Genomic DNA, 115,343 nt, shown 5'->3' with positions numbered 1-115,343 from the left:
CATTTCTCCGTCATCAGAAACTGTAAGAAGAGTGCTCACATCCTTTTGTAAAATTGCAACAAATCGACGCAATTCATCTTCATTCTTAGGGTTTCCAATAAAGCGAACAGCAAGTTCGTTCAGCGGGAATTCCTCACCTAAATGAGCTGAGAGGAATAGCATTAAACGCAATCTACGGTCAACTTCACTTCCTGTTTGGAATGAAGTGCCTTTCTTTTGATGTGGCTTATCGTTCTCAGGATCTATAGGTAAATTATCTGCATTTTCTCCTTCATCAGTATTTTCCTGAGCATAAGGAGAATTATCATCGCAAGATTCAAATTGAGTAGCAGCATGAAGTCTACGATGGAAAGCATCAACTGCTTCTTTAGGACTTACAATCGAAGAACCAGGATGTTCAAGCACGAACATAGCTAAATCATCTGAATCTGTATATGCAACATTCAAATGTTCGCCATCAACGTCAACAGTTGCAGCAAAGCGACGTGAATCAATAACTTTTACCAAGTCATCAGGAATAACTTGAGTACCTAATCCTGGAGCAATAGAATCTAATCCTAATCCTGGAACAGGAGCCTGTGGAACGCGTGGAGCTGTTCTAGATGTATGTGGCTGCTCGTGATGGTTGGATTCAGAAGACGAAATTGACATAGAACGTGCTAAATAATTAGCTGCGGCAAGCACTGCAAGTTCATCTTGCTTAAAGCGTAAACGAACTCTAGGTTCATCGCCAAGCTGTAGACGATATGAAGCGAAGTCCTGTCCTTCAGACTTTGAAGAATATTCTGGTTGACGCGATTCGATTGCAATTCCCATAGCCGCAAGTTTTGCGCGATCTCTTTGGAACTGTTTTGCAAAGGCTGCTTTAGCTGCTTGATCTGCAAGCTCCCCATAAGAATCGGCATATGCTTTAACTCGTTGCGCTATTTGCCTTGAAGTTAACCATTGCGGGAATGCGGAAGATAATACAGCGAGCACATCTAATTCATGCTTGCCCCATTTATCGGAAAAACGTCGCCTTCCGTTAGTTCCTTCTGCCATTATTCCTCACGTATCGTTGCTTGGTGTATTTTCTTTCATGCTATTAACACTATTAATAATAGCGTTTGTTTGAAGCTTTTGTACTTCTACTTACAAGCATGCCTTTTCTATTTTAATGGTGTTTTCTCATACGTGTGGACATTTTTAGAAAAACATTATATTTTTCTTCTATATTTTTTAATGTACACGCTAAAAACGTTGATATTAAGCCAATTTTACGCGACACGCCCATATATTGTTTAATAGCTAAAAACTGTATTTTGTTAAGATTTTTCTTAATATTTGCTGTTTGTTGTAATTTTTATGCTGGTTTTTATAGTATTTTTGCGTTTTAATATGGTTAAATCGAAAAAATATATAATATTTCACCTATTTTACATATGAAAATAGGCATAGCTTTTATAAGTTATGCCTACAATTTGCGAATAAAAATTAAATATTTAAATATGAATTATACCCATGAATCAGGTTCAATTCCTTGAGGGCCTACGAATTCTCCGTTAGGCACATAGCTTGGCTCTCCTGTATCTTCTAAAACAGCGTCAGCAAACATTGAAACTTGATTGCCAAAGGTCCAATCTCCCTTTATAGTAACCGATTTAGCTGCAGCTAATGCAGGAACAGAGTATGGGAATCTCTCGTTGAAATCATTAATATTGCGATAATATCTTGGGTCTAAATCAATATCTGGGAATATGTAATTACCATCTTCCATTTCATAAGAATCGGTTAAATGGAAACGATCAGAGCGCATAATAAACAAATCGTTTGTAGTTTTAACAGGTAAGAATCGCATTCGATCAACTTCTACACAAATTGCTTCGTCAAAAAGTGATACAGCTGCTCCCATAGCTGTTTCAAGTTGTACAACTTTAGGACTTTCAAGATTAGTAGGGTCTACAGTTTTATTGTTGCAAATAACTGGTAAAGGTAAAACGCCATTATATTTTTTAAGCAGTTTTTTCAAAGCATCTATTCGAATCCAAATATTATTCGTATTAAAATACGGATGCTTATTTATGCTTTGAGCAGATCTACGATCTTCAGGATGCACTTGGCTCATTTCTCTTAAAAGCATGCGTCCGGTTTCGGAATCTCGAACAATATGTCCGCCTTTTCTATCTGCTTGAGTGCGTTTTGCAACCTCGATCATAAAAGGCGCATGAGTGTTTTCAAAATATTGGGCAAGAGTTCTAGATGGACGAGCGCCCAAGTTATCTGAATTTGATATAAACAAATACGAAAAACCGTGATCAGACAATATATCTAATATGCCCGATTCCCAAAGAGTTGAATATAAATCACCGTGTCCAGGAGGGCACCATTCTAAAGTAGGATCTTCAGGATAAGAAACAGGCTCCCCCGTTTCGGCTAGAATCTTAGGCTCTTGATGCTGAATAATTTCTACCGGAATTTCGTTTTGTACAAATTTTCGATTGCGCTTTAAAACTTGCAAAGTGTCTTTAGAAGTTCGGAAAGAATTCATAAGAATAAGAGGCAATTCGACGCCTAAGCGTTGGCGAGCCGTAAGAACCTGTCCGATTATGATATCTATAAAACGCATTTGGCGAGCTTTATGCCTGCGAACCGGTAGTAAAGATTTCGCGCACGACAATCCCATTGAAGTGCCTAAACCGCCATTAAGTTTTATAAAAGCTGTTTTTGCAAAAGCTTTAACTGCTTTATCGTGATCTATAGTTTCATAAATTTCATGAAAACTTGGAACAGTTTTTATTGGCTCGACATCATGTTCACGAATAAAAGATCCTGCTTTATTGTTATTCCAAATATCGTATAAGTGTGAAAATTGTGCTATCGCTGTGTCACTCATGCCCTGCTTACGCATCTTTGCGGCAGACAATTCGAACGCTTCATCCATATTATTAGCCTCCTATTTACACACTTTTACATATCAGTCTATCTATTTGCACAAAGTGACGCAAATACTCGGATTAATTTTCCCAATTTAAGAGTATTGCAAATAAATGAAATGCCGTTAACACGTCTCCGTTGACGCATTAACGACATTTCAAACCAAAATAGATTTTATTGGCATCAGTGTAACTAGCTTGAATTCAAATATGCTATTAAAATTTAAACTCAAGATAATTCACTTATTAATATGAGGTTATTATACCAATACTCATCTATTAGGTGCAATCAGTAACAAATCACTATTAGCATAATCATTCGCTACTATGACTTGAATGGTTGGTTTCTTCACCTTCTTCGTTTTCTTCGTTTTCTTCATTTTGAAGCCCGTTATGATGCTCATCGTAGCCTTGCAAGTAGCGAGTTTGGCGCCAATGATGAATCGAAGCATTAGTACCGCGATGATGTACGTGATAACGGCGTGGAGTACCACCATGAGGTAGCTCTTCAACTTCTTTAGCAACAGCAATCTGATTAACGTTAGAAGGATCCATAATTGCGATAGGTGCAACAGGTTCAGGCTCTGTTGGAGCTGCAGTACGGTTCTTAACGTGTTCTGGAAGCCATTGTGCAAACCACGAAAGTACCCAGCATATGAAGAAGTACACTATTGATGCAACGAAAAGAGTTTGCAAAATGTTAAAATACATTGAACCCAATCGTCTTGATTCTTGTAGCAAGTCAGTGTACATGATGATTGAGCCCAGAGCTGTATCCTTTAACACAACAACAATTTGAGTTACAGCTGCAGGCATCATAGCTATAACAGCCTGTGGCATTTCTATTTGAGTTAAGGATTGATAGTGGCTTAATCCAAGAGCAAGAGATGCTTCGCGCTGTCCATTTGGCAAGTTGCCAACTCCTGCACGAACAAGCTCAGCAACAACAGAACCGTTGTACAAGATTAAAGCAAGAACTACAGCCCAGTATGATGCGTTTTTTATTCCAGAAAAAGCAAATCCTCTCCATAAGAAAATCATAAGCAATAAAACTGGAACAGCTCTACAAAATTCTACGATAATCGACGATATTCCTCGTATAACTATATTCGGTAGTAACCTACATAATCCGAAGAATAATCCAAAGATTATAGATCCAACTATTGCAAGTAATGATGCTTTTAGAGTCATCCATAATCCAGGAAGATAGAAATCAACCCATGCTTCGTATTCTATTGCTGGTTTCCAAAGTTCCCAGGATAATTGATTTTCTCCCTGTGGTGGATTAGCTAAGCGCATAAGAATCGCAACAATAAATAATGCGAATATTATTCCTGCAACAATGTTAGCGATGCGTATCTTTTTTAAAGCTTTTGGACCCGGAGTATCAAATAAAAGTGACTGTTCTTTATTAGACATAATATTCACCTTCTTTTTACCTTCGTACTGCCAATTTGTTTGAAAGATACGTTGTGAGAATTCCGATTGGGATAATTAAAATAACGTATCCAAAAGCGAAAATGAGGAATATAGGTATGATTAAATCTGCGTGTTTTTCAATCATTTCGCTCATCATTGTTGAAGTTTCAGTAGCAACGGACGCGGCTGCCGCAACCGTGGAATTTTTCAGCAATGCAATAAATGTATTTCCTAAAGGTGCAACAGATCCACAAAAAGTCTGTGGAAGAATTACTTGCGTTGCAGATTGGAAGAAATTTAATCCTAATGCTCTGCATGCTTCCGCTTGCCCAACAGGAACAGTATTAAGGCCTGAGCGTAAAGATTCACAGACAAATGCTGCAGTGTAAAGCGATAATCCTGTGATAGCAAGCCAGAAGAAATTCACATCAAATATTGGCGAGAATCCAATTTTTAATTGAGCATACACGCCTAGAACCATAGAAACCATGATTATCGTTAAAGGCATATTTTTGAAAAATTCTACATAAATAGTTGAAATAAGACGTAATGACGCAATAGGACTTATTCTCATAACAACTAATATGATGCCGAGAATTGTAGAAAATAGTATGCTCCACAGTGTTATTTCTATATTAACGAGGAAGGCACCCGGAACGTTATATGATGAAAAAAGTTGAATAAAATCTTGCATTACTCCTCACCTTCCTTAGGAATAGGTGGATTATAAGTTGCGTTTGGCTTAAAACCAGTTCCGCGCAAATTATCGTCTAAAGCTCGTTTCCATGATCCATTTTTAATCATGTCTTTTAGTGCTTCATTAATGCGTTTGGCTAGTTTCTTATTGCCTTTTTTAATCCCAATGCCGTAATGTTCTTCGGTAAATGGCTTGTTTACAAGCTTTAAACGACCTCGAGAAGCAGTTGCTAAACCAGCAAGAATAATATCGTCTGTTGTTACTGCATCCACAATTCCTGAGAATAATGCAGTTGCACATTCTGCATAACCAGGCTGTTGCATAAGCTGTACTTTTGAAGAGTAACGCTCTTTGATAGCAATTGCAGACGTTGAGCCTGTTACTGAGCATAAACGCTTTCCGTCCAAATCGTTTGGACCGCTTACTTTATGCTCATCTTTTCGAACTAGTAAATCCTGACCAGCAATAAAATATGGTCCTGCAAATGTCACCATTTTTTTACGAGCATCCGTAATGGAATACGAAGCAACAATCATATCAACATCGCCATTTTGTAGCATTGCTTCTCGTTGCTTAGAAGGTGCTTCTTTCCACACAATCTGATCTTCAGAATATCCAAGCTTTTTAGCAACATACTTTGCAACATCAACGTCGAATCCAACATAAGTTCCAGCTTTTTTAAAACCTATGCCAGGCTGATCGAATTTGATACCGATCCGTATGACTTTTTTACCATCGCTACGATCGCATGCTGTAAGTGGCATAACGCAACATATGGTACAAAGCATTGCTAGTATCGCACGAAAAATGCGATTTTGTAATATTTTCATATCTTTTCCCTTCATAAGAACTGTTTTAAAGTTTCAGGATTTTTACTGAACGATAAAACAAAAAGCAGATTAATGCGTAAGAATCTTGGAAAGGAAATCTTTTGCGCGATCAGTTTTTGGATGTTCGAAGAATTCTTCAGGAGTAGATTTTTCTAGTATTCTTCCATCTGCCATGAACACTATTTGATCTGCAGCTTTGCGTGCGAAGCCCATCTCGTGAGTTACGCAGATCATTGTCATTCCTTCTTTAGCTAGTTCGACCATAACGTCAAGAACTTCGTTAACCATTTCTGGATCTAATGCTGAAGTTGGTTCGTCAAAAAGCATAACTTTTGGTTGCATTGCAAGCGCTCTAGCTATAGCTACGCGTTGTTGCTGTCCGCCAGAAAGTTGTGAAGGCATTTTATTTGCTTGATTGTCTACTCCAACTCGTGAAAGCAATTCCATTGCGAGAGATTCAGCGCTTTGCTGATCCATATGGCGTACTTTCATAGGAGCAAGAGTTACATTTTCTAAGATTGTTTTATTTGCAAAAAGATTAAAAGATTGGAATACCATGCCAACTTCGGCTCGCAAAGCTGTAAGCTCTTTTCCTTCTTGTGGAAGTGGTTTCCCATCGATTCGTATATCTCCGGAGTCAATGGTTTCAAGGCGATTTATAGTGCGGCACATAGTAGATTTTCCTGATCCAGAAGGACCTACTATTACCAAAACTTCACCTTTATTAACAGTAAGATTTATGTCTTTAAGAACGTGAAGCTTGCCAAAATGTTTTTCAACATGGCTTAATTCAACTAGAGGCTGTTCTGATTGTTCACTATCAGAACTTGTATAAACATCTTCTGAAATATTTTTTTGTGTTGATTCTTGTTTGTTCATAGCGAAAATTTTAATAGATTTGTGTTACGCGTAGTTGTCAACATAGTTACTTTTTGTAACTCTTAAGTTACAAAAATGCCGCCGATATCGAAGAATTGGCGTTTCTCGTTATCAACGGCATATATTTTCGTAACATATATTGATTATTGTATGAAAATATAATTCAAACAATAAAATTTATTTATATATTACACGTTTTTAGTATTTTTTATTTTTTAACTTTACTCGTCTTCATCTGGATCGTAATCAACGCCAGTTTCAGCACGCTGCTCGTCAGAAATTGGAGCAGGAGCACCAGTTAGAGGGTCGCGTCCGCCGCCAGCCTTAGGGAATGCGATTACGTCGCGAATTGAGCTTGCGCCTGCCAAAATTGCAGCAGTACGATCCCAGCCCAAAGCAATACCAGCGTGAGGTGGAGCACCATACTTGAAAGCTTCAAGCAGGAAGCCGAACTTTTCGTCAGCCTCAGCCTTATCGATTCCAAGAACGTTAAGCACACGATCTTGAATATCGTCGCGGTGAATACGAACGGATCCGCCGCCCATTTCGTTACCGTTGCACACGATATCGTAAGAATCGCTCATAGCATGCTCTGGATCTTGATCAAACTTATCAATCCAATCAGCAGATGGCATTGTAAACGGATGGTGCATAGAAGTCCACTTTGAGTGGCCAACAGCAACGTCGTCATCATCTGGATCATCAGTGCGCTTGAACAGTGGGAAGTCAACAACCCAAGTGAAAGCAAACTCATCTGGGTGAAGCAATCCTGCGCGGCTAGCAAGCTCTACACGAACAGCACCGAGCAAAAGCTGCGAAGACTCGCGGGAACCTGCTGCGAAGAACACTGCATCGCCATCTTCTGCTCCAACGGCTTCCTTAAGGCCTGCGCGTTCTTCTTCGCTAAGATTCTTAGCAACAGGACCCTTTAACTCGCCATCTTCACCAAAGATAACGTAAGCCAATCCCTTAGCTCCACGCTGCTTAGCCCAATCCTGCCAAGCGTCAAACTGACGACGAGGAGTTTGTGCGCCGCCCTTAAACAGCACAGCACCAACGTATGAAGCCTGGAACACGCGGAATGGAGTGTTCTTAAAGAAGTCAGTTAATTCAACAAGTGGGTTTCCAAAACGCAAATCTGGCTTATCGGAACCATACTTATCCATTGCTTCCTGCCAAGTAATACGAGGCAAAGGAAGAGTAATTTCGTGACCGGCTTCCTTCCAAATAGCAGCGATAACTCGCTCTGCCATAGCCATAACATCTTCTTGGCTTGCAAAGCTCATTTCCATATCAAGCTGAGTGAACTCAGGCTGACGATCAGCACGGAAGTCTTCATCGCGATAGCAACGAGCAAGCTGATAGTAACGTTCAACACCAGAAACCATGAGCAACTGCTTTAGAAGCTGAGGAGACTGTGGAAGTGCGTACCAAGAGCCTGGAACCAAGCGAGCTGGAACAACGAAGTCGCGAGCGCCTTCTGGAGTGGACTTAATAAATGTTGGTGTTTCAACTTCAGTAAAGTCCATGTCTTCCAAAGCGTGACGAGCAGCTTTAGCCATATCAGAGCGAAGCTTCAAATTGCGTTGCATAGATGGGCGACGCAAATCAAGATAGCGATACTTCAAACGAACATCTTCGCTTGGGAGCTTGTTTTCGGACTCGTTTTCCAAAGCTGTTGAAACTTGGAATGGCAAAGCGTCTGATTTTGCGAGAATAGTAACAGTTTCTGCAACAATCTCAATTTTTCCAGTAGCTAAATGATCGTTTTCATTGCCATCTGGACGCAAGCGAACTTCGCCGGTTACTTGTACAACGAATTCACTACGCAATGGTCGTGCAGTTTCTTCATCGTAAATAACAACCTGAACTAAACCTGTGTTATCACGAACATCGACAAATGCAACGCCACCATGATCACGGCGACGATCAACCCAACCAGCGATGGTTACTTTTTGCCCGACTAATTCTTCAGTCACTTCAACGGCATGATGTGTGCGATACGCCGTCTGGCTCATAAGTCCACTTCCTCTACAATCTAATATTGATATATTCATTTGTTTCTATTGACATGATTTTGCGCGCAACATTCAAGCAAATTTGCAAGAATATTATTTAGCGCAAGAAACTGTCTGCCGGGCATAAACAGTATCCGGTTGCCAAGACGTGGCATCCGCTGTTTCCTGCTCGCCAGTAATAATATTTTTTACTTCATCATGAGATGATTCTGATTCAGTGCTATCTGCAGGGAACCATACATAAGGAATGCCGAGCTTGTCAGCATATTTTATCTGCTTACCAAGCTTTGCTGCACTAGGAGCAACATCGGTTGCAATACCACGTTCTCGCAAAGTTCTAGCGATAGCATTGCACGCAGGACGATCCTCCTCATTCCAAACTGCAACAAGTACTGCAGCAGGAGAAACTCGAGAAACTGTAGTGCCTGCTGTATGAAGCATATAAGAAAGCAATCGAGACATGCCGATAGAAAGTCCTACACCCGGATACTTCTTCTTACCCTGTGAAACTAAGTTATCGTAGCGGCCGCCAGAGCAAATTGATCCAAGAGATTCTGCGTTGTCAAGGAAAGTTTCGTAAACAGAACCAGTGTAGTAGTCAAGTCCACGAGCAATCTTCAAATCAGCAACAACAGCGCCTGGGCGAATACGTGCAGCTTCGTCGACAATCATTGCAAGAGTTTCAACACCTTGTGAAGCTAAAGCGTACGATTCGTTATCTTCATTTCGAGAAATATTATGCTTGTCGCATAATCCGTCGAAACGAGACTTCAACTCATCTCCTGTTTCGGCGGTAAGCTCAGCCAATTCTAAGCATGCAGCAGCTTGAGAAGCTGTAGCGCCGCACTCTTTTACCAAAAGCTTAGCAACTTCTTCAGCGCCAATTTTGTCAAGCTTATCGATTTCTCGAAGAACTCCCTCAATATCGCTTAAGCCAATACCGCGATAAAAACCTTCAGAAAGCTTACGATTATTGGCGTGAACGGTAGCTTTTGGTAAACCAAACTCTCTTAAACGTTCAAGAGCTTCAACCATAACAAGAGGAAGCTCAACTTCGTAGTGTGAAGGCAATTCGCCATTTCCTACAACGTCAATATCAGCTTGAACAAACTCACGGAAACGACCTTCTTGAGGGCGCTCTCCTCTCCAAACTTTTTGCATTTGCCAACGCTTGAATGGGAACGCTAAATCACCCGTGTGTTCAACAACATATCGACTTAAAGGAACAGTTAAATCAAAGTGTAAACCGATACGATCTTCTACTGGAGTGTCGGATTCTTGACCTACTTCTTGCAACCTTGATAATAAGTAAATTTCTTTGCTAGTTTCACCTTTTTTTAAAAGACTCGAACCCTGTTCAACAGCACGAGTTTCAATGCCTATGAAGCCGTTGAGTTCAAAAACTTCTCGAAGTGTATCGATGACACGCTGTTCTACAGCGCGCTCACTAGGAAGCCATTCAGGAAAACCAGATATTGATGAGCCTTGTACCATGCACACTATAATAGGTTATGTTACGGAAAATTATGGCCAAAAGTTATACTATTCGTAATACTGTTACCGTGCATATGCTGTAAGGAGTCGTCCCGTGACCGAACAGACTAAACCAGAAGAAAATACCCAAGTCAACGCTACACCAAAGCCGCATGCGCCGTCGCCTGCAAACTTTGCTCATAAGACCCGCGTTATTGCCCAAGCCCCTACTGTTTCATACAGCGAGGAAGATGTAAAAAGCGCTGAAAAATTTGGTAGAGTTGACGAAAATGGCACTGTTTACGTGCGAGAAGGTGACGCTGAACGCGAAGTAGGACAGTATTCAACTGGAACTCCAGAAGATGCTCTTACTTTCTACGTACACCGCTATCTAGATTTGAAGATAAAGCTGGATCTTTTTGAAAAAAGGCTCGAATCTACTAACGTAAAACCTAAAGAAATTGATGAATCAGTTAACACTTTGGAAGCTGAATTAGCTGAGCCAGCAGTTGTTGGTGATATCGCTGCTTTACGTGCGCGACACGCCGAACTCAAATCTCGTGGTGAATCGAAGAAAGAAGAACTTGCTAAAGCTCGTAAAGATGCTATTGACAAAGCATTAAAAGAACGTACTGCAATTGTAGAGCAAGCTGAATCCTTAGTTGCAAATATGAGTGATTCAACTAATTGGCGTTCTCTAGGAGATAAACTGCGCTCGCTTTTCGACAAGTGGCAGCAGCATCAGCGCAATAGCATTCATTTGAATAAAGCGGATGCAGATGCTTTGTGGCAGAGATTCTCTAAGGCTCGTTCAACATTTACTCAAGCACGTAACGCATGGGTTAAAGAGCGCGATACTGAACGCGATAGCGCTAAAAATGCCAAGGAAGCAATTATTGCTGAAGCAGAAACTTTGAAGAATTCTACCGATTGGCGTGAGACTTCTATGAAGTTCAATGCTTTGATGGATCGTTGGAAGAAAGCTGGAAACGCTGGTCGTCAGCATGATGATGAATTATGGACCAAGTTCCGTGAAGCAGCAGATGTCTTCTATCATGCTCGTCAGGCTGATCGTGAAAAAATGAATGCTAGCGAGAAAGAAAATCTTGCTAAGAAGGAAGCATTATTGAAGCAAGCTGAAGCATTGCTTCCTGTTGAAAACGAAGAAGCTGCTAAACAAGCGCGTAAAGAATTATCTGCTATTCAAGAACAGTGGGATGCAATCGGATACGTTCCTCGCGAAGATATGCGTCGTATTGAAGCTCGTTTGAACGATGTAGATAAGAAAATTAAAGCTGTTGAAGAGGCTGCGTGGAAGGATGAAGATCCTGAAGCTAACGCTCGTAAATCTAGCTTTGCTATGCAATTACAGGCACAACTTGATGAGCTTGATGCTGCAATTGCAAAGGAAACAGATAAGAATCGTAAAGCTAAGCTTGAAGCAGAAAAAGCCACTAAGGAACAATGGCTTAACGCTATTAAGTAATTCTTTTAAGAAGTACTATTAGCTAGTTCTATTAAGTAATGGTTTAGTTTTAGCTTATAAAATTTTCTGAATAAATATGAGGCTGCTTGAAATTCAAGTGGCCTCATATTTGTATATTCTTAATTACGAGTTGAATCTTTCATTAAGGAATTAGCTAACTTAACAAAAGTATTAGCTAATTCGGTGTCTGCTAATTCACCTTTTTCTGTTAGTACTGCAGGCCTACCGCTTTCACATAATTCTCGAATTGACGTATCTAACGGAATTTGCGCTAAAAGAGGTATATTCTTATCTAAGGCTTTGCAAAGCTGCTCACTTACTCGTTTTCCGCCGCCTGACCCAAAAATTTCTAGGCGTTCTCCATTGTTTTCAAACCAACTCATATTTTCAACAACACCTGTAACGCTAACAGGAATTTGTAAGGCCATAAGACCAGCGCGAACTGCTACATCTGAAGCACTTGGCTGAGGTGTTGTAACAACAATAATTTCAACATTTGGCAATGATTGAGCAACAGCTAAAGCCATATCCCCTGTTCCTGGTGCTAAATCTAGAAGTAAAATATCAGGATTCCCCCACCAAACATCTGAAAGAAACTGTTCTAAGGAACGTTGTAATCGCGGCCCTCTCCATAAAATAGCGCGATCTGTGCCTGCAAACATGCCGATAGAAATAAGTTTCACTCCCCAAGCTACAACAGGCATAAGCATGCCATTTAAATTTGTAGGTTGCGAATTGACCCCAAACATTCGAGGTAAAGAAAAACCATAAACATCTGCATCAATCGCGGCAGTATCGTACCCTAATGCTGCAAAAGTCGCAGCTAAATTAGCGGTTATAGAAGATTTTCCAACACCGCCTTTACCTGAAGCAATAGCGAAAACTCGGGTATGATTTCCAGATTTATTAAAAGGGTTTTCTTTACGCTCAGCTTTTAAATCAGATACAAGTTTTGCAAGTTTATCTTCGCTCATAGCTGCAGTAGTAATATGCGGTATAAGTTTAATCTTGGGATATTTAGATACTGCTTCTTTTACTCTTTCTGTTATAACTTCCGCTAGAGGACAGTTTGGAACTGTAAGTTCAAGATTGATATCAACATTGTAAGTGGGCTTGTAATTAGGTTCGTAATCAGTCTCGTGATTAGGTTCGTAAGTATTATCGTAATCAGGCTGTAAGTTTTTGCACGATGAAGTATCGCATTGCGCTTCAGATACACTTACGCCAGTTACCATATTCAGTTCTGTTACTGAACGCCCTAACTCAGGATCTATTACACTACCAAGAAGGTCGTAGACTTTTGTCGCTATCTGATTTGAATCTTCCATTTATTAAGATTCCATTTCGTTTTCTTTTGTATTCGTATTTACATTGTCAAGCGAAGTGTCAATAAATTCATCTAGCGTTAGATCCGCCTGAGATGCTTCTTCTAAGCTACCTGTTTCCAATAAAATCTTAAATTGTTTTTCATTCAACATAGGTATGCCGAGTTCTTGTGCTTTAGTTGCCTTTGACCCAGCATTTTCGCCAATGATTACACAATAAGTATTTTTGCTAACAGAAGACGCGGCTTTACCGCCTCTAGAAGAAATAGCCTCTTTAGCAGAATCTCTAGTAAAATCTTCTAAAGAACCTGTAACAACAACAGTTTTTCCACTAAGCGTTTGTTCAAGCTTATTAGAAGAATCAGGATTACCGACTACGCCAGCTTCTTTCCAATTGCGTAAAATTTCACTTCGCCAATCATTAGGATCCTTAGATTTTTCAAACCAATCATAAACAGCTTGAGCAATCTCAGGACCAACTCCATTAATATTTGTAAGCTCTTCAATAGAAGCATTAGAAATATTATCTAAAGACCCAAAATGCTCAGCAATTAATCGAGCAGTTGGAGGGCCAAGTCTGCGTATAGAAAGCGCTACTAGAACTCTCCACAAAGTTGCAGATTTACCTTTTTGTGATATTTCTTCTAGCATGCTTCTTGTAGTTTCACTAGGGCGCTTATAAAAAGGCACACCAATCGTAACAAGACAACCATCTTGACGTATTTGTTTATCTCTTATTTCGGTTACAAAAGCATCGCGCGGAACTTCAAATCCAGGATAATTAGGGTCAAATTGTTCTATAGAAGTATTTTCAGAAATATCAGTAGGGTTATTTTCATATTCATCTTTAGAACTAGATAATATCGTTTTTTGCTCTACGCGCTTAGCTTCCAGTTTACGAGTCCAAAAAGCAGGTACCAGATTCCATAATCCAGATCCGCCAATTTTCTTTGATCTCTTCTTTAATTTTCCGTCTTTTCCTACTTCTTCCCATTCTTCAACAAGAGGAATTTCCTTCCAAACTTTAACATTGCGTAAATCTTCAGCACTAATATTGAAAATATCAGCTTCGCTAGTTAGAACAGGAGTTTGAGGAAGAGGAAGATCGCAACTTGACTTTGGAAGAGTAGGAGTAACAGAAGATCCTCGTTGAATAGCAATTCGCTTTATATTCTCATCTTCTATATAAACCTCTGATGTAGCTGGTCTAGAATCTTCAGGATTAGTTAAAGCTAAAGCCGAAGCATCACCCAAATTCTCAATATCAAAAGCTTGTCTAGAAGCCAAGTGAATTATTCGCTCAGTAAGTTGAGCTGGGCAGTTTTCAACATTAGGACAACGAATATCTTTATCCCCCTCTTTTGCAGGAGCAAGCTTTGCGCCGCAAGATGGGCATAATTCCGGCATTACGAATTTTCTTAATTCTTTTTCATGACCATTACGCGCTGCAAGAACTGGACCCACGAGTTCTGGTATTACATCTCCAGCTTTACGCACGACGACGGTATCCCCTATAAGAACTCCCTTATGCTCAACTTCATACGCATTATGCAAAGTTGTACGAGAAATAGTAGATCCTGCCACTGTTACCGGTTCGAGTATTGCTACTGGAGTTACTCTTCCAGTTCTTCCAACTTGTACAACAATATCTTTAAGAAGCGTATTCACTTCCTCAGGCGGGTATTTATATGCAATAGCCCATCTTGGCGCTCGCGAAGTTGCTCCAAGTTTACGTTGCAAAGCGCGATCGTCTACTTTAATAACAATTCCATCCAAAGCATGTATTACGGTCGCTCGATGCTCACCATAATAATCAATCATGTCTTGAATTTGTTCAAAATTATTGACGTTACGAGTATAAGGAGAAACAGGAATACCCCATTGTTTGTATAACGAATAAGCATCAGATTGATTAAATGTTGTTTCGCTATTTGCGTGACGAGTTGAATTTTTCCAGCGCAATTCACCTAGGCCATGTGCAAAAAAGCTTAAATGACGTGATGCTGTAATTCTAGGATCTTTTTGACGCAAGGACCCAGCTGCCGCATTTCTTGGGTTAGCGAATAGTGGTTTTTCTGCATCTTCTTGTTCTTCGTTAAGTTTGCGGAAATCTTCCCATGTCATAAATACTTCGCCGCGTATTTCCACAAATTCTGGAATATCATCGGAATTTTCAGCATGTAATTGTGTAGGTATAGCGTCAATAGTTCTTACGTTAAGTGAGATATCTTCGCCTGTTACTCCATCCCCTCGAGTAAGACCTTGTTCAAGAGTTCCATTTCTGTAAATTAAATTCAACGCTAAACCGTCAATTTTAACTTCACATGTCATAGGTAGAGGCTTGTTTTCTGGCCAGTTTAAATCGCGAATTACGCTGTCATACCAGTCTTTCAATTCATCAAAAGAAAATACATCATCTAAACTCATCATTCTAGATGGGTGTTTTACAGAAGCGAAATCATTCGAAAAAGTTCCACCCACGCGGTGCGTTGGAGATTGTGGGGTGTCTAATGTTGGGAATGTTGCTTCAAGAGCGCTTAACATTCTCATACGTGCATCGTATGCTGCATCTGAGCTTGTAGGCGAATCTTCTACATAGTAAGCAATCTGATCAGATTGAGTCCATGCTGCTAATTTTGCCCATAGTCTAGCGGCTTGTTCTGTTGTTAATAACGATGGCTGTACATTTTCTAATGCGAGCGCATCTGCATCTGTTGGTTCTAGTTTAGAAATCCATTCGTTTATATCTATATTCGGACTCCAAGTATGTGCAGTATGTTCGATGGAATTGTTTCTGTCTGTATTGCTATTGCTGCTGTCCGTATAGCTAGCATCTGTATAGCTAGCATCTGCATTGTTGTCTGTGATACTAGCTGTATTTGTGTTTGTATTAGAGTTTTGAGCATAAGTTTGATTGTCAAAATCAAAAAGTGACAGTTGCACGTCTTGGTTATCTGCAGCTTTTTTGCTTATACTCATTGTTATCCCTTTCGCTACCCCACGCCCAACAGTGGAATAAAATTACACAAATCGCAACTCTCATTCATATAATATGATAATCGCTGCTTGTAATGTTATGCATTTAGTGAACGTAAAAATTGCATTTGCGTAGCATTGTTGATTTCATTATCGCTTTGAGTGTATTTCATTCGCGCAGATGCTACACACAGTGTTCTAGCTATAACGAACATTCCATTGTTTACAGTACTTTTCGCGGCAGAATCAATAATAGAATGTGCATTTGTATTAGGCCATTCTGGTATGTTTTTCTCTTTGAGAATTTTACTAATATCATTTGTATTTTCAGGTATAGGCATGCATTGCGATGTCATACGTGATATAAGCTCATTCTTCTCAATTTGAAGAGTTCCAATATTATCCGGGGAGATATTTTCGGCCATTTTATATGCTGCTAAAGCGCTGTCAAAATTATCTCTCATCCATTCTGCGTAAGCTAACCTATAATATGCAAATGCTGCATCATCTTGATCCAAAGATACTCGCAAAGCGTTTAAGCAAGCAGCGTATGCAGAATCCCAATCTTCATTATTTGATAATTCTGTAGCTAAGCGTAAGTGCGAAAGCGCGTATGTAGGAGCATATGAGACCATAGTGCGCAAGTGTTGCAAAGTTTTATTACTATCATGCAATTGTGAGTAGATGTCAGCTAATTCCATATGAGCGTAGAATAATCCATCTGGAATTAAACGCATTGATTCGTTATTGTTTGCGAACATGCGATTATATATGACTCTTTCAGCATATGAATTGAAATATCTAGGTATAGATTTTCCTTCTGAAAACATTGAATCGTAATATGCTATTTTCTTCTCATATTCTTCGATTCCGCTTGTAACTTCCCCGCGTTCAAATTGATTATGAGCTTTTAATTGCGTATTTCGAATTTCCTTAGAAATATTAAAAGTGATTTCAGGAATTGGCTCCTCGTCAATAATTGCTTTAGTTATTATTTCCGCTTTTTCTGTTAATTCTGGGTCATCAATATCGTTTATTATGCTCATTGCCATACGTGCTTTTTCGGCAGTTGTAGGCATTAATTCTGAAGAAATATGATGGAAATCGGAAACAGCTTGTTGCAATAAATCTTCTCTTTGTATTGCAAGTCCTTGAGATGTAGATGTTCCTAACAAATCTTCAATATTGCTATCAAACACTGAATCTGAAAATTCTGGTTCTTCTTGTGCGCCACGCGGAGCAAAGCATGTATCACGTAAATCAAATGTAGGCTCTACAGGTTTTAAAGCGTGATTTTCATCTATATCAATATTTGCGCAGAATTCGCGATATGTGTTTATTGGATTTCGCAAGCCATTTTTACGCAGATGTTTTACGAATTTTTGTCTTTCAAAGTTCACGGTCATTAAAGTTTTGCGTGTTTTTTCTATTCGTATAGGTTGATTAGATTCATCTTTTTGTGCATCTTGAATGGTCGCATTAATTTGATTAGCTAAATTATTTTGATTGTTTTGATTAGCTTGATTATTCTGATTGTTTTGATTTACTTCTGACGAATCAAAATTTTGTGAATCGTGAATTTGATCAGGATTACCATGAACGTCACCATCTTTAGGCTCACCTTTTGATGGAGTTTCATGATTCATCATGTTATTAATAGCGCTAATAGTACGGCTTAAAAGTCTGTTTATAGCATTGTTGTTTGCTACTACCATATCTTCAAGCCCAATAGAATCCAATCGCACTGATACGTTTTGTATTGCAGGATTAGCAGCAAAAGCTAAGGTTGCAAGAATAATTCCAAGTCGCAAATTGTATTCTGTTGACATAAAAGATCGATCTGAATCAGTTAAATTGACCCAATGCTTTTTTGCTTTGTCATACTTTCTTTTAGGCATAACAGAAGATTCCGTTGCCATGAAACCAATAGCAACATTTCCGTCTTCAATATTTGATCGGAAGTCTGCATCAAATCTGAACGGAGTGTACATTGTTTTAATCAAACGCGAAAGTCTTTGCCTATAGGACCATTCATTATTAGATTTATAGTCACGAATCATCGCTTTTTTGCGTTCTTGACGAACTTGCTTCCATATAGCTTCAATCGGCTTGATTTTATCGTCGTTAAGTGGATCTCCTAGATTTTTAAAAAGATCCGGATAGGCAGAAAAAGCAGGATCTTCAAGTAAAGCTATATCTATTTGCGCTGCCTGCTTGAAAGTTATTTCATCTTCAGTTAGATTATCTCCATTAAACGCATTTGTTTCCAAGTAATTACTAATAGTATTTATTCTGTTTAATGCGCCTTCAATGTTTAGAACAGTGATTGCTGTTTCTGGATCTAATGCATTATCCCAAGAAATAACATAGTTTCTGGAAACTTTCGACTTATCTAAATGTAGAGTTTCAGCTCCATGATGTTGTTCTAATGATCTAACCGGTTTAAGTGCTTTTGATTCGTGCATTAAACGTTCGTAATAAGCTTCCAATCCAGAATATCTAAGACCAGAGTATCTAGCTTTCTTTATATCCTTAACACTTCCTCGTATAGCGCACAGAGGAGCTTCTTTTTGGAGTCGGCGGAATATATTTTCAACTCCAAAACTGGTTAATGAACCTGAAAGATCAGGAATTAGGTAAGTAGCAAAAAATGCAATAGCTATAGTGTCTTGATAAGAAAGATTATGCCTTAGGGATTCAGGTAAAGGCGTACGAATTTGTTCAATAGTATAAGTTCTGTGGTTATTAAGACTTGTTGAAAGCCATGAAGCAGCCCAATGTAGTCCGTCAAATGGAGATGACTGTATAACAACATCTCCGCATAAAGCATTTAAAGAAGATTCTTTTTTTAATCTAGAAAATGTTTGTAATAAGAACTTAATTCTTCCAAGAAAAGTATGTGATTTTTCTTCAAAATTAGTGCTTTCTACGCTGTTTTCGCTTGTTGTTTTCTCGTCTTTTGTTCGTGCTTTATTATCGTTTTCTGTGTTGTTTTCTGTGTTGTTTTCTACATCTATGTTAGCGTTTTTAACGCTTCCTGTAATTACGCAGTCATCTTCGTCAATTTGATCTTCATCAATGCAATCATCGTCATTATCGTCATAGAACGGATACTTGTATACGTAAGGAGTATTGAATATTTTCGATATTTTTTCTACTTCATTAACGAGTTCTGGGCAGTTTATACGCATATCCTCGATTTCTTTGCCCATTTTCTTTGTGCTTTTATAATCTTCAAAATATATATTATTTTCGCTTTTAGGATCGTAAGTTTCTTTCCAAGACTTTTTAATATTTTCCAATAAAGTATTAAAGCTACTAGGAGTATTTTTCCCATAAAATCGAGATTTATTTTTAAGTGTAATTTCTTGCTGTTCTATAAGGGAAACAGATGGGAAATTGTTATACGTATCTTCAACAGATATGTCGTTTCCAACGTATACGCGACCTTCATAATCAGCTATTGCTAGTTGTCTAAATTTTTTATTTTTATCTTCAAATAAGCCTAATGAAAGTATCGGTTTGGAAGGTTTGTTGTTAAAAATAGATTTTTCTGATTCATCCGATTTTGCGCATTTATTATCGTAATGAATCCAACCATAAGAAATGCCCTCTGGAAGGCCTTTTATATCATTAAGAATGTGTTTTTTAGCAAAACGAGGGACATTTATTAAACCGCTATTTAAAGTTGATTCGTTTGATTCGTCTAAATCGTTTAAATCGGTTGAATTGTTCGATTGATATGAGTGATTAGTCGAGTAATTTGTGTCAGTTCTGTCAGTTGTGTCAGTTGTTTTATCGTTCAGTGGCATCTTGTCTGTCATGATCCCCCAATTCTTTTAAGTCTTCTAAGTCTTCTAATCCTTCTAAGTCATGCGAAATGCATGCGACCTTTGTTCTTTTAATGCCACATGTAACTTTTATGCACTCTTCACACTAATAACATTATATTCACTATATAAGCTGTATATAAGCAGTATATATGAAAACTATTTTTCTTGCATTGAATGTTGGCTGATTCTATTTTTGTTAATAATCATCTATTTTGTTTATGACTCAGTGTTTTTGCCTATAACCCGTGTTTTTGTCGCTTTTGGTATTTTTATATATTTTGATGTCTTTATATATATTGATATTTTGGAATTATCTAGGATTAATTTGGGATTTACTTCAAAGCTTGCACATGCGCTTAAGATATGTAATGGCGAATAAAAAAACTCAGCGAAATATGAGACATATATACTTAAGACTCACATTGGAGCGGACAACGGGACTCGAACCCGCGCTCTCAACCTTGGCAAGGTCGCGCTTTACCAACTAAGCTATGTCCGCAAACAAGTAGACATATTAGCTTTATTTTTAAGCAATTGCAAGTTGAAGAATCGAATAAAATTTTATTTTTACTTTTTGGCTACATAGTAGCGTTTTTACGGAGTGTTGTGAGCTGTAAAATTATCTGCTATTAAATACAATAAGAATTATTATCATTAACTATAAAAATATTTATAATTTTTGTCTATAATTTGATTTTTCTATGAAAAAAATTAAAAAGTAATGTAGAATAAAAAAGTGGTTTCGCTCAATGAAAGAACGAAAGCTATAAAAGAACAAAATAGCAATGTGATATAGAACGAGGAGGTATCTATGAAGGCTATTGTTGCTACCAAGGATAAGAAAGCTCAGGTTGTTGAGAAGGAATTGCGACCTTTAGAGTTCGGTGAAGCTTTGCTTGATATGGAGTGCTGCGGTGTATGCCACACTGATTTGCATGTTAAGAACCAGGATTTTGGAGATAAAACTGGTGTAGTACTTGGACACGAAGGAATTGGTGTTGTACGCGAAGTCGGTCCTGGAGTTACTACGCTTAAGCCTGGTGATCGCGCTTCTGTAGCTTGGTTCTTCAAGGGTTGCGGACATTGCGAGTTTTGCACTACAGGTCGTGAGACTTTGTGTCGTAGCGTTTTAAATGCTGGTTATACTGCTGATGGTGGTATGTCTGAGCAGTGCATTGTTGCAGCAGATTATGCTGTAAAAGTTCCTGAAGGATTGGATCCAGCTCCAGCAAGCTCTATTACCTGTGCAGGCGTTACTACGTATAAAGCTATTAAGGAATCCGGAGTACATCCTGGAGAATGGCTTATTCTCTTTGGACTTGGTGGCTTAGGCAATCTTGCCTTGCAATATGCTAAGAATGTTTTTGGCGCTCATGTTATTGCTGTTGATATTAATGAGGGTCAGCTTGAATTTGCACAGAAGTATGGCGCAGATTTGTGCGTTAATCCGCTTAAAGAAGATGTTGCTGAATTTGCGATGAAGAAGGTCGGCGGTGCTCACGGCGCTGTGGTCACCGCCGTTAATAAGGAGGCATTCAACGCAGCTGTTGATTCAGTACGCGCTGGCGGAACTGTTGCAGCTGTAGGTCTCCCACCTGAGAATATGGAGTTAAGCATTCCTCGTTTGGTACTTGACGGTATTCGCTTGGTCGGTTCTCTTGTAGGTACTCGTAAGGATTTGGAGGAAGCATTCCAGTTTGGTGCTGAAGGAAAGGTTGTTCCACAATGCCACATGCGTAAGATGGAAGATATTAATGATATCTTCGATGAGATGCTTGCAGGCAAGATTCGTGGACGCATGGTAATCGATCTTTCGCACTGAGTAAAAACAACTCGTTTAATATAAATGATTTATGATTTTTGAATTGTTTATATAAACCTGGAGCTTAAGGATATTAATCTGTTACTTAACATTAAGTGCTGAATATTTAGAGAGATAGAAGAATATAACTGAAGACATGATATGAATTAATGGCCACTTCCCTATTGGATCTGGCCATTAATTTTTTGGACTATGTATGTAGTAAGCCTTACAAGCACTGGATGCACTTGTAAGGCTTACTTGTTTCAGATTTTTAGTGTTTTAACTTGAAGACTTATTTTATTTGCTTGCTTACTTGCTTTCGTCATCGCGCTTTGGAGAAGATGGTGTTGCACCTTTTTCAAGCACTCGACCAGGTCCTGCAAGATAAGCTGCGCGTCCTGCCTCAATACCAAGCTTGAAAGCTTTAGCCATAAGCACAATATCGTTTGCAGTAGCAACTCCAGTATTTGCCATTACAGCTGCAGCACCCATTTCCATTGCTTCAGCAGCCTGGCTTGGAACGCCAATGCCAGCATCGACAATAACAGGAAGATCGATTTCGTCGATAATAAGCTGAATAAACTTCTTAGTTTCAAGACCCTTGTTAGAGCCAATCAAAGAGCCAAGAGGCATAATTGCAGCAGCTCCAGCGTCGCGCATTGCCTTAGCAAAATAAAGGTCAGGATACATGTAAGGAAGAACAGTAAAGCCTTCGTCAGCCAAAATCTTTGTTGCTTGCAAAGTAGCTTCATTGTTTGGCAACAAATACTTGCGATCAGGAATAATCTCAAGCTTGATGAAGTTACCGCAACCCATTTCGCGAGCAATATGAGCAGTGTTAACTGCTTCCTCTACAGTTACGCATCCGCTAGTATTAGGCAAAATGGTAACGCCTTCTGGAATATGCTTTAAAATTCCTGCAGCTTTCTCACTATAGCGAATTGCTACAGTAATCATTTCAGCTTTAGCGCTATTTACTGCGGCATCAATAAGCTCCTCAGAATACTTTCCAGAACCCAAAATGTATCGAGAAGTAAACTTCTTACCGCCTAATTCTAAATAATCTTCATTCTCCATAATTTCCTCCATTTTTTATCCATTTCAACGCTTCTAACGCTTCTAAACTTGCGATAATCGAAACATAAGGCAAATACAAGCCTTCTTCAGGAGAAGACTTAAAATCACCTACTAAGCACACGTTTGAAAGATGCTTAATTTTGACGTTCCTAATATCTCCAAGTCCAGATAAGCCAGAAGCAGTAATAACATATTTGTTAGGATGATTCATGAAATAGTCAAGAACCATTGCTTTTGATTCGCGATTGTCGAATGCTTCAATAAACAAGTCGGAGCGCTCAGCAATCTCATCTAACGATTCCGGCGTAACTTTCTGCACAAAATCTTCTACTTCAACATACGGCAAAGTTTCATTAAGCCGCGCTTTAGTAGCAGATACTTTGTGTTGTCCAATTTCGTTAATCGTATAATTTTGACGGTTTAAATTCGAATACTCGATACTGTCAAAATCGTAAATGTACAACTTTTTTACGCCGGCTCGCGCAAGCATCAACGCAATATTTGATCCCAAACCGCCGCAGCCAAGTATTGAAACTGATTGTTGAGCAAACAAATCATTATCTTCCTTTAGCTGACGTTTAAGAACTTTTGCGCGAATATCGTCACTTTCCATTCATCCTCCTCCCATAATGCTAAATACTTCAATTTTTGCGTTATCTTTAACTATGAAAGTTTCAAAATCTTTGCGTTTTACTAATTCACCATCAACTTCTATTGCAACAAAAGTACTGTCGTAGCCTTCGCGCTTAAGTAGTTCAAGTAAATTCTCGTTCTCAACATAATCCACAGTATCGTGATTAAGTTTCAGCACACTTACCTCCTTTCTGTAGAATATGCTTTAAGCTTTAAATATTACGTTTAAATATTCTACCTAATCCTTAGCTGGATGAAGAATAAACTTGCCTTTAAAGTCTTTGCAAACTCCATTTTCTTTGCTGTAAATTTCTTCACCGCGAAGCAAAGTTCTTACCACCTGGCAGCCAATAGTGCGACCAACGTACGGGCTGAACTTATTGCGATACTCAAGATCCTCAGCTTTAAGAACATAAGGAGCATTTGGTTTAATGAATGCCAAGTCTGCGTCATAACCCAAACGTATGCTTCCTTTTCCTTTCAAATCGAAGCGTTTTGCAGAATTGCTAGAATTCAATGCCACAAATTGAGTTAACGACATTCCGCGCTTTTGCACAGCCTCATCAAAGAACACATCAACATCGTTTTGAACGCTACCAATACCACCCCAAGCTGTGAAAGCATCATCAGTTTGCTTCAAACTCAAAGGAGCTGGCGAATGGTCGGAAACAATGAAGTTAATAGAACCGTCAAAAACCTTTTCCCATAAGCCATTCTGGTTTTCCTTGTCACGAATTGGCGGAGTGCACTTAGCGATATTTCCAATCTCGTCAAGTTCAGAAGTATCGAAATACAGGTAATGGTTGCAAGTTTCGCAGCTTACGTCAACGCCATTCTTACGAGCGTTAGCAACAGCTTGAGCACCTTCTGGTGAAGAAACATGAACAATATGAATTCTGCATCCAGTTTCTTTAGCAAAAAGGCAAGCGCGTTCAATAGCTTCAACTTCAGTGAAAACAGGTCTGGTTGCTACGAACTCAGAAAGCTTTCTAGCTCCCATTTGATGAGCTTTCTTTCCAAGCTGATCTGTAATAGGAGCATTTTCGCAGTGCATAATCAAAATTTTGCCTGTTTTAGCAATCTGCTGCATACCTGTGTACAAGGAGTAATCGTCGCAATTATATAAATCAACTTGCAAATCCTTGTCTCCTGTAGTGCCAAGGAAGGCCTTGTAATTAACAACACCCTGCTTATCTTGCTCGCATATTCCGCCATTGAGGTTTTGTGGTTCCAAGCCACCAGTTTGACCAACATCAACCTTGAGTTTTCCGTCGGCTTCTTCAAGCACTGCTTCAAATGACTTTCCATCAGTGGTAGCAGGAATTTGATTGCAAGGCATTTGCAGCATTGTAGTAATACCGCCTTTTGCGCCGGCAGAAGTTGCTGTTACAAAACCTTCCCAATCATCGCGAACGCCTCCGCCTGGAGCGTTAATATGAACATGAGAATCAACTTTTCCAGGAATAACTATTAAACCAGTTGCGTCAATAGTTTTTTCTGCTGCAAAGTTGCTTCCAAAAGCGGCAAACTTGCCATCTTTAATTGCTATATCTGCTTTAGTTGCTTCATTATCGAATACAACCAAACCATTTGTGATTACTACATCGTAGTTCATATTATTTCCTTTCTTTAGCCATTGTTGACTGAAAAATTTTTGATAGTAATATTTGACACACGAATCCTACAGCGCATCCCACAATCCATGAGATTTGCGTAAGTGGTGAAAGTATAGGAATTATCTGCCCGGAAAGAGCAAATAAAAGACCAAGTATCGTAGCAGTATAGGATATCCAATTAGTTCCAGAATAAGCAGATTTTGACGGGCTATTTGTATCGTAATAAATTTGATCAAGATCAATATGAGTGTGCTTTACTACGTAATAGTCAGCAAGTAGAACACCTACAATAGGACCTAAAAGCATACCAATAAGATTTAAGAATCCTGTAATATTAGCCATAAACTTCCACGGCATTAGCACAGTGCTTACAAGAGCTGCAATAACTACGCCACGTTTATAATTTACAAATCGCGGAGCTAAAGCAGTTAGCTGGTATGCTGCAGGAACAATATTGCCAGTAGCATTTGTGCAAACTGTAGTAAGTAGAAGTAAACCAGTAGCTATTACAATTGCGGGAAGACTATCCCACTTGTTTATGATAACAAGAACATCTGTAATAGTTTCATGGTAAAAAAGCGATCCACCCACTAAAATAACTACGCTTGTAAAAGCAAAAAGCGCGTAGCTCAGCAAAAAGCTAGCAATTTGACCTTTCAGTTGAGCCATAGTTGACATTGCGTTCTGCGTAAAATCAGCAATAGAAACGGCAGGAGCGGCCCACACGCCCAATACAGAATTTACAACCATCATCATGAAAAGCCCAAGACCGTAATTAGTTGGCGCTTGAACAGTGGCATGATATTGCATGATTGCAGATAATCCACCAGCACAGCTAATAGCCCATACGCTCATGCAACCAAAAACAACGTAAATAAGTGGGCTTAATACTACAGTTAGCTTATTAAGAGTATTTCCTCCGCCTAAACCAATAGCCAAGTTAAGCAACCAAAATATTGCGAAGCAAATAATAATAGGTATGTGCGAACCTACGAATGGTATTTCGTTTCCAAGCGTAAGAAACTCAGGACAAATTTTGCCAACTAGAATCTCTAAAGCTTTCGCACCTATATATGTTTGAATTCCATACCAGCATATTGCAGCAACTACTCCCCTGAGGAATCCTGGTAGTTGAGCGCCTGCTTTTCCGTATGTTGCGCGCAAATGCATTGAAAACGGTATGCCGTATTTGGAACCTACAACACCGTTAGCAACCATGACAATTGCTGTAAGAATTGCGCCAAGCATGATACCAATCATTACGTAAATTGGAGAGTATCCCATTAAAAGGAACGCGCCAACTGCAGCATAATTAGGAATATTGTGTACAGACTGCATCCACAAAGTGCAGAAATTAAGAGCGCTCATTGTGCGTTTTTCTTGCGGCTTTGGCAGTAAATCTTCGTTAGTGTAGCCGCGCTCGCGGTAACATTCCAAGTTTTTGTTATCTACTGGCTCATCTTGTAGCAGTTTACTAATTTGCATGCGCACCTCCTTACTTTTCTTGTTTGTAAATTTGATTCTTTTTTGAGTTTTGTGTTTTGAGTTTTGTGTTTTGAGTTTTTTGAAAGTAATAATCGCAACTTTGCTCAAAAATAAAAAAGATACGAAAGGATGTCGTACCCGTGGTGGTGCGCCCCTTCGTATCAGCCTCTTATTCGTGAATAAGCGTTGTACTCTCATTCGATATTCACTTTTCTTCGCTGCGATTAATTAAGCAGTGAAGTTTGCATCGTATATGCCTTTTGCGTCCTTCCTAGATTTCTATTTCTTTGGTTTTCGTTATCTTTTTAGTTGGTTTTTTAGTTAGTCCTCATAAGCCAAACTATGCAGAGCATCTCGTAAAAGCTTGACTCCGTGAACAGCGTCTTGTGGATCTGTGTACTCTTCTGGAGCGTGACTAATACCATCTTTTGAAGGAACGAAAATCATTCCGGATTTTACAAACGGAGCAAAAATTTGCGTATCTTGACCAGCACCTGAATGCATGACTCTGTATGCATAACCTTGCTTATTAGCTTGATCTTTCAAAAGATTAATAATATCGTCGCTAAGTGGTGTAGGGTCGTCAGACATCCACTTATAAATCTGCGCTGTAATGCCATAAGACTTAGCGGTTTCGTGAATATCCTCGTCGAGTTCCTGCAAGAATTTATCAAGAAAAACTTTATCTGTATGACGGCAGTTCATTGAAAAAGTAACTTCTCCAGGAACAATATTTACTTGATTTGGAACTACGCTTATTCTACCGAAAGTAAGTACCAGTGGGTCGCCTGCTTGCTTGGCTTTGTCAAGATTCTTGGCGATTATATGAGACATGCAATCTACTGCATCGTGCCTGTAGGACATCATTGTTGTGCCAGCGTGATTTTGTACGCCTTTAAGATGAATATCCCAACGGTGCTGACCGGCAATGCTAGTGATAATACCTAAATCTTCGTGATTGCTGTAAAGCGTTGGTCCCTGCTCAATGTGTAGCTCAATCCAGGCTTCAAGATTTGCGAACTTAGGTTGAGTTGTTTGATAATTGAACCCAGCTTCACGCATTGCTGTTTCGAAAGGAACACCTTCACTGTCGCAAATATTTTCTACGTCCTCTTTTTTGGCTAGTCCGAAGAAATTCTTTGAACCCCAGAATACGTATGGGAAACGTGAGCCTTCCTCTTCTGCTAAGCAGATAATGCGAAGACTTTTCTTTGGCTTTCCATATCTAGTAAGTAAATTCTTAATTGCTAAATAGGCTGCAACTATTCCAAGTTGGCCGTCGAAACGGCCTCCTCTTGACACTGTGTCAATATGCGAGCCACAAGCTATTATGCTTTCTGGCTTTTCAGATCCTTCAATAGTTGCAATTAGGTTTCCAACTCGGTCGAATTCTACAGTCATACCGAGTTTTTCAAATCGTTGACGAAGAGAAAAAAGAGCCTGTTTCCAAGATTTTGTGTAAAGAGGTCGAGTAACTCCTTGTTCTCCTGGTTTTTCTGTGAATCCTGCAAGCCAGCTTATGGCTGATTCTATAGTTTCAGCACTTATGCTGCTGTCAATCATGTGCAGTATTCCTCCTCACTTGTGCAAGTTTTCCCAAAAGTGATATTCAGGCGGATATTTTTTGGTTTTGGTGTTTGGTGTTTGGTTTTTAGTTTTTTTAATCTTTTTTAATTGTTTAGTTGATACTCGTGTAATTGCTACTACTTTGTGGCAACGCAAGATATCACGAAAATCGTGATAGAAAGAAATCACTTACTGTAATTGCTCCCTACGCATGTCTTAACAAAACAGGTTCAAAGGGTGTTTCTCAACTGTTTCCAGTACCCCTGCAATTTTCACTTGTACTCGGATGAGTATAGCACGATATTAAATGAACTCAAAATTAACATTAGTATGTGTGTTTCTGTGAAGAAATGATTGGTTGTTTTTATTTTGCTAATTGACTGCTATGAAATATTGCTTCCACTTAGGGCTACATTTGTGTTCGCATGCAAAAAATTTTCATATGAAAGTTAGGAAATAAAAAAATAGCCAGATAACAAAAAACGCAGCGATTTTACACTGCGAACATATTGTGGGTGATATAGGAATCGAACCTATGACCCCTTCCGTGTGAAGGAAGTGCGCTAGCCGCTGCGCCAATCACCCAAAATTTTTTTAATTATGCGTGAAAGGCATTCCTTTCGAGTGGGCGATACAAGGTTCGAACTTGTGACCCCTTCCGTGTCAGGGAAGTGCGCTACCACTGCGCCAACCGCCCGGTTGTGATGCTAGAAACTAAGTCTCTAACTTCGAGGTGGGTACGAGAGTCGAACTCATCTATACGGCTTTGCAGGCCGCTGCCTAACCGCTTGGCTAACCCACCGTAAGGTCGAATAACTCATCGGACCTAGAGCGGACAACGGGACTCGAACCCGCGCTCTCAACCTTGGCAAGGTCGCGCTTTACCAACTAAGCTATGTCCGCGATGCATTCTTACTGACAATGTCAGCGCCGAAGCACGAGTAACTACTATACCCGAAATATTTACAAATGCAAGCTTTGTGTTTTTTGGCGTGTCGTTTTGTGTTGCTTGCGCGCGTTGGTTGGATGTTTGTTAGTAAATAAGATTATATATGATACAGTGGTAGAACAAGTGGATTGGGAGTACTCGGTCGGCGAAAGCTCTAGGCGTTATACCTAGAGCTTTTTGCTTTTCTCATTCTCGCGCAATCAATTATCAAAATTATTGCGTTAAGGAAATAGTTTTGATATGTGTCTTATTTTCCACAACTGGAAACGCGGTATTGACAGCATACTTTTATTTAATTGCTTACCACCCTTTTGCAAGGTGGTTAAAATCTGATAATTGCTAATTTAATATAAAATTTATTTATTCATCTGGTGAATGAACTTTACGTGGAACTCCTAAATCGTCGGCTATATCGTCATAGTCATCACCACATTCATAAGGATCTAGCAAATTATAAGCTTCGATTAGCAACTCTTTAGTCGCACTCTTGTGCATCCATGCTTCTACTAAATAATAATCAATTGCAATAGACGGTTCGCCTGCTCGAATAGCACTATTGGCTGCTTCTTTAAAACGTTCGTCCATAGTAGGTTCTGCATAGGGACGGAGCTTCTCAGCCATATCATAACAAAGTTTCATCATATCCATTAGCTTTTCACACCTCTCTTATCTTCCACATCATTATATGCAGTAACAATACGCTAACCTTTTTCTTTTTGATAAATGCACTTCTAGGATAGCATCAGCGTATGCGGGAAAGACAGTGAGCCAAGGTGAAAAACGGCACCATACTCAAGCGATAATAACGAGTGAGAACATAGCAGATACTATTGCGTCTAATTTCATAATGAGCCTGCAGTATAGTGGATAGCGAGTCCTGGACACTTCGGCTGTTCGGGACTCTTTATTTACTTATTGCGCTTCAAGGATTACCACTGCCGTATTATGGAAAGACTTATATGATAGAATCGAAGTGAAAGCTAGGGCTCCTCTTACCCTTTAATCTCGTAATGAGTTGGTTTGAGGGTATGACTAGCTTTTCGTATATTCCAACTGTTTTACAGTCTTTAATATTCACATGTTATAAGCCGAAAGTAAAGGAGCCCACGCAACGCCTAAGGTGAGTAAATCTACCGACGGAATGAAGCCGACTTTCAGCTAAATATATCAAATATTTAGAACACATTGATTATTCACACAACAAATACAATATTCAATCTTCAGAACTAACAAAATTAGATTAATTTCATTGTTTATTTTCAGAAAATAAGATAGATTTGGCATTTTTATATATCTTTCAAAACAAATGGTTCTTTGTATTTAATTTTGGCGTAGTAATGTTATTAGGAAAAATTTTGGCATTTTTTATTTCAAGATTTTGTCTATAAAGTTTAGCAAATGCTTCAGTTATTGCACTAAATGATTTATTATCCAAATGAATCATATCGCTTATTGAAGCGGAAATATTTTTTACAGCTTCTTTATATAATGAATTTGAAATTTCATTCAAAGCGGGCGAAAGAGCTTTAGTAATATACTCACCGATTCCACTTGTTTGAATGATTCTAGTATACGAAGATAAAACATTTTCTAAATCTGTAACGCTCAAATGCTTTCTGTTCTCAAAATCAGCAACGGCAATATCTAACTTCTTTATATATTGCTTAAGTATATTTCTATATTTGCAAAATTCAATATCAGAAATTTCTTTGCTGTGCACTACATTGTTTCTTATTTTTCTAATTTCATCAAGACTATTTCTAGTTAAATCTATATTTCTTTTACTAAAAAGTCTTTCCCATAATGATATCTTTTCACCCTTATTTAATATATTAATAATATTATTTGAAGATTCCTGCTCTTTCAAAGCTAATTGCGCTTCTTGCACTACATTATATGGATCACTGTCAGACCATTCATCAAATAAATAACTAATATAATTTTGAAAAGTAAAATGGTCTAAAGCCTTCTCAATATGGCGATTTTTATTTCTTTCATTCTTATCAATATCATTCTTAATTTCTTCGTCGACTAAAGTTTTTTTAGTCCATTCTGTACCGTATGCGCTTAACACAGTAAGATATACAAATTGTCTTAATTTTCTTTCAAATGTGAATATATACTTAGACAGGTTATTGCAGTAATATTCTGAAGCTCCATCAAAAATGACAACAACGTTATATTCGCGTCTTAAATCATTTTTTATAAAAGCACGCTTCAAAGATTCGATTGAAATTGCTTGTTTTCTTGTAGTTCTCTTATCGATAGTTAAAATTTTTAACCTAATTCCTTTGCCTATTTTCTGAATACTATAATTAAATTCTTGATTATCGTTGTGTAAGCATAATGTTTTTTCTTTAAAAGAAATCAGGTCTGCGAAATTTTCCTTAAATGAATCAATATCATTTTCGCTATCCTTATTTTTTAACATAAATACAAGGTCAATAAACATAAGTACTTCGATTCAAATTTTGCTTTTCCATTTGTTATACAATTTACTTCTAACAACACGTATATTGGGATTAATACCTTTTGCAAAATACGCTAATTCTTGATAATCAAATTCTTCCATCATTGGGCCGCATATCAATTCCATGTCGTCAAAATATTTATCATCAATGTTAAAGTCTACATAATGAACGATGGGTTGATTATTTGATAATAAATCATTAACAATTTCTTGACCAACATTAGCACTATATTTCTTATCGCTAAAAAATTTTATTTGATTAAATGGAATATATGTTACTGAGTATCTCCATTCTTTTTGGAATTTCCACTCAGTACTTTTGTATTTCCCTAACACATTCGTATCAAAACAAAAAAATTCACCATCCTGTCTCAAACATTTAGGATATATAAGTGATTCATCATCTGTATATGTTACTTTTGCATTTAAACGCTGGGTAAGAATGTCTCTATCTTTGTCACTTATAATAAATTGTGGAATTAGTATAAATCTATTTTGAAATGAGTATTGCGCAGGTATTATAAAAGTTTCATCCGTTGACTTTTCCGATGGTTGATCTTCTTTATTAATGCAATGCTCAACGTAATCATCATAATTATTTTTAAAAGGAAAACTTCTTAATTTTATGCAAACGCCTCTGCTAGAATCTCCATACATAGACCATTGTGGTATGCTGTCTCTATTCTCACTCCAGCAGCTTGAAAAAATAAATTTCCCCAAATTACGACCTTCACCAGTAATTGCTTCAGTTTTATCATCCATACATTCAAGTGAAGTTAGTCGCAAAGTCTTATTCATTAAAATTAACTTTGCTGATTTCAAACTAGTGTAATGATATAAATATTCTGGTATCCCTTCAACTATTTGCATAATCAACTTCCTTATCTTTTCCTATATTTCTCTTAGCACAGCAAAATCTCTTTTTTACCATTTATTTTATTATCGAGTAGAGTCCATTTTTTAGATACATTTCAACATTTTTCAATCACTTCGGTTCTGCAAGACATGCGGTATTTGACTGTCAAACTAAACAATAAGCACATAGCTAATCCGTGATTCAGTAGGGATTAAGAAAACCGACTGAAAGCCTTTAAGCGGGAACATAAGAAAGCCTACCTAGTGCGCATTGCATGAAGTAGGCTTTCCTTGTTTTTGGTAATTACAGTGGTATTTGCCAAGCCACATTACTTTCAGGCGTTTTATCTAAAAGTTATTCGAATGGGGCTTGCTATACTCCAAATACTGAGCAATATATACAAGCAATGCTTAAGGAAGCGTATTAGCTTGGCGAGAACAGTAATTTCAAATAATCTATTAATATCCTCTAATAGCAGAAATGATTGAGTTTGTTCCCCAATCAGTAATCACATCTGCAGCATTTTTTACAACACTTGAAGTTCTTTCAGCAGCATATGGTTCAACAGCTATAATCTTTTTCCCATTTCTTGTGCTAGCTCAATTTCAATGTTAATCCATTTACTGTATGTAGAATAAATACCGGATAATATGAGAACACAGCTAGCATGTTGCATCTGATTTTTAATTGCTTCCTTTAACTGATAATCATATCTTGCGTTATGAATAGGAGCATCCTTTGGAACGGACTAATTTTTGTAATCAAAATTTGGACTACTGTCCAATAGTTTCACTAATCCTTCGTAAGCATCTGAATAAGCCCAAGTTGGAGCGATGAGAAGACGCATACAAAAAGAGCTGGCACTTTGTGAAGTACCAGCTCTTAAGGCATGAAAATAGCCATAGGAAGATAGAGGTACTTCACATAGCACCCCACGGAAATAGACCCGTGAAGCTCTATGCTGTATCCCATCGCCCTATAGCTAATCAGGCTTTGATTTATGTTTCTGTTGCAGCGGATTGTTAAATCAGCCGCAACGATTGTTTAAATTTTTAAACGGTTACTTTCAGTTCTTCTTTGTTTGTGCGAGAGCACTACCAGCTACAGATTTAGCTGTCTTGCTATATCGTCCGTCACGCATCACCTTGCTAGCCTTGGAAGCTACAAGCTTCGAGGTCTGCTTAGTATTTTTATGCATTTTCATCACCTCCTTTTCGCATCGTCTTTTTACGAAACGAAAGGTTCTCTTTTAAGAGCAATTCGTGTATAATAAAGATGTGCTTTATGCACGAATACAGCTCTCCGTTTCGTTAATTAAATTATCTAAAATCTGATTTCGATTGGCTTTAGCGGAGACTTGTTGGAGTCTTGTTGCAGACTTTCAAATTTTGCGTACGGAAGGAGGAAAGATATGACTCAGCTTTGTTTTGGAACATTTGCAGCTACGATGCAACGTGCTCTAAAAGAACAGCTTTCTTGGTGGAATAACCATGTTGGTACTACGTTAACGCCTACAAATAAAACGATTCCTACGCAAAGTATGGCTGGGCAGCATTACACAGTATTAAGATTGTTATCCTGGTTAATTGATAGGGATGATATTACTGATCGCAAAGGTAAAGTTCTCTTCATCGATGATAGTGTTGCCAGTAAGCTTATAAATCAAACGGTCGAAGTGAATGCGGTAATAGTGAAACGAATCCAAGAAGGCGATTTAGACGATGCTGCGCTTGCTGAATTTAAAGATATAGAAAAAGAACTCATAGAATATAAAGTCAATGACCTCCTCCAAGAAATGCATGACCTTATTCAAGATGATCCCGAGGTTTCTGCGGCACAAAAGAATGAATTGCTTTTACTATGCAAAAAAGAAACTCTAGCTCAATTCCTTTCAAACACATTTCTATATGCGTGCTGTTTGAAAAATAAGCTAAGGTCTGTTGATTTAGATTCTAATGATGGATGGCTCATTCACATTTCAGATAACACTTGCCCTATTTGCCATACCAATAATTTAACGATTGGTTATGGAACAAGTACTACTGCTCTCTATGATCCTGTTGAGTTTTCTGAAACACCCGATTCTAATGAAATGGAACGAATACTGATTTGTGTCACTTGCTATCGAAAAGAAAACTATAAAAAAGGAAAAGGTGGTTCAGAGCCGGAAAGCTGGGAAAAGCTGAGAAAAATTTATAAAGACTACATGTTGAAGCAAGAAATCGAACAGGTTTTTGAAAATAATAATCTCGCTTCTCAAATAAAAGATGTTCTTAATGAGCTCGTAGAAAAACCGAAGGATGAGACATTAAAGAAGAATAGACCTGAAAACTGGAGTCCGAAGAAGGTTACGCAAAAAATCAAAAAAGAAGAATGGGTGCTGGCAGACTCAATTAAATCATTAGCTGACGCGTACTACTTTTATGTACGATCTGTTTTTGAAAGTCTTGATAATGGCTCTACTAAACGCTTTAGCAAAATTTGTGATCAAGTATCTTCTTGTTACAAAGAAGTGGCTGAAAAAACTGACGATCAGCGGCAAATTTTTTACGGTATTAAAAACTGGATTGCAAGGCACGCTGGAGTACCTGAAAATTCGCAGGAAGCTTTAGTTATTACAGCATTCTTTGTACAGAACTGTGAGGTGTTTGGTGAAGTATCCGAGTAAGGCTGTTCCTTTTGAAAAATCCACTTTTTCATATTTCGTACCAGTACTAACGGCTTTAAGTGGTCATCAATACACTCCGTTGAGTCTTTACACAAAAATTCCTCTAAATAAACGACCATCCACAGATGAGTATATTGACACACTTATTTGCTTATATGCTTTAGGAAAGATTAAATTAGACGAAAAACTGGGGGTTTTGTATCGTGTTAACTGAATTATATTGTGACAAATTTAAGGAAAGCGCTCCACAGCCGATTAGATTTAATAGTGGCCTTAACGTTGTGCTCGGCACTGAAGGTGCTACAAACTCTATCGGCAAAAGCACATTCCTAATGATTCTAGATTTCGTTTTTGGTGGAGATGACTACTTAAACCTTTCCAAAGACGTTAAAACCCATATAGGCGATCATAGTTTCAGTTTCGCTTTTAACTTCAACGGTAAAAAGCACTACTACATTCGTGGAACAAAAGATCATAATGAGGTATTAGGCTGCAATGAAAATTATCAACCGTTGAACTCTATGTCAATCAGAGACTATCGCGAAATGCTATCCCACGCATACGAAATAGACTCAATAGGAATTAGCTGGCGTGACGCAGTAAGCCCAACATTTAGAATCTGGCAAAGAGATAACGACAAGCCCACACTTCCGCTGTCAAGACATAGGACAGACACTCATCGCAGCGGCATTGTTAGACTGCTAGCTCTTTTTGATATGTTAATTCCTGTAAAAAATGCGTTAGAAAACGAAGAAAACGCTAGAAATGCGCTCGCTGCAGCCAAAACAGCATCTTCTGTTTATCAGTTGAATATTGCTTCTAGTAAGAATGATTTTGAAAACAACGCTAAAAAAATCCAGGAATTAGAAGAACAACTAAAAGAGGTTCAGAATTCTTTTGGAGAAAAGTTACCATCAGAATTAACCGAGGAACAAGCAAAAATTGTCGCTGAGTTAAAACGAGAACAAACACCTATATACAGGCAACGAACCATTTTAACTAATCGGTTAAACGCTCTCATTAATAATCATGCTATTGGAAGTGAACGTTTTAATAAAGCAGACTTTGAACAATTAAAAGAGTTTGTACCTGAATTGGACATTGATTATCTTACTAAAATTGAAGGTTTTCATGCGGGCATTAAGAAACTGCTCACTAAGCAAGTAACTGATGAGATCAAAGCTACTAGAGAAAAATTGAGAATCGTTAACGTCAGGCTCAACCACCTAGATGAGCAAATAATTAATATCACTACTGCTCCTAGCATTACGGCAGCAACTGCTCAAACATATCATGAGTTAAAAGCTGAAATTTCAAGTCTTCAGAATGCGAACAAAAACTATTTGGTAAAGGAAGAAAATAGGGAAACTCTCAAAAAGACTCAAGGTATCGTAGAAGAAACCACAAAAAATCTTCTTAATCAAATAGAAAAGTCAATTAATAATTACTTGAAAAAGGTTGATGAAAGTTTTACTGATGAGAAAAGGAATCCTCCAAAACTTAGTCTGAAAAATATTGATTCGTATAGTTATGCGATTGCTGATGATACTGGTACTGGTTCAGGTTATAGAAGTCTTTTAAGTTTCGATCTTGCGTTGTTAGAGCATTCAAAACTGCCTGTTATAATGGAGGACTCTTTCCTGTTTAAGCAAATAGAAACAGAAGCAGTAAATCGAATACTCGCACACTATAACGCGATTAAAAATAAGCAAATCTTCATCGCGCTTGATGAAATTGACAAATACAACGGTAATGCAAAAGAGATTATAAAAAACAGCAGATGCCTACGCCTTGACAGTAACGAAGAAGCATTATTTGGAAAAGAGTGGGGAAAGAAATAATATGACAAACACTAACAAAAAACAGTTACAGATTGAACTTGATTACACGCATTTGTGGAAGCTGCTTATTGATAGGCAGAAAAAGAAAGAGGACTTAAAACGTGATGCTGGAATATCATCAGCTTCCATAGCTAGAATTAGCAAAGGTGAAAACGTGAATACAGAGACACTACTACGCATCTGTCAATACTTGGAATGCGACATCAAAGACATTTGCGAAGTAAAACAGGTAAAGAACAATGAGGTGAAGTGATGAAGAACATTTTTGACACGGTAGCAGACTTACTACTTACAAACGATAAATACAAAGCCGAAGATGGTAAGCTTCTTAAAGCTGCTGTGTACAGTGATGTTATGGCAATGAGTGAGAATTTGCTCACCCTTCTCCTCTCAAACGAAGACGTAAAAGAAACCTTCTTCAAAAACGTTCAAGGCACACTCGTTTTCGATAAGCAAAAGTTTGCTTGGTTCATGGAATCAAAGGAATTCTTGCCTGACTCTTACACGGCTTACACAAACAAAATTGGGCTTACGCATAACGGTAATTTTATCTCGCAAACAAACGATGTTGTGCTCGACTTCCCTTACAAGGATTGCGTGCTGGAAGGCGGTCAAGATAAAGACGACCAAAAACGAAGCGAGATTTTCTACAACGAAACAATAGCGAGTGACGAGATTTCGCGCATGCTTGCACCTAAAGTATTCACGAATGCAAAACGTTACACCTCCGTTGGTGAAAAAGATTTAACTGGAGAACTAGACCCTAATACAATTCACGTTGAAGAAGAAACAGGTATCACGCTTAACGATGATGATAATTTAATTATCAAAGGAAACAACCTTATTGCATTAGCAAGCCTGCTTAAACGCTACGAAGGCAAAGTAAAATGCATATATATTGATCCACCTTATAACACTGGCAATGACAGCTTTAACTACAACGACTCGTTCAACCATTCCACATGGCTAACATTTATGAAAAATAGGCTGGAACTTGCGAGAAGACTACTAAGAGAAGATGGTACAATTTGGATATCTTGTGACGATCATGAAAGCCATTATCTTAAGGTTTTAATAGATGACATATTTAATCGTGATAACTTTGTTAACACTGTAATTTGGGAAAAAAAATATGCTCCTCAAAATGATGCAAAATGGCTTTCTGATAATCATGACTTTATTTTGCTCTACGCAAAGAATAAAGACATTTGGCGTCCAAATTTGTTACATAGAAATGCAGAGATGGATGTGCGTTATAAAAACCCTGATAATGATCCGCGAGGAGATTGGCAATCTGACAACTTGTCAGTTAAAACCTATTCAGCAAATTCTGACTATCCGATTATTACACCATCAGGAAGAGTGGTTAATCCGCCTAAAGGAAGAAGCTGGGTATTAAGCAAAGAGCGTTTTGCAGAATTTGTCGCAGATAACCGCATCTGGTTCGGTAAAGACGGCAACAATACGCCACGTATTAAGCGCTTTTTATCTGAGGTCAAACAAGGTATGACTTCAATGACAATATGGAAATACACCGAGGTTGGTCATAACCAAGATGCTATGAAAGAAGTTAAAGCTATTAATTCTATTTCAGTGTTTGGAACTCCAAAGCCCGAACGTTTAATTGAGCGAATCTTAACTCTTGGTACCAACGAAGGAGACCTCGTCCTTGACTTCCATCTTGGCTCTGGCACCACTGCTGCGGTTTCTCATAAAATGGGCCGCCGATATATTGGTGTTGAACAAATGGATTACATTCAAGACATAACTGTTGAACGTTTGAAGAAAGTTCTTGAAGGCGAACAAGGCGGTATTTCTAAAGTTCAAAACTGGCATGGTGGCGGCTCTTTCGTTTATTGCGAGCTTAAAGAAGACGCGAACACGCTTATTACCACTATTCAAAATGCGACTGAAGATACTATTGAAAGCGTAAAAGCTACTATTTACGCAGATGAGCGTATTGTGCCTTATCTTACCAAGCAGGAACTCGCGGATGCAGATAAAGACTTTGAGAACCTAACGTTAGAAGAAAAGAAACAGGCACTCATCAAGCTTGTAGATAAGAACAAGCTGTACGTTAATGCTTCAGATATGGATGATGAAAGTTATCAAATCAGTGATGCCGATAAAGCCTTTACGAAGTCTTTCTATGAGGAGGCTTGATCCATGGCTGAATCATTCTTATACGAAAAACTTGATACGCTTAAAGAGATTAATGAGCTTGCGCCTATGCCAGATATTATTGAGCATAGTTTATCTCAAAATATTGTTTTGCGAGAGTATCAAAAAGAGGCTTTCCAATATTTCGTTACCTATTTTGAAAAAGATGGTTTGCGTAAGAATAAGCAGATTCATACTCTTTTTCACATGGCAACAGGCTCTGGTAAAACGGTGATGATGGCAGGGCTTATCCTCTATCTTTACACAAAAGGTTATCGTAAGTTTCTTTTCTTTGTGAATCAAACGAATATTTTGAAAAAGACGGAAGAAAACTTTTTGAACGCGCTTTCATCGAAGTATCTTTTTGCTGATAATCTTTCCTATCTTGGTATGAAGATTAAAGTGAAAAAAGTAGACCGGTTTAGTGATACGGTTCTAGATGATGATATTGAGCTGCTGTTTACTACCACTCAAAAGCTACATACGGATATGTGGTTTGCTAAAGAAAACGCGCCAACATATACTGATTTTGAGAATGATAAAATCGTTTTTATTTCGGACGAAAGCCATCATATTAATTCTTATACGAAGAAAAAGACTAGTACTGAAGAAGATGCTGAGAAAAGCTGGGAATACACAGTTAATAATGCTTTTACTTCTAATAAAGACAGTGTTCTACTGGAATTTACAGCTACAGCTGATCTTAAAGATAAAAACGTGCTTGCAAAATATGCTGATAAAATCGTATACAATTATCCACTGGAGCGATTCCGTGAAAGTGGTTACACTAAAGACTTCCAGAATTTTGCGACTGATACGAATCTCTGGGATCGTACACTTATAGCTCTTATCTTAAGTGAATATCGTCGTTATCTTTTTGCGGACTTAAAACTGAATATTAAACCAGTTATTATGCTTAAGTCGCAAAAGATTAAAGAGTCTGAAGCTTTCCATGACGAGTTTTTCAAAAAATTAGAGGAACTTACAAGCTATGAGATTATGGCTTTACGCAGTGCTAACATTCCGCTTCTTTCTAAGGCTATAGCTTATTTTGAAGAAAAAGATGACACTCTCGAAAACTTGGAGCATAGCCTTAAGAACTCTTTTGCTGAAGATAACACAATCATCATGAACGGATCTTCAGACGATAACGATGCTAACCAAATTAAAGTGAACTCACTCGAAGACAAGGATAATCACATCCGCCTTATTTTTGCTGTTGACATGCTCAATGAAGGCTGGGATGTTCTAAATCTCTTCGATATTGTGCGCTTGTATGATAGTAGACAAGGCAGTGGTAAAGCAGATCAGATTGGCTCCTATACGATTAAAGAGGCTCAACTGATTGGTCGTGGAGCACGCTACTGTCCATTCGTATATGAAGGCGACAAAGACCTTAAATATAAGCGTAAGTTTGATGGTGATCTTACGAACGATTATCGTATTCTGGAAACAATGCTTTTCCATAGTCTGAACGATTCAAGCTACATTGCTGAGCTAAAACAGGCACTTATTGCAACTGGTTTACAAGCAGAAAACCCGATTACTCGTGAATATACGCTTAAAGAAGATTTTAAGACTTCTGAATTTTACCAAAGATCATACGTCTACTCTAATGAACGCTTGCCTCGAGGTCGTGCGAATATCACAACTATTGAAGATAGCTTGAAAACAAAAATATACCGTTACTCGCAAAAATCTGTATACGGGAAAGTAGTAAACCTTTTTGGTGAAACTGAGAATGTTAATAATTTAATTGCAAAACCAGTATCGAAATCTTTTAAGGATATTGATTATAATATTTTATCTGGCGCAGCATCCTGCTACCCAGAACTCTGCTTTAATGTTATAAAAGATAAATATCCTAATGTTACTTCATTAAAAGAGTTTTTAACCTCGGATAATTATCTTGGAAACTCTATTTTAGAGATTACGCAAACTCAAGATAGTATAAGCGGTAAAGATTTATTTGAAGCTTGTAAGAAAGCTTTTTCGCAAATCGCATCATATATTGCGACTATTAAACAAGAGTTTGTTGGAAGTACTGTGTTTAAGCCGCACATGCTTAAAAATGTTTTACATGACAAAAAGATATCGCTTAATTCAATTACTGAAGACGGTGGTCATGGTGACTCGCAAAACAACTGCGCTAACGCTGATTATCGCATGAATCTTGTAGATGAACCTTGGTACGTTTTTACAGACAATTATGGTACGAGCGAAGAAAAACTGTTAGTAAAATATTTTAAGTCAACTATTGAGCCAAAGCTTAAAGCAAAAGGACTTGAATACTATCTTATTAGGAATGAGAGAATCCCTGAGCTTGCCATTTATTCGTTTGATTCAGGCGAACGTTTTGAGCCTGATTTCTTGCTCTTTATTCGTGAGAAAGAGTATGAGGATGTTAAAACATATCAAGCATATGTTGAGCCTAAAGGTAGTCAACTTTTATTTGAAGATGAGTGGAAAGAAAAATTCTTAGGGCAGATTGAGAACAACTACAAGATTAACGATATTTTAGGAAGAGGATACAAGATTATAGGTCTTCCATTCTTTAATCAAGAAAACAGAATGTCTGAATTCGACAAAGCACTAAACGATTTAGTGTCAAAATTATAGTGAGGTAATAGTAGTGATAGAAAATACTTATCCAGTTGCTCTTTCTCGCTTAGGTGATCAAGATGATACGGAAGAAAAACAAGCTGAGAGAGCAATCACTTGGCTACGCAAACAATCTGGTGGCAATATTACTGTAATAACGCCTAGCAAACGTTTGGACAATGAATCTATAAAACGCTTCGTCCAAAATGTAAATGTTAATTACTACTCGTGGCGAGAAAATGACGGTCAATACCTTACTGGTCGTGTATTATATGCATTTCCAAATCGTGAAAGACTAAGTAATTTATGGAACTCTCAGTTAGATGCCTTAGCAGTTATTGAATGTGGTGAAGATAAAGATTGGATGACGATAGCTAAACCTATCATTCTTCTACCCAACAAAATAGTTGAACCAACATCTACCGATGATTTTGAACTCGGTAAATTACCGAATGGAATTAGTGACATCTTATCTTATCTCGCTGGTATGGCTGATGGATATTCTCAAGGTATGAAATGGAACGAAGTTGAACAACTGAAATCTGACCTTATGGAATGTCCTGCACGATGGGAGGCGGTTACTACTGAACAAATCAAACAGGAATGTTTGCATCTTGGAATGAAATTAACTGACATAGATAAAATAACTGAGTTAGTTGCACGTAGGCAACATGGAAACACTTTCAATCTTTCCAAGAGCAGCTATAAAGGTTTTAAGTTTAAGCCGAACATGTGAATAAAAAGAATCCCACCGCAACATTCTTAATCAACACTTCCCCACATAAACAGGTGGGTGCAAAGTGGCGAATCGACTTGCATGGGCGCTTTGACAGAGCTTGAAATTGCATAACGCATTTCAAGCTCCTTCAAAGCGTGATTTGGCTCAAATGTAAAGTCCAGTGGACTTTACATGCCAAATCAGCCGAACGGCTACTAATAGCCGTGCGCGACGACCTGCCTTTTCGCTTAGAGCGTAGCGCGAAAAGGTAATTCGGAGCGCTGAGCCACTCAAGGAAGAAGCACTGCTTCTGCGTGGCGAAGACGTGAGCGCAGCTAACCTGCGTGTGAGTCGACGATTTCGAGCTGCATAATGCGCGCGAATGCACTTCGATTCGCTGAGCTTGCTCAAAGTTGAAAGCACAGTGTGCTTTCAACGCAAGCGAAGTACGTTAACATCCTGTGCACTCGACCCTAGAGCGTTGACATGTTCCCTCAAACAGCCAAAACACGTTCAAAAACCGCGAGAACCCAGCTTAAAGCCGCGCTTCGCATTAAACCTTTTAACGATAGCCTTCACTAAGTACGCAAAATAGCCTAATACGAATATTCAATCACATCTTTCTAACTTTCAAGCGTGCGTAGTAAAATTGTAAAAATAAATTTTACTTTAAAGTAAAAATGCAGAGAAGGGGAATGCACGTAATGTCTTATAAAACAGTTGATTCTTTAATGCGACATCTTAGGGATAGTGGCGTAATGATTTCTGGTACTGCGCAAAAAAGACAACTAATAAATACTGGCTATTTTCATGGATATAAAGGTTATCGTTTTTTTAGCGATACACAAAGTAGGCATCAAATACCATTTTCTTCATATAACGAAGTGTATGCAACGATAAAATATGATTCAGAGTTGAAGTCACTTTTCTATGGAAAAATTATGTTCATAGAAACAGCTGTAAAAAATATAGCAATGGAGTGCATACTTAGGAAAAGTCGTTCGGAAAGTATCCAAGCTATGCTGACCAAATCAGTTAGTGGCGCAAATAATTCTCCAAAAAATTTTACCAATGATCAAAAAAGAAAAGCTCAACAAAAGAAATTAGATTTACAAAATTCTATCCAACGTAATCTTGCGCGTGCATATAAGAATAAAGATCCCAAAATTACGCATTTTTATGATAAATATGCAGATGTTCCAATCTGGGCATTATTCGAAATAACAATGCTTGGAGATTTCGGAAATATTCTGTCGTGTCTTACATATGAGGTTAGAGAAGATATTTCTAAGAAAATTGGATTGAACTTGTCATCTGATACAAATCGTGAGCTTGTTTATAAATATATTTATCTGTTAAAAGATTTAAGGAATGCAATTGCTCATAATTCTGCTATTTTCGATACGCGTTTTAAAAAAGCGAAACCGTCTCGTCCTATGACAGCTTGTTTGATTAATGAGATTCATTTACCCTATGTTAATTTCAATAGTATTGGTGATTACATTGTTCTTGTGTCGTATTTTCTAAAAATTCTTCATGTTTCTAAAATAGAAATAAAGTCTTTTATTAATGAATATGAAAAAATAACTTCAGATTATATAAATTCTGTTTCCAAAAGTAATGTAAACGTTGTAAAAGCGGTTATTAAGAAAGATTGGAAGAAAAGGATGACAAAGTTAAAAGATTATATTTGATAATTAGCTTTTTACGCACTATAAGTTACAATGAAAATGTAATTGCGGTGTGCGTTTGCGGACACACACCTGTGGGAGCTGACATAGTTTCGGCTCCCTCTTTTTTATTTTGAGCCGTTGAATAGGAATAGCGTGTTATAGCCCCAAAAGTGGTGTTATAGATTAAGGGTTATAGATCCAAGGTGCGTAAAGCTAAGCTGATGAATATAGCGCACTAACGTAGTGCACTACTGCTGAGCACGCATATAGTTGCACCCACAATGGAAAAAGCATGTAAAAAGTCAAGTAAAATCTGCAAATTGCTCAATATTTGTAAGAATTATATATTCTATAGGAGAATAAAAATACGAAGGATAAAATCATTGTCGTTCAAAAACGAATTCGCCGACAGTATCCTTTTTACCTGGATCTATGCTTACTGTTATGAAGTTCCCTTTTTTGTTGTCGTGCGTATCTGAGAAAACACCAGAAGAAGTATATTTAGAAGAATCCGCAGTAAATGTAATTACAGAATCACTGAGCTTCCAACTTCCAGAAAATGTGCCGTCATTATTCGTATATGTGTATGTACCGTCATCTTTTATTTTTAAAATACGCTCAGGATTTGCATAGTCGTGATCTGGATTATAGTTATACCAAGTTCCTGCAACTTTCGATGAACTACCACAACCTGCTAATGAAACGCAAAAACTCAGCAATAGCATCATAATTAAAGCCGAGGATGAGAATTTGCAAATTACTTTTTTCATATTCATGCCCTCCTAAGTGTTATTTATATAATATGTATTCATTTACTAGTCGTCAATAATTACACTCAAGTACTATAGGAACACAGCTTAAAGTCGCAGCGCGCTAAATCTTTTAACGATAGCCTTCGTTGAACAACGCTAAATCAAGGGGAAAAGCGCAAATTACACTCGCAAATCTTCTTTAGCAGACTTGTATGATCCAATGTGCATGCCTCAAGATTTGCGCAAAGTTCACGAGGAGCTCGCGACGAGTTAGATATGACTAAAATTGAGATATAAAAACCAGGGTTAATTCACAAAAACCAATATAAAATCACAGTATAAAATCACAGTATAAAAACCAATAGAAAAGCCCGACGGGTTTGCGCGCCGGGCTTTTAGTGTGTGCATGTTTAGCTATTGCGTAGCTTTACTTATTCTTTGCTGTTATCTTCTTTATCTGCGCTATCCTCAGATTTATTATCTTCTGATTTACTATCTTCAGTAGCTTCAGACGAATCCAGCGAAGACGAATCCGAAGACTCCAACGAAGAAGAATCCAGCGAAGAAGAACCCGACGAATCCGACGAAGAATCAACAGCTTCAGACGAATCAGCTCCATTAGTATCCTTAGCTGGATTACTAGCTACAGCTGTATCGATTGTCTCGAACTTTTCGCCTTTAATAGTGAATTCCCCTAGCAATCCTTCGCCTTCAGAATCAACTACTATGCGCTCTCCGTCAACAAGATTTCCGCGCAGAATCTGCTCAGAGATTGAATCCTCAATATCGCGCTGTATAACTCTACGCAAAGGACGAGCTCCAAGAAGTGGATCAAATCCCTTTTGAGTAAGTAAAGTCTTAGCGTTATCAGTGAGCTCAATAGACATGTGATGATCGAATAATCTATCGTTAAGGCTTTCCAAATCTAAGTCAACAATCTTACGAACTTCAGATTCAGTAAGCTGCCTGAAAACAATAGTGTCATCAAGTCTGTTAAGAAACTCTGGACGGAAATGCTTCTTTAATTCGGAATTAACCTGAAGCTTCATGCGCTGATACGTAGAATCGTCATTATTACTTAATGTGAATCCAGTAGTAGCAGCTTTAGCTATATCTCTAGTTCCAAGATTAGTTGTCAAGATAATAATAGTATTCTTGAAATCAACCTTACGGCCCTGTCCATCGGTCAAATGACCATCATCAAGCACTTGTAAAAGTGTATTGAAGATATCTGGATGAGCCTTTTCGATTTCATCGAATAATACAACAGAGAATGGCTTTCTGCGAACTTTCTCAGTTAATTCGCCGCCTTCTTCATATCCAACGTATCCTGGAGGAGCACCGAAAAGACGTGAAGCAGCATACTTTTCAGCAAATTCAGACATGTCAACGCGAATTAAAGCATTTTCGTCATCGAACAAGAATTGGGCTAAAGTCTTAGCAAGTTCTGTTTTACCAACCCCAGTAGGGCCAGCGAAGATAAACGAACCAGCAGGACGATTTGGATCCTTCAAACCTACTCGAGCACGGCGAATAGAACGAGATAGAGCTGAAACAGCCTCATCTTGTCCAATAATACGCTTATGGAGTTCTGATTCCATGTTGAGAAGCTTTTTAGACTCAGCTTGAGTGAGCTTAACAACAGGAATGCCAGTTGTGCTTGAGACAACAGATGCTATAACATCTTCATCCACAACCATATTCACGTTTGATTCGCCTTCGCGCCAAGCTTTTTCTTTAGTTTTGCGATCTTCTTCTAACTTTTCTTGTTCATCTCGCAAATCAGCAGCGTTCTCAAAATCTTGATTCTTAATAGCTTCATCTTTCTTCGCAGAAAGTTTAGCAATCTTATTATCAAGTTCTTTCAGCTCAGGCGGTTCAGTTAAACGCTTAATGCGTAAACGTGCTCCAGCTTCATCTATAAGATCAATAGCCTTATCTGGTAAATGACGATCTTGAATATATCGCGCAGACATTTCAGCTGCAGCCTGCAAAGCATCATCTGTAATAGTTACATGATGGTGATTTTCATAACGCTCGCGCAGACCTTTAAGAATCTCAATCGCTTCAGCAATAGTAGGCTCATGAACCTGAATTGGCTGGAAACGACGCTCTAAAGCAGCATCTTTTTCAATGTATTTGCGATATTCCTCAGTTGTAGTAGCGCCAATCGTTTGTAGTTCTCCACGCGCAAGCATTGGCTTTAACATATCAGAAGCGCCTAAAGCACCATCTGCAGATCCTGCGCCAACAATAGTGTGAATCTCATCTATGAAAAGAACGATGTCTCCCCTAGTTTTGATTTCTTTAAGTACTTTCTTTAAGCGTTCCTCGAAATCACCGCGATATCTGGAACCTGCAATCATGGAGCCTAAGTCGAGAGAATATACTTGCTTATTTTTTAATGTTTCAGGAACATCGCCCGCAACGATTTTTTGAGCTAATCCTTCAACTACAGCTGTTTTGCCTACGCCTGGGTCTCCTATAAGAACAGGATTGTTTTTTGTTCTACGAGAAAGAACCACCATAACTCGTTCTATTTCACGCGAACGACCAATAACAGGATCAAGCCTACCTTCAGAAGCTTCAACAGTGAGATTTCTTCCAAACTGGTCAAGAAGAGCAGAACCAGTTTGATTTGTTTTATCTTGTACCCCACCTGCATTAGCTAAATCATTCTTACCACTTTCAGATGGTATTCCTGAATTTCCGCGAATCAAATCCATTGTTGTTCCGCGAAGGTCATTAAGATCAACTTCCATTTTGATAAGAACTTGTGTTCCTATGCCTTCGCCTTCGCGAATAAGTCCAAGCAAAATATGCTCAGTGCCAATATAGCTATGACCTAATTGCAATGCTTCGCGTAAGCTCAGCTCTAATACTTGCTTAGCATGCGGTGTAAAAGGTATATGGCCATTAGGAGACACAGTCCCCTTGCCAATCATTTCCTCAACTTGTTTACGTGTGCCATCAAGTTCTACACCTTTTGCACTTAACGCTTTAGCTGCTATTCCTTCGCCTTCGCGAATAAGTCCAAGCAAAATATGCTCAGTGCCAATGTAATTATGCTGAAGTGAGCGAGCTTCCTCTTGCGCTAACACAATTACGCGTCTAGCGCGGTCAGTGAAACGTTCAAACATAATTGCCTTTCATTACTATCGTTCGTTCCATCGTAACGACTTGCCATGACTCATTACTAACGTTTTGATGATGTTTTGCGTTTTTTACGCTTATTTTCTTTACTATCTTCAATAGCTTCTTCAATTAGTTCAACATCAGCACGTTCTTCACGAGGAGATTGCTCTATAACATCAATATGATAATCGTCATAAGCTGGTTCTGATTGAATCCATATCTGAGATGGTTCAGGAGGTTCAATATCTGAATGTTCTCCGCATCCATGATCAAGAGAAACAACCTTGCCGTCGTCAGGACTCCAAGCGTTTGCGCATACTCCGAACATATTTCCAAGAGCACCTGCAAGTGGAATCATAAATCCGCATGTTGAACAAGCATTACCTTCTGCAATTCTAGTCGATAATGATTTAGGTCCATGTTGCCCTGAATACCAACGTTTTGCTGTCTGTGCTATTGCTTCAGCAGTCATTACCTTTCTGCGCGAAAGATGAAATGCTTCTACTGCGTCTTCGAAATCTTCATTAGATTCGTAAGATTCACTAGATTCAGATTCTTCAGATTCTTTAGATTCCTCAGATTCCTCAGATTCTTCGCTAGATTTAGCAGCTTCATTTGCTTTAGAAGCCTCGTTAGCTTCATTAGCATTAGCATCAGCAGCATCCGTGTTTTCAGAAGTTACATTATTTTCTGAAGCCTCTGAGTCAGAATTCTCTGATTTATCCTCAAGCTCTGATTTATCCTCAACTTCAGATACACCATTTTCAAGACGCGAATCGTTTTCTTCTGTACCAATAGAATCAGTAACAGAAAGATCAGATGGCTTTAATCTGTCTTTCCAAGGAATCCAAACTGGAGGTAATAATGAATCCTCCGTAGGCACAAGCGTAGATTCATTAATGGTCCAACGCTCTGCTTCTTCGTCATGGTATAACGTGACAGACCATTGCCATCCTTCGTAACCGCGCATAGTGCATTCAAAGCGATAATCTGTAACATTGTCGCCAAGATCTATAGCAGTTACAAAATCTCCAACTGCATCATCACGTTCTGAAGTTTCCACAGCATTTTTGTAAGCCAAATCCTGCGGATTTAATACGTCAACTGACATAAATTAATCCTGCACGTCAAAATTATCTGCTACAGCTCTAAGCAATGTAGCAAGTTTTTTACTTTCAGCCGTTGATGGGTAGTGCTTTCTGCGTAATCCATTTCCTGCAGAATCAAGAAGCTTAATTAAATCTTCTACAATAGCTGCCATATCTTCTGCTTTAGGTCTAGTAGCCTTTACCAATGATGGTGCAGATGCTAATACAGTCAAACCCATTGCTTGTGGGCCTTTACGACCTTCTACTACTGAAAATTCTACGCGAGTTCCTTTGCGAAGAGTTTTCACATCAGCTGGTACAGCGGTAGATGGTAGGAAAACGTCCTTGCCATCATCACTGGCAATAAAGCCGTAGCCCTTTTGTGTATCGTACCAACGAATACGCCCATTGGGCATAACACACCTCACTCAATCAATGACATAGTTATTAATGTAAAAGTTTGCGCATAATCAATCTGATAAATGCACACCCGTTCTATTGTAGCGCATCATAAAATTATGGGCACATAATAGTTATTTTTTCATTCACTCACTTTTACAGGAAGCACAATAGTAAGTGTTAAACCATGTGCATCCGATAAATCTAATTTATTCTTTCCATCCATTGTATCGTCAATATTCTCAACAATGTTATCTGCGTTTTTAGCATATGGAGCAGATGTTGAAGCGCAAATAAAACCATGATGTGCTTTAACAACTGATTGAACAATAGCCATTCCCAGTCCTGTTCCACCTTTTTCTCTTGCCCTAGAAGGATCAGCACTATAGAATCGTTCAAAAATGTGTGGCAATGATTCTTCAGGCACGCCTTTTCCGTGGTCTATTACGCGTATAACCGCATAAGACACGCCGCTTCCAGTTGATTGACTAACTTCCACAGCTTCAATGAATTCTTTAAGAGAGCCAGAAACAGAATCCATGCGAGCCAAAGAATCTGGTTCGATTGAAGCATTCATAATGCTTATTCCAATTTCAACAGGCGAATCAATAGGAGTATAACGATGTATATTTCCAACAATATTCGTCATAACTTGTTGTAATCTTGCTCCATCTGCTAGCAGTGTAACTTTAGGCATGTTCCCAGGCCTAAAAACAATCTTATGCTCGCATTTTACGCTGTTGGAATCATGTGTTTTCCAGTAATCTAGGAGTTCTAAACTACCCAATTTAACATCGCGAATAGGATCCAGCGCGTGCAAGTCGTTTGCAGCATCAGTAATAATAGATGAAACATTAACTTGTTGCGAAATATCTATTCCACGACCTTCATCAAATCTTGCCAAAGATAACAAGTCCTCAACTAAATCGGTCATTCGCTCTGTAGAAGATTTAATATGAACAATAGCATCATCGACTTTGTCGTCCGAGCCTGGCACTTTTCTCCACATTTCGTAAAGCTCTACATAGCCGTGAATAATTGCTAAAGGCGTTCTTAATTCGTGGCTAGCATCTGAAACGAATCGCTTCATTTTTTCTGTCATAAGCTCTTGCTCGTTAAATCCTCTTTCAATTCTTGAAAGCATTGAATTTAATGATGCAGCTAAAGAGCCTATTTCCGTATTCTCAGGAGCTGATTGAACACGTTTGCTTAAATCTCCAGAAGCAATTTTAGATGCGGTTTTTTCGATTCTCTTTAACGGCTTAAGCGTTGATTGAATAATAATAGTTGACATAAATACGCCGAATAAAATTACTGTAATACTAACCATAAGGCAATATTGTGTAAGCGTATTAATAGTGTCTATCTGGTCGCTTAAAGACAATGCTATATAAACGTATCCATGTTTAGTATCGCTACTGTATTCGCTAGTGTTTCTTCCCCATTTAAGAACCAGTACACGCCATGGAGCAGAAGCTGTTTTCACAGTTGCTGAGCTCACATTTTTAAGATTTCCCTTAACTTGTGCAGGAGTAGTAAAAGGCTTATTTGGAGAAACCCCTTCTAAACTACCATCTTCAGGAAGAGTTGGAATAGATGTTATATCTCCCTTAAGAGGTGGGACAAGTGGAGTTGAAAGAATTTTGTTGTCAATATCTCTAACTTGCAGGAAGTAATCGTTAGGGCCAACTGTTGATTGACGTCCATCCTTACTACGCAATAAGTCAATGTTGTCATAAATAAGCTGTGCCTGATCAGTTAGCTGAGTATCGGTTTTTTCAATAAGATAATTTTCTACAAGTTGTCGAATTGAAAGTGAAATTCCAAATGCTGCTACAGTAAGAACAACAAAAGTGCATGCAAGTAGCTTAGTGCTGAGAGGTATAGAATCTACGCGCTTGCGCACGAAACGACGAATCCAACCAATTTTCTTTGGTTTTTCTGAAGAATTTTCAGCCCCATTATTATATTTGACTAATTGCTTAGATTTGTTATCTTTTTTATCTTTGTTATCTTCATTTACTTTATGGCTACTGTTATCGATGCCGTTATAGCTATTTTTATCGCTATTATTTTTACTGCTATCTATATCCTTCTGATTTTCAGAATGTTCTTCATATGACGATTCATATTCTGCACTTTTAACGTCTTGAGACATTTCTAGTGAGTTTTGAGACATAGAATTTGCGTCATGATTATTCAGTGATTCAGTAACTTTCATAGCTACAAGCACCTCATACGTGAAATTTATTAGTTTTGTCCCGCTTTTGGTTCGCGAATCATATAACCAATTCCGCGTTTAGTTTCAATTAATGGGACCACTTTGCAATATTTACCTGATAAATCTTCTGTTTCAATTCCATCGATTTTCTTGCGCAAATATGAAATATACGATTCTACGATCGCAGCGTCTCCGCCCCAGTCATATTGCCAAACGTGATTAAGAATTTGATTTTTGGAAAGAACTCTTCCTTCGTTTTCCATCAAATAATGTAGAAGCTTGTATTCTGTAGGACTTAATTCAATAGGCGTTCCAGCTCTAGAAACATCATGAGAATTCTCATTAATTTCCAAATCTGCTACTCGCAAAATAGAGCTGTCGCTTTCTTCGTGACTATTAGTTCGGCGTAGAATAGCGCGAATGCGAGCCACAACTTCTTCTAGGCTAAATGGCTTAGTGACATAATCGTCTCCGCCAACAGTAAGTCCCATAATCTTGTCTTGCATGTCGTCGCGTGCAGTGAGGAATAACACTGGTACGGTGATGCCATTTTGCCTAATTCTTCTTGTTACAGTAAATCCATCAATATCTGGTAACATGACATCCATAACAATAAGATCTGGTTTTACTCGTTCAATAACATCAACAGCTTCAGAACCAGATGCAGCAGTGTTAACGTCAAAACCAGCGAAGTGCAGTGATGCTACAAGAAGTTCGCGGATTGACGGTTCATCATCGACAACAACAATAGATGCTTCTACATTCTTACCCATAATATTTATCTTTACTTTTACTATATGTTTTTAACAGCTGCTGAAAAATAAGCATATTAAAAAATATGATTATTTACAACTTTAACTAGTATTTCTTCAACTAACCTTATTCCATATTAAAGATGTTGTGCGTGTCGTCTTCGAGGCTTTCGTTTTCCGGATTTAATTTCATTTGCTAACTTATTTTTACGTTTAATAGCTAGAACAATTATTGTCGCGATTGAAAATAGTATAACAAGCATAACAACGGTAGATATTATGCTCGCCGATGTTGTAGTGGAAGTTTGCTTTGAAAGAACAATTTGCTTCATCATAGCTAAAGCTGATCCTGACCAATCTGGACCTGAATCGTTCATTAATGCATTTGATGCAGCGTCAGATATTGTGTCTACTGTTGTTTTGCGTTTAAGCCATTCATCTGAATTAGGCGAAACTGCTACTACCAATCGACCATCATGACTTGCTACAGCCAATAGCAAGGTGTTTGGAGCTGGATTAGTGCTTATAAGTACATCACTTGCCCATTTTGAAGGATCTTGAGAGTTTCCAAAAGTAGATATATAAAGCAATCTCACAGAAACTCCTGTTTGCTTTTTAGTCTGAATAATCGCATCAGAAACTTTTGATATTGAATCTCCTAATAAGTTTTCTGTATCTGTAATTGAATCTGTGGCAATAATATTGTTAAGCGAATGGTTTGGATTTTTATTTCCATCTTTACTTGAATCTACAGCATAAGCATTGGAAGTAAACAATTGTGTATTTGCATAATTGCTGTAAGGAAATACTGATAGAAGGCATGTCAGAATTGCCATAATGATAAAAGAACACGCCGTGCGCATTTTTTTCATCTTTTTTATATGCATAAAATAACCGCCTACACACGTTTTTCTAAGCTTTTGTGCTTAAAAAACTTCTGACCACAATGGACAAAAACATTGGTAATTTATTGCTTAATGCAATAGATTTCATAATACAGTGTTAATACGTCATATACGTGTATCGCGTCGTATTTTGAACATTTAATAATGTTGCTTTTATGACGAAATTGCGTTTATGACTATTAATATTTGTAAACACTAATTATAACAATTTAATAAATTACGAGAATAGGTTGGGGAAAAATATGGCACAATTTCAAGTTGATTCAGATCGTATACAACAAGCAGCTGGAGCAGTAGGAACATCTGTTCAAGCTATTCGAGATGCAGTTAATGGAATGTATGCTAATTTGCAACAATTGCAAAGTGTTTGGACTGGATCAGCATCAGTTCAATTCGCTTCTACTGCTCAGCAATGGCGTGCTGCTCAACAACAAATGGAACAATCATTGCAAGCAATTCAACTTGCAATGCAACAGGCATCTAATGTCTACCTTGATGCTGAGACTCAAGCAGCAGCATTGTTCCATAATTAATAACTAAAACATGAATATTACATGCTAAAAATAAAACACGGAGGCGTTATAATTGCTTAACGTCTCCGTGTTTTATTTTGCTAATTAATGGTTTTATCTTAAACGAACTTTAAGTTAAAAACTTATAACTCTGTTTAGTATCCCATGTCAGCGCCGGCCTGTGGTGCAGCAGCTGCCTTTTCAGGCTTGTTTGCAACAACAGCTTCAGTTGTTAAGAACAAGCCAGCAATAGAAGCTGCATTCTGTAGAGCAGAACGAGTCACCTTAACTGGGTCAGTAACACCAGCAGCCATCAAATCTTCATAAGTGTTGGTTGCAGCATTGAAGCCTTCGCCTTCTGGGAGTTCGCGCACCTTGTTAAGTACAACATCTCCAGAAACGCCAGAGTTCTGAGCAATCTGCTTGATTGGAGCTTCTACAGCGCGGAACACGATTGCAGCGCCTGTAGCTTCTTCACCCTTGAACTCTGTGATCTCAGGAGTCTTTTCAATCTTTGCAGCAGCCTGAACCAAAGCTACGCCACCGCCTGGAAGCAAACCTTCCTCGATAGCAGCCTTAGCATTACGAACTGCATCTTCAATGCGATGCTTACGTTCCTTAGCTTCAACTTCAGTAGCAGCGCCAACCTTAATAACAGCAACACCGCCAGCGAGCTTAGCAAGACGCTCTTGCAACTTTTCGCGATCGTAATCAGAATCAGTGTTCTCAATTTCAGCGCGAATCTGAGCAACGCGAGCATCAACATCTTCCTTAGAGCCAGCACCAGAAACGATAGTTGTTTCATCCTTAGAAACAATCACCTTAGCTGCATGGCCGAAAACAGAAGCGTCGATTGAATCAAGCTTCAAGCCGAGGTCGTCAGAAACAACCTGTGCGCCGGTCAAAATAGCCATATCCTGGAGCATAGCCTTACGACGATCGCCGAATCCTGGAGCCTTAACAGCAACAGTATTGAAAGTGCCACGAATCTTGTTCAAAACAAGTGTTGGCAATGCTTCGCCATCAACATCTTCAGCAATAATAAGCAATGGCTTGCCGGACTTCATAACGAGTTCAGCGATGTGGACGATATCTTGCTGGCTTGAAACCTTGCCAGAAGTGAGCAAAATGTATGGGTCTTCAAGAACAGCAGTCTGATCTTCTGCGTTAGTGACGAAGTAAGGGGAAATATAGCCCTTATCAAAGCGCATGCCTTCAGTGAAGTCCAAGTCAAGACCAAACTTGTTGTTATCTTCAACAGTAACAACACCATCCTGGCCGACCTTATCCAAAGCTTCAGCAATCTTTTCGCCAACTTCAGGATCTGCTGCAGAAATCGTAGCAGTAGCAGCAATCTGTTCCTTGGTCTCAACATCCTTTGCAGAAGCAAGCAATTCCTTGACGATTGCTTCAGCAGCCTTTTCGATGCCGCGGCGAAGAGCGATTGGGTTGCTTCCTGCAACAACATTCTTCAAACCTTCATGCACCAAAGACTGTGCCAAAACAGTAGCAGTTGTAGTACCGTCACCTGCAACGTCATCAGTCTTCTTAGCGACTTCCTTAACGAGTTCGGCGCCAATACGCTCGTATGGATCTTCAAGATCAATTTCCTTAGCGATAGAAACGCCATCATTTGTGATAGTTGGTGCACCGTAAGTTTTATCTAATACAACGTTGCGACCCTTTGGGCCAAGTGTAACTTTAACAGTGTCTGCAAGCTTATCCAAACCGGCGAGCATACCCTGACGGGCGTCTTCCTGGTAGGCAATAATCTTTGCCATAATTCCTCCAGATCTTTATTATGAAATACTCACTTATAGCGTGGGATAACTAACCGTCAGCTGTTTATTATCACTCACAACCTTTAAGTGCTAATCTGAAGATTAGCACTCTCGAGGCTTGAGTGCCAACTTTTATAGAAAAATTCTTTATATAAAGTACTTCTAAGGCGATTCTTTTTAAAATTATTCAATATTTTCGCTCAATAATTACTTGATAAGCATCATTTTTATTTTAGAAATATTAACAACTATAGATAAAGCAATTCTATAGATAAAACAATCACACTTATTTGACCATATCTTATAAAAATGGGCGCAAAGCTAACTTGCGCCCATAAGTTTTAACTAGATTTCTTTAATTCTTAATAAATCAATAAATAAGATTAATTAAAAATATTTAAGAAAATCATTTACAAAGAACTACAACAATTGCAGAACTTATATCACTCTCAGACTCTACAGCACTAATGCCCATTGTTTTCGCGATATCTTCTGCTGTTGCTTTATTAGAATCGTCTTTATACCAAACAACAGAATTGCTTGGAATATTCCCAGTAGGATTCGAAGCGGTTACATTAGTGTATCCAGCTTTTTTAAGTTTGTCGGCATTAGAAGCAGCATATCCGTTAATTTTCGTGGCATTAATAACTTTTACTACGACATCTTTATTAACGGCCTGAGAATTATTTTCAGAAGAGTTAGAAGAAGTATCTTTATTGTCTTTTGAATCTTTACCTGAATTGCTGTCAGTGTTATCTTTGTTGCTATCTTTTGAATCTTTATTTAATCCAAAATCATCATCTTCATCTTCGCCATCAACATCAGAATTATCCTTAGATTCAGTCTTGTTTGAAGACTTGCTTGCATAATTTTGAGTTTGTTTTCCGCTAAATGAAGTCATGATATTTGAAAGATTTCCGGAAAGTGTGGCCCATACGCCAAAGCCAAAAACTGCTGCTATTACGATTACCATAAAGTAAGGGAATAACACTGAATACCATGCTCGATTGCCTCTATGAACTCCAACAGGACCTTCTGGTGGATTGTCAAAATCATCTGGCGTGTATGACGCATAATTCTGGCTGTTTCGTGCCATAATGGCATCCCTCCAAGAAATCTACTCAGTAATATGAACCTAATATTACCTAATACCGCTCCCAAATATGATATTTTGTGTATTTTATTTATTATTTAGAAGTCTTAAACAATAATTGAAAATTAAATAATGATAAAAGAATATATTTCATAATTTTTTAATTAAAAACTAAATTATGTATCATATTTTCACCGGCTTGTCATAATGTTGTTAATATGACTATTGCGCAAATTAAGCCGTTAAATGAACTTATGGAATCTGATTGGGCTAAAGCTATGCAACCCGAGGAAGCACATATTCGTGCTATGGGTGATTTTTTGCGTGAACAAATTCACCAAGGTCATCGTATACTTCCAGAATCGCGCAATATTCTAAGAGCATTTAATATACCGCTTAGAAGCATAAAAGTTCTTATAGTTGGCCAAGATCCCTACCCTACGCCTGGTCATCCTGTTGGATTGAGTTTTAGCACTGAAGCAAATGTGCATCCATTACCTAAAAGTCTAATAAATATATACAAAGAATTGGTTGATGATTTGCATGTTCCAATGCCAGTTAACGGTGATTTAACTCCATGGACTAAGCAAGGTGTGATGCTTCTAAACAGATGCTTAACCGTAGAAGCAGGACTTCCAAACAGTCATCAGGGAAAAGGTTGGGAAGAAATAACTGAAGCCGCTATACGTGTTTTAAATAATAGAGTTGATGAAAACGGGAAGCCTTTGCCGTTAGTAGCGATACTATGGGGACGAAACGCTCAGAGTCTTGCTCCCCTATTAACCAATGCGACTCTTATAGAATCTGCTCACCCAAGTCCTCTTTCTGCAACGCGTGGATTTTTTGGCTCTCACCCATTTTCTAGAGCTAATGAAGCATTAATTGCATATGGAGTGGATCCTATTAATTGGTCGTTACCTTCTTCGCCAATTCAAGGGACTATGTAAAAAGAATCGCCATTTATTGAATTTTTTTAAAGAGATACAAGATATCGGTTACCATAGAACTCATGTCATTATTCCCTCCAGAACCACGCAAAAAAGCGTCGCCTTTGAATTCACAATTGAATGGCGCAAAAAACTATGTTGATTCATCTATAAAAGATGATGATCAATCACACATTTCATCTAAAGATGGTGTTTCAGCTGAAGATATAAGACGTGCACAACAGATTGCAAATATTTTGCGTTCTAGATTTACTCGTACTCTTGTTGGGCAAAATGAACTTCGTGAATCTTTGATTTTAACGCTTGTTGCAGGTGGCCATATACTAATTGAATCTGTTCCAGGTTTGGCTAAAACTACAGCAGCACAAACTCTTGCAACTGCGATGTCTGGAACTTTTAAGCGCGTACAATGCACTCCTGATTTAATGCCTGCAGATTTAGTTGGAACTCAGGTTTTTGATTTTGCATCTCAACGTTTTACTACGCAAATTGGTCCTATTCATGCGAATATTGTTTTGCTTGACGAAATTAACCGTTCAAATGCAAAAACTCAATCTGCAATGCTGGAAGCTATGGCAGAAGGAGCTACCACTATTGGCGGAGAGCGTATTGAATTGCCTTATCCGTTTATGGTAATTGCTACGCAAAATCCTATTGAAGAAGAAGGTACTTTTAATCTTCCTGAAGCACAAATGGATCGCTTTATGATGAAAGCGATTATGACATATCCTAGCGCTGAAGAAGAAGTTCGCATGCTAACTATGCTTACTGAGCGTGGATCTGATGTGATTGATATTGCTTCATTGAGTAATCAACAGATTAGTTTGCGAGATGTGATTTTCTTGCGTGCTGCTTCTCGTCGTATTCATGTATCTAAAGCGATTATGGAATATGCAGTTGATCTTGTTGCCACTTCTCGCGGAGAAGGAAAGCATCCACTTTCAACTCTCCCATCACTTGTAAGAATGGGAGCTAGCCCTCGTGCATCTATTGCTTTAATTCGTATTGCTCAGGCTCACGCTTTGCTTTCTGGACGAGATTATGTGATTCCTGAAGATGTAAAAATGTTTGTACATGAAGTTTTGCGACATCGTATTCTTCTAACTTTTGAAGCATTAGCGGGCTCTATTACAAGCGATCAAATTATTGACGCTATTGTGGAAACGGTTCCTGTACCATGATTGATTCATTTATGAATCGTTCAATTAAGGATTCTGTGCATAAGGGTTCTGTGCATAAGGATTCCAAGTCTAAGGATTCTGTGCGTAAGGTTTCTAAGCCTAAGAAGAATTTCAATGTGCTTAAAGACGTTGCAAGTTCTATGCTTTTAACGCCAACGAGCAAGCGTATTCGATTATCTAGTAAATCGAGATTGGTTCGTAAAAAGATAGAAATTCTTGATCATAGAATAACTCTTCCAGTTGCTAGAACAACTTTAGGCTTGTTAGAAGGTGAGCATCCTTCTCATGACCGTTATGGTAATGGAGATATTCTAGATATCCATTCTTGGCAGCCTGGCGATGAAGCGAGAATGATGAATTGGTCTGCGAGCGCTAGAGTTGGCCAACCAATGGTTTCTGCTAGAGAACGTTGTATGTCTTCTAATACGTGGATTATTTGCGATGCTAGTATTTCTATGAATGCTTCTTGCGCTTCTGGAGAATTCGCTTATGAGGTTGCTTCTAATGCAATATGCTTGTTCGCTTCTTTAAGTATGAAGCGAAATGATACTGTGCAATTAGTTATGGTTGATGGAGATTGTGTTAATTCAATGCCTCAATCTCACACAGTTCCTGATTGTGAAAGAATTATTGATAGTGCTTTTTTGCGTTATAGAAGAAATAAGCAGAATAGTGATTCATTAATTAAGTTCATTAGGAATATTCGTAATAAGCGCGGTCTTATTGTGCTAATAGTAGATAATGATTCTTTTAAAGCTTCTCAATTGGAGGATCTGCAAAAAATATCTCTTAATCAAGCGCTTGTTGTAGTAAATATTGAAACTATAAATCCTTGTGATTCGAGTTTAAACGCTAGAGTTGTTGACGGAGTTACATTAAAACAGATTCCTGCATTTTTTATGGACGATATTGTTAAAAAAGAAATTGCTTCGCGCCATGCTTTCCGTAAGAATGCTCTTGATGATGTATTAACAAACATGAAAGCTACACTTATAAATGCAAATTCAAGTGAATCAATGCTTCGTAATTCGGCGCATATTATGTCTCGCGCATTTTCGTATACTTCAAAAACTATGGCTATTTAACAAAGGTATAGGTTTTATAGCGATGAGAGAAATTCTGACAGCTTAATACACAATATATAGAAAAATCTTAAAATGAGATTTGCTTAAGTAGAAGTAATGTGATAATTGGATTGATAATGGAGTACAAAAATAATTTTGTGCATAAGTCAGGAGGTTCCATGGATATATCAAGTATTCAGCCGCAGCTTCACGACAATATACTTTTTGTAGGAATTATTTTAGGAGCTTTAATCGCTCTATGTATTTCAGCGTTCATAATTTACATTTCGTTGCGAGTAAAGAAAATAGAAGATGCTTCTAACTCATTGAATCCTGCTCATAAAACTAGTGCACGTAAACAAGAGTGGAGAAAGAAAATCGAGTCAATTGTTGAAGATTATCATTCTGGGGCTCTTTCTCATGATCAAGCTTGTGCGAAACTTGCGTCTGTTGCAAGAAAATACGTATCGGCTTTAACTGGCAAAAATATTACTACTTGTACTTTGAGTGAAATAAGTTCTTTAAGAAATAAATTAAATAATAAGATTGGTGCAGATAAGTTAAGACAAACTATTACAGCATTGTATCCTCCTGAATTTGCTGATTTAACTATGAATTCTCAAGCTAAAGAGACAAGTGTTGATGATGCCGCGCAATGGGTTCTTTCTCTTCTTGAAGGTTGGTCTAGCAATAATAAAAACGCTAAGAGTTCTAAGAGTAAGAAAACAAATTAGTATATAAGTTAATATGCTTTAAGTTTAAAGGGGCTAAATTTTATGAATGGAAGCTGGCAAATGATATGGCCTTGGCAGTGGCAATGGCCATTTCTTTTCTTAATTGGAATGTTTGTATCAGTTTGCATTCTTCTATTTGTTTTTATTTATGATTTCGTTATACAAAAAAAGCGTAGAAAAATTTGGGAATCTTTAATACTTAATCAAGAAAATAGTCTTAATAGTAAAAGAAAAAATAAATTTGTAGAAAACGCTTCTTCTTCTGATAATTCGAATAAGAGTAGTAAAAAAAGTAAGAGCAGTAAAAAGAATATTGAAAATATTAGCACTTTATACACTTTTAGTATTGATGATGACTTACAGGGAACAATAGCAAGTAGATTGTGGAGAAAGTGGATTATTCTACGCAGAACAGCAACAATTTTATTAGTTCTATCTTTGATAAGCGCTTTAGGATTATTTGCAAGACCATCAAAAATTTCAGATGCTCACGAGCAAGCAAGCACTAGAGATATTGTTTTATGCTTAGATGTTTCCGGCTCTACGTTGCCATATGATCAAGAGGTTTTGCAATCATACTTAAGTTTTGTAGAGCATTTTCAAGGTGAAAGAATAGGTTTAAGTATTTTTAATTCGACTTCTAGAACCGTTTTCCCTTTAACAGATGATTACGAATTAGTTAAAAAGCAACTTTCATACGCATCTAAACTTTTAAATGGAGTTCAAACTCAAAGTAGCATTGATAAAATGCAACAGCGCCAATATCAACAGATTTCTGACTGGTTAGATGGTACTCAAAATCGCAAGGAATCTACATCGCTAATCGGTGATGGATTAGTCAGTTGTGCTGCAATGATTCCAGGTTTTATCTACGGATCTACAAACAATGGTCATAAAACAGCTAACAGATTCCATAGGAATGCGTCTATAGTATTAGCAACAGATAATGTTGTTTCTGGAAAGCCTACTTACACATTGCAACAAGCGTTAGATTTAACTAAACAAGCTCATATAACTGTTGACGGATTATATTCAGGTTCTACTGAAAACGAAAACAACGACACTACTTTGAGCATGAAGAATCTTATTGAAACTCATGGAGGAACGTTCTTAACAAGAAACAACGATTCCGTATTAAGTCTTGTTCGTAAAATTGAACAAACAAGAGGTATTTTTGCGAATAAAAACAATCAGTCAGCTTTAAGTGATGATCCTGATTTATGGATTTTGCTTACGATTTTATGCTTTATTGTTTGGCTAACAATTGCAAGGAGTATGAAACGATGACACTTCTATCAATTGCGAAAACGTCATTTAATGCAGTAGCATACGAGAATTTTTCATCTGGGCAAATAATATTGAAACCTATTTTCGGGTGGATTTTTGCATCAATTCTTTTAACTGTTATATTGCTTTTTGCTTTAAAAGAATTTATATATTTTGATTTAAAGATTTTGAAAAATAACAATTTAAAAGGAATTTCGCGTTATAAAATCAGTTTCACAAAATCGAATCTTACTAACGAAACAGTTGGCATGCGCATTAGAAGATTCGTTATTTGTATCTTACTTTCAATATGCGTGATATGCCCTTGCGTAATGCGAAATACAATCCATAGATCTTTAAGTGCAACAAACGTATTATTCGTATTAGACGTTACAGGATCTATGAAAGTAAAAGATGCCGGTTACGCAAGTTATAAAAATATAGAGCGAATTCAAGCAGCAAAGCTGATTATAAATAAAGTCACAAAATCATACCCTAATGCAAGTTTTGCTGGAATACGTTTTGGAACGTCAACATCAGTAGATGTGCCTTTAACCCCTGATGCTAACGCAATAGAAAATTGGGTTAATACTGTTCAAACAGAGCCTACGGGGATTTCTTCAGGAACAAGTTTAGATGCTCCAATTGATCAAACTCTGCTTACAGCAAAAGCTATTCGCGATTCTCATCCTGAAGATGTTAATGTCTTGTATCTTATTAGCGATGGTGAAGAAACAACAGCTCGCAAACGTCGTACTTTCTCATCTTTAAGAGCATATATAAATCATGCTTTCGTTATTACAGTAGGATCAAAAGAAGGTGGAAAAATACCTGTTTCTAAAGATACTTTAGAAGATTCAGATAATAGCGATACTTCTGATTCTGCTGATGATTCTTCTTCCGATTCTAGTTCAGCTTCTTCTAAGTCTTCCAGTTCTTGGGTTATCGATCCTTCAACAGGAAATCCAGGAATTTCAAAAACTGATGACAAAAATATGAAAAATATTGCAGACGAGCTAAGTGGAGGATTCATACACGCTAAATATAGCCAAGAAATTGGTAATGAAGCTAAGAGTATTATGTCTAAACAATGGCGTGATAGTAAGACTTTTAAACCTAGATTACGTCCTGAACCGATTGTATGGCCATTTGCTTTAGTATTATCTTTTGTAATGTTATGGGAATTATCAGTATGGCTTTTGACATCTAGGAAGTTGATATGAGACTTAAAAAACCTTCAAGTAATTCCTTATTAGTATCGCGCATGTTAATGCGTATTAGTGCTGTTATTCTTGCGATTTTAGCGCTCGCTGTTATCTTTGCTGTGATTGTAAATATACGTTCTGAAATAGCATATAATGAAGCAACACATAAGTTAGTCGAAAATGTTAAATCTTTAAATAAGCTAGATTTAGATTTGCATATGCTTAAGATTCAGCAACAACAAACCGATGCTCAATTTGACGATGCTAACTCTAATAGTGATTTTCTTTTACCTCATATTAAGAAAAATATTGAGAGAAATGCAGCTATTTCTAGAGCATTTACAAAACAATTAACTAATCGTATAAATCAGGAAGACGCTATGAATAAATCTGATAAGAATAGCGTTGATCAAAATAAAATTAACACAAGCAATAATCCTAAATCAGACTCTACTAATAAATCTGGTAAGTCTAATAGTGATGCTTCTAATGAAAATAAGCCTGAACTTAATAGTACTCAAAAGAATAAAGTAGAAGATCTTTTGAAACAAAATAATCATTCGAATCATCAATATGAAAATTATGACAATGATTCTAAGTCAAATAAGAACATTGATTTAAATAAATCTAAAGGAAGTATATCTAAGTCAGACAACCCTAATAAGCCTTGGTAATTTAAAATAAAATAGTGAAAATTTTTTAAAAAATCTAAAAAATAGATTGGAATTCGCATCATATAGCCATAAATAACTTCTGACCACATTAGAAGAAAATACGTGACTTTTATGCATTTATTATGTGTAATACATGTATGTTTAACAATACTTATGATGAATTCGCGTCACTTAAACGCAGCACATACATTTGTGCATTAGATTTGCTATCACTTGTACGTTCGCATGAATTAAGTGATTGGACTGGAAAAGCGGCAACCTTATACAAAAATGATTTGCAGAATGTTGCAAGAGAAGCATTATCGATATCGCACTCATATTGGAGCGCATAATGGTTTGGAAAGTTCAATCAAGTATAAGTGGTGGCACAAAGCTATCTGTTTCGCAAGAAAGCGAGTATCGTTCTTGTTGCAATCAGCTGCATAAGCTTTCTCAAGAATTTGATTCTTTAAGTTCTCAATGGATGCAAGCTGCTAGTAGAATCATGGCTAATTCCCTATCTAAGAATTCTTGTGAAGGCCCATTATGCAATACGAATAATTCATTAACAACTTCTTTAACTTATGATCAATGTGAGATGAATTCGAAAGAATGTAAGCGTTTTTCTGAGAAGTTATTTGAATTAAGTGTTCTTCTTTCTCGCGCGAATAGTTTATATTCTGAAGCAGAAAGAGCCTCTAAACAGCTTTTTGACAATGTTGTTTCTTTAGGTTTTACTTTTGCTCCGGCAACAGCTATTCCAATATTTGTTTATGCTGGAATATCTATTTTTAAAGATTCAACAACTCCAAATAGTAATATGCGAAATTTTGCAAAATGGTCTCACAATACTGCCCCATTGCAACAAGGTCTTATTAAAGGACTTTCGCAACATTTTATTATTAATCCAATAACGGGATTACCTTTGCGCTGGCTGAATTCTATCCAAAAAACTAAGTCATTATTTAAAAATGGAAAGTTTTCATTTGGATTTTCTAATCTTAATTCTCCTTTAGCAAGAGTTTCTGGAGGATTAAGTTCCATATCTTCAAGAATTAATAATCTATGGCAAGGAAATAAGTTAACTGTAACTAAAGTCAATATTCCAAAAAAGTCATATAAGAATATATTGCCTAAAAAAGGTCAAACAATAGGAGAAGCTTTTACAAATATTACAGAATTAAGCAATGGAAATATAGGTGTAAAGCCTCCGCTTGTCAATTCTGAAGCTGCAACAGTAGCTATACAGTGCTTCAGAAAACCAGATGGAAGCAAATCTTGGTTAGTTACAATACCTGGGACAGATGGCAAACCTCACTCTCCTTTTGGGTGGGAGCAAAATGCTGAAGTTATGAGTGAAAATAAAATTTCAAGAACTCAGGCAGATAGCACTCGTATGGTAATAGAAGCAATGCGTAAAGCTGGAATAAATAAGAATGATTCTGTTGCAATTATTGGCCATTCTCAAGGAGGAATTGTTGCAGCAAGCATAGCTAGTGATTATTCAGAAGAATATAATATTCAGCATGTTATAACTGCAGGATCTCCTATAGCAAATCATCCTATCCCGAAAAAAACTTGGGTAACAAGCGTAGAAATGGATGATGAACTTGTGCCAAGTCTTGACGGAAAATCTAATCCTTCAAGAAACAATTGGGTGACGATTAGCGCAAAAACAACTCATTATGGTAATGAAAAAAATAAAGATGATAAAAGAAATAAAAAATCTAAATCATCTAAAGATTCGTATAACGTTTCTGGAACAACAGTAAAAGGGGTTCCGGAATCAGGTACGTTAAGTCATGATTTACATTATCATTGCGCTGCTTATGAAGATGCTTCGGCTTTAGGTTCGCGTGCAATTCGTAGTCAAGAAGAGCATTTTGAAAATATAGTTAGTGGAAAATTAGAAAGTACAACACTCTGGCAAGGCACAGTTAACAAGTAAGAATAAATCTAATTCCTAGTTTGATGTAAGGTAAAACTATGAAGCTTACTGATATTTCTCCTGCTATTGCTCTTACACCACTCGATGGACGCTATCATTCTCAAACATCTTGTCTTGTTGAATACCTTAGCGAACCTGCTTTGAATCGCGAACGCATGCGCGTAGAAGTTGAATGGATGATTCTTTTAGCAAACGGATATGATGCCAATAACTTTACGCCTATTGTTAAGGGTGTTAATCCTTTAAGCGATGAAGAATGCGAATATTTGCGTTCAATTCCAGAAAACTTTGATAAAGATGGTATTGCTCTTCATGCTGCTCACGAGGCTGTTACGCATCATGATGTTAAAGCAGTTGAATACTATATTGATGATGCTTTAGATCAGGCAGAAGAAAAGCTTGGGCATAAAACACAGCTTTCCTCTCTTAAGACTCTTGTTCATTTTGCATGCACTAGTGAAGATATTAACAATCTTTCTATTGCTAGATGTGTTAAGAATGCTGTTAAGAATGTTTATAGACCGCAATTAGATTCAATAGTTGATTATTTAACTCAAAAAGCGCAAGAATACAGGGATATGCCACTTCTTTCGCTTACGCACGGTCAGCCTGCTACCCCAACAACTTTAGGTAAAGAATTAGCTGTGTACGCTTATAGATTAAAGCGTCAGCAAAAGCATTTAAATACTCAAGAATATCTTGGGAAAATTAATGGAGCCACTGGTACTTTTGGTGCTCATGTTGCAGCATTCCCAGAAGTTGATTGGATTAGTGTATCTAAAGAATTCGTTGAAAATCGAATGGGACTTGATTTCAATCCTTTGACAACACAAATTGAAAGCCATGATTGGCAAGCTGAATTGTATAGCACTGTGAGCCATATAAATCATATCTTGCATAATCTTGCTGTTGATGTATGGATGTACATATCTCGAGGAGTATTTGTACAAGTTCCTGTTAAGGGCGCGACAGGATCATCTACTATGCCTCATAAAGTTAATCCAATCCGCTTTGAAAATGCGGAAGCAAATCTTGAAATCTCATGCGCATTATTCGATACTCTTTGCGCAACTCTTACTGAAAGCCGTTGGCAAAGAGATTTAACAGATTCAACTACACAAAGGAATATTGGTTCTGCGTTTGGCTATGCAGTTCTTGCACTCAATAATTTGTTTGGCGGATTGCAGTCAATTCACCCTAATGCAGATTTTATGTCTAAAGAATTAGACGATAATTGGGAAGTTTTAGGTGAGCCTATTCAAACAGCAATGCGAGCTGAGGAAATTGCTGGAGTTGAAGGAATGGAACGTCCTTATGAGCAAGTTAAAGAGCTTATGCGTGGACATCACATTACTCAAGAAGACGTTGAAGCTTTTATTTCTTCTCGTAATTTTGATGATGAAACCGCTAAGCGTCTAAGCTCTTTAACGCCAGCAACTTATACAGGTTTAGCTTCAAAATTAATAGATTTTCTTAAATGAGAATATTTAATTAGAACTTCTAACCTATGCGATAAATGTTATAGAATACTTAACAAGTATTAATTTAACGTTGCTCTTTGTTGAACAGCAGATGTTATACGCATAAAAATTAGTGGTACGGTTATGCAAACGCAAGTAATTTCCCATAAGGATGTTGTTATTAATGATACTCAGCCTGTAAGGGTGAGAGATTTAGCAGATTTGCTTTACTCTATATTTTCATTAGTTCTTACTTGTATTGTTATTTTCTTTGCAATGTATCTTTCTGGTACTACTGCGGGCGTTGAACACGACGCTCGCAGTGCAGGGAAAATGATTATATGGATTATTAATGGCGTACCGTCATCTTTATTACAACAAGGATTGACATTAATAATTGTCTCTCTAGTTTTAGCATCAATGATTAATGCTAAAAAATGGTTTGATACTGTACTGTCTACTCTTACGTTGTTGCTTACGTATCCTGCTGTTTGGGCTATTTCTTATATGCTCGCATCTTTTAAGAACCAATCGTTATTCGCGTCGCTTAGTTCAATTTCAAATTTTCAAGGTAGTGATTCATTCGAATTATTACCAGATATGTATGCTGTTTTAGTTGCTTTTCTTACTGTAAGCGGACCTAGACGTGATAATCGTTTTGTTAAAATATCTTGGCATGCGTTGATTGTTGCATCTCCAATATTAGTTATGACATCTTGGCATCCTTTAGCGGGAGTTTTAGCGTCATGGTGTATTGGTAGAACGATTGGTACATTAATACGTTTTATTAAAGGTACTCAAACTAGAGGTGCTTGGGGTGACGATATTGTTGATGCTTTAAGTAACATCGGCATTGATAATTTAGTGCAGCTCACTAGGCGCAATCAGCAAGCAGATCATTCTGGTATGCTTCGTTCAAGTCTTGACGATGATTTGATTGAAAATTCTAGGCTTTATGACGCTATTGATATTCATGGGAATCGTTATGTGATTTCAGTATTAGACAATCAAGTGCATTTGCCTGGATATATAAACCAGTTATGGCAGTGGATTCGTCTAGTTGATGTCCCTGCTCGTAGGGATTTGTCTGCAAGGCATTCTGTTCATCATCATCTTTCTATGCTTTTGGCTTTACGTAATTTAAGATTAGCTACTGCAAATTTTTATGGAGTAACTGATTTTGAAAAATCATCTATGATGGTTTTTAATGCTGCTAACGCTCCTACGCCATGCAATTTAAACACTATGACAGTTGATGACGCTACTAGATTCATGAGGTATTTGGATATTGCAAATAGTCGAGGAATCACACATAGGCGTATTACTCCAGAATCCTTAGCTCGATTAGAAAATGGAACTCCTATTATTGCAGGATGGCATAATGGTGATGTTGCAAGTGATAAGAACAATATTGCTTTGGATAAAGTTCAATTATTAACTCTTATTTCTGCATGCATTGGAATCGATAATGCTGTAGAAGCTGCTATTAAATCTTGGGGTTGTAACACTCTGTCTGAATTATTGCCTTATATGCAAAAAGCAGCAATTTCTGCTTCTACGCGCGCATTGCCTGCAGTAAATAAAAAGATGCTTGAAGAATTGAGAAATAAAGTAAGCAAGATTGTAGTAGAAGAAGTAGATGAAGAAGATTCAAGTACTATACGCCTTTCGAGATTTAATTTGCGATTCTTTGTAAGCTTGGTTTTAGCAATTGTTGCTATTGCTGTTATTATTACGCAATTACATCCTCAAGACTTGATTAGAGCTTTGCGATTAGCTGACCCAGTTCTAGTAGTGCTTTGCTTTATTTGTAGTATGGTTGCCTGGATTGGTTCTGCAATTACTCTTTCTTCGTTCATGGATGATTCTAAGCCTTCGGCGTGGGTATTGTTCTGCTCGCAGGCTGCTTCCGGTTTTACAGTAGTTTCAATGCCTGCTGGAGTTGGACCTGCATTCGTAAATCTTCAAATTTTGAAAAAGCAAGGATATAATTCAACTGCTTCTACTGCAATTACAAGTGCTGTATGGATGATTCAAGCAATTATAACTGCTTCCGTTATGTTTATAATCGGAATCTTTACAGGTAGAAACGTGCTTTCGGGTATGGTTCCTACACATATGTTTGTGACTGTAATTGGAATAACTACCCTTGTAGTATCGCTTTGTATGATTATCTCCCCTATTCGTAAAAGAATAACTCGTAGATATTTGCCAATTATTTCTGCATATGGATTACAAATCAAAGAGATGATTTCGCATCCCGGTCAGCTTATTGGCGGAATTGTTGGAGCAATTATATTAGTTATTTCAGTAGGAATGGGATATTGGATTTCACTTCTTGCTTTCGGATACTACGCGAATCCTTTCGAAACCATATTACTGTTCTTAATAGCAAATGCTGCAGGATCTGCTATTCCTACACCTGGAGGTCTTGGAGCTGTTGAAGCATCGTTAACATTTGCCTTTACGTCTGTTGGAGTTCCACCAACAATAGCGTTATCTGCCACATTGCTTTATAGATTGATGTTTTACTGGTTGCGCATACCATTAGGCGCAATGTCTATGCATTGGTTAAATAAGCATAATTATATTTAATATTTTCAGTCGATTTATAGATTAATATCGTTTGAATAATTGCATATTTAGTGATTTCGTATATGAAAAAGTTTTTTAAATCTATAAATATGAAAAAATCCTAAAAAAACTTTAAAAAATCACCAAAAATGGCTACATTTGTAGGGAAAATGTACTAATATCTAGTATGAACGTGGTCTTCGAAAAGAAGGCCCCTGACACAAAGGATGCTGCATGGCATACAACAAGTCTGATCTCATTTCGAAGATCGCACAGAAGTCCAACCTGACTAAGGCACAGGCCGAAGCCGCCGTCAACGCATTCCAGGATGTGTTCGTTGAGGCTTTGCAGTCTGGTGAAGGTTTGAAGCTTACCGGTCTGTTCTCAGCAGAGCGCGTAAAGCGTGCTGAGCGCACTGGTCGCAATCCTCGTACCGGTGAAACCATCAAGATTCCTGCCTCCTATGGCGTGCGTATCTCTGCTGGTTCTTTGTTAAAGAAGGCTGTTACCGCCTGAAATTAGCAAGTTCTGCACAGATTTTGTGTGAAACAAATAAAGGGACATGCCGAAGTTGGTTTGTCCCTTTATTTTAATTTCTATTTGTTTTTCTATTTGTTTTAATTTCTATTTATTTTAACTAAAGTTCTTTTACTAATACATGCAGTCTTAGTGTAAGTATTTTTGCAATTCTTTAATCACTAATCCGTTAGAAGCGACAACATCGTTTTCTCGACGCCAATGTATAGAACTGCCATCCCACTGTCTAACAGTACCCTGCGCTTCTTTCACTACAACAGCACCAGCAGAAACACCCGGAATATCCCAATAATGAAGGTGTGGCTCAAAGTACGCATCGTAGGTGCCATCTGCAACTTTACACAAATCTAGAGAAGCTGGGCCAATGCGCTTTATATCAGATGGTCCTCCTTCTAGCGAAGAGACAACATCAAGTGCTCGCTTGGATTCTCCAGGAATATATGACATTCCATAACACACAACAGAGCCTTGAAGAGTTGACGTTGTAGACGGAGTGATTTTTTCTCGCTTTTCACCATTAGGAGTACGGCGTATACGAATCGCTCCTTGACCTTTAGCAGCCAAATAAGTAAGACCTAACGCTGGAGCGTGCACAACTCCAAGAACAGGACGAGCAGAATTTTCTTCATTAAATTCAAACAAAGAAACAGTAAGTGTCCACTCAGCCATATCCCTATTAAAATTAATAGCTCCATCAATGCTTCCAACGCACCAAAAACGCTCTCCTGGAATGCAATGCTCATGTCTATTGCGCCAGAAACCTTGGAAAGCATTAATATAAGTTAAACGATTTTCAATAAAACGTATAATCTTATCCCCAAATTCAGATGATGACTGTGTTTGGTCCCCCAACGCAAGAGAGCTCATATCTCTAGGGCTTAACTGATCCTGATAAGCGTGTTTGCCAACATCTTCTAGAATTCTTGCTACCTCTAAAGCAATCTCACGTAAATTTAATTCTGTCATATTCTCACCTCTATGCAATCAAATCCACACTTTTACTCTTATAAAACTCTGAAATCATTTTACTCAACTCATCGCTTGATACCAAACGTATAAATATTATATTGTCAACACTCCAATAATTTTCCAGATTAAAGAACAATTATCACAATAAAAACATAATTTGTAATAAGTTTTTAACAGATATAATTTAAGATTTATTAATATAACAAGAACAATTCAGAGGATATCATGAACACAGTACTGGAATCTTTTAGTAACAATTTTTATATACCTTTTATAGATACTCCAGGAATTCTAGTTATGGATGTAGACGCGACTCTTATAGATGAAGAAGTTATTGATTTGTTGGGCTATAAGGCAGGCGTTGGGAAAGATATGGAATCTATTACAGCTAGAGCAATGCGCGGAGAAATAAATTTTGACGAGTCTTTGAAAAAACGAGTATCCATGCTTAAAAATATGGATTCAAATTCTTTTGATGAAATTAGAAAAAAGATTCATGTAACTAAAGGCGCAGAAGAATTAATTTATATTCTTCATTCTCACGGATGGAAAATAGGAGCTGTTTCAGGTGGTTTTCATGAAGTAATAGATCCGTTATTATATTCTCTTTCAATAGATTTTTGGGCTGCAAATCATCTTGAAGTCGTTAATGGAAAATTAACTGGCAAAGTTTTAGGCGATATAGTTAACAGGAATTACAAGGCTGAAATGCTATGCAAATGGGCTAGAAATAACAATATAAGCATGAAAAATACAGTTGCTGTTGGAGATGGTGCAAATGATATTTCCATGCTTAATACGGCTCGTTTAGGTATAGCTTTTTGCGCTAAAGATGCTGTAAAAAAGCAAGTATCCCATAGCATTGATATACGTGACTTAAAAGAAGTTTTAAGATTCCTAGAATCGTGAAAAACTAGTTTTTAGCTTTTATAGTTCTATGCTTTTTGTACTTCTATTAAGTTTTCTTGTATCTAAATTTGCGCCTAAATCTCTAGTTAAATTTGTATTTAAATTCTAACTAAATTTGTATCTAGATTTGTATCTAGATATTCTTGCACATATAAAAGCTAAGTTTATTCGCAATATGAATTATCGCTAAGATGTGCGCCTCTAGCCCAATCTGCAGCTTTCATGGCTTTCTTACCTTGAGCTTTAACTTCTTGAAGCTCAAGAACTCCGTTAGAAGTTCCAACCCACACATGATGCTTATCTACAAATAGCTTTCCAGGTAAAAGATTATTAATATTGCGCGAAATAAGATCTTCACTATTAGCTAAAGCGCATTTAAGCACATGCAATTTTATAGGAAGAGAATCTGATTTTGAATCTGATTTTGAATCAAGCGACAAATCTTGGTTCAAATCGTAATCTTGCTTAGCAACTATATTGCACCATGCACCAGGATTTGGTGTACATGCTCGAATTTGACGATCTGCAACAAAAGCCGGCACGTCAAAACGAATATGAGCATCGTCTACAGTTATTTTTTGAGCGACATCATATGAACCAGGATTTTGTTCAACAGGATTTGCGCTACCGGATTCTACCGCACTAAGAGATGCAGAAAGCAAAGGAGCTCCATCTATACTTAGACGATTTAATAATTCGCCAGAAGTTTCATGCTTTCCAATTTCAGTAGTGTATTGAGCGAGAATAGGACCAGAATCCATTCCTTTAGTAATACGGAAAACTGTTGCTCCAGTAATCTCGTCGCCTGCCCATATAGCTCGTTGTACAGGGGCTGCTCCCCTCCACTGTGGCAATAATGAGAAATGTAAATTGTACCAACCTAATGGAACGGCATTTAATACAGACTCGCGCAAAATCTTGCCATATGCGACAACAGCTGCAGCTTTAACGCCTGAATTCTTAATTTGTTCAATGAAAGATTCTTCTTCACTAGGATTTGATTCCCATACTTCCAAGCCTAATTCTAAAGCAGCTTGTTTAACTGGACTTGGTACAAGCTTTCTTCCCCTACCAGTTGGAGCGTCCGGACGAGTAAGAACAGCGCGAATTTCAAAATTCTCAGTGTCTTGTGCTAACAGGCGAAGCGATGGTACTGCAACTTCAGGAGTACCAGCGAACAATAAAGGCAATACCATATAAACTCCATTCAAAATGCGCGCATAAGCAGATTATTAAACGTACTTAATCACTAATCTACTTCTATAGATTTGTTGATTTTAAAAGCATCCGTAAAACAAATCTTAAAGCATTCTCATATAGCAATCTTAAAGCAGCTGTAAAGCAATCGTTTTATTCATTAAAAGCATCTTTAAGTTTGCTAAAGAAACCTTTCTTCTTTAAATCATCTTTTGCAGAACTTTGCTTAGTCTCAACTACATCGCTATCGTGCAAAATAGAGAATTTCTCAATAAGCTTACGTTCCTCTACGCTTAACTTTGTAGGGATAGTTACAGTTATATGCACAATAAGATCTCCGCGTTCCCTATTACTTGAACGCATAACAACAGATCCTAATCCCTTTAATGTAACAACATCCTCATTCTGGCAACCAGCAGGAATAACAACACTTTTATCTCCATCAAAAGTGTGAATCATTGACTTATGTCCTAGAACCGCCCAGCTCATAGGAATATCAATCCAGCAATGCAAGTTATCGCCATCGCGAGTAAATTGCTTATCTTGACGAATAAGAATGTCGATATATAAATCTCCTGCAGGTCCACCGCATTCACCAATTTCGCCTTGAGAAGCTAAACGAAGTCGCGAGTGATCATTAATGCCAGCTGGAATATTTACGCCAACTTCGCGCATGGTACGAATTCGGCCGCTACCCTTACATTTAGCACAAACATTTCTGATGATAGTTCCATGACCTTCACACTGTTGACATGGAGCAGAAGTCATCATTTGGCCAAGCAAAGTTCGTATGACTTTTTGATATGAACCGGTTCCATTGCACATAGGACATGTAATAGGTGGCATACCATCTGCAGATCCATGTCCACCGCAATCAGGGCACAATCCGAAAGTGGAGATTTTAATTTTTATTGTTCCGCCAAAAACAGCTGTTTTCAAATCAATATTGGCTTCAGCTAAAGAATCAGATCCGCGTCGAACTCTAGAAACTGGTCCTCGAGGGCCTCCACCAAAGAATTGAGTGAAAACGCTACCCATATCCATATTGTCGAAATTGCTTTCAGGATTAGGCGCTCCAGCAGAAGGATTGTTAGGATCAACTCCCATATCGTACATACGTCGTTTTTCAGGATTAGATAACACATCGTAAGCGTTATTTACTTCCTTAAACTTATCTTCAAATTCTGGTCCTGCAATATCTGGGTGATATTTACGACTCATTTTTCGATAAGCTTTACGAATGTCATCGTCGCTGGCTTGACGGTCAACTCCTAAAATCTCGTAGTAATTAATCACTATAATCCCTCATTTAGTTCATCAAAATGCATAATGAAACTTTTTTATTTCCCAAACTTCATCTTATTTTTGCATAAGGCAAGGTCAGTATTGTTTTAAATTGCTCATAATAATTTAACTGTTATGAGCAATAAAAGTATTAAGGTATTTTGCAACAGCTTTTACAGCAGACATAGTTGCAACATAATCCATGTGTTGAGGCCCGATAGATCCAATAAATGCTACAGGCGTATTTGTGTGTGAAGGTTCAATATCGCTACTTGTTTTGTTATTTTCGCTAAGATTGTTTTCGCTAAAATCATCTTCACTAAGATTATCTTCTTCACATTCTTCATAATCCCCATACTCGTTAGAAATACAAGAATCGTCATCATCAAGATGCGAGAAGTTTTTATTTTTGCACTCATTACTATTTTCTATAAGGCTCACATCTATATTCATGTTTCTTCTATTGTTAAGTGACGAGCCAATAATAGCTGATTCAGATATAGAAGAATTATAGCCATATGAATTATAGCCATATCCACTTGTGACTACAGATGCGTTAAATAGTTCTGGAGTGTGCGTTTCAGATCCAATAGCAACACTAACTCCATTAGCACAATCGCTCGCCTCCTCGCTTAGAGAAGTCATTAAGCGCATAATAACAGCTTGTTCTTCAAGAGCATCAAATAATTCCGCAAAATCATTAGCATTATTACGATGCGCTAATTGAGATGCTCCAGCTATATAAAGATCATGAGTATGCTCACCTTTATACATGTCATCTAAAGCATTAGCTAAGGATTTAATAACCATGCGCATATTAGAATCGTCAGTGTGAATAGATAAATCTCTTACATACGACGCAGCGCAATCAAATGGAGTATCAGCGCACTTCTTGTTGATATTTGCCGTAAGACCAGAAAGATCCTTAATACTTATATTCCCTATAGGGAGCATATGTTGAGCTACGCTACCAGTGTCTGTAATAACAACTGCAAGTAGAGTGTTTGAGGAAACTTGAACAAGTTCTATATGTCGCACTCTAGATCTTGACAATGCAGGTGAAGCAACTAAAGCAATTTGACCAGTGATAGTAGCTAGTAGACGAGCTGAACGTTGCAATGTATCTTGTAAACTTACTGATCCGCTTAGAAAGTTGCGAATTGCACGACGTTGAGCTTCAGAAAGAGGAATAACAGAAGCTAAGCCGTCAACAAAATAGCGATAACCCTTTTCTGTTGGAATTCTACCAGCAGAAGTATGAGGCTGAACAAGATACCCGTCTTCTTCAAGAGCTGACATATCATTGCGAATAGTTGCTGAACTAACACCTAAATGATGATTTTTAGTTATAGAAGCAGATCCGACAGGTTCTTGTGAACGAATATAATCTTCAACGACCGCTCGCAGTACCATCATGCGTCTCGGTTGCATTGATTTTCCTCTCATATTCTTTTAAGTACGTATTAAAAGTATGTATTATAAGCAAGTTATAAATATGCTATAAGTATGTTATCAAAAATTTGTGCAAGTGACAGTTAATATATTGAAAAAGAATGATAAAAATAACTGATATTGCTAATTTTAGTTATTAAAAAGAAAATCATTTTTTGACACACTTTAAACTCTTTTAGTCTGACGCAAAAGATAGGATGAAATCGCAATGTGAGGGTAAAAACCCAGCGTGAGCTGTGTCTAAAACCCGAATTATTGGAAGGAAAGTAGATCACATGACCGATTTCAACTGGTCTGCATTAGACGAGCGCGCCGTAAAAATGGCGAAGGTTCTCTCGGCTGATGCTGTTGAGCGAGCAGGACATGGACATCCTGGCTCCCCTGTTTCATTGGCACCAATTGCGTACACCTTGTACCAGCACTTCATTAAGCATGATCCAGCTGACCCAAAGTGGGCTGGCCGCGATCGTTTTATTCTTTCTGGTGGTCACGCTTCACTTACGCAATACGTGCAGTTGTTCTTCTCTGGATACGGCTTGACTCTTGACGATCTCAAGTATTTCCGTGGCGGTGCAGACACGCGTACTCCAGGTCACCCAGAATACGGCTTGACTCCAGGCATCGAAATGACTACTGGCCCACTCGGTCAGGGTCTTGCTTCTGCTGTTGGTTTCGCTTATGGCCAGCGCTTCGAGCGCGGTCTTCTCGATCCAGAAGCTCCAGCTGGCACTTCCCCATTCGATCACAAGGTTTGGGTTATCTGCGGCGAAGGCGATGTTGAGGAAGGCGTTTCTTCTGAAGCTGCTTCCTTGGCTGGAAACCAGAAGCTTGGCAATTTGACTGTAATCTTCGATGCAAACCACATTCAGATTGAAGGCGATACTAAGCTCACCTTCTCTGAAGATATTCTTGCTCGTTACCGTGCATACGGTTGGTACACTGATGAAGTTAGCTTCATTCAGCCAGACGGCTCCTACAAGGAAGACGTTCAGGCTTTGGCTGCAGCTATCGAAAAGGCTCAGGAAGTTACCGATAAGCCTCACTTCATTAAGGTTAATACTTTGATTGCTTGGCCAACCCCAGGCAAGACCAACAACGAAGCTTCCCACGGTTCTAAGCTTGGTGAAGAAGCTGTTAAGGGCTTGAAGGAACTTTGCGGTTTTGATCCAGAAGTTTCGTTCCCAATCGACGAAGAAGCTTTGGCTCATGCTCGTAAGGTTGCTGAGCGCGGTTTGGCTGCTCACAAGGCTTGGGATGAAGCTCTTGCAAAGTGGGCTGCTGCCAACCCAGATAAGGCTGCTCTCTACGATCGTCTTAAGGCTGGCAAGCTTCCTGAAGGCTTCGACAAGGCTATTGATGACTTGGTTGCTGGCTTCGAAGTTGGCTCTAAGGTTGCTACCCGTAAGGCTTCTGGCGCAGTTCTTAATGCAATTGCTGCTGTTATGCCAGAACTTTGGGGTGGTTCCGCTGATTTGGGCGGCTCTAACAACACCAACATTAAGGGCGCTGACTCCTTCGGTCCATCCGAGGATGCAACTCGCACTTGGCCAAACGTTTCCGAGTACGGTCGTCAGCTTCACTTCGGTGTGCGCGAGTTCGCAATGGGTGCTATTACCAACGGTATTTTGCTTGGTTCTGACACTCGCCCATTCAACGGCACCTTCTTCCAGTTCTCTGACTACGAGCGTCCAGCAGTTCGTTTGGCTGCTTTGATGGAGATTCCAAACCTCTACGTTTGGACTCACGACTCCGTAGCCTTGGGCGAAGATGGTCCAACTCACCAGCCAATCGAACACTTGGCTGCATTCCGTGCTATTCCTCAGCTTGAGGTTGTGCGCCCTGCAGATGAGTACGAAACTGCTGAAGCTTACCGCTACTTCTTCGAGAAGAAGAACAGCTATCCAACCGCTATGATTTTGACCCGTCAGGGCGTTCCAACTCTCGCTGAGACCGCTGAGAAGGCTCGTGAAGGCGTAAAGCATGGTGCTTATGTCTTGGTTGATTGCGAAGGCACTCCAGACGTAATTATCATGGCTACCGGTTCTGAAGTTCAGTGGGCTGTTGCCGGTGCCAAGACTTTGGCTGCTGAAGGCATTAAGGCTCGCGTTCTTTCTATGCCATCTCTCGAATGGTTCGAAGAGCAAGATGAAGAGTACAAGGAAGCAATTCTTCCAAAGTCCGTCAAGGCTCGCGTTTCCATCGAAGCTGGCTTGGCATTGCCTTGGTACAAGTATCTTGGCGATTGCGGCAAGGCTGTTTCTATCGAACAGTACGGCTTGCAGGGTGACGGCGGTCAGAACATGATCGACTTGGGCATTACTGCTGAGCACGTAGTAGAAGCTGCTAAGGCTTCTATCGAAGAAGCTCGCGCTTAAGATAGAAAGTAAGCAAAATAAAAACTTGATGTATCAAAATAAAATTGATTCATCACAAAACTAGAAGTGCTAATTTAGTAACTTCACAGGAACAGCGATGGCGTGTTGATGCCGAGCTACCGTTGGTTCGACATCAACCGCTGTTCCTTGTAAAAACGCCAAACTACCGACGTGCCCCAATTGGTGGAGCACAGTGTTAAGGAGATAACATGACTGAAGCAACGCAGCGCACCAGCGATTCCGGCGTTTCTATTTGGTTGGACGATTTGTCCCGTACCCGCATTGAGTCCGGTTCTTTGCAGGATTTGATTGCTAACAAGAATGTTGTTGGTGTTACCACCAACCCATCCATCTTCCAGAAGGCTTTGAGCCAGGTTGGTCCATACGATGCACAGCTTAAGGAACTCGGCAAGGTCGACGTTGAAACCGCTATTCGCGAGTTGACCACCACCGATGTTCGTAACGCAACCGATATCTTCCGCGAGATCGCTGAAAAGACCGACTTCGTTGACGGCCGCGTTTCCATCGAAGTTGACCCACGCTTGGCTCACGATACTGCTAACACTGAGAAGCAGGCTGAAGAGCTTTGGGCAAAGGTTGATCGTCCAAACGTTATGATCAAGATTCCAGCAACTTTGGAAGGTCTTCCAGCTATCACCGCTACCCTTGCTAAGGGTATTTCCGTGAACGTAACCTTGATCTTCTCCCTCGAGCGCTACGAGCAGGTTATCGACGCCTTCATCGAAGGTATCGCTCAGGCTGCCGCTAATGGCCACGACTTGAAGCACATTGGTTCCGTAGCTTCCTTCTTCGTCTCCCGCGTTGATACCGCTGTTGACAAGCTCCTCGAAGCTAACGGTTCTGAAGAAGCTAAGGCTCTTGAAGGCAAGGCTGCTGTTGCTAACGCTCGCTTGGCTTACGAACTCTTCGAGAAGAAGTTCGCAGCTGACCCACGTTGGGCTGAGCTTGAGGCCAAGGGTGCTAAGAAGCAGCGTCCACTTTGGGCTTCTACTGGCACCAAGAATGCAGCTTACTCCGATTGCAAGTATGTTGACGAGTTGGTTGCTGAGCATGTTGTTAACACCATGCCAGAAAAGACTTTGAACGCTCTTGCTGATCACGGCAACGGTGCTCCTTCCGTTAAGGGTACTTACGAAGAGAGCCACGCTGTTATGAACAAGCTTGCTGAGCTTGGCATCAACATCAAGGACGTTACCGACAAGCTTGAGGCCGACGGTGTTGCAGCCTTCATCAAGTCTTGGGATTCCGTGATTGCTGACGTGCAGTCCGGCATCGATCGCGTAAACGCCTGATTTGATTAATCAGTAATAAATAAACATAAGCCGCACATGTTCGTGGATTAATTTCCACACATGTGCGGTTTTTGTTTAACTAACGGTTAAAAACGTAAGTAGTAGACCGACCTTTTCCGCAAACTGAAATATCTCCCCTACTAACTAGATTAGATAACAATTGCTTAGCCTTGGTGCTACCCACGTTAAGAATATTTTGCACTTGTTCACGCTTTATCGTTCCATGATTACGTACTGTTTCAATAATCTTTTTATAGCAATCATCAACGCTCATACGCTTATGTGACTTATCAGAATCTTGCGAAAGTGCATTTGTAGTAAGTCCTGAATTATCAGCAAGTCCTGAATTATAAGTACCGTTCACTAAATTTGATGAATCAGTATTAAGATCCGTTTTGTTTTTCACATTATTAGATACAATGTTATTCTTATCGCTTACAAAAAATTCAAGAGTGGTACGGTCAGGATTAAATGACTCACTTAACCTTGGATGAGGTATTCCAGCCCAATCACAGCCAGCTCTAATAGCATCAAATCCGCTTCCTGCACGTTCAACAACAGAAATCAGTGCAAACATTTTAAGCAGTGCGGGATTTCGAGAATCCGAAAAACCTCCAGCCAAAGCCACTTCTATAGGCATACGTAAACACCCAGGATTTGCAAAAGAAAGCTTAAAACCAGTGTTCAAGATATTTGTTTCTATAGAAGATTGTGAAGAACCATCAACATCAGTACTCAAAGCATCATTATATGTAATAACCGTGTTTCCTCGCATATAATAATCAGCATGAATCAACGTGTTTGCAAGGGCTTCTCTAACTGCCATATGCAATGGGGTATCATCAACTCTTAATGATTGAGAATTAAGCGAAAATGGTACATCGATTTTACGAGAAAGGCGCTGCCATACAGTATTCCAAAAATCATAAAGATTACCACTCCACGAACCATCTGAACTGGTAACCCTATGATTCCACCTACTATCAGCATTGGTAATTTCTCTATAGTCGAGAAAATAGTACGGAAATTCCGTAATAATGCACCACTCATGACCAAACATTAAAAGACCTGCTCGAGTGGGATGTAACTTATTTGATTCGTCTTTTGCTAATGCTCCGATTCTCATAAGAAATTCATCTATATCAAGCGTAAGCCAAGGATGTTGAGGACGCACTGCACTTAGCATATTGCGATAGGATCGTACAGTATCCATATCAAAATCGTCAACACTGTGTTGAAGAAGCGGAGATTGATCCATAGAATTTACGCTCGAACCATTGTCTCGGACCATCGCCTGATACTCTTCTTGAGAACATTTGTAGTCGCCTTCAAAATTACGACGATACGTACCACCTATAGGATTTCCATTAATATAAATCGGCTTATCAGAACGATTTGCTCTTGGAACGGTTATGCGAATAATAGATTTATTATTATCCGTTTGCTCGATAGAAATATTTTCTTCAATAAGAATATTTGAACTAATTTTATTCTTATTATTTAGCGTATCCCAAATATCTTTTACCATATGCTCAGGGTTATTCACGCCAACAAGTTGCAAATTATGCTGTGCATCTTCGCTTACACCCAGCAAGATAGTTCCACCATTCGTGTTAGCAAAAGCACAATACGTTTCCCACATATTTCTTGGCATACCATTTGAAGCTGCTTTTGCTTCTAATTGATTGCTCTCTCTTAGAGAAGATAGTGAATTTATATTGAACATTGCGGTCTCGCTTCGTAAGTTATGTTTGTTGCAATATCGTTTTTTAGTTAAGTTTGTAGTTATATTTGCGCCTCAAATCGGACATTTTAAAACTCAAGCATATTTTGCGTCCGATTTACATCCTTTTCGTCCGATTCTACTTGTTTTGCGTCCAAAAAACAAGAAAACGTCCGTAAATTTTGCAAACGCGTCCGATTTACAGCTATTTGCGTCCGATTTTGCATGTTTTCAGACATTCACTCAATACGGTTTCTGTGCGCGCAAATATATAACACCGTTTATTTGTTGCTTTCACAGCGAGATTTCTGCACAAATGTCCGAAACAAAATAAGCACCACGCTACAGCCTAGTAACGCCTAATTAATTCTTTCGAGAGCTACCATATTGAATCATATCGTTAACACTATCTCTACTAATCAAGAGTATAACGCGACAATATTTAGATGCGTCGATGTGGGAATTAATGTTTGTAAACATACCTGGATTATATATTTCACCGCACTTATCGGAAGGGGTATATCTCATTAATACTCCATAGTCGCCATGGAAATAAACACTTACCCCTTCCTTGTTATCCTCATAATCCTTTCTCAATTTTTTTACTTCATCCTTCAAAAAAGAATCATTCGGAGCAATAGAATTAGCTAAACAGTTCGCTTTGTTAGAAAAATCATCAAAAGACGAGAAATTGTTATTTATATAAACATCTTCCTTATTATATAAAGGCTCCTTAGCAGACTCTGTTATGCCACAATTATTAGCAACTAAACCAACAGAGCCATCGCTTTTACTTATAGCACTGACATTATTACTGTTAACACCACAACTGCACAAACACATTACAGCAGCAGCCATTGCAACAGACGCAACTATTCTCTTAAACATGCTAAAACAACTCCTTCGCAACAAATAAAAACTACTACTATCGTGTTCGATGATTCATCTTAGAATTTAACTTATTAAAATCGTCAACACTGAAAGCATGAAACTCAATACCTCTATAAGGGCGTGACGTTATTACATACGAACGTCCAACATAATTAATAAACGAGAGGTCATTTTCTTTAAAGTAGTCATTAAGATTATCAGGATTGTACTTGCTGAATGTTCTCTCAACTTTAGAAGCTAATTCTAAAGCTTTAGGATCATCAGGATTTAATTCTTTGATAACGCACGGAACAACTTTAGTCAAAGAATGCAAAAGACGACTACTATTTTCTCTAGAATACTCAGGTATAGTGCTATCATCAACGTAACCAGGATCTTCTACGTATTCTTGGTAAGAAAGTGCAGTATGTTCCAAATATCCAGATGAGACTTGCCATTCAGGGATATTGCATGCAATAGCTGCCTCTCTAATAGTTACAGTTCTAGAATGGTTAGTGCCATTTTTAACAGAACCCGCAACAGTACCACTATTTTGAGCAGGCTCACCACACGCGCTCAAACCACACATGCAACCAAGAGCCACAACCAAACAACCAGAAACAAGATTATACTTACGTTTCACTTCACGCTCCTTATCACTACTTAGCGTTAGTTTGCGCAACTTCGCGCTACTTAACACTACCTTGCAATATTTAAAAAATTTCGCAATATTTATTTCTTTCGACCTAATTGATAAAGATTGAACTTGTTAAAATCCTCTTTCGTCATAATAAAAATATAATTATAACGATGTGCCTCATCGGAATTGCCACTGCGCTTGACTAAAGGAGATGCCCAGTAGTAGTACTCTTCAGGATCATCACTGTATTGATCAATTGCAACAACATCCGAATTTAAATATCTAAAAGAAGCTGCCCCTGTTGTGTACATATTATCTTGATTTGCAGTAGAAATATTAGATTTTAGCAAGCACAACTTAGTTTTATTAAAATCATTAATCGTTTTAAAACCATTAATAATTGCCATATTATATTTAGAATATACAGGATCCTTCATGACTTTTAATCCACACTCTGCAGCCAACGACTTAATAGGATCTCCCGACGGACTCGAAGAATTTATTTTATCATTATTTTCACCGCAACCAGATAAACCTGTTAAGGCTATTGATAATGCTACAAAATATATAAATTTTTTTGCTCTACTCATAACTACTAATAACTCCATTATTTATACATATAAAAATCTAATAGTCAATGGCTGATGCCGATATTATAAAATACGAACTAACTCAATAATATTTTTGACATCAAACGGATGATTTGCTAATAAAAAATGCTTATTTAAGTTTTACTATTTTTATACCCTCGTAAGTAGGGTATACGTAATAAGTGTTACCCAAATATGGTGGCATATATTTGTCATAGTTTTCAAGATTAACAGAAATAGAATTGATATCTGAAGATTCTAACTTATCGCTAAATTTTTCTGCAACTGGGTCTCCAGGATTAACATTTTTTATAGCACAAGCATAATCTTTCTTAAATTTTTCTCCAGAAGCATCTTGGTCTCCACTTATAAGCACTGCATCAAAGAGATAATCATTTTCATCAGAGTCCAATGGCTTGAAATTGCATTTTTTAGCTACCTCTTTAAGAGATACATTTTCTGACGAATTCTTACTACTGGAGTCATTCGAAATGGAAGAACTGCTTGCAGAATTAGCATTGTTATTGGTTTGAGCAGAACCACACGCGCTCAAACCACACATGCAACTAAGGACAACAATCAAACAACCCGAAACAAGTCTATACTTACGTTTCACTTCACACTCCTTAGTGTTATTTTGCGCTGCTTACAATACAAAATATTGCAAAAGCAGAGACCTTTTTCTCTCAACACTCACAAATATACTCTAAAAGCGCAGTAACAGCTATAGCGCGCTTGCCTTAAAAACTAAAGAAACAGACACTAACGCAGTAACAGCGTGCGCAAAAGATCCGTCCGATTTTGATGATTGTAATAAACCGCTAGAGTAATTCGTTTTGAAGCCAGTTGGCAACGCCATCGCTGTTATTGGAATCGCAAACTTCATCCGCAATCTCAAGCAGCCGTGGATTACTATTCGACACCGCTACCCCGTATCCACCTGCTCGGAACATGTCAATATCGATAATATCGTCGCCAAAAACAACAGTTCTACTAGGCTTTACGCTTAAACGCTCACAAATAACATTCAATGCGTGCCCCTTGTTCGCAAGAGGATTTGTAAGCATCCACAAAACATCTTCGCTAATATGCAATGAAAAATCCTCAGGAAGAGCACTTTCCAAACGTAATTTTTCATCATCTTGCGGAACAATAATTATTTTGTCTGCAATGCCATCTGGAATATCGTGAAAATCAGTGCGAATAAAATTACTTGACTTCCACAATGTATGTAAATCGAAATTAGTGTATCGAATATCATTCATAACAATACCTATACGTAAAGTAGGTATCGTACAAAGTAAACTCAAGCAAACTTCACAAGCGCGCTTTGAAGAAAAACCAAATCGAACTACTGAATCAGACTGATTTTGAGAAGCCAAAATAGATTCGCTTGAATTGTTAGAATCAAAATCTATTAGAGCACCATTCAAGTAAGCACAAACGTTAGCATTAAGAGACTTCACTATCTTAAGAGCAGAGCAAACTGGTCTAGCAGTAATAATAGCTAGCGGAATATGAGTTTTGTATTGTACTCTCTTAACAATATCGATTGTCGATTCAGATAAAAATCTACTTTCAAACTCGTCTGCATCATGCAGCATTGTGCCATCCAAATCCGCTACGATAAGAGACGGACTGAATCTCAACATTAACACACCACTTTTTACAAAAATAGCGCGGCCGAAACCGCGCTATTAAAAACAATCTTAAATCAGTGAGAACTTACTCATTAAATCTAGAGCCACAATAATGACAACCCAGAATAAAGCAATAAACACTGTCCAACGATTCAAGTTCTTTTCAGCTACACCAGAACTTCCAGCGTTCTTGGTTAAACCGCCACCGAACATATCGGAAAGACCGCCGCCTTTACCCTTATGCATCAAAATTAAGAGAGTGAGCAAAATGCTTGCGAGTACCAATAAAACTTGCAAAACAATCTTGACAGCGTTCACAACTAACCTCCTGTTGTAGAGTACTTTGATTGAGCATAATACTAACCATTGACCGATATCAGATAAAATTCATATCGGTTAAGTTATATATGTTTTTGCATGTGTCGGTTAATACTTATATCTACCAATATTCACTTATATTTATTATTTATATTTACCTGGGTAAATTATCACTTTATCCAATATAACCTAAGCTTTTAGACTATTAATTTAGGCTACTATTTTAGGCTATTATTAGACGTTTAGGCTACCATTAGACGCGACGATATTTACTATATGCGCAAGTTCATTTGCATCTAATGCAGCTCCGCCAATCAAAAAACCATCTACATCATTTTCTTGTATAAGACTAGACGCATTTTCTGAAGTAACAGAACCTCCATATAAAATACGAACTTTGTCAGCAACTGTGTCTGAAAAAGTATTTCGCAAATCTTCTCTAATAGCAAATGCAGCATCTTGTGCTGATTGTGCAGTTGCAACCATTCCCGTGCCAATAGCCCATACAGGTTCATAGGCGATAATTAATCGTTCAGCCTGTTGTGAATCTAAATCGCGAGTAACATCGTGAACTTGTCCTACAGCAAAATCAAGTTCAATTCCTTGTTTGCGCTCTTCAAAACTTTCTCCAACGCACAAAATAGGCTGCATTCCGGCGGCAAGAACTGCTCGAACTTGATCAACTATATTTGCATCGTCTTCAGGATGATACTTACGTCTTTCAGAATGCCCAACAATTACCATAGAACATCCTAAAGCAGCAAGCATGTCTGCTGAAACATCACCAGTAAAAGCACCTTGAGCTGTAACTGAAACTGCTTGTGCCCCATACAATAAAGGAAGCTTATTTGATTCAACAAATACTTGCACGCTTCGAATTGAAGTAAAAGATGGCATAAGCGCTATATCGCAAAGACGATAATCAGTATGAGAATCTCGCAAAAGCCAAGCAAATTTATGAATAAAATGCGTAGCTTCACGATGATTAAAGTTCATCTTCCAATTACCAGCAACAAGCGGCTTTCTGTGTAGAACCAACATTAACCCTTTACTAGCAAATACAAAAACGACGATTAGATAACGCTTAAATAATGCTCAAATATAAATAATATAAGACAAAAGTCAATAGTGTGCCGACTCAAAGTACTTATAAGAGCCAGCACACTATTTAACGTTCGCACTAATTTAAACTAATTTAATATAACTTAATCTAACCTAAATTAATTTAACTTAGCTTAAAATTATTACTCAAGTACGCTCAAACCTGGAAGAGTCTTACCTTCCAAGAATTCGAGAGAAGCACCGCCGCCAGTAGAAATGTGCGAGAAGCCATCTTCTGGGAAGCCAAGGTTACGAACTGCAGAAGCAGAATCACCACCGCCAACAATAGTGAAAGTGCCATTCTTCGTTGCATCAACTAAGCCTTGTGCAACAGCACGAGTACCAGCAGCAAACTCTGGGACCTCGAACACACCCATTGGTCCATTCCAAACAACAGTCTTGGAATCAACAATCTTGTCGTGGAAAAGCTTCTGAGAATCAGGGCCAATATCCAAGCCCATCTTGTCTGCAGGAATAGCGTCAGCTGGAACTACTTCTGGAGCAACTGGAGTATCCCCTGCTGGGAAGCCAGCGTTAACAACAATATCGGTTGGAAGTACAAGCTCAACGCCGTTCTTCTTAGCGGTTTCAATGTATCCTTTAACCTTCTCGAGCTGATCCTCTTCAAGCAAAGAAGTACCGACTTCGTGACCCAAAGCCTTCAAGAAAGTGAAGACCATACCGCCGCCGATAACAAGGCGATCAGCCTTAGAAAGCAAGTTTTCAATAACACCAAGCTTGTCAGAAACCTTAGAACCGCCAAGCACAACAGTCAAAGGACGTTCTGGGTTTTCAGTTGCGCGAGAAAGTGCCTTAACTTCCTTCTCAACAAGCAAACCTGCAGCAGCTGGAAGATCGGCAGCAACATCGTAATTTGAACCCTGAGCGCGGTGTACAACACCGAAGCCATCGGATACGAATACGTCTCCGAGAGAAGCAATCTTCTTAGCATATTCAGAGCGCTCAGACGCATCCTTGCTGGTTTCTTCAGCGTTGAAACGAACGTTTTCAAGCAAAACAACGTCGCCATTATTCATGGCAGCTACTTTAGCTTGAGCATCCTCACCATAGGTATCTGCTGCTAAAACAACATTTGTGCCTAGCAATTCACCTAAGCGCTGTGCAACTGGAGCTAATGAAAGCTCAGGAACAACCTGTCCTTTTGGACGACCAAGATGAGCCATTAAAATCACCTTAGCGCCTTGCTCACGCAAAACCTTGATGGTTGGCAAAGCTGCGCGAATACGACCGTCATCAGTGATAGTCGTACCCTTGAGAGGAACATTGAAATCAGCACGTACTAATACGCGCTTGCCGCTCAAATCTCCCAAATCCTTAAGTGTCTTCATTGGTATCCTTTCCAAACCATGATGGCGTAATGTGAATCGAAACAAGCGATATTGCTTCGAAAATCTATAAATGCCAAGTGAGATTATACCGCATAAACCTAACAAAAAAGCATATTATGAGAACGTTAACAACAAAAAATGGGCACATCTAACGTGCCCATAAAATGTTTTAAAAAATCAAAAACTATTAAGCTCTAGATTTCTCAATCTTATCTGAAAGTTGCAAAAGTCTGCGTATACGACCAGCAATTGCATCCTTCGTAATAGGAGGATCAGCTAAATGTCCTAACTGTTCCAAAGTTGCATGAGAATGCTCCAGGCGTAAACGACCTGCCATTAACAAGTTATCTGGAATATCATCGCCTAAAACATCAAAAGCATGTCTAACCTTCTTGCATGCTTCAGTTGCAGCGCGAGCGCTACGGCGCATATTAGCATCGTCAAAATTAGCTAAACGATTAGCTTTACCACGTGCCTCTCCATCAGAACGCTTACCAGTCCACTCTCTGGCGGATCGAGGAGCTCCAATTAGATTAAGCATACGTTCAATAGCGTCAGAATCGCGTAATGTAACTCTTTCAGAGCTACGAACTTTACGAGCTTTAGCGCTAATACCTAAGCGAGCAGCCATAGTTTGTAAAGCTGTAGCAGCTTCAGCGGTAGGGCAAACAACTTCCAAGTAGCTTGCTTTGCCAGGGTCTGAAATAGCACCGTGAGCCAAAAATGCTCCACGCCAAGCAGCTTTAATTTGAGCTATATTTCCACCAACGATTTCAGGTGCTAAACCTGCAACAATACGCATCCTGCGATCCAAAAGACCAGCTTGTAAGGCTAATGCAGTAGCTCCATGTTCAACAAGAACATCGTAGCGAACAACAGTTCCATTAGGAGTTTGACGAGTGACTTGTGATACTACAGCATCGCGCTTGCATTGTATGCGTAAAACATCTACAAGCCATTGTGCAGTACTCAATGAGTCGAATTGCGCTCGGATTACAGCCTTATTGTTAACTGGTCGCAAACCGCCACCAAAGCGCATCATTGCTGCTGCTTGAGCCATAATGACAGTCGGGAGCTCATTATCGTTTGATACGAGTTCATTTTTGACGTCGTCAAGAAGAGCCAAGGGACAACCTCCTACTTTTGTTCTTCTTAAAGTATGCGTATTACAATTCGTGCCTGATGCGCAAAACATAGACATGCTCGGCTTTCTGTGATACCGAATGACTTGGACATTTTACATCTCTATATTTATTATTAGAGCGCTTACAACAGCTATATTGCAGATACTATAACATAATCCTTATATTCTACGAGCTAATTCACGAGCAGAAACAGTAACTTGTAATCCATGAAGACGTAGTCTTCTAGATAACTCAATACTTGTAGCAACTGAACGATGCTGACCACCAGTGCAACCTACGGCAATCGTAACATAATGCTTATCTTCTTTTGCAAATCCATCAATAGCTGTAAGTAAAGCTTTTTCGTAAGAATCTAGAAAAGCAATTGCAGCAGGGTTAGATAAAACATAATCTTGTACAGCTTGATCTTTACCTGTAAGTTCTCTTAGTTCAGGAATCCAGAAAGGATTTGGTAAGAATCGCATATCAGCTACAAAATCAGCATCCATTGGCATACCGTATTTGAATCCAAAACTAAAAATATGAACTGAAACTGTAGATGAACCTTTGCCGAGCAAACTTTCGTAAAGCTTAGTGGAAAGTTGGTGAATACTAAGCGCAGAAGTATCTATAATAATATTCGCGCAATCCTTTAAATGACCTAAAAGTTCTCTTTCTTCGTTAATGCCGTCGATAAGTCTCCTACCGCCTTGCAAAGGATGCGGTCTACGTACAGATTCATATCGTTTAATTAGAACTTCATCTGAAGCATCTAAAAACAGGATTCTAGTTTTAACGCCTAAATTATCTACGTGAGCTAGCACAGCAAAAAGATCATCAAAATATCCGCGAGAACGAACATCAATAACAGCTGCAAGCTTATGGACTTTAGATCCTGAGGACGTCATCATATCAACCAGTGGTATAAGCAGTTTCGGCGGAAGATTATCTATTACGTACCAACCCATATCTTCTAATGCGTTAGCTGCGTGAGATCGACCTGCTCCACTCATGCCCGTTATAAGCATTACTTCAAAATCAGTCAAAGAATTATCTTTTGTATGCGTGTGTGGAGTAAAAGAGTGACCAACAAAACTATCGTTATTGTTAATATTAGACGATAACGTTTCATTTTTAACAACATTATTCTGCTGATCATTATTTAATGAATCATCAGTCGTCATAATGCCTCCTCTAACGCCTTACGCATATGACCGCTTAAGCAATCGTAATCTGTAGCCTTGTCAGAATCATTTTCGAAGCTATTTTCAAAATTTTCTTTAGAATTTCTGTAATCATAAGTCATAAGCTTTACTTGTTCTAAAGCTTGATATAAAAGCATTTCTTCCCCGCCAATTCCGCAACCGTATCTTCTCCATACGCTTAGTAAATCACTTGGTCTAGGGTCGTAAACAACGTCGAGCAGTGTTCCTAAATGATTTATTTTTTGATTTTGGCAATATGCATCTAGTGCTATTGCTAATCCGTCTGCTACGTGCGCAGGAACTGTGCTTATAACTATGTCTGCATCTTCTATTGCGCGAATTGCGTCAATCGAAGTTAAAGATTTTAAAATGAGAGATTTATCACATTCTGATAATTTTTCCGCACCTAATTTTTCCGCAGTATACCCGGCAAATTCCGCAAGCACTTCTTCGCTAATTGTTGGGAATTTAATGCCTCCCACTGATTCGTAGTTTGCATTATTTTCACTACTTTCGATTCTGCTATTTTCGATTTTCTTGCTTTCGATTTCGCTATTTTCTATTTCCCTACTTTGGCCTTCCCCACTTTCACAGCACGGCTCTATGCTTCTGCTATTTGGAAAATCAGCACAATATTTGCGCAAAAGATTATTAAAACGTTCAACGCCTTTTACACTACCGTTATCTTCAGTTCTAGCAATAACTTGCACTTTTTCAAGTTTTGAGGCTTGAGCGATTTCTATAAGTGCCGCCATTGCCGATGATGCCGTATTGCCACTGCCAATAATAACAGCCTTTTTTACGTTGCTTATGCTCTCGTGCAATGCTCGAATAAAAACTGTTATTATGCCACTTACATCAGTGTTGCACAGTTCAATTTGAGAAGGCGATGCGGTTGCAGGATTGCTGGTAAAAATCGCTGTGTTTGCTACGTTAAGTGTGCGAGACCAGTAATCGCAAGGAGTGCCGAGTTTCATTATGGTTTTTTTAAGCGGCATTGTAAGGCTTAAGCCTTTCCAAGAGTTATCAAGATGAGCAATGAAATCGCTAAGTTCTGTCTCATTTACTCTTTCTTTGCTGTATCGCCAATTTTTAAGTCCTAAAGCCGCATAAGCAGAATTATGTAACACAGGAGATAAAGAGTGTGCAATCGGGTCTCCAAGTACTGCACAACGATAAATCTCACTCACATTTACTCCAATCAATAAGCTAATAAATCTTTAGGATCCAAACTAAAATGCAATTCGCCTTTATAGTTAAATGCGCTATGTTCTGCTAATTGTTTTCGTAATTTTTTAACTAATTCATTTCTAAATTCTAACGGAACTCTTACTACCGCTTTAACTCTGTCATGCAATTCGTTGAAATGTAGATTTTTTTCTGTTACAGAATTATGCATAGGTACAACGCCAAGCAGCGGAGAAATTTTAATATTATTTACGCAAATCGTTGGTAAATTAAAATTATTTGAATTTAAAACTCGCATAACATCTTCACGATTCCCCCAAACGCAAGCTGCGCAAACAGTTGGAGGAAGGCCAGCAGATTTGCGTTGAGAAAGTTCACGAGTAGCTAGAATAGATGAATCCCATGTTGTAAGAGAATCTACTATAGAACTATCGCTTTCTCCTAATATCATTACGCATCCGCCTCGAGATTTAGGAGCGCAGGCTGAAGATGCGCGCATCCATGAGGACAATACGTCATAATTTCCGTCAAGACTTGTAGTATATAAGCTTGCCCAAGCGTCAAGAAAAGCTACAACTCGATATTCGCCAGTGTATGATTCAGATTTAGAAATAATAGAATCGTAAGCGTTGATGTTATTTTTACTGTTTTCTGGAATTTTGCCGTTCTGTTTGTAATCAAGAGCATTATTTAATTCAGATGAAGTATTTTCTGAACTGCCATATATTAGGTTAGAATCATTGAAATCATTTGAAGAATCATCACCTGCAGCACGCTTGAAATCATTTTCAAAATCGTCATCTAATGAAGCTTCTATATCATTTTGTTTATACGATCTTTTTACTCGCGGTTCAGCGCCAGGAGTAGCAACAACAATCATTGGCTCTTCATTAATCCAAGAGACAATGCCATTTTTAGAATGTGGAGAAGATACTATCATCTTTGTGCCCGGGAAAAGCATAGAAAGTTGCTTTACAGTACCAGCAGCTCCAACACGAATTGCGCGAAAAACTTTGCACGAGCAATAAGTGCAAGACCAGTTCACAGTACTTGCACCGCACCAAGCGCATCTAGATAACGAGCCATTAATACTTAAGTCGATTGGACCAGTACAACGACGACATCTAGCTTGATGATGACATTTAACGCATGCTGCAGATTGAGTAGTACCATCTTCCGGAATAGACAATAATACTGGATACCCAGCTTTTAAAGCGTCTTTAATAATTTTTTTAGCAGTGTCTGGAACTCTTAGTCCAGCGCTATCATCGCCAATCTTTGCTAATGATTCACGATTAAGCCATCTTACCCATCCGCAAGCTGCTACTCTTACTGAATTAAAAGGGGTGATAAGTTCACTTTTACCTGTTACTAAATTACAAGTTTTATCATAATTTTTACTAGGATTTTTATCGGACTCTTCATAAGAATCTTCACTGAAGTCTTTACTGAAGTTATCACTAAAATTATTACCGGAATCTTTAGTAGAATCTTTACTGAAATCTTTACTTAAATCTTCGTGATTATAAGTATTTAAATAATTATTTGAATCGATTTCATAATGGCTTGTCATACTTCTTGCAAAAGACATGGATATAAATATTCCGCCATGATTTTTAGCTCTTAAACGCATAACGCCACGAGCTTGAGCATATGGTTGCATACCGTCAGCTTGTTGATACGCAGCATCCTCAACTATCACAAAAAGAGCGTCACCTTCAACAGGAGCATACATTGCAGCGCGCGTACCTAAAACGCATGGAACAATCCCCTGCGAAACAGCAATCCAAGATCGATAACGGTCAGCTGGAGCATCTGCAGCAGAAAGACGAACTACATCTCCAACAAATTCGCCGTTTTTCATCTGTTTATATGGTTGAAGGCCGCAAGACATTAGTGCTCGCATAACATCGTTAATCTCGCGCAATGTTGGTAATACAACCGCAACTTGCCGCCCTGAATTTATGGCAGTTACAATAATCCAAGCTAAGTCTTGTGCCCAGCGCTGAGATCCAGGCAATGCATCTATAACAAACGATCTAGCGTGATTTACATCATTTTCATCGTATTTATATGAATTTTTTAAATAAGAATATGGGTATATGACATTGGATAATGCTTCTTTTAGCGAAAAAGCGCGACTATATGATGACATCATCCTTTCATCAGTTGTAAAAGCTACACGCTCTGAGCCATCATATTCAACTTTTAAATCGTAAGAAGATTGCCTAGTAAATAATTCAGGAAGAATTTTTTGGTGAAGATTTGTAATCCTAGCTTTTTGAGCTCTGCTAGGAGAATAAGCGTATTCTTCAACGCTTGCAATTCTAGGCGGAACAGCCAGTCTAATAATGTTTGCTGGCGTACCGCCGTAGGCATTTGCAATCGAAACAATATCTGAGCGCATTGATTTAGAAAGCAATACTTTATGAGACAGTACTCTTTCAATAAATCTTAACGAATCTCTTGTAGTATGCGAATCATCGGATCTAGACCAAATAATTCCGTTAACTCTTCTAGAACCAAAACGAACGCGTATAAGAGAGCCCGGCTGAGCAATTTCGTCATACTTTTCTGGAATAAGATAATCAAAAGTGTGACCTAAATGTGGAGCTTGGACATCAAGCATCACATGAGCAACAGCGCATGATGCTGCCGGCACATTAGCAGACGAGTTTTTTCTACGCCTGCGTTTATGTGCTAAACCTTCTAATTCAGGTTGTTGCAGCATAAATCACACCTTCGCTCTTTTTACCATCCTATTTCGCGCTTAATTTACTTATTTATAAAAAATATGACGATAATTTATTTTAGTCATTAACAATATTACTAATAGCGCGTTTTAAATCTTCAACACGATTTAACTCTTCCCAAGGGAAATGCGCATCAGTTCGACCAAAATGACCATATGCAGAAGTCTTAGAGTAAATAGGCTGCAATAAATCAAGCTCATCAATAATAGCGGCTGGGCGTAAATCAAATACTTCTCGAACAGCTTTAGAAATATCCGAGCTTGTAATACCTTCAGATTCAGTTCCGAAAGTTTCCACATTTACGCTTACAGGATCCGCTATACCGATTGCATAGGCAACTTGTACTTCTGCTTTATGAGCTAATCCTGCTGCAACAATATTTTTGGCCACCCAACGCGCGGCATAGGCTGCAGATCGATCGACTTTACTTGGATCTTTTCCAGAAAAAGCTCCACCACCGTGATGAGCAGCACCGCCGTAAGTGTCAACAATAATCTTTCGTCCTGTTAATCCTGAATCTGCAGCAGGCCCACCCAAAACAAACGATCCAGTAGGATTCACTAACATTCGATAATCGTTATAATCTACTTTATTAGAAAGAGCTTCTTTTAAAACAGGCAATACGACGTTTTCGCTTAATTGCTGCTGTAACCAGTCATGAGAAACTTCAGGATCATGCTGAGTAGAAATAAGAACTGTGTCAACGCGCTTAGGATTACCATCGCAATCGTATTCAATAGTAACCTGAGTTTTACCGTCTGGGCGCAAATGAGGAACAATCCCCTCTTTACGTACTAATGTTAAACGATAAGCAAGTTTATGAGCTAAATAGATTGGAAGAGGCATATAAGAATCTGTTTCATCACTTGCGTAACCAAACATTACGCCTTGATCGCCGGCACCCTGAGAAGAATAGCGTTCTTCTCGAGAAACAGAATCATCTTTAGAATCTATACGCTGAACACCTTGATTGATTTCCGCACTCTGTTCTGTAAGAGAAACCATTACGCCGCAAGAATCAGCATCAAGCCCTATTTCTGAGCTTGTGTATCCAACATTTCTTACAACTTTTCGAACAATACCAGGAATATCAGTGTAAACTTCTCCGCGAACTTCACCGAAAACAACGAATTGACCAACGCAAGCGCACACTTCAACAGCTACGTGAGCATGAGGATCCTGACGAAGCATATCGTCTAAAATTGCATCAGCAATTTGGTCACATAATTTATCAGGATGACCTTCAGTTACAGATTCTGCAGAAATTAATTTGCGCTCTTGCATTTGCACTCCAATAAAATCCAACTCGTTAGTTGTCACACATAATAGTTGTCGCACATAATATGAATAAATCGCAGCCACATATATACCTCTAAAAGTTAAGTATGTGACTGCGATTACTTCGTTCGAAAACGAATAAAATTAATTGCCTTCACTCATATCATCGTCGCCAAGAGTGTCTTCCAACAAGCCTTCGTTAATTTCACGGAAAGCAATTGAAAGAGGCTTTTCCTGGTTCTGATACTCAACAAGAGGACCAACGTTCTGTAACAAACCCTCGTTAAGCTGAGTGAAATAAGAATTAATCTGCCGTGCTCGTTTTGCGGCAAACAAGGCAAGCGCATACTTGGAGTCCGCATGTTCCATTAAATCGTCAATCGGCGGATTAGCAAGTCCCGTAGGTGTTGGCTGAGTGCCCAATGCCATAATGTTCTCCATATTCTATGGTGCCACAATAGTTCCAAAGGTGTTATTATATGCTACCGTTCGGATATTGCCGGATACTGCCGGATATTGTGTAAGTTTTATTTATAATTCTATTTACAGGTTTATTTATTTGTTTATATATTTATCTATCTATAGGTCGTATTCTTTAGCGATTACATCCCACAATTCGTTTGCGGCACGATTTACATCGTCGTTAACAATTACAACATCAAATTCGCCAGCAGCAGCCATTTCAACTTTTGCTGTTTCTAGACGTTTTGCCTGCTGTTCAGGAGTTTCAGTACCCCTTCCAATTAGTCTCCTCTTAAGTTCTTCAAAACTTGGAGGAGCAATGAATACATAAACAACGTCTAATCCTAATCGAGATGCTTCTTGCTTAACTCGTCTTGCACCTTGTAAATCAATTTCTAGAAGAGTAGGAATATTTTGCTCAATATGATCTAAAACAGGCTGAAGAAGAGTGCCATAATGAGCCATTCCGTGAACTAGTGCAGTTTCCAAAAACTCGCCATTTTTTACTCGACGATTAAACTCTTCTTCGTCCAAAAACCAATAGTGAATTCCATTAAACTCACCTGGTCTAGGAGCGCGAGTAGTTGCAGAAACAGAAAGCCAAATATTTGGGTGCCTTTCGCGCAAAGCGCCTTCAACAGTGCCTTTACCTGCTGCAGTAGGACCGGTAAGAACAATTAGCCTACGCTTACGAACTCCGCCTCGTATGTAAGTTGCATCGGTCATCTTAATCGCACCCCATTAACAATAATAACTTCTATTAAATTCTAGTTTAACAATACTTTTAAACGAGAATATTAAATATTCTAATACTTTAACGCATTTTACGTTTCTAGTACATTGCGAATTTATTATTTTTTGTTAATTAGAGTTTAAGATTCCGAATACATCAAAGCTTGACGAATATCCCAAGCAATACGCTCAGTTGCCGCCGAAAGAGAACCAATATCTGGACCATGGGAAGCAATGGAACGTGAAACAGTGACTAAAACATTTCCGTGAGTTCCAGCAAACACAGTTTTAAGATCGCTTGCTTCAGCACCCTGCCAACCGTAGCCTGGAGAAAGAATTGGGCCAGTAAAGCTTGTAAGATCTACGTCCCCACCATTCATCCAATCGCCGATAGTAGCTCCAACAATCAAGCCAACAGAACCCATGCCTTTAGTGTTATTGTTAAAGCTTTGAGCTGTTTGAGCTATACCGTGAGCAACAGTATGTCCGCGATAGCTTCCGTTTTGTCGTATAGCTGTTTGAAGATTAGCGCCTTCACGATTAGATGTAAGAGATGCAATAAATACTCCGCAACCGTTGTTTAAGGCTTCATTAATAAGACTACTCATAGAACGAGCGCCATAATATGGAAGCAGCGTTATAGCATCGGCCATAAGCGGAGCTCCAGGCTTAAAATAAGCATCAGCTAAAGCAGAAATAGTAGTAGACAAACCACCATGTCCACAATCGACAATCGTAATAACATCCATTTGACGTGCAGCATACAGCACGCGTTCGAGCGCTGCGAATCCTTTAGAACCGTAGCGCTCAAACATGCTAGATTGGAATTTAACTGCTGCTGCCCTACCATTCATGGCCTGAAGCATACGCATAGAGAATAGCTCAGCACCTTGCGCATCCATCTCATATCCCCAATTAAGCAACATTTTGCGATGAGGATCAATGCCTACGCATAGCGGACCATATTTGGCCATAGCGTTTTTTAAACGCAAACCAAAATCAGATCGTTGTGCTTGTAATTCTTGATCGCCTATGGTTCCGGTCATGTTATAGTGCTCAACTTTCTTTAGCTTCAGCTTGCTCTATAGCAAATAATTGCTTTGCATGTTCCTGAATACTCATCACTTGATAATCATTGTTCTTAACAGCTTCAATTGCCATCAAAACTGGTGCAAACTCAGTAATCGTAGTGAATTGAGGAAGATCTGCTGCTACTGCTGCCGCACGAATGGCATAACCATCAGTACGAGATCCTCTTGAATTCGGAGTATTCAATACCATGTCAATCTTACCATTTTCGATAAGCTCTACAACATTCTTGCCGATTCTTTCGTGTACTTGCTCGCTGTTACGCACATCTTTCGCTGTGTCGCCCTTGCTAGAAATCTTGTCGACAATCACAGAATCAATGCCATAACGACGAAGTACAGAAGCAGTACCTTCAGTAGCCCAAATCGTAAAGCCAAGTTCAACTAAACGAACTGCAAGAAGCGGAAGTTGACGCTTATCTGCATCACTTACGGACACAAAAACGTTTCCGCTGGTAGGCAAACCACCCTTGTATGCTGCAAGTTGGCTCTTAGCAAAAGCATGTGGGAAGTCGCGGTCGAAGCCCATAACCTCACCAGTAGAACGCATTTCAGGTCCAAGCAAAATATCAACCGTACGACCAACAGGAGTGCGGAAGCGTTTGAACGGCAACACAGAAGCTTTAATAGCAACCTGCTGACCTGGGTGAATATCTCCGCCATCTCCTTGTGGGAGAAGAAGTCCGCGCTTGCGCTGTTGGGCAATGGTTTCACCGGCCATAATTCTTGCAGCAGCTTTAGCAAGAGCAACTCCAGTAGCTTTAGAAGCAAACGGAACAGTACGAGATGCTCGAGGATTTGCCTCAATTACGTACAAAGTATTTGCCATAAAAGCATACTGCACGTTAATAAGACCGCGCACAGAGCAGCCGCGCGCAATCGAAAGCGTGCCTTCACGAAGACGACGAATCTGATCGTCAGAAAGCGTGCTTGGAGGAAGAGTACAAGCAGCGTCACCAGAGTGCACGCCAGCTTCCTCGACATGCTCCATAATGCCGCCAATATAAAGCTCGTTGCCGTCGTAAAGCGCGTCAACATCGATTTCAATGGCGTCCTGAAGGAACTTATCGATTAAAAGCGGCGAAGGCAAACGTCCAGAAACAACCGTGTCTGCTCTAGCTTCTTCCAAAGCGCGATCAACATACTTTGCAAGTTGAGCGTCATCGTACACGATTTCCATGCCACGACCGCCAAGTACGTAACTTGGGCGTACAAGAACCGGGTAACCGATTGCGTGAGCTGCATCTTTTGCTTCCTCTAAGCTCAAAGCTGTGCCGTAGCGAGGAGCATTCATGCCTTCTTGACGAAGAACCTCGCCGAAAAGCTCACGGTTTTCCGCCAAATCAATGGCCTCAGGAGTAGTTCCCAAAATTGGAACTCCTGCAGCTTTAAGACGAGCAGCAAGCGAAAGTGGAGTTTGACCACCAAGCTGCACAATCACACCCTTAACTGGTCCAAGCTTCTTTTCTGCTTCGTAAATTTCAAGCACGTCTTCGAAAGTAAGCGGCTCAAAGTAAAGGCGATCAGACATATCGTAATCTGTAGAAACTGTTTCAGGATTGCAATTAACCATAATAGTGTCGTAATCCTTACCCAATTCCTGAACAGCGTGAACGCAAGTGTAATCAAACTCAATGCCCTGTCCAATTCTGTTTGGACCAGAGCCAAGGATAATCACAGCTTCGCGATCGCGCTTCTTAAGCTCGCTTTCGTCAGCATAGCAAGAATAGTAGTACGGAGTTGCTGCATCAAACTCTGCTGCGCAAGTATCGACAGTCTTGTAAACAGGGCGCAAACCGTAAGCCCAACGAAGCTCACGAACCATGTTTTCACCTTCGTCGCCAAGATTACGCAAATGCGCAATTTGAACGTCTGAAAGGCCAGCAAGCTTAGCACGCTTCAAAACCTTAGGAGTTAAGGTTTCAGCTTCACGAACTGCGAGCGCAGTCTCGTTAATTTGCGCCAACTGCTCAACAAACCATGGGTCAATCTTTGTTGCTGCAAAAATCTGCTCTGGCGTTGCTCCACCCCATAGTGCGCGCTGGATTTGCAAGTAGCGATGCTCTGTTGGAGTGTGCATTTCTTCAAGAAGCTTATTAACTTCTTCCTTGCTTGGGCGCTCGCCATTCCAGCTAAAGCATGAGTGACGTTTGTCGATTGAGCGCATTGCTTTTCCAAGAGATTCCTGGAAGTTTCCAGCCAAAGCCATTGCTTCGCCAACTGACTTCATAGAAGTTGTAAGCGTAGTGTCTGCTCCTGGGAACTTTTCGAAAGCAAAGCGCGGAATCTTTGTTACAACGTAGTCGATTGTTGGCTCGAAGCTTGCAGGAGTTGAACGCGTAATATCGTTTTGAATTTCGTCCAAAGTGTAGCCAAGAGCAAGTTTCGTTGCAATTTTTGCGATTGGGAAGCCGGTTGCTTTAGATGCGAGTGCGGAAGAACGAGATACGCGCGGGTTCATTTCGATTACAATAATGCGACCAGTTTGAGGGTTGATTGCAAACTGAATATTGCAACCGCCGGTGTCAACTCCAACGCCTCGAATAATAGCGATACCAATATCGCGCATCTTCTGGTATTCGCGGTCTGTAAGAGTAAAGCAAGGAGCAACTGTAATCGAGTCACCAGTGTGCACGCCTACAGGATCAACATTTTCAATTGGGCAAACAACTACGACGTTATCTTTTGCGTCGCGCATAAGCTCAAGCTCAAATTCCTTCCAGCCTTCAATGCCTTCTTCAATAAGCACTTCGTTTGTTGGAGAATAGTGAATGCCGGCTCCTGCAATGCGATGAAGTTCTTCCTCATTGTGAGCAATACCAGAACCTAAGCCGCCCATTGTGAAGCTTGGACGTACTACTACCGGGTATCCTAAAGTTTCAACAATTTTGTCTACTTCTTCGATTGAGTGAGCAATAAAGGATTTTGCTGACTCAGCTCCAGCTTTTTCAACAACTTTTTTGAAAAGCTCGCGATCTTCACCGCGGTCGATTGCTTCCAAAGAAGCACCAATAAGCTCAACGTTATATTTTTCGAGTATTCCTGCACGGCCCAAATCCATTGCCGCATTAAGAGCGGTTTGTCCGCCGAGTGTTGGAAGAAGCGCATCCGGACGCTCCTTCGCAATAATTCTCTCCAGAATCGATGTGTCAATTGGCTCAATGTATGTTGCGTCTGCAAGTTCCGGGTCTGTCATAATCGTAGCCGGATTAGAGTTGACTAAGATAACGCGAATTCCTTCTTCGCGAAGCACGCGGCAAGCTTGAGTTCCTGAATAATCAAATTCTGCAGCCTGACCAATAACAATAGGGCCAGAACCAATTACCATAACCGACTTAATATCAGTACGTTTTGGCATAGTAAACTTCTCTTTCCTTGAATCTTACTTGCTTTTTCGAGTATTACTTGCTTTTTATAGCGTTTTCGCGCATCAATTGCACAAAGCGGTCAAATAGGTAGGAAGCATCGTGCGGACCTGCCGCAGCTTCCGGATGATATTGCACTGAGAATGCTGGAATATCAAGGCATTGCAAGCCTTCTACAACGTTGTCGTTCAAGTCAATATGCGATACCATTACGCGACCAAAATGTCCGTTTTCATATGGAGATTGAACAGGACCGTCAAGAGGTGCGTCTACAGCAAAACCGTGATTGTGAGCTGTAACTTCCACTTTTCCTGTTGTAACGTCTTTTACAGGCTGGTTAATACCGCGGTGGCCAAACTTCAGCTTGTAAGTGCCAAAGCCGAGAGCGCGTCCAAGTAGCTGATTTCCAAAGCAGATACCAAAGAACGGGTATCCTGCATCCAAAACTTTGCGCAAAAGCTCGACTTCGCGATTTGCTTGGCCAGGGTCTCCTGGACCGTTAGAGAAGAATACTCCATCTGCGTTCAGAGCTTGTAAAGACTCGAAACTTATTGAGGAGCTTACGACGTGTACTCGGCAGCCACGCTCTGCCAAACGGTGAGGAGTCATAGCTTTAATACCAAAGTCGACTGCTACGACTGTGTAAAGCGGGTCTTTTCCTTCAAAATCACCGCAAGGCTCAATCGTATACGTTTGATCAGTACTTACTTCATCTGTTAAACGCAAGCCTTGCATTTGAGGAGTTTGCTTAATTTCATCAACGAAAGAAGCAACGGTACGAAAAGCCCCAGTTGAAGAATCAACCAGGGCCTCATTAGAAAAAATGCCGGCACGCATAACGCCGACAGAACGTAAATGACGAACCAGCTTTCGAGTATCAATACCACTGATACCAACGATACCTTGCTTTTGTAAATCATCTTCCAAGGAACCTTCAGCTCTCCAATTGCTAAAAATTGGGCTTGGCTCCTTAACTACATATCCAGCAACCCAAATGCGGGTAGATTCTGGATCTTCATGATTCATTCCCGTATTACCTATGTGTGGGAATGTTTGTACTACTATTTGCTGATCATAACTTGGATCGGTTAATGTTTCTTGATAACCAGTCATGCCCGTAGAAAAAACAATCTCAGCACGCGTAGATCCTCGCGCACCAAAAGGCTTACCAACGTAAACCTGACCGTCTTCTAACACCAATACTGCATCGTCACTGCCGAATCCGGCGAAGGTGTCGTTGTAATCCACCTTAACCCCCTTATGGCTTTAGGATATTCGTGGCAAGTTTACTCAGATTGGCGGACGGGCGACGCGCCGACTAGATCATTCAGATTCAGAAGACTCAGAAGATTCAGAAGACTTTTGAGCTTCCTGTGTTTCCTGAGATTCTTGAGAATCCTGAGTTTCTTTAGAATCCTGAGAATCGCTAGAGTTTTCCGTAGTTTCTTCTTGAGATTCGCCATTAAACTTTGCCAAGCATGCTTCTTTGTCTGCCATAATCGCGCTTAGCAATCCGTGAATAAATGCAATAGCATCATCATCGCTGTAAGTTTTAGCAAGAGAAATAGCTTCATCAATCGCAACTTTGTCTGGAATTTCTTCGTTAAGAAGCATTTCCCAAACTGCAATGCGCAAAATATTACGATCAATAACCGCCATACGTCCAACTTTCCAACCTGTTGAATAGCGGTTCAGCGTCTTGTCAATCCTATTTCTGCGTTCCCCAACACCTCGAACAATTTCAATAGCATATTCAGGAAGAGGCGTTTGAGCACCAGGCTCTTTGACTCGCTCTTCAAGCAAGGAAAGAATATTCTGACTCTTTTCATCTGCTTCATACAGTGTATTCAAAGCCCTTTTACGAGCGGTAGAACGTGCCATTGTATCGTCTTTCTGTACAAACTACATATAGAATTCTTATAAATTTACTTAAGCACACAAGCATAATCAAATATGTTATGCGCACAGCTTATAAGAACTTAACTTACATCAATATATATCCAATATTACACAAACATGCATTCACAAATAAAGCGACCCAGCAACGACTAATCGCCACCGAGTCGCTTTATGCAAAAAATTTAATTAGTTTTCGCGACCAAGGTAAGAGCCGTCACGAGTGTCGACCTTAACCTTTTCGCCTTCACCAACAAAGAGTGGAACCTGGATTTCAGCACCAGTTTCAACAGTTGCAGGCTTTGTACCAGCGTTAGAACGGTTGCCCTGCAAGCCTGGCTCAGTGTGAGTGATAGTCAAAATCACGGAAGCTGGAAGTTCAACGCTCAAAGGAGTGCCATCATGGAAGCTGACGATGCAATCAGTGCCTTCAAGCAAATACTTGCTCTGCTCGCCAACTAAGCCCTTAGGAATATAAACCTGATCATAAGTTGTCATATCCATGAAGACGAAGTTATCGCCATCTTCATAAGAATATTGCAACGTACGGTTATCAACGGTCTCGAACTCCATCTTCATGCCTGCGTTAAAAGTCTTATCGACAATCTTGCCGGAGAGCACGTTTTTAATGGTGGTGCGCACGAAAGCAGGACCTTTACCTGGCTTCACATGCTGGAACTTTACAACAGTCCAAAGCTGACCTTCAAGGTTCAAAACCGATCCATTTTTAATATCATTGGTAGTCTGTGCCACGAGTTACTCGTTTCTGTGCTAATTACAGCTGCAATTTATACAGCTAAGAAATAAACCTTGCTTATTATGCCACAAAGCGTCAACTAATTAAATAACAACACGTATTTAACGCGATTACTTACTATTGTTGATCGTCAGAAGAATTACCATCACCTGAATTTGAAGATTCCGGATTATTACTACGGCCCATCGGCGCATAGCCGCCCTGATCATCCTTAGGATGTGGAGCATTTAACGGATAGCCATTGCCATCGCGATTTGCAAGATCTGAGCTTAATTCCTTAATTTTCGCCAAATAATCTTTAAGAGCATTTTGCAAATCTGTAATGCACTGTTTTAATTCATCGTCGTTATTATTGCTCTTAATAAGAGCTTTTCTTGCAAGATCAACAACTTTTTCTAATTCAGATTGAGCGTCTCCGAATATAGGGACATTCTTAGTTTTATCTATAAGCTCTTGACCTTGATTAACTAACTTCAATAGCTTATTAGAAACTGCTGATTTACTTGCTTTTATAGCCGCTTTAGCAGATTTTACAAGAGCATCTCTGTCTTGATGGAAAGAGTCGATTTTATCTGAAAGTTTATTTTCAACAGATGGAGAATTTTCAGAATCAGCCCCAACAGGACAATTAGGTAATTTCTCTTTAGCATCTGATTTCGCATAGTTTAAAGATGATTCAAAATCATCAAATGCATCTTTAGCTTCATCTGAATCTGAGATAAATTCAGTTTTCTTAATATTTATAGCTTGAAGAACGTCATCATCTGAAAGAGATTTTATAACACCTTTTTGAGCATGCAGTGCTTTCTTTCGTAATTGGACACAAGTTTTAGAAGGCGTAGCAACGCTATTATTACTCGGCTTATTTTTATTCGTAGTTAAGAAGAACACGACTGCAGCTACGATTGCAATTGCCACCATTAAAACAGCGACTATAGCAGTAATAACTTTGCTATCTCTAAAAATGGAACCATTAGAATCATTGTCAAACTGAGAATTATCTTGATCAAATGAAGATTCGGAATCATAATCACCAGGTAAAAACTCTGGAGGCATATTTGAAGAATTCAAATCATTAAAATTCTGATAATTATTATTTTGATCTCTCATACTCAGCCATTCATCATCTAAAAATCATCATCTCAAAGTAATTCAAAATAAATTTGAATTAGCAAATAAACTTCAGTGCTAATTTAAAATCTATTCATGAAAAATGAAATTTCATAAATTCTATCACTATAAACTATTTACGCACCATATTCTCGCAAATAATTTTCAGCTCGAGCAGCCAAATTCTCATCCATAACAGCGCTTCCGTCACTATTAGTGAGTTTTTGCGCTGCAGCGAAAATTTCACGCACATTAGCAATTGGCAAAACTGGGAAGCCAAACTCCTGCTCTACTGCTTTTACTGCAGAAAGCTCACTGTCTTTCGTGCGTTCCATTCTGTCTACTGCCAAAATCAAGCCAACAACTTGCACATTTGCTTCCGCTTTAAGCTTTGGCAAAGTTTCACGAACTGCAGTTCCAGCTGTCATCACGTCGTCAACAAGCAGAACTTTCATGCCGTCTTTTAACGGTTTTCCAACCATAATTCCGCCGTCGCCATGATCCTTTCGCTCTTTGCGATCGAAAGTAAAGCCAACAGGCATATTGTGATTATTCGTCAAAGCCATTGCCGTAGAAACTGCCAGCGGAATACCCTTATAAGCAGGACCGAAAACAGTGTCAATATCTTGCGGAAGTTTGCCATCTTCGATTGCAGCAATAACTCGCTGAGCGTAATATGCTCCTAAGCTCGCGATTTTCATACCGTCATCAAAAGCGCCTGCGTTAATAAAATAAGGTGATTGACGACCAGATTTTAGCGTGAAATCGCCAAATTTAAGTGCGCCTGAATCAAGCAAAAACTTTGTAAAACGTTCGTCTAATTCTGCCATAATTGATTCTCCTTCTTAAAATAATTTTAAATACTTTCTTAAATACTTTCTTAAATAAACTTTCTTGCTATATTTAATTTCAGCGCCAAGTTTTTCCTTCAGCAAGCAAAGACGCAAGCTTTGGACGAGAATCAAGCAAATCATCAAGCTCGCGAGCAATGCGAATAGGAGCAGTAGGATCCACCAAAGCAGCAGCACCAACTTCTACAGCATTCGCGCCAGCATACAAGTATTCCAAAGCTTTTTCGCCAGAATCAATGCCACCAATACCAATAATTGGAATATCTGTCATAGCTTGGCGAACTCTCCACACAAACCCAAGTCCAATCGGGAAGATAGCAGGACCGGAAACGCCTCCTGTACGGTTTGCAATAATCGGTTCGCCTGTTCGAATATCAATTCGCAAGCCAACAAGCGTATTAATCATGCTTAAGGCATCTGCTCCAGCATCAACTGCAGCTTTGCAAATTGAAACAATATCAGTAACGTTCGGCGTCATTTTTACAATCATTGGCTTGTCTGTCATTGCGCGCAGACGCTTAATTAAGCGGTGTAATGCAACCGGATCCGTGCCGACGCTCATTCCGCCGTGAGTCACGTTTGGGCAGCTTACGTTAATTTCGAGCATGTCTGCAGAAGAATCTGCAAGCTTTTCAACAACTTGCGCATAATCGTCGTCACTGTGCCCTGCAACATTAGTAATAACAAGCGCTCCCATGGATTTTAGTTTTGGCAACTCGTCTACTAAATAGTGGTCTACACCAGGATTTTGCAATCCGACTGCGTTTACCATTCCAGAAGGAGATTCTGCAGTGCGCGGAGAAGGATTTCCTTCCCAAGGAACAGGTGAAACGCCTTTTGTGCAAATTGCGCCAAGCTGACTTACGTCATAAAAACGTCGGCAAGCTGCAAGCTGGAAAGTTCCAGAAGCTGTACCAACCATGTTTTTCCACTTAACGCCTGCAACTTGAGTTGGATGCTTCCACACATGGCTGGTGTCAAAGCCAAAAGTTTCAGCGGAATTTGTTGCAGAATTTGCGTTATCTGCGTTATTTGTATTATTTACAGCACTCATATTTTTTTACTCCCAACCCAAACGATTTGCTTCAAAAACAGGACCGTCGTTGCAAACTTTCAGTCTGCCTTCCAAAGTGTCAACAACGCAAGCAACACACGTTCCATATCCGCAACCCATTCTTGCTTCTAAACTGAGCTGGCATTCAATATTTCTTTCATGCGCCCAGTGAGCTACGGCTTTCATCATAGGCAAAGGACCGCAAGACAAAATCACAGTTGGCAAATCGTCTTCGAAATCAAAATGCTTAACTTTTTCAAGTTCATTTAGCAAAGTGATAACAGTTCCTTCAGCATTCGTAATACTGTGTACGTCTGCAATATATTCTTTCATTAAATCGTCTGCAAAACGCTTGCTACGGTAGCCAAGAACCGCTGTGACGCTAGAATCTTCACGCTTTGAAAGCGCTTGAGCAGCACACAAAATAGGTGGCACGCCCAAACCTCCACTGACCAACACATAATGTGCAGGCTCAGAAATATTAAAGCCAAGTCCTAAAGGACCAAGCGCATCAATACTATCTCCTGGCTTAAGTTCAGCAAACTTAGCAGTGCCTTTGCCAATCACAGCGAAAATTAGAGTAAAAGTATCCCCATCTACGCTTGCAACTCCAAAAGGACGAGGAAGCATAGCAGTTGGATCAGGAGAATACAAGTTCACGAATTGCGCAGGAGTGGATTTTTTAGCTATCTCTTCATCTCTTAAAGTCAAACGATACACGCCTTCGTCTAGCTTCTCATTATTAAGCACTTCTATAGCTCGGCGACCCCAAAGGCGCGAATATTTTGCATTATCGCTTTCATTCAACGCGCTTGATCCTGATGAATCAAAAGCGTTTTCACGTAACGTAAATATGGCGTTTCCAGATGCTTTTCGCGTTGGAATAAACATGCCATCACTCATGTGGTTTCCCCTACCCTTGTATGTGTTTTGTACCGTTGCGTTTTGGTTACTTTTTAGTTTTGTTTATCTTTATTTTATTTTTAGTTTTAGTTTTGATTTTAATTTATTTTTAAGTTTTATTTTTTAGTTATACATTCTAGCGATAAACTGCATTCCGCAAGTCATCTCGCATGTTCCTCGCTGCAACAGCTGCAGAATCATGCACAATATCAAGAATGTCATCAAGAGACATGTGACCTTGATGCTTTAAATAATCTTCTGATTTTTTCCAAGCACCAATAATACCGCGCGAAGAATTTACAATAGCACCTTCAGAATTTGCATCAAACATTCCAGCAACATCTTGAGCTGTACCGCCTTGAGCACCATAACCTGGAACCAGGAAGAAAGTGTGCGGCATAATCTCGCGCAAACGCTTACCTTCTTCCGGATGCGTAGCTCCAACAACAGCACCGACTTTAGAATAACCGTGCTTTCCAATGTTTGAAGCACCCCAGTTCTCAATTAAATCAGCCATATGCTCATACACTGGCTTTCCATCTTGCAAAATAAGCTCCTGTAGCTCTTTGCTAGAAGGATTCGAGGTGCGAAGCAGCACAAAAATGCTTTTATCGTGCGCTACTGCTTCGTCAATAAAAGGCTTCACTCCATCCGAACCCATATAAGGATTTACTGTAAGAGAATCTTCATGCCAGACGTCAAAATTTTTAGAGCTTTTTAGAAGATTTTTAAGAGATTGCGGCAGCTCACTACCAGTAGCGCTGTCGTCATCAAAGTAGACAGAAAGATTAGCAAAACCGCTTAAATGAGCCGCATATTGGCCAGCTGTAGATCCAATATCCCCGCGCTTTGCATCTCCAATTACAACTAATCCTTGCGATTTTGCGTATTCACAAGTCATCGTGTAAGTATCGATACCAGCAGGACCAAGCGCCTCATACATTGCGATTTGCGGCTTTACTGCAGGCACGATATCCGAAACAGCATCAATAATCGCACGATTAAACTCAAAATAAGCAGTTGCAAGAAGCGTTGGTAAAGCTTCCTCTTTGCTAACTTCTTGTAAAACTTCGTCAGCAAGACCGCTAATAATTTCTGCAGGAACAATTCCAGGCTTAGGATCCAAGCCCACTACGCTAGGATTTTGCTTAGCTGCAATCGCTTCAATTAATTCGTCCATAATTCACCACAAACCTAACTGTATTTAACTTCAATCACATTCTTGAGAAAGCAATTTCTGAGCCAATAATCGTCGCCACCGGCCTTCCAGTAAGATGCCAACCGTCAAAAGGAGTGTTACGAGCTTTAGAATGGAATGAATTTGCGTCAACAGTCCAATTCTCATTCATATTAATAACAACTAAATCAACATTTTCAGGATGTTCTGTAAGGTTTAATCGCAAAGTTCTTTTTGTAGCGCATCTTGCAGATACGTTCAACATTGCAGCAATATCAGTAGGTCTTCTACTCATCAATTGCATCGGATTTACAGCCATTAATTCAATTAGGTGTTTGTCATCTGTGTATCCGGCTTCAACAAGAACTTTTCTGCAAACGCCATAAGCGCACTCAAGACCAATAATTCCATTAGGAGTTTTTGCAAAGTCTCCAGATTTATCCTCAACTGTATGAGGAGCGTGATCGGTTGCGATCATATCAATAGTGCCATCCGCAATAGCGGCTAATGTTGCTTGACGATCCGCCTTAGAACGAAGAGGAGGATTCATCTTAGCCATCGCGCCATATCGCAAAACATCCTCATCACACAAAGCTAAATAGTGAGGTGCTGTTTCACACGTAATCGGCAATCCCTCTTTTTTCGCTTTACGAATAGCCTCAAATGCAGCAGCTGTACTCACATGCTGGAAATGCACATGAACGCCAGTTTCTTTAGCGGCATCAATATCTCGTTGCACAATTGCAAGCTCAGTAGAAGCTGGAATTCCACCAACACCAAGCATTTTTGCAACAGGCCCATCATTTACAGAACCGGTATCGTGATGCTCGCAATGCTCAACGAACGGCAAGCCAGTTTGTTTCGCCATTTTAAGAACATCTCGTAAAATCGGTTCAGGAACAGCAGCACCATCGTCACTTATAGCAGTGATTGGATGCTTTTTCATAGGAGAAGTTTTTTCGTCATCGCAAATTCCCGGAACATATTTTTTCCAAAGTTCAATATTGCTAGGCTTCAAACCCTCTCGTCCTAATGATGCGCACACGCTTAAGTCGTAGCGAACAGGCAACTTTACTCCGTAGATGCATCCGTATCGCTGCAAATAGTCAATAACATTTTCTACGTCAAAAGGAGCATCGTTCCAAGGCTCGCCATCAACTGCAGGAATCGTATTCGGCATAATCAAAACTTGCGTGTATCCACCTGCAGCCGCAGCATTTGCGCCTGTCATCATAGTTTCTTTTGCCGTTTGGCCAGGATCTCTAAAGTGTACATGAGGATCAGCAAAGCCAGGAGCAATAGTCCAACTGCTAGCATCAATATCTCCACTAATTCGCGCATTTTTCTCTATAAGAGCATCCTGTCGAACGCCATCTATAATAAGATCAATGCGCTCGCCTGTATCCCAAACAGAGATATTGCGCAAAGTTAAGGTACGTGCTTCGTTCATATCACTCCTAGTTTGCGTAACTTTTAATTTTTATTGTTATTTAATTATTCTAATATATTTTATTTTCATTTAGATTCTTCGTCACAATATAAGCAATGATATTCATGCCTTTGAGACTCAGACTTATAGAATTTATGCTTAAGAGTTAGCTCACTGTTCGTTATGCATCGAGGATTCGGGCATTCGAGATTTTCAGGAGCATTCAAATCAGCTGTATGAATTCTTGGCTTAGCCAAAGAAATACCATTAGCATCGCACGCTTCAGCTTCTTCGCAAGGTACTTGAACCAAATCAGTTGGCTGATATCCTGCAAGCTCATCTCCTAATACAGAACTTTCCAAAGCCATACGCATAAGCATGCCATTTTTAACCTGCTCAAAGTATGCTGCACGAGGATCGTCATCAACATCAACAGCGATTTCGTTAATACGCGGAAGCGGATGAAGCACTGGCATATAAGATTTTGCTTTTTGCAATTTTTCTTCCGTCAAAATGTACGTGTCACGAAGTCGCAAGTATTGTTCGCGATCTGTAAAACGCTCTTCTTGCACGCGCGTCATATAAAGCACGTCCAAGCTGCCAATAACTTCCATCAAGTCGCGAGTCTCTTCGTAAGTGCACGAAGGCGTATCGTTAATGCGATCGATTACATACTGAGGAGTTTTAAGCTCATCTGGGCTAATTAGAACAAAATGAACATTTCCAAAACGGCACAAAGTTTCAATAAGCGAGTGAACAGTGCGACCGTATGTTAAGTCGCCGCACAAGCCGACAGTGAGATTATTAAGGCGACCAAATCTAGCAAGAATAGTTGCCAAGTCTGCAAGAGTTTGCGTAGGATGCATATGACCGCCGTCACCAGCGTTAATAATAGGCGTGCTCACAGCTTGTGTTGCAACGAAAGCAGCACCCTCCTTTGGATGACGCATCGCAACGACATCAACATAATTTGATACAACTTTCAAAGTATCATTTACAGTTTCACCTTTGCTTGCGCTAGAAAGTTGCGCGCCGGCAAAACCGATTACCTTACCTCCTAAACGCAGCATTGCTGTTTCGAAGCTTAAACGAGTGCGAGTGCTTGGCTCATAAAAAAGAGTGGCCAACACTCTGCCATCGCAAGTGTGAGCCACTTCTTTACGGTGCGAATCAATGTATCGCGCTTTATCTAAAAGCATTCGTATTTGTGCTGTTGAAATATCGTCTAATGTAACAACGCTTTTGCCTGCTAATGAATTAGCAATCGTATAACGAGAAAAACTTTGATTAGAAGAATCAGAAGAATTACAAGAATTAGAGGAACTAGAAACGTTAACTGCATTCATCATAATAAATATCGCTTACCTTTCGTCAGTTGGCAAGACGGTCACATACTACGCGACCTACGCAATTCTACTTATTTGCGTTGACGAATGCACCCACCGGAGTGGCGTAATACTATGACGCAATTACGCCATAACACTAGCGCCCATAGAATAGGCGAGACATTGTTTCGCGGCATTGACGCATGGTTGCTAAAAGATCGTTTTCGAAAACGCGACCTTGATTCGACTCATATCCAAGGTATGTAGCAATTCCGCCTAATGAATACGAGTCAGTTGGAATTATATCTGCGCGAGACATTGATCCTGACCACAAGAAGTTTGCGTTTCGAACAGCAGAACACATATGCCAGCATCGACTTAAAACTTCGGCATCTTCATTGCTTATCAAATTCTCAGATTGCAATGCTTTCAAGGCTTGCATAGTTCCAACTACTCGCAAAGACTCATGCTTTGAAGCATATTGCAATTGCATTAATTGCACTGTCCACTCAACGTCACTCAATCCGCCACGGCCAAGCTTTAAATGACGATCCCTACTTACGCCTCTAGGTAAACGCTCTGCCTCCATGCGAGCTTTGAGCTTACGAATTTCAGCAAGCTGCGATTCACTAAGCGGATTTTCCGAGTAACGCAATTCGTTTACAACCCCATTAAGCAAAGCATCGGCTAATTCTTTAGAACCTGCAGCAAACCGCGCGCGCAATAATGCTTGACGCTCCCACGTACTCGCCCACTGACGATAATACTTTTCACAAGATTCTAGACTGCGAACTAACGGACCGTCTTTGCCTTCCGGGCGCAAATCCAAATCAACCATAATTTTTGGCTCAAGCGTAAGCGATCCTTGGAGAATATTTCGCAAAATATCTACAGTTGTTTGAGCAAAACGATGAGCAGCATTTAAATCGCAATCTTCGTCAACTGGCTTATAAATTACCATTATGTCTGCGTCAGAACAGAAATTTACTTCCCTGCCGCCATAACGTCCTAAAGCAATAATCGCAATTTCAGCTTGATTAGAGTTAAAATTCATTCGCAAAGCAGCATCGCGCATAGACCATTGCAAAGCAGCATCTAAAACAGCATCAAAAACATCACTCATTGCAAGCATAGAAGCGTCGTCGTCAATTAATCCACACATCCAAGCTAAAGCTACTCGCTCAATTTCTTGACGGCGAAGCGCTCGCAAATATTGCGCAAAATCATCAATACTAGTGTCATACCTTGCTAGCATTGCATGCGTTTGCATATCTAAACTTTCACGTCCGCGAGCAGATAATGCTTCGTCATCTCCGAGCCACGTAATTGACTGTATAGATTGCATCATTGCATCACCTAAATAGCGCGAATCAGCCAACACATGGCAAAGACGTTGAGCTGCAGAAGGAGAATCACGCAAAAAACCAAGATACGTATTCTTGCCACCAAATCGTTCAGAAAGACGTCTCCACGCAAGCAAACCCATATCTGGATTCTGCCCATCGCCTAGCCATTTCAAAACAGCTGGAAGTAAAATTCTATGGATTTTAGCAGCGCGCGAAAGTCCCTCGGTAAGAGCTTCAACATGCAATTGTGCGGCGCGAGGATCCGCAAAACCAATTGATGCAAATCTTGCACGAGCGGCTTCAGGCGCAAGAACAATAGGATCAGAGTCAGATTGCGCGTTAATCGGAAGCATTGGCCGGTAATAAATATCTTTGTGCAAATGACGAATTTCACGTCGAGCTTTATCGAATTGCGCAACAAGCTCTTCAGGACGTAATCTAACAGCACGCGCAAGCCTACGAATTTGCTCATTATTGTTAAGCTGCTCAGCGCAAACTGTGCGAGCACGATCCAAACCACCGTTACCTTTAGCGCCTAAATCCGGGAATAAATGTGTGCGATGCATATTCCACATTTGCTGACGATGCTCAAGAACTCTTTCAAAACGATAATGCTCAGCCAAAGTTGCAGCTTGCGATCTTGAAACATATCCACCAACTGCTAATGCTTGTAAAGCAGAAAGAGTGTCTCTAACATGCAAGGAAGAATCTTCACTTCCATGAACAAGCTGAAGCATTTGCACTGTAAATTCAACGTCTCGTAAACCACCGCGACCAAGCTTCATGTCAAGATCTCGTTGCGAAGCAGGAATAAGCGACTCAACACGTTGACGCATATGCTGGCAGTCAGAAACAAAATGATCACGCCTAGAAGCCTTCCAAATAAACGGCTCAACCATATCCCTATAGGATTTTCCAAGAGAAATATCTCCTGCTGCTTGGCGAGACTTTAAAAGAGCTTGAAATTCCCAACTACTCGCCCACTTTTCATAATATTCCCTATGAGATTCAAGACGTCGAACAAGAGGACCATCTTTACCTTCAGGACGAAGAGCCGTATCAATCTGCCATAAAGGAGGCTCTGAACATCCCATAACAACAGACTGGCATACTTTTTGCAAAACCATTGCCATAGATGTGCCGACTCTAATTGCAGCATCTTGCGGTTGACTATCCGAAGGCTCAACAACATAAATCAAATCAATATCTGAAACATAATTAATTTCTTGAGCACCCAACTTACCCATTGCAATTATTGCAAATCTACAAGCTGAAGATCCGCTAACTTGTCCACGAGCAATAGCTAAAGCAGCCTCTAAAGCGGCATCGGCAGCGTCGGAAAGTTTACAACTAATATCTGGCTGCACTTCCACAGGGTCTGCGCTCGCTAAATCGGCTGCCATAATTGCAGCAATATGCTCACGATATCGCGCTCGAAGTGATGAAACAGCTTGCGCAAAGCCAAGTGAAGAAACAGGAATATTTACAGAAGAATCATTATTCGATGAAGAAACTACAGTCGCGATATTAGCTTGTACCGAATTTAATAGATCCTCACAACGCTCATCTCTAGTCATATGCAGTAGATGATTAGGATCGCTAGATGCAGCTTTTATAAGATCCGGATGCGTGCGCATTAAAACGCCTAATGCGTTTGACGCTCCAAGAACTTGCAATAAAGAAGTAAAGTCATGAGATTGAGGATTATGAACAAGAATATCTTTTATAATATCTGGGTAAATATTTACTAAATCTCTTAAAGCTAATACTGCTGCATCGCAATCTTCAACAACGCTAATAGAATCAAACAATAATTTAGCTGTAATATCAGGACAAATTCTGCTAATTGTCTCCATTGCTTCGCGAGCTAAATCAGGGCGCAAAAACCCTGCTTTAATGAAATCTCTTGCACTCATGGAAGTGTAATCGGAAGAGTCATTGAAAGTGACATTGGAAGCGTCACTATAAGTATCGTGAGATGAATTATTCAAAATTTTTTCCGGAAGTATTATTTTCACCATTTCCGCCATTTTCACTAGTCTTTCTAGTTTCATTGCTTTGATTAGTTTCGCTAGATTCGCTAGTTTGATTATTGGTCTCTTTAGAAGTTTCCTTATCAGCCTCTTTAGAAGTTTCTTCAGAATACTGTTTTAATAAATCAAATCTAGGATCATTCTTCCTCAAAAACACATAAGGAAACTGCTTTAAAAGAAAACGGTGAACAGCAGGAATTTTCCCAATAAACATACCTAACACTAATGCAACAATAACAGCTACAGTTGCAACTCGCATTTTCATTACAAATAACACGATTACTGCAACGAAGCAAAGCACGCTTAAAATTTGTTGAAGAATATTTTGTACCTTAGTCATTGAGGACGTTCTAAGAGGTATTCCA

At 39.0% G+C, this 115,343-nt stretch carries 88 protein-coding genes, 5 tRNA genes, 4 pseudogenes and 1 riboswitch (2 of these 98 only partly in view); of the genes and pseudogenes, 26 read left to right on the top strand and 71 right to left on the bottom strand.

Features of this window, described 5'->3' with window-relative positions; all coding sequences use genetic code 11:
• The 9 genes and pseudogenes from BFS05_RS07130 to hisS all read right to left on the bottom strand — a co-directional run.
• A pseudogene (locus BFS05_RS07130) lies at positions 1-243 on the bottom strand (helix-turn-helix transcriptional regulator); its annotated part reaches 897 nt to the left of the window's first position; the annotation flags it as partial.
• A 74-nt stretch (positions 244-317) separates the two neighbouring features.
• Positions 318-1,041 (bottom strand): annotated as a pseudogene (locus BFS05_RS07125) (helix-turn-helix transcriptional regulator); the annotation flags it as partial.
• Positions 1,042-1,492: 451 nt separating this feature from the next.
• Positions 1,493-2,920, bottom strand: a complete 1,428-nt coding sequence (locus tag BFS05_RS01290; protein WP_103084249.1) for a UTP--glucose-1-phosphate uridylyltransferase — start codon at positions 2,918-2,920, stop codon at positions 1,493-1,495.
• 307 nt (positions 2,921-3,227) lie between these two features.
• Positions 3,228-4,331, bottom strand: coding sequence for an amino acid ABC transporter permease (locus tag BFS05_RS01285; RefSeq protein WP_103084248.1), 1,104 nt, complete (start codon positions 4,329-4,331; stop codon positions 3,228-3,230).
• Positions 4,332-4,347: 16 nt separating this feature from the next.
• Positions 4,348-5,025: an amino acid ABC transporter permease gene (locus BFS05_RS01280; RefSeq protein WP_103084247.1), complete on the bottom strand. Its 678-nt coding sequence runs from the start codon at positions 5,023-5,025 to the stop codon at positions 4,348-4,350.
• The gene (locus BFS05_RS01275) at positions 5,025-5,858 is read right to left on the bottom strand and encodes a glutamate ABC transporter substrate-binding protein (RefSeq protein ID WP_103084246.1); all 834 of its coding nucleotides are present in this window, start codon (positions 5,856-5,858) and stop codon (positions 5,025-5,027) included. The genes BFS05_RS01280 and BFS05_RS01275 overlap by 1 nt, the downstream gene beginning before the upstream one ends.
• A 69-nt stretch (positions 5,859-5,927) precedes the next feature.
• On the bottom strand, positions 5,928-6,737 hold the full coding sequence (locus BFS05_RS01270) for an amino acid ABC transporter ATP-binding protein (protein WP_103084245.1): 810 nt from the start codon (positions 6,735-6,737) through the stop codon (positions 5,928-5,930).
• 221 nt (positions 6,738-6,958) lie between these two features.
• Positions 6,959-8,755 (bottom strand): aspartate--tRNA ligase, encoded by a 1,797-nt coding sequence (gene aspS, locus BFS05_RS01265; protein ID WP_103084244.1) that lies wholly within the window; start codon positions 8,753-8,755, stop codon positions 6,959-6,961.
• 93 nt (positions 8,756-8,848) lie between these two features.
• Entirely contained in the window at positions 8,849-10,249 is a 1,401-nt protein-coding gene (gene hisS, locus BFS05_RS01260; RefSeq protein WP_103084243.1) for a histidine--tRNA ligase, read from the bottom strand.
• A 94-nt stretch (positions 10,250-10,343) separates the two neighbouring features.
• Between hisS and BFS05_RS01255 the strand changes: the two genes are divergently transcribed.
• Positions 10,344-11,714: a DUF349 domain-containing protein gene (locus BFS05_RS01255; RefSeq protein WP_103084242.1), complete on the top strand. Its 1,371-nt coding sequence runs from the start codon at positions 10,344-10,346 to the stop codon at positions 11,712-11,714.
• Between the two features lie 119 nt (positions 11,715-11,833).
• On the opposite strand, the gene BFS05_RS01250 is transcribed toward BFS05_RS01255, so the two are convergent.
• The 4 genes from BFS05_RS01250 to BFS05_RS01235 all read right to left on the bottom strand — a co-directional run bounded on the left by BFS05_RS01250 (position 11,834) and on the right by BFS05_RS01235 (position 20,347).
• Positions 11,834-13,042, bottom strand: a complete 1,209-nt coding sequence (locus BFS05_RS01250; RefSeq protein WP_103084241.1) for an Mrp/NBP35 family ATP-binding protein — start codon at positions 13,040-13,042, stop codon at positions 11,834-11,836.
• A gap of 3 nt (positions 13,043-13,045) precedes the next feature.
• On the bottom strand, positions 13,046-16,018 hold the full coding sequence (gene ligA / locus BFS05_RS01245; RefSeq protein ID WP_258004171.1) for an NAD-dependent DNA ligase LigA: 2,973 nt from the start codon (positions 16,016-16,018) through the stop codon (positions 13,046-13,048).
• 95 nt (positions 16,019-16,113) lie between these two features.
• The gene (locus BFS05_RS01240) at positions 16,114-19,839 is read right to left on the bottom strand and encodes a tetratricopeptide repeat protein (protein WP_103084240.1); all 3,726 of its coding nucleotides are present in this window, start codon (positions 19,837-19,839) and stop codon (positions 16,114-16,116) included.
• Between the two features lie 432 nt (positions 19,840-20,271).
• A tRNA-Gly gene (locus tag BFS05_RS01235) sits at positions 20,272-20,347 on the bottom strand.
• 312 nt (positions 20,348-20,659) lie between these two features.
• Between BFS05_RS01235 and adhP the strand changes: the two genes are divergently transcribed.
• A complete protein-coding gene (gene adhP / locus BFS05_RS01230; RefSeq protein ID WP_103084239.1) occupies positions 20,660-21,670 on the top strand; it encodes an alcohol dehydrogenase AdhP in 1,011 nt (336 codons plus the stop codon).
• 291 nt (positions 21,671-21,961) lie between these two features.
• Here the strand turns inward: adhP and BFS05_RS01225 are convergent, their stop codons facing one another.
• The 15 genes from BFS05_RS01225 to BFS05_RS06945 all read right to left on the bottom strand — a co-directional run bounded on the left by BFS05_RS01225 (position 21,962) and on the right by BFS05_RS06945 (position 33,502).
• Positions 21,962-22,729 (bottom strand): thiazole synthase, encoded by a 768-nt coding sequence (locus BFS05_RS01225; RefSeq protein WP_004108959.1) that lies wholly within the window; start codon positions 22,727-22,729, stop codon positions 21,962-21,964.
• A complete protein-coding gene (gene thiF / locus BFS05_RS01220; RefSeq protein WP_103084238.1) occupies positions 22,719-23,342 on the bottom strand; it encodes a sulfur carrier protein ThiS adenylyltransferase ThiF in 624 nt (207 codons plus the stop codon). Before thiF ends, BFS05_RS01225 begins: the two co-directional genes overlap by 11 nt.
• Positions 23,343-23,540, bottom strand: coding sequence for a sulfur carrier protein ThiS (gene thiS / locus BFS05_RS01215; RefSeq protein ID WP_004106666.1), 198 nt, complete (start codon positions 23,538-23,540; stop codon positions 23,343-23,345).
• Between the two features lie 60 nt (positions 23,541-23,600).
• On the bottom strand, positions 23,601-24,977 hold the full coding sequence (gene allB / locus BFS05_RS01210) for an allantoinase AllB (protein ID WP_103084237.1): 1,377 nt from the start codon (positions 24,975-24,977) through the stop codon (positions 23,601-23,603).
• A gap of 1 nt (position 24,978) precedes the next feature.
• The gene (gene allW / locus BFS05_RS01205) at positions 24,979-26,463 is read right to left on the bottom strand and encodes an allantoin permease (RefSeq protein ID WP_103084236.1); all 1,485 of its coding nucleotides are present in this window, start codon (positions 26,461-26,463) and stop codon (positions 24,979-24,981) included.
• 321 nt (positions 26,464-26,784) lie between these two features.
• On the bottom strand, positions 26,785-28,026 hold the full coding sequence (locus BFS05_RS01200; protein ID WP_103084235.1) for a hydantoinase/carbamoylase family amidase: 1,242 nt from the start codon (positions 28,024-28,026) through the stop codon (positions 26,785-26,787).
• 188 nt (positions 28,027-28,214) lie between these two features.
• Positions 28,215-28,304, bottom strand: a riboswitch (TPP riboswitch).
• A gap of 237 nt (positions 28,305-28,541) precedes the next feature.
• Positions 28,542-28,614 (bottom strand) — tRNA-Val (locus tag BFS05_RS01195).
• Between the two features lie 40 nt (positions 28,615-28,654).
• Positions 28,655-28,726 (bottom strand) — tRNA-Val (locus BFS05_RS01190).
• Between the two features lie 34 nt (positions 28,727-28,760).
• Positions 28,761-28,831: transfer RNA gene (locus BFS05_RS01185), tRNA-Cys, on the bottom strand.
• Between the two features lie 28 nt (positions 28,832-28,859).
• Positions 28,860-28,932, bottom strand: a tRNA-Gly gene (locus tag BFS05_RS01180).
• A gap of 406 nt (positions 28,933-29,338) precedes the next feature.
• Entirely contained in the window at positions 29,339-29,626 is a 288-nt protein-coding gene (locus BFS05_RS06755) for a hypothetical protein (RefSeq protein ID WP_180978549.1), read from the bottom strand.
• Between the two features lie 649 nt (positions 29,627-30,275).
• Positions 30,276-31,430 (bottom strand): hypothetical protein, encoded by a 1,155-nt coding sequence (locus BFS05_RS01170; RefSeq protein ID WP_103084234.1) that lies wholly within the window; start codon positions 31,428-31,430, stop codon positions 30,276-30,278.
• 12 nt (positions 31,431-31,442) lie between these two features.
• A complete protein-coding gene (locus BFS05_RS01165) occupies positions 31,443-32,318 on the bottom strand; it encodes a DUF2971 domain-containing protein (RefSeq protein WP_103084233.1) in 876 nt (291 codons plus the stop codon).
• A gap of 554 nt (positions 32,319-32,872) precedes the next feature.
• The gene (locus BFS05_RS07120) at positions 32,873-33,031 is read right to left on the bottom strand and encodes a TIR domain-containing protein (RefSeq protein WP_219726411.1); all 159 of its coding nucleotides are present in this window, start codon (positions 33,029-33,031) and stop codon (positions 32,873-32,875) included.
• A 339-nt stretch (positions 33,032-33,370) separates the two neighbouring features.
• Positions 33,371-33,502, bottom strand: a complete 132-nt coding sequence (locus tag BFS05_RS06945; RefSeq protein WP_258004169.1) for a hypothetical protein — start codon at positions 33,500-33,502, stop codon at positions 33,371-33,373.
• A 213-nt stretch (positions 33,503-33,715) separates the two neighbouring features.
• On the opposite strand from BFS05_RS06945, the gene BFS05_RS01155 reads away from it, so the two are divergent.
• The 8 genes from BFS05_RS01155 to BFS05_RS01115 all read left to right on the top strand — a co-directional run bounded on the left by BFS05_RS01155 (position 33,716) and on the right by BFS05_RS01115 (position 43,986).
• Complete coding sequence (locus BFS05_RS01155; protein WP_103084232.1) at positions 33,716-34,972, top strand: ABC-three component system protein; 1,257 nt, start codon at positions 33,716-33,718, stop codon at positions 34,970-34,972.
• Positions 34,944-35,186, top strand: coding sequence for an ABC-three component system middle component 7 (locus BFS05_RS07115; RefSeq protein ID WP_374703747.1), 243 nt, complete (start codon positions 34,944-34,946; stop codon positions 35,184-35,186). Before BFS05_RS01155 ends, BFS05_RS07115 begins: the two co-directional genes overlap by 29 nt.
• Positions 35,176-36,813: a DUF2326 domain-containing protein gene (locus BFS05_RS01145; protein WP_103084231.1), complete on the top strand. Its 1,638-nt coding sequence runs from the start codon at positions 35,176-35,178 to the stop codon at positions 36,811-36,813. Before BFS05_RS07115 ends, BFS05_RS01145 begins: the two co-directional genes overlap by 11 nt.
• A gap of 1 nt (position 36,814) precedes the next feature.
• Positions 36,815-37,066: a helix-turn-helix domain-containing protein gene (locus tag BFS05_RS01140; RefSeq protein ID WP_102990835.1), complete on the top strand. Its 252-nt coding sequence runs from the start codon at positions 36,815-36,817 to the stop codon at positions 37,064-37,066.
• Entirely contained in the window at positions 37,066-38,976 is a 1,911-nt protein-coding gene (locus BFS05_RS01135) for a DNA methyltransferase (RefSeq protein ID WP_103084230.1), read from the top strand. Before BFS05_RS01140 ends, BFS05_RS01135 begins: the two co-directional genes overlap by 1 nt.
• Before the next feature lie 3 nt (positions 38,977-38,979).
• The gene (locus BFS05_RS01130; RefSeq protein WP_103084229.1) at positions 38,980-41,592 is read left to right on the top strand and encodes a DEAD/DEAH box helicase family protein; all 2,613 of its coding nucleotides are present in this window, start codon (positions 38,980-38,982) and stop codon (positions 41,590-41,592) included.
• A 13-nt stretch (positions 41,593-41,605) separates the two neighbouring features.
• A complete protein-coding gene (locus BFS05_RS06905; protein ID WP_219726408.1) occupies positions 41,606-42,310 on the top strand; it encodes a hypothetical protein in 705 nt (234 codons plus the stop codon).
• Between the two features lie 686 nt (positions 42,311-42,996).
• On the top strand, positions 42,997-43,986 hold the full coding sequence (locus BFS05_RS01115; RefSeq protein WP_103084228.1) for an Abi family protein: 990 nt from the start codon (positions 42,997-42,999) through the stop codon (positions 43,984-43,986).
• A 359-nt stretch (positions 43,987-44,345) separates the two neighbouring features.
• Here the strand turns inward: BFS05_RS01115 and BFS05_RS01110 are convergent, their stop codons facing one another.
• Positions 44,346-44,735: a lipocalin-like domain-containing protein gene (locus BFS05_RS01110; RefSeq protein ID WP_103084227.1), complete on the bottom strand. Its 390-nt coding sequence runs from the start codon at positions 44,733-44,735 to the stop codon at positions 44,346-44,348.
• Positions 44,736-44,877: 142 nt separating this feature from the next.
• Here BFS05_RS01110 and BFS05_RS07110 point away from each other — a divergent pair, with 142 nt between their 5' ends.
• A complete protein-coding gene (locus BFS05_RS07110; RefSeq protein ID WP_374703754.1) occupies positions 44,878-44,991 on the top strand; it encodes a type IIL restriction-modification enzyme MmeI in 114 nt (37 codons plus the stop codon).
• Between the two features lie 310 nt (positions 44,992-45,301).
• On the opposite strand, the pseudogene BFS05_RS01105 reads toward BFS05_RS07110, so the two are convergent.
• The 6 genes and pseudogenes from BFS05_RS01105 to BFS05_RS01080 form a co-directional block, all read right to left on the bottom strand.
• Positions 45,302-47,857, bottom strand: a pseudogene (locus tag BFS05_RS01105) (ATP-dependent Clp protease ATP-binding subunit); the annotation flags it as partial.
• A 74-nt stretch (positions 47,858-47,931) separates the two neighbouring features.
• Positions 47,932-48,963: pseudogene (locus BFS05_RS01100) on the bottom strand (DUF3027 domain-containing protein); the annotation flags it as partial.
• 3 nt (positions 48,964-48,966) lie between these two features.
• Positions 48,967-49,356, bottom strand: coding sequence for a cold-shock protein (locus BFS05_RS01095; RefSeq protein ID WP_103084224.1), 390 nt, complete (start codon positions 49,354-49,356; stop codon positions 48,967-48,969).
• Between the two features lie 125 nt (positions 49,357-49,481).
• Positions 49,482-51,560, bottom strand: coding sequence for a sensor histidine kinase (locus BFS05_RS01090; protein ID WP_258004168.1), 2,079 nt, complete (start codon positions 51,558-51,560; stop codon positions 49,482-49,484).
• A 29-nt stretch (positions 51,561-51,589) separates the two neighbouring features.
• Positions 51,590-52,333 carry a response regulator transcription factor gene (locus BFS05_RS01085; protein WP_103084223.1) on the bottom strand — a complete coding sequence of 248 codons (744 nt, stop codon included), beginning with the start codon at positions 52,331-52,333 and terminating at the stop codon, positions 51,590-51,592.
• Between the two features lie 116 nt (positions 52,334-52,449).
• Positions 52,450-53,148, bottom strand: a complete 699-nt coding sequence (locus BFS05_RS01080) for a TPM domain-containing protein (RefSeq protein WP_258004167.1) — start codon at positions 53,146-53,148, stop codon at positions 52,450-52,452.
• Positions 53,149-53,459: 311 nt separating this feature from the next.
• Between BFS05_RS01080 and BFS05_RS01075 the strand changes: the two genes are divergently transcribed.
• A complete protein-coding gene (locus tag BFS05_RS01075; RefSeq protein WP_103084222.1) occupies positions 53,460-53,750 on the top strand; it encodes a WXG100 family type VII secretion target in 291 nt (96 codons plus the stop codon).
• 134 nt (positions 53,751-53,884) lie between these two features.
• Here BFS05_RS01075 and groL read toward each other — a convergent pair whose 3' ends face one another.
• Together groL and BFS05_RS01065 are read right to left on the bottom strand one after the other, a co-directional pair.
• On the bottom strand, positions 53,885-55,510 hold the full coding sequence (groL, locus tag BFS05_RS01070; RefSeq protein ID WP_103084221.1) for a chaperonin GroEL: 1,626 nt from the start codon (positions 55,508-55,510) through the stop codon (positions 53,885-53,887).
• A 406-nt stretch (positions 55,511-55,916) separates the two neighbouring features.
• Positions 55,917-56,606 (bottom strand): LytR C-terminal domain-containing protein, encoded by a 690-nt coding sequence (locus BFS05_RS01065; protein ID WP_103084220.1) that lies wholly within the window; start codon positions 56,604-56,606, stop codon positions 55,917-55,919.
• A gap of 215 nt (positions 56,607-56,821) precedes the next feature.
• Here BFS05_RS01065 and BFS05_RS01060 point away from each other — a divergent pair, with 215 nt between their 5' ends.
• From BFS05_RS01060 to BFS05_RS01005, 11 genes are all read left to right on the top strand, one after another.
• Complete coding sequence (locus BFS05_RS01060; RefSeq protein ID WP_103084219.1) at positions 56,822-57,550, top strand: uracil-DNA glycosylase; 729 nt, start codon at positions 56,822-56,824, stop codon at positions 57,548-57,550.
• A gap of 149 nt (positions 57,551-57,699) precedes the next feature.
• Complete coding sequence (locus BFS05_RS01055; RefSeq protein ID WP_374703753.1) at positions 57,700-58,731, top strand: AAA family ATPase; 1,032 nt, start codon at positions 57,700-57,702, stop codon at positions 58,729-58,731.
• On the top strand, positions 58,728-59,816 hold the full coding sequence (locus BFS05_RS01050; protein ID WP_258004166.1) for a DUF58 domain-containing protein: 1,089 nt from the start codon (positions 58,728-58,730) through the stop codon (positions 59,814-59,816). The genes BFS05_RS01055 and BFS05_RS01050 overlap by 4 nt, the downstream gene beginning before the upstream one ends.
• A 158-nt stretch (positions 59,817-59,974) precedes the next feature.
• Positions 59,975-60,529 carry a hypothetical protein gene (locus BFS05_RS01045; RefSeq protein ID WP_103084217.1) on the top strand — a complete coding sequence of 185 codons (555 nt, stop codon included), beginning with the start codon at positions 59,975-59,977 and terminating at the stop codon, positions 60,527-60,529.
• A 42-nt stretch (positions 60,530-60,571) separates the two neighbouring features.
• On the top strand, positions 60,572-61,816 hold the full coding sequence (locus BFS05_RS01040) for a vWA domain-containing protein (protein WP_258004165.1): 1,245 nt from the start codon (positions 60,572-60,574) through the stop codon (positions 61,814-61,816).
• 71 nt (positions 61,817-61,887) lie between these two features.
• Positions 61,888-63,018, top strand: coding sequence for a vWA domain-containing protein (locus tag BFS05_RS01035; protein WP_374703752.1), 1,131 nt, complete (start codon positions 61,888-61,890; stop codon positions 63,016-63,018).
• Positions 63,015-63,674 carry a DUF6466 family protein gene (locus BFS05_RS01030; protein ID WP_103084216.1) on the top strand — a complete coding sequence of 220 codons (660 nt, stop codon included), beginning with the start codon at positions 63,015-63,017 and terminating at the stop codon, positions 63,672-63,674. The genes BFS05_RS01035 and BFS05_RS01030 overlap by 4 nt, the downstream gene beginning before the upstream one ends.
• Before the next feature lie 331 nt (positions 63,675-64,005).
• The gene (locus BFS05_RS01020; RefSeq protein ID WP_103084214.1) at positions 64,006-65,601 is read left to right on the top strand and encodes a PGAP1-like alpha/beta domain-containing protein; all 1,596 of its coding nucleotides are present in this window, start codon (positions 64,006-64,008) and stop codon (positions 65,599-65,601) included.
• Between the two features lie 38 nt (positions 65,602-65,639).
• The gene (gene purB, locus BFS05_RS01015; RefSeq protein ID WP_103084213.1) at positions 65,640-67,082 is read left to right on the top strand and encodes an adenylosuccinate lyase; all 1,443 of its coding nucleotides are present in this window, start codon (positions 65,640-65,642) and stop codon (positions 67,080-67,082) included.
• A gap of 123 nt (positions 67,083-67,205) precedes the next feature.
• Positions 67,206-69,656 carry a lysylphosphatidylglycerol synthase transmembrane domain-containing protein gene (locus BFS05_RS01010; RefSeq protein ID WP_103084212.1) on the top strand — a complete coding sequence of 817 codons (2,451 nt, stop codon included), beginning with the start codon at positions 67,206-67,208 and terminating at the stop codon, positions 69,654-69,656.
• A 213-nt stretch (positions 69,657-69,869) separates the two neighbouring features.
• The gene (locus tag BFS05_RS01005; RefSeq protein ID WP_103084211.1) at positions 69,870-70,151 is read left to right on the top strand and encodes an HU family DNA-binding protein; all 282 of its coding nucleotides are present in this window, start codon (positions 69,870-69,872) and stop codon (positions 70,149-70,151) included.
• A gap of 150 nt (positions 70,152-70,301) precedes the next feature.
• On the opposite strand, the gene BFS05_RS01000 is transcribed toward BFS05_RS01005, so the two are convergent.
• Entirely contained in the window at positions 70,302-71,138 is an 837-nt protein-coding gene (locus BFS05_RS01000; RefSeq protein ID WP_103084210.1) for an inositol monophosphatase family protein, read from the bottom strand.
• Between the two features lie 228 nt (positions 71,139-71,366).
• On the opposite strand from BFS05_RS01000, the gene serB reads away from it, so the two are divergent.
• Complete coding sequence (serB, locus tag BFS05_RS00995; protein WP_103084209.1) at positions 71,367-72,050, top strand: phosphoserine phosphatase SerB; 684 nt, start codon at positions 71,367-71,369, stop codon at positions 72,048-72,050.
• A 164-nt stretch (positions 72,051-72,214) separates the two neighbouring features.
• Here the strand turns inward: serB and fmt are convergent, their stop codons facing one another.
• The 3 genes from fmt to hrcA form a co-directional block, all read right to left on the bottom strand.
• Positions 72,215-73,246, bottom strand: a complete 1,032-nt coding sequence (gene fmt, locus BFS05_RS00990; protein WP_103084208.1) for a methionyl-tRNA formyltransferase — start codon at positions 73,244-73,246, stop codon at positions 72,215-72,217.
• A gap of 154 nt (positions 73,247-73,400) precedes the next feature.
• On the bottom strand, positions 73,401-74,543 hold the full coding sequence (locus BFS05_RS00985) for a DnaJ C-terminal domain-containing protein (protein ID WP_103084207.1): 1,143 nt from the start codon (positions 74,541-74,543) through the stop codon (positions 73,401-73,403).
• A 114-nt stretch (positions 74,544-74,657) separates the two neighbouring features.
• Positions 74,658-75,947 carry a heat-inducible transcriptional repressor HrcA gene (gene hrcA, locus BFS05_RS00980; protein WP_219726410.1) on the bottom strand — a complete coding sequence of 430 codons (1,290 nt, stop codon included), beginning with the start codon at positions 75,945-75,947 and terminating at the stop codon, positions 74,658-74,660.
• Between the two features lie 311 nt (positions 75,948-76,258).
• Here hrcA and tkt point away from each other — a divergent pair, with 311 nt between their 5' ends.
• Both tkt and tal read left to right on the top strand, forming a co-directional pair.
• The gene (gene tkt, locus BFS05_RS00975; RefSeq protein ID WP_103084205.1) at positions 76,259-78,358 is read left to right on the top strand and encodes a transketolase; all 2,100 of its coding nucleotides are present in this window, start codon (positions 76,259-76,261) and stop codon (positions 78,356-78,358) included.
• Positions 78,359-78,567: 209 nt separating this feature from the next.
• On the top strand, positions 78,568-79,671 hold the full coding sequence (gene tal / locus BFS05_RS00970) for a transaldolase (RefSeq protein WP_016828836.1): 1,104 nt from the start codon (positions 78,568-78,570) through the stop codon (positions 79,669-79,671).
• Positions 79,672-79,750: 79 nt separating this feature from the next.
• On the opposite strand, the gene BFS05_RS00965 is transcribed toward tal, so the two are convergent.
• The 30 genes from BFS05_RS00965 to BFS05_RS00820 form a co-directional block, all read right to left on the bottom strand.
• A complete protein-coding gene (locus tag BFS05_RS00965) occupies positions 79,751-81,397 on the bottom strand; it encodes an RNA-binding domain-containing protein (protein ID WP_103084204.1) in 1,647 nt (548 codons plus the stop codon).
• Between the two features lie 360 nt (positions 81,398-81,757).
• Positions 81,758-82,282: a hypothetical protein gene (locus tag BFS05_RS00960; protein ID WP_103084203.1), complete on the bottom strand. Its 525-nt coding sequence runs from the start codon at positions 82,280-82,282 to the stop codon at positions 81,758-81,760.
• A 37-nt stretch (positions 82,283-82,319) separates the two neighbouring features.
• Complete coding sequence (locus BFS05_RS00955) at positions 82,320-82,907, bottom strand: hypothetical protein (RefSeq protein WP_103084202.1); 588 nt, start codon at positions 82,905-82,907, stop codon at positions 82,320-82,322.
• Between the two features lie 89 nt (positions 82,908-82,996).
• The gene (locus BFS05_RS00950; protein WP_103084201.1) at positions 82,997-83,494 is read right to left on the bottom strand and encodes a hypothetical protein; all 498 of its coding nucleotides are present in this window, start codon (positions 83,492-83,494) and stop codon (positions 82,997-82,999) included.
• A 130-nt stretch (positions 83,495-83,624) separates the two neighbouring features.
• Entirely contained in the window at positions 83,625-84,110 is a 486-nt protein-coding gene (locus BFS05_RS00945) for a hypothetical protein (protein ID WP_103084200.1), read from the bottom strand.
• Between the two features lie 205 nt (positions 84,111-84,315).
• Positions 84,316-85,146, bottom strand: a complete 831-nt coding sequence (locus tag BFS05_RS00940) for an HAD-IIB family hydrolase (protein ID WP_103084199.1) — start codon at positions 85,144-85,146, stop codon at positions 84,316-84,318.
• Positions 85,147-85,203: 57 nt separating this feature from the next.
• Entirely contained in the window at positions 85,204-85,452 is a 249-nt protein-coding gene (gene secG, locus BFS05_RS00935; protein ID WP_103084198.1) for a preprotein translocase subunit SecG, read from the bottom strand.
• A gap of 234 nt (positions 85,453-85,686) precedes the next feature.
• Positions 85,687-86,490 carry a triose-phosphate isomerase gene (tpiA, locus tag BFS05_RS00930; RefSeq protein ID WP_103084342.1) on the bottom strand — a complete coding sequence of 268 codons (804 nt, stop codon included), beginning with the start codon at positions 86,488-86,490 and terminating at the stop codon, positions 85,687-85,689.
• A gap of 206 nt (positions 86,491-86,696) precedes the next feature.
• Positions 86,697-87,902 carry a phosphoglycerate kinase gene (locus tag BFS05_RS00925; protein ID WP_103084197.1) on the bottom strand — a complete coding sequence of 402 codons (1,206 nt, stop codon included), beginning with the start codon at positions 87,900-87,902 and terminating at the stop codon, positions 86,697-86,699.
• Positions 87,903-88,089: 187 nt separating this feature from the next.
• Positions 88,090-89,028 (bottom strand): DNA-binding protein WhiA, encoded by a 939-nt coding sequence (whiA, locus tag BFS05_RS00920; protein WP_103084196.1) that lies wholly within the window; start codon positions 89,026-89,028, stop codon positions 88,090-88,092.
• A 177-nt stretch (positions 89,029-89,205) separates the two neighbouring features.
• Positions 89,206-90,072 carry an RNase adapter RapZ gene (rapZ, locus tag BFS05_RS00915; RefSeq protein WP_308411036.1) on the bottom strand — a complete coding sequence of 289 codons (867 nt, stop codon included), beginning with the start codon at positions 90,070-90,072 and terminating at the stop codon, positions 89,206-89,208.
• A gap of 134 nt (positions 90,073-90,206) precedes the next feature.
• Positions 90,207-91,421 (bottom strand): shikimate dehydrogenase family protein, encoded by a 1,215-nt coding sequence (locus BFS05_RS00910; RefSeq protein ID WP_103084195.1) that lies wholly within the window; start codon positions 91,419-91,421, stop codon positions 90,207-90,209.
• 11 nt (positions 91,422-91,432) lie between these two features.
• On the bottom strand, positions 91,433-94,150 hold the full coding sequence (locus BFS05_RS00905) for a primosomal protein N' family DNA-binding protein (RefSeq protein ID WP_103084194.1): 2,718 nt from the start codon (positions 94,148-94,150) through the stop codon (positions 91,433-91,435).
• A gap of 79 nt (positions 94,151-94,229) precedes the next feature.
• Complete coding sequence (gene metK, locus BFS05_RS00900) at positions 94,230-95,456, bottom strand: methionine adenosyltransferase (protein WP_103084193.1); 1,227 nt, start codon at positions 95,454-95,456, stop codon at positions 94,230-94,232.
• A gap of 138 nt (positions 95,457-95,594) precedes the next feature.
• Positions 95,595-95,879 (bottom strand): DNA-directed RNA polymerase subunit omega, encoded by a 285-nt coding sequence (gene rpoZ, locus BFS05_RS00895; RefSeq protein WP_103084192.1) that lies wholly within the window; start codon positions 95,877-95,879, stop codon positions 95,595-95,597.
• Positions 95,880-96,029: 150 nt separating this feature from the next.
• Positions 96,030-96,638, bottom strand: coding sequence for a guanylate kinase (gene gmk, locus BFS05_RS00890; protein ID WP_103084191.1), 609 nt, complete (start codon positions 96,636-96,638; stop codon positions 96,030-96,032).
• 146 nt (positions 96,639-96,784) lie between these two features.
• Positions 96,785-97,690, bottom strand: a complete 906-nt coding sequence (gene pyrF / locus BFS05_RS00885) for an orotidine-5'-phosphate decarboxylase (RefSeq protein WP_103084190.1) — start codon at positions 97,688-97,690, stop codon at positions 96,785-96,787.
• A gap of 10 nt (positions 97,691-97,700) precedes the next feature.
• Positions 97,701-101,090, bottom strand: a complete 3,390-nt coding sequence (gene carB, locus BFS05_RS00880) for a carbamoyl-phosphate synthase large subunit (protein WP_103084189.1) — start codon at positions 101,088-101,090, stop codon at positions 97,701-97,703.
• A 43-nt stretch (positions 101,091-101,133) separates the two neighbouring features.
• A complete protein-coding gene (gene carA, locus BFS05_RS00875) occupies positions 101,134-102,345 on the bottom strand; it encodes a glutamine-hydrolyzing carbamoyl-phosphate synthase small subunit (RefSeq protein WP_103084188.1) in 1,212 nt (403 codons plus the stop codon).
• A 75-nt stretch (positions 102,346-102,420) separates the two neighbouring features.
• Positions 102,421-102,978, bottom strand: coding sequence for a transcription antitermination factor NusB (gene nusB / locus BFS05_RS00870; protein WP_103084187.1), 558 nt, complete (start codon positions 102,976-102,978; stop codon positions 102,421-102,423).
• Between the two features lie 204 nt (positions 102,979-103,182).
• Positions 103,183-103,746, bottom strand: coding sequence for an elongation factor P (gene efp / locus BFS05_RS00865; protein WP_103084186.1), 564 nt, complete (start codon positions 103,744-103,746; stop codon positions 103,183-103,185).
• A 121-nt stretch (positions 103,747-103,867) separates the two neighbouring features.
• Positions 103,868-104,860, bottom strand: a complete 993-nt coding sequence (locus BFS05_RS00860) for a hypothetical protein (RefSeq protein ID WP_103084185.1) — start codon at positions 104,858-104,860, stop codon at positions 103,868-103,870.
• Between the two features lie 137 nt (positions 104,861-104,997).
• Positions 104,998-105,690 (bottom strand): orotate phosphoribosyltransferase, encoded by a 693-nt coding sequence (gene pyrE / locus BFS05_RS00855; protein WP_103084184.1) that lies wholly within the window; start codon positions 105,688-105,690, stop codon positions 104,998-105,000.
• Positions 105,691-105,769: 79 nt separating this feature from the next.
• The gene (locus BFS05_RS00850; protein ID WP_103084183.1) at positions 105,770-106,765 is read right to left on the bottom strand and encodes a dihydroorotate dehydrogenase; all 996 of its coding nucleotides are present in this window, start codon (positions 106,763-106,765) and stop codon (positions 105,770-105,772) included.
• Positions 106,766-106,771: 6 nt separating this feature from the next.
• Positions 106,772-107,668 (bottom strand): dihydroorotate dehydrogenase electron transfer subunit, encoded by an 897-nt coding sequence (locus tag BFS05_RS00845; protein WP_103084182.1) that lies wholly within the window; start codon positions 107,666-107,668, stop codon positions 106,772-106,774.
• A 136-nt stretch (positions 107,669-107,804) separates the two neighbouring features.
• Positions 107,805-108,848, bottom strand: coding sequence for an orotidine-5'-phosphate decarboxylase (gene pyrF / locus BFS05_RS00840; protein ID WP_103084181.1), 1,044 nt, complete (start codon positions 108,846-108,848; stop codon positions 107,805-107,807).
• Between the two features lie 34 nt (positions 108,849-108,882).
• Positions 108,883-110,295, bottom strand: a complete 1,413-nt coding sequence (locus tag BFS05_RS00835; RefSeq protein ID WP_103084180.1) for a dihydroorotase — start codon at positions 110,293-110,295, stop codon at positions 108,883-108,885.
• Between the two features lie 65 nt (positions 110,296-110,360).
• Positions 110,361-111,623 (bottom strand): aspartate carbamoyltransferase, encoded by a 1,263-nt coding sequence (pyrB, locus tag BFS05_RS00830; protein ID WP_103084179.1) that lies wholly within the window; start codon positions 111,621-111,623, stop codon positions 110,361-110,363.
• A gap of 133 nt (positions 111,624-111,756) precedes the next feature.
• Entirely contained in the window at positions 111,757-114,861 is a 3,105-nt protein-coding gene (locus BFS05_RS00825) for a bifunctional [glutamine synthetase] adenylyltransferase/[glutamine synthetase]-adenylyl-L-tyrosine phosphorylase (protein WP_258004184.1), read from the bottom strand.
• Positions 114,862-114,928: 67 nt separating this feature from the next.
• Positions 114,929-115,343, bottom strand: the 3' portion of a protein-coding gene (locus tag BFS05_RS00820; protein WP_103084177.1) for a hypothetical protein. 71 nt of this gene lie beyond the right edge of the window; the window shows 415 of its 486 coding nt (coding positions 72-486); its start codon lies beyond the right edge, outside the window; it ends in the stop codon at positions 114,929-114,931.

This window comes from Gardnerella coleohominis (assembly GCF_002896555.1).
Classification (GTDB): domain Bacteria; phylum Actinomycetota; class Actinomycetes; order Actinomycetales; family Bifidobacteriaceae; genus Bifidobacterium; species Bifidobacterium vaginale_F.
Note: the sequence above shows the minus strand (reverse complement) of the source record. Positions and strands in the feature narration are given on the sequence as shown.

Excerpts from the sequence above, each read along its gene's own strand:
- BFS05_RS01290 (WP_103084249.1), bottom strand. The coding sequence starts at position 2,920 with ATGGATGAAGCGTTCGAATTGTCTGCCGCAAAGATGCGTAAGCAGGGC.
- BFS05_RS01285 (WP_103084248.1), bottom strand. The coding sequence starts at position 4,331 with ATGTCTAATAAAGAACAGTCACTTTTATTTGATACTCCGGGTCCAAAA.
- BFS05_RS01280 (WP_103084247.1), bottom strand. The coding sequence starts at position 5,025 with ATGCAAGATTTTATTCAACTTTTTTCATCATATAACGTTCCGGGTGCC.
- BFS05_RS01275 (WP_103084246.1), bottom strand. The coding sequence starts at position 5,858 with ATGAAAATATTACAAAATCGCATTTTTCGTGCGATACTAGCAATGCTT.
- BFS05_RS01270 (WP_103084245.1), bottom strand. The coding sequence starts at position 6,737 with ATGAACAAACAAGAATCAACACAAAAAAATATTTCAGAAGATGTTTAT.
- aspS (WP_103084244.1), bottom strand. The coding sequence starts at position 8,755 with ATGAGCCAGACGGCGTATCGCACACATCATGCCGTTGAAGTGACTGAA.
- hisS (WP_103084243.1), bottom strand. The coding sequence starts at position 10,249 with ATGGTACAAGGCTCATCAATATCTGGTTTTCCTGAATGGCTTCCTAGT.
- BFS05_RS01250 (WP_103084241.1), bottom strand. The coding sequence starts at position 13,042 with ATGGAAGATTCAAATCAGATAGCGACAAAAGTCTACGACCTTCTTGGT.
- ligA (WP_258004171.1), bottom strand. The coding sequence starts at position 16,018 with ATGAGTATAAGCAAAAAAGCTGCAGATAACCAAGACGTGCAACTGTCA.
- BFS05_RS01240 (WP_103084240.1), bottom strand. The coding sequence starts at position 19,839 with ATGACAGACAAGATGCCACTGAACGATAAAACAACTGACACAACTGAC.
- adhP (WP_103084239.1), top strand. The coding sequence starts at position 20,660 with ATGAAGGCTATTGTTGCTACCAAGGATAAGAAAGCTCAGGTTGTTGAG.
- BFS05_RS01225 (WP_004108959.1), bottom strand. The coding sequence starts at position 22,729 with ATGGAGAATGAAGATTATTTAGAATTAGGCGGTAAGAAGTTTACTTCT.
- thiF (WP_103084238.1), bottom strand. The coding sequence starts at position 23,342 with ATGGAAAGTGACGATATTCGCGCAAAAGTTCTTAAACGTCAGCTAAAG.
- allB (WP_103084237.1), bottom strand. The coding sequence starts at position 24,977 with ATGAACTACGATGTAGTAATCACAAATGGTTTGGTTGTATTCGATAAT.
- allW (WP_103084236.1), bottom strand. The coding sequence starts at position 26,463 with ATGCAAATTAGTAAACTGCTACAAGATGAGCCAGTAGATAACAAAAAC.
- BFS05_RS01200 (WP_103084235.1), bottom strand. The coding sequence starts at position 28,026 with ATGATTGACAGCAGCATAAGTGCTGAAACTATAGAATCAGCCATAAGC.
- BFS05_RS06755 (WP_180978549.1), bottom strand. The coding sequence starts at position 29,626 with ATGGATATGATGAAACTTTGTTATGATATGGCTGAGAAGCTCCGTCCC.
- BFS05_RS01170 (WP_103084234.1), bottom strand. The coding sequence starts at position 31,430 with ATGTTTATTGACCTTGTATTTATGTTAAAAAATAAGGATAGCGAAAAT.
- BFS05_RS01165 (WP_103084233.1), bottom strand. The coding sequence starts at position 32,318 with ATGCAAATAGTTGAAGGGATACCAGAATATTTATATCATTACACTAGT.
- BFS05_RS06945 (WP_258004169.1), bottom strand. The coding sequence starts at position 33,502 with ATGCATAAAAATACTAAGCAGACCTCGAAGCTTGTAGCTTCCAAGGCT.
- BFS05_RS01155 (WP_103084232.1), top strand. The coding sequence starts at position 33,716 with ATGACTCAGCTTTGTTTTGGAACATTTGCAGCTACGATGCAACGTGCT.
- BFS05_RS01140 (WP_102990835.1), top strand. The coding sequence starts at position 36,815 with ATGACAAACACTAACAAAAAACAGTTACAGATTGAACTTGATTACACG.
- BFS05_RS01135 (WP_103084230.1), top strand. The coding sequence starts at position 37,066 with ATGAAGAACATTTTTGACACGGTAGCAGACTTACTACTTACAAACGAT.
- BFS05_RS01130 (WP_103084229.1), top strand. The coding sequence starts at position 38,980 with ATGGCTGAATCATTCTTATACGAAAAACTTGATACGCTTAAAGAGATT.
- BFS05_RS01115 (WP_103084228.1), top strand. The coding sequence starts at position 42,997 with ATGTCTTATAAAACAGTTGATTCTTTAATGCGACATCTTAGGGATAGT.
- BFS05_RS01110 (WP_103084227.1), bottom strand. The coding sequence starts at position 44,735 with ATGAAAAAAGTAATTTGCAAATTCTCATCCTCGGCTTTAATTATGATG.
- BFS05_RS01095 (WP_103084224.1), bottom strand. The coding sequence starts at position 49,356 with ATGCCCAATGGGCGTATTCGTTGGTACGATACACAAAAGGGCTACGGC.
- BFS05_RS01090 (WP_258004168.1), bottom strand. The coding sequence starts at position 51,560 with ATGAAAGTTACTGAATCACTGAATAATCATGACGCAAATTCTATGTCT.
- BFS05_RS01085 (WP_103084223.1), bottom strand. The coding sequence starts at position 52,333 with ATGGGTAAGAATGTAGAAGCATCTATTGTTGTTGTCGATGATGAACCG.
- BFS05_RS01080 (WP_258004167.1), bottom strand. The coding sequence starts at position 53,148 with ATGGCAATTCTGACATGCCTTCTATCAGTATTTCCTTACAGCAATTAT.
- BFS05_RS01075 (WP_103084222.1), top strand. The coding sequence starts at position 53,460 with ATGGCACAATTTCAAGTTGATTCAGATCGTATACAACAAGCAGCTGGA.
- groL (WP_103084221.1), bottom strand. The coding sequence starts at position 55,510 with ATGGCAAAGATTATTGCCTACCAGGAAGACGCCCGTCAGGGTATGCTC.
- BFS05_RS01065 (WP_103084220.1), bottom strand. The coding sequence starts at position 56,606 with ATGGCACGAAACAGCCAGAATTATGCGTCATACACGCCAGATGATTTT.
- BFS05_RS01060 (WP_103084219.1), top strand. The coding sequence starts at position 56,822 with ATGACTATTGCGCAAATTAAGCCGTTAAATGAACTTATGGAATCTGAT.
- BFS05_RS01050 (WP_258004166.1), top strand. The coding sequence starts at position 58,728 with ATGATTGATTCATTTATGAATCGTTCAATTAAGGATTCTGTGCATAAG.
- BFS05_RS01045 (WP_103084217.1), top strand. The coding sequence starts at position 59,975 with ATGGATATATCAAGTATTCAGCCGCAGCTTCACGACAATATACTTTTT.
- BFS05_RS01040 (WP_258004165.1), top strand. The coding sequence starts at position 60,572 with ATGAATGGAAGCTGGCAAATGATATGGCCTTGGCAGTGGCAATGGCCA.
- BFS05_RS01030 (WP_103084216.1), top strand. The coding sequence starts at position 63,015 with ATGAGACTTAAAAAACCTTCAAGTAATTCCTTATTAGTATCGCGCATG.
- BFS05_RS01020 (WP_103084214.1), top strand. The coding sequence starts at position 64,006 with ATGGTTTGGAAAGTTCAATCAAGTATAAGTGGTGGCACAAAGCTATCT.
- purB (WP_103084213.1), top strand. The coding sequence starts at position 65,640 with ATGAAGCTTACTGATATTTCTCCTGCTATTGCTCTTACACCACTCGAT.
- BFS05_RS01010 (WP_103084212.1), top strand. The coding sequence starts at position 67,206 with ATGCAAACGCAAGTAATTTCCCATAAGGATGTTGTTATTAATGATACT.
- BFS05_RS01005 (WP_103084211.1), top strand. The coding sequence starts at position 69,870 with ATGGCATACAACAAGTCTGATCTCATTTCGAAGATCGCACAGAAGTCC.
- BFS05_RS01000 (WP_103084210.1), bottom strand. The coding sequence starts at position 71,138 with ATGACAGAATTAAATTTACGTGAGATTGCTTTAGAGGTAGCAAGAATT.
- serB (WP_103084209.1), top strand. The coding sequence starts at position 71,367 with ATGAACACAGTACTGGAATCTTTTAGTAACAATTTTTATATACCTTTT.
- fmt (WP_103084208.1), bottom strand. The coding sequence starts at position 73,246 with ATGGTATTGCCTTTATTGTTCGCTGGTACTCCTGAAGTTGCAGTACCA.
- hrcA (WP_219726410.1), bottom strand. The coding sequence starts at position 75,947 with ATGATGGTACTGCGAGCGGTCGTTGAAGATTATATTCGTTCACAAGAA.
- tkt (WP_103084205.1), top strand. The coding sequence starts at position 76,259 with ATGACCGATTTCAACTGGTCTGCATTAGACGAGCGCGCCGTAAAAATG.
- tal (WP_016828836.1), top strand. The coding sequence starts at position 78,568 with ATGACTGAAGCAACGCAGCGCACCAGCGATTCCGGCGTTTCTATTTGG.
- BFS05_RS00965 (WP_103084204.1), bottom strand. The coding sequence starts at position 81,397 with ATGTTCAATATAAATTCACTATCTTCTCTAAGAGAGAGCAATCAATTA.
- BFS05_RS00960 (WP_103084203.1), bottom strand. The coding sequence starts at position 82,282 with ATGTTTAAGAGAATAGTTGCGTCTGTTGCAATGGCTGCTGCTGTAATG.
- BFS05_RS00950 (WP_103084201.1), bottom strand. The coding sequence starts at position 83,494 with ATGAGTAGAGCAAAAAAATTTATATATTTTGTAGCATTATCAATAGCC.
- BFS05_RS00940 (WP_103084199.1), bottom strand. The coding sequence starts at position 85,146 with ATGTTGAGATTCAGTCCGTCTCTTATCGTAGCGGATTTGGATGGCACA.
- BFS05_RS00925 (WP_103084197.1), bottom strand. The coding sequence starts at position 87,902 with ATGAAGACACTTAAGGATTTGGGAGATTTGAGCGGCAAGCGCGTATTA.
- BFS05_RS00905 (WP_103084194.1), bottom strand. The coding sequence starts at position 94,150 with ATGCTGCAACAACCTGAATTAGAAGGTTTAGCACATAAACGCAGGCGT.
- metK (WP_103084193.1), bottom strand. The coding sequence starts at position 95,456 with ATGCAAGAGCGCAAATTAATTTCTGCAGAATCTGTAACTGAAGGTCAT.
- rpoZ (WP_103084192.1), bottom strand. The coding sequence starts at position 95,879 with ATGGCATTGGGCACTCAGCCAACACCTACGGGACTTGCTAATCCGCCG.
- gmk (WP_103084191.1), bottom strand. The coding sequence starts at position 96,638 with ATGACCGATGCAACTTACATACGAGGCGGAGTTCGTAAGCGTAGGCTA.
- pyrF (WP_103084190.1), bottom strand. The coding sequence starts at position 97,690 with ATGACCGGAACCATAGGCGATCAAGAATTACAAGCACAACGATCTGAT.
- carB (WP_103084189.1), bottom strand. The coding sequence starts at position 101,090 with ATGCCAAAACGTACTGATATTAAGTCGGTTATGGTAATTGGTTCTGGC.
- nusB (WP_103084187.1), bottom strand. The coding sequence starts at position 102,978 with ATGGCACGTTCTACCGCTCGTAAAAGGGCTTTGAATACACTGTATGAA.
- BFS05_RS00860 (WP_103084185.1), bottom strand. The coding sequence starts at position 104,860 with ATGAGAGATCAAAATAATAATTATCAGAATTTTAATGATTTGAATTCT.
- pyrE (WP_103084184.1), bottom strand. The coding sequence starts at position 105,690 with ATGGCAGAATTAGACGAACGTTTTACAAAGTTTTTGCTTGATTCAGGC.
- BFS05_RS00850 (WP_103084183.1), bottom strand. The coding sequence starts at position 106,765 with ATGAGTGCTGTAAATAATACAAATAACGCAGATAACGCAAATTCTGCA.
- BFS05_RS00845 (WP_103084182.1), bottom strand. The coding sequence starts at position 107,668 with ATGAGTGATGGCATGTTTATTCCAACGCGAAAAGCATCTGGAAACGCC.
- pyrF (WP_103084181.1), bottom strand. The coding sequence starts at position 108,848 with ATGGACGAATTAATTGAAGCGATTGCAGCTAAGCAAAATCCTAGCGTA.
- BFS05_RS00835 (WP_103084180.1), bottom strand. The coding sequence starts at position 110,295 with ATGAACGAAGCACGTACCTTAACTTTGCGCAATATCTCTGTTTGGGAT.
- pyrB (WP_103084179.1), bottom strand. The coding sequence starts at position 111,623 with ATGATGAATGCAGTTAACGTTTCTAGTTCCTCTAATTCTTGTAATTCT.
- BFS05_RS00825 (WP_258004184.1), bottom strand. The coding sequence starts at position 114,861 with ATGAGTGCAAGAGATTTCATTAAAGCAGGGTTTTTGCGCCCTGATTTA.